A 112863-nucleotide genomic window follows, 5' to 3' on the forward strand; every position below is an offset into this window, starting at 1 on the left:
CAGATCAACGCGCTGTTCGTCAACGCCCAGACCCTGCTCGCCGCGGTCAACGAGCGCAACTACGCGGTGGGCCAACTGCTCGAACGGGTCGGTTCCTTCTCCGAACAGGTCAAGGGGCTGATCGACGACAACCCCAACCTCAACCGGGTGCTCGAACAGCTCCGGGTGGTCAGCGACGTGCTCGTCGAGCGCAAGTTCGACCTCGTCGACGTGCTGTCCACGTTGTCGAAGTTCACCGCGTCACTGGGCGAGGCGCTCGCCTCCGGCCCGTACTTCAAGGTGATGCTGGTCAACCTGGCGCCGTACTGGATCCTGCAACCCTTCGTCGACGCCGCGTTCAAGGAACGCGGCATCAACCCGGAAGAGTTCTGGCGCAACGCCGGTCTGCCCGCGTTCCAGTTCCCGGACCCCAACGCCGAAGGCTTCCCCAACGGGGCGCCGCCACCGTCGCCGACTCCGCTCGAAGGCACTCCCGAGAACCCGGGGCCCGCAGTCGCGCCCGGCGAGCCGTGCTCGTACACCCCGCCCGCCGACGGCCTTCCCCGGCCCGGAAATCCGCTGCCGTGCGCGGACCTCGCGGTGGGACCCTACGGCGACAACCCGTACGGCCCGAACTACGAGGCCGACCGTCCCAACGTGGCGACCTCGGCGCCGAATGCCCATGGGCCGCAACCGTCACCGGGTGTTCCCGCCGCGGCCATCCCGGGTCAGCTGTCGCCGAACGTGCCCGGGGGGCGGCCCCCGTTGCCGCCGGCTCCGCCCGGTGCGCGCACCGTGCCGCTGGCTCCGCAACCCTCGGCGCCGGACTTCACCCCGGGCATCGCACCGTTGCCGCCGGCCCTCGACGGTCCGCCACCGCCACCGGGACCCGGCCCGCAGCTGCCACCCGCCAACACCGCGCCGCTGCCCGGTAACCCGCCGTTCCTCCCACCCGGATCACAAGGCTAGGGGGGCCAGTAGATGTCGACGATCTTCAACGTCCGAAACCTCAAACTGTCCGGCGTTTCTCGTGCCGCGCTGATCATCGGGGCCGTGGTGGTGGTCCTCGGGCTCGTCGCCGCCTTCCTCGGCTACAACCTCTACAAGCGGATGACCACCAACACCGTGGTCGCCTACTTCACCCAGACGCTGGCGCTGTATCCCGGGGACAAGGTCCAGATCATGGGTGTGCGGGTCGGCTCGATCGACAAGATCGAGCCCGACGGCGACAAGATGAAGGTCACCTTCCACTACGACAACGAGCACAAGGTCCCGGCCGACGTGACCGCGTCGATCCTGAATCCGAGTCTGGTCGCGTCGCGGACGATCCAGTTGGCGCCGCCCTACACCGGCGGCCCGGTGCTGGAGGACAACGCCGTCATCGGTCTCGACCGCACCCAGGTTCCGGTCGAGTACGACGACCTGCGTGATTCGATCAGCCGGCTACTGCGGGATCTGGGCCCTACAGCCGAGCAGCCGAAAGGTCCCTTCGGCGACCTGATCGAGTCGGCCGCCGACGGGTTCGCCGGCAAAGGTGAGCAGCTCAACCGGACGTTGAACAACCTGTCGGAGGCGCTCTACGCCCTCAACGAGGGCCGCGGTGACTTCTTCAGCGTCGTGAAGAGCCTCGCCACGTTCGTCAACGCGCTCCACCAGAGCGACCAACAGTTCGTCGCGCTCAACAACGACCTCGCGCAGTTCACCAACGCGTTCACCAACACCGACCGCGAGGTGGCGACCGCGCTCCAGGATCTCAACGAACTGCTCAACACCACAAGGGATTTCATCGAGGAGAACGGCGAGGTCCTGGCCTACGACGTCAACAACCTCGCCGACGCCACCAACGCGATCCTGCAGCCGGAGCCGCGCGACGGCCTCGAGACGGGCCTGCACGTGTTCCCCAACCTCGGGGCCAACATCGTCAACATCTCGTCGCCGAATGCCGGCGGCATCGTGGGCATGCCGGTGATCTCCAACTTCGCCAACCCGATGGAGTTCATCTGCAGCTCCATCCAGGCCGGCAGCCGGTTGGGGTACCAGGAATCCGCCGAGTTGTGCGCGGAGTACCTGGGTCCGATCCTGGACGCGATCAAGTTCAACTCCCTGCCGTTCGGGGCCAATCAGCTGCGGACGGCGATGACGCTGCCCAAGCAGATCGCGTACTCCGAACCGCGCCTGCAGCCGCCTCCGGGCTACAAAGACACCACCGTGCCCGGCATCTGGTCCAGGGACACCCTGTGGTCGCACGGCAACCACGAGCCCGGCTGGATCGTGGCTCCCGGGATGCAGGGCGTCGACGTGCAGCCGCTGACCGCGAACATGCTCACGCCCGAGTCGCTGGCCGAGCTGATGGGCGGACCCGACATCGTTCCGCCGCCCGCCCCGCCGGCCTTCGGCACCACACGCAACGGCAACCTGCCCGGTCCGCCGAATGCGTTCGACCAGAACAACCCGTTGCCGCCGCCGTGGTATCCGCAGCCGCCGCCACCACCGGCACCGGCGCCCGGCGTCATCCCCGGTGATCCGCTCGGCGCGATCACACCCGCGGCGCCACCTCCGGCAGCGCCGGCGGGTCCGCTGTTGCCAGCTGAGATGGGAGGCTGATCCGTGGCGCAACGGAGAATGGTCCGGGTCGCCCAGCGGGCCGTCGCCCTGACCGCGGCGGCGTTGGTGCTCAGCTCGTGCGGGTCGTGGAAGGGCATCGCGAACGTGCCGTTGCCCGGGGGGCCGGGCACCGGGTCCGAGCATCAGACGATCTACGTGCAGATGCCGGACACGTTGGCGCTCAACGTCAACAGCCGGGTCCGGGTGGCCGACGTTTATGTCGGCCGGGTGCGAGCCATCGAGTTGAAGAACTGGATTGCCACCCTGACCCTCGATCTCGAGCCGCACATCAAGCTGCCCGTGAACACGCAGGCGAAGATCGGCCAGACCAGCCTGCTGGGCTCGCAGCACGTGGAGTTGGATGTGCCGCCGGACCCGGCGTCGGAGTTGCTCGAGTCCGGGGACATGATCCCGCTGAAGAACGCCTCGTCGTTCCCGACCACCGAGCGGGTGCTGGCAAGCATCGCGTCCATCCTGACCGGTGGTGGCGTGGCGAACCTCGAGACGATCCAGAGCGAGATCAACAATGTGCTCACCGGGCGCGGGGACGAGATCAGGGAGTTCCTGAACCGGTTGGACACCTTCACCGACGAGCTGAATCAGCAGCGGGACGACATCACGCGGGCTATCGAGTCCACGGACCGGTTGTTGGCGGTGGTCGCACAGCGCAACGACACCCTGGACGCGGTGCTGACCGAATTCCCGCCGCTGATCCAGCATTTCGCCGAGACCCGTGACCTGTTCGCCGACGCAGTGGAGGCGCTGGGCCGGATCAGTGGCGCCGCGGTGGGGGCGTTGGAGCCGGCGAGTGACAACCTGAACACCAACCTGGCCAACCTGCAGCGTCCGTTGCGTGAGCTGGGCAAGGCCGGGCCGTACACCATCCAGGCGCTGAAGCTGCTGCTCACCGCGCCGTTCAGCATCGAGAACTTGCCGAAAGTGGTTCGCGGCGACTACATCAATGTGTCGCTCCTGGTGGACCTGACGCTGTCGGCGATCGACAACGGCTTCCTCAGCGGCACCGGAGTCTCGGGCATGCTGCGCGCACTGGAGCAGGCGTGGGGCCGTGACCCGAACACGATGATTCCGGACGTGCGGTACGTCCCGAACGCGAACTCGGTGCCGGGCGGACCGCTCATCGAAAGGGGTGAGTGAGCAGTGCTGACGAGGTTCATCAAGATCCAGCTGGTGCTGTTCACCATCCTGACCGTGGTTGCGCTGGCCGTGCTCGGTCTGTACTACCTGCGGTTGCCGAGCCTGGCCGGGGTCGGCCAGTACACGCTGCACGCCGAACTGCCTCGGTCGGCCGGTCTGTACGAGACCGCGAACGTCACCTACCGGGGCAGCCAGATCGGCAAGGTGACTGCGGTCGAACCGACCGAACGCGGCGCCAGGGCCACGATGAGCATCAGCGAGGAATACAAGATCCCGCTGGATGCGTCGGCCAACGTCCACTCGGTCTCGGCGATCGGTGAGCAGTACCTCGATCTGGTACCCCAGGCCGAGAACCCGACGCAGTTCTTCAGCCCGGGGCAGACCATCACCAAGAGTTCGGTGCCCGCCGAGGTCGGCCCGACGCTCGACGCGGCCAACGACGGCCTCGCGGTGCTGCCGAAGGAGAAGATCGACTCGTTGCTCACCGAGACGTCTTTGGCGGTCGGCGGATTGGGCCCGGCCCTGCAGCGGCTCGTGGACTCGACGACGAACATCGCCGAGGGATTCCAGGAGAACCTGCCTGCGGTCAACGACATCATCAACAACGCGGCGCCGATCCTGGAGAGTCAGGTGACCTCCGGTGACGCCATCGAACAGTGGTCACGCAACCTGAACGTCATCGCGTCGCAGGCCGCCGAACAGGACGCGGCGCTGCGCAGCGGCCTGCAGCAGGCCGCTCCGACGCTGGACCAGGTCTCGGCGGTGTTCAGCGACGTGCAGGACTCGCTACCGCAGACGCTGGCGAACCTGTCGGTCGTCATCGACATGCTCAAGCGCTACAACAAGGGCCTCGAACAGGCGCTGGTGGTGCTTCCGCAAGGGGCCTCGATCGCCCAGGCGGGCACGATCTTCGAGAACGAGGGGCTGCTGCACTTCGGTCTGTCCATCAACCTGCCGCCGCCGTGCCTGACCGGCTTCCTCCCGGCCTCGGAGTGGCGGTCCCCGGCCGACACCAGCATGGCGCCGCTCCCGTCGGGCACATACTGCAAGATCCCGAAGGACTACCAGGGCAACGCCGTTCGCGGCGCCCGCAACTACCCGTGTGCCGATGTGCCGGGCAAGCGGGCAGCCAGCCCCAGGGAGTGCCTCAGCGACGAGCCGTACGTGCCGCTGGGAACCAACCCCTGGTACGGCGACCCGAACCAGATCCTGTCCTGCCCGGCGCCCGGCGCCCGCTGCGACCAGGCAGTGGAACCGGGCCGGGTGATCCCGGCCCCGTCGGTGAACAACGGGATGAACCCGCTGCCTGCCGACATGCTGCCGCCACCGGAGTCCGCGGCCCCGATCAGCGACCCGTTGAGCCCACCCGGCTCGGGTACCGTGAGCTGCAGCGGCCAACAACCCAACCCGTGCATCTACACTCCGGCACAGGGACCACCCGGCAGCACTGCGGCCTACAGCCCGAGCAGCGGTGAAGTGATCGGTCCGGACGGTGTCAGATACAACGTGGGCACCTCGAGCAACCCAGGAGACGACGGATGGAAGGAGATGCTGGCGCCAGCCGGCTGAACCCCACGGAAGAGTCGTCCGCGGCATCCCCGGAACACCAGCCCGACCCGACACCCCAGGAAGCAGCGACGGACGACGTCGTCTCCGACACCGACACCCGGCGCCCCACGCGGCTGGGGATCGGCTGGGGCGCGGGTATCTGTGCGGTGCTGGTGCTGCTCGCCGCCGCCGCGATAGCGGGTGGTTACTTCGCTCTGCGCGCCAACGACCGCGCCGAGGCGCTTGCGCGTTCGGACTCGGCGGCACTGGAGGCCGCCAAGGACTGTGTGGCGGCCACCCAGGCGCCGGACACCGCGGCCATGACCGCCAGCCAGTCGAAGATCCTCGAGTGCTCGACCGGTGATTTCGGCGTCCAAGCCGGGCTCTTCAGCAGCGTGATCGCCGAGGCCTACGAAGCGGCCAACGCCACGGTCGCGGTGGATGAGCTGCGGGCGGCCGTGGAGCGTCACAACGACGACGGATCGATCAACGTGCTGGTCGCGGTGCGCGTGCGGATCTCCAACGCCGAAGCCGCCGACCAGCAGGTCGGATACCGGTTGCGCGCGACGATGGCCTACGACGAGGGCCAGTACCGCATCGCCAAGCTGGATCAGGTCACCTCGTGACGGCCGTCGTCGACTGTGCTGTGCAGGCGCGCTCCGACACACCCGTGTCGGAGCTGGCGACGTGGCCGGCCCGAGCCGGTGCGCTCGCGGTGGACGTGCTGCCCGGCGCCGGCGTCGTCGCGACGATGGCCCTGTTGGCACTGACCGCCCCCGCGGACAGCGGGCTGTGGTGGCTGTTCACCGGCGTCGGCGCGGTGACGTTGTTCGTGATGGCACTGAACCGACTGGTCCTGCCGCACGCCGTCGGCTGGACACTGGGCCGTGCGCTGTTCGGCATCGCCGTCGTCCGCAGCTCCGGTGAACCGCTCGGGGTGTGGCGGTTGACGGCCCGCGAGCTGGCGCATCTGCTGGACACGCTGGCGCTGTTCGTCGGGTGGTTGTGGCCGCTGTGGGACCGGCGCCGCCGGACGTTCGCCGACCTGCTGGCCAAGACCGAGGTGCACCGGGTGGCCGGTCCGCGGCGCAACATGCGTCAGCTGGTGGCGGGGGTGCTGATCGCGGCCGCGGTGCTGTGCACGGCCGGGGCAGCTCTGGGTTACGCCCTGCTCTACCGGCAGGAGCGCGCGGTGGACGCGGCACGAGTGCAGGTCGCCCAGCAGGGGCCCCGGATCGTGGAGCAGATGCTCAGTTACGGCGCCGACACGCTGGCAGAGGACTTCGAGCGGGCGCGGACCCTGACCACCGACGACTATCGGCCGCAGCTGATGGCGCAGCAGCAGGTGGTGCAGGACGCCGCGCAGGCGGGTGAAGCGACCACAAACGAATACTGGACGGTCAACAGCGTGGTGCTGACCGATCCTCCCGCGACGCCGACGCAGGCGTCGATGCTGCTGGCGATGCAGGGGCAGCGAGGTGTCAACCCCAATGATCTCAAGTTCATCACCGCCACGGTGCGGGTGAACTTCGAGAAGTCCCCGGACGGGCAGTGGCGGGTGGACAACCTGACCGTGCTGAAGCAACCCCAGATGAGTCAGGCCGGCCAGTGAGCCCGCGGCGCCGGTACGACGACTCCTACGACGGCTCCGTCGACTACTTCGTCGTCACCCCGAAACCGCCTCGCCGGTGGGGTCTTCCGCTGGTGGCCACGCTGGCGGCGCTGCTGGTGGTGGCGGCGATCACCGCCACCACCCTGATGCTGATCCGGCACGAGGCAGACCGTCGGGCAGAGTTGCGAGACGCGGCAGCGCTCGGGTACGCGCGGGAGTTCATGACCATGTACATGACTCTTGACCCGTTCAACGCCAACGCTTACGCCGACCGCGTGCTCGCGCAGGCCACCGGTGAGTTCGGACAGATGTTCAAGGAGCGGCAGAACGAGATCCTGGTCCAGGTGGCCCGTTCCGAGCCGTCCACCGCGACCGTGCTGGAAGCCGGCGTGCAACGGTGGAATGACGACGGTAGTGCCGAAGTGCTGCTCGCGACGAAGGTCACCTCGACCACACCGGACGGAAAGTCGACGATCGAGAGCGGAAGTCGCTGGGTCGCAACGGCTATCAAGGAAGGACAGCAGTGGAAGATCAGCAACCTGATTCAGGTGATCTGACCACCGAAGACGGTGCCGTGCCCGACGCCGACAGCGCCGGGGAGGCCGCCGACGCCTCCGGGAAGCAGCCCGAGGGCTCGGCGAGAACCCCTGTCGGCAAGGCTGCCCGGACCCCCAAAGCTCCGACTGCGCAGCCGGATTCGGTGGAGACGGAGGATTCAGCGGATTCGGACACCGACGAAGCCGCGGACACCGACGAAGCCGCGGACACCGGCGAAGCTGGGGACGTCAATGAGGCCGAAGCGGTCACGCTGGTCCCGCACCGGCCCGCAGGCAAGCGGCTGAAGATTGCAGCGGTCGCGGCGTCGGTGTTGTTCGTCGGGGCAGGCGGGTTCGCGGGAGCCATGGTGCAGCCCTACCTGACCGAGCGTGCGCTCGTGGAGACGAAACTCGACATCGCCAGGACCGCGGCCAATGCGATCACCACACTGTGGACGTACACCCCCGAGGACATGGGCACGCTCGCCGACCGCGCGTCCCGGTACCTCGCTGGTGATTTCGCCAACGACTATCGCACCTACATCGACGCCATCGTCGAGCCCAACAAACAGGCGCAGGTCACCAACACCACCGAGGTGATGGGGGCGGCGGTGGAAAGCGTCTCCTCGCCGGGTTCTGCGGGCGGGCCCCCCAGTGAGGCCACCGCGATCGTCTACACCAATTCGGTGGCCACCAGCCCGGTGACCAAGAACATCCCGTCGCTGCGGTACCTGTCCTACCGGCTGACGATGCAGCGCGACGGTGCTCAGTGGATGATCACCCGGATGTCGACGGTGACGTCGTTCGACCTGACACCGCAGCTGTGATCGCCCCGGGAAGTCGAGAGTCGCTGTCCTAGAGGTTGTTTCGATAGGTGGTCGGGCTGACGCCGACCCGTTGCTTGAACGTCGTAGCGAAGTGGCTGGGGGTGGAGAAGCCGACACTGCAGCTGATCTCAGTGATGCTGGCCGCAGTCGCGAGTAGCAGCGTCTTGGCCCGCTGGATGCGCTGTTCGATCAGGTATTGGTGCGGGGTCGTTCCGAAGGCCGCCGAGAAGGCGGGCAGAAAGCCGCGGGCTGTCATCCCCACCGTGGCGGCCAGTTCGTCGAGGTCGATGCGGCTGTCCAGTTCCGAATGCAGGTAGTCGATCACGATCTGTTGCGCTCGCCGATCGAGCTCCCGCCCGGCGATCCCGGCCGGTGAGCGCCGGGGATTTGTTGCGTAGTAGTCGGCGATGTGCAACTGAATGGTCTCGGCGAGCGACTGCCGAAGCAAGGTCGCCGGGGCGCCGTCCTGGGGGATCTGACCGGCGAGGCGTTCCACCAGGCGGTGCAACAGGGTGTCCTGATGTCCGACCCGCGGAGCCAACCCGCGATCACCCAAAACCGAGGTGGGCATGACGATCTCGCAGAAACCGACCATGGCGCCCTGGGCCAGCGCCGCGTAGCGATGTTCTGCGGGAATGACCCACACATCGCCGACGCGGGGTAGGCACTGGCCCGACGGCCCACTTTCGAAATCGATGTCCATCGACTTGAGATGACCCCGCCGGTGAATCACGAACAGGTGGTGCGGCTCCTGGAAGCACCAGTCGGTGGGGGCGGTGACCCTTTCAGCGACGAATCGGAAATCCAGGCCCTGGAGTTGCATGCCGCGCGCGGCCACCACCGAGCGTTCGCTGAGGGGGCGTTGTCCGTCCCACACCGCCATATAGCCATCCCTCCTCGCGTGGCTTTTCGACAGTGGTCCAGTTTTTCGAAGGTCCCTGATTATCGCCTCAAGATATCGTCCGGCCGCAAATCGAGGGAAGAGAGACGATGACCGAGAACACCATCACCAGCAAAAATGTCCTGATTGCCGGCGGGGCCAAGAATCTGGGCGGACTGATCTCACGCGATCTGGCCGAACAGGGCGCCCGCGCCATCGCGGTGCATTACAACAGCGAATCCACCCGTCAGGCAGCTGAGGAAACGGCGTCGGCCATCGAGCAGGCCGGCGCGACCGCCCACCTGCTGCAGGCCGACCTCACCACCGCCGCGGCAGTGCGCAAACTGTTCGCAGATGCCAAGACCGCAATGGGGTCGATCGACATCGCGATCAACACCACCGGCATGGTGATCAAGAAGCCCTTGTCGGAGATCACCGAAGAGGACTACGACACGATCTTCGCGATCAACTCCAAGACGGCATTGTTCTTCATCCAACAGTCGGGTGAACACCTGGCCGATCGCGGGAAGCTGCTCACCGTAGTGACCTCGTTGCTCTCCGCCTACACCGGCCTGTACTCGATCTATGCCGGGTCAAAAGCACCCGTCGAGCACTTCACCCGTGCGGCGTCGAAAGAGTATGGAGAACGGGGGATCTCGGTCACCGCGGTGGCGCCGGGGCCCATGGAGACGCCGTTCTTCTACGGTCAGGAAACCAAGGAATCCGCTGAGTACAACCAGAATGCCGCCGATCTGTCGAAGTTCACCGAAACCGGCCTGACCGACCCGCGGGACATCGTGTCCCTGGTGCGGTTCCTGGTCGGTGAGGGCTGGTGGATCACCGGACAAACCATCCTCGCCAACGGCGGTTACACCACGCGGTGATGGTGAGCATCCACAACGGCAGAGCGACAGTGGGCAAGCGGGCGCCGGGTGATGGCAACGCCGCTCCCAACTCACCCAAGGAGATGATCTAGATGAGCAAACGGATTGCGCTGGTCCTCGCTGCTGCCATGTGCATGGTGGTCCCAGCGTGCAACCAGCCGACCGCCCCCAGTCCAACCCCGACGGTCATCGTCACCGACACCACCGTGCCGCCGGCTCCAGCGCCGTCCTCTGCCGTGCCCAGCACCGTGCCGCCGGCAGCCGACGGTTCGACAGGCAATGACGTTTCACCGGAATACTGCGCAACAAATCAAGATCCAGCCTGCCCGGTCGGCTCCTTTGTCGGACCCGATGCTATTCCCAATCCCAACGGTGACGGGTCATTTGTGCCCTGTGAGGGAACGATCTGCACCAACCCCAACTACGGTGCGAATACCGACACACCCGAGACGGGCGAGCCCGATCCGAGTGACGAGACATCGTGACCACCATCAGCCGGACGGCCGCCTCGGCCGGGTGGTCGATGCTCGCGCCGAATCGATGACCCCGGCGCTGGCCCCGCAGGTCCGCGCCCTGATCGACGCTGCCAACCTTGGTGATACCGAGGCGTTCCTCGCAGCGTTCGCTCCGTACCGAGGGATCGTCGACGATTGGGGACGCAAGTTCCATGGATCCGATGAGATTCAACGCTGGAGCGACGCTGAGTTCATCGGGAAAGGCGTGTCGCTGAAGGTGGTTCATTTCTACTGCACCGATGACGCCGAGGTCGTCGTCATCACTGAGGTCGGTGGTGACGGCTTCAACGGACCCAGCACTTTCACATTCCGCCTCGCCGCGAACAAAGTCAGCGAGATGCGTATTACCGCCTGAGGGGTGCGGTGCAGCGCAACTGTTTCCCTGAGGCGTATCGGCCACAAGCCGAGCGGTGCCGACGCTGAGTCCGTCGGAGTCGTGGTCCGTAGTGTCGACCACGTGGATTTCGTCAAGCACAATGCGGCGGCACCGCTCGGCTTCTTCGCCTGTGAAGCCGCGGGTCTGCAGTGGCTCTCCGCCGCTGCCGACGGCGTGCCGTGCGCGCGGGTGCTGCGCGTCGACGAACGCTCCCTGACGCTGGAGCGGCTGGCGGCCGCCGGCCCAGAGCGATCGTCGGCGCACGAGTTCGGCGCGCAGTTGGCCCGCACCCACGACGCCGGCGCCGCCGGCTTCGGCGCACCGCCCGCGGGCTGGTCGGGGCCGGGATTCTTCGGACCCTTGCAGCAGCCGCTACCGATGGCCTACAGCTGTGAGGACTCCTGGGGAGCGTTCTATGCGGCGCACCGGTTGACGCCGATGGCCGAACGCGCGGCGCCGCTGCTGGACACTGCCACCGTCGCCGCCGTCGCCGCCGTCGTCGACCGCTGTGCCGCAGGTGTTTTCGACGACGACGACCCGCCGTGTCGGCTCCACGGGGATCTGTGGAGCGGCAACGTGATGTGGACCCCGCGCGGAGTGGTGCTGATCGATCCGGCCGCGCACGGTGGGCACCGTGAGACCGACCTGGCCATGCTGGCATTGTTCGGGTGCCCGCATCTGGAGGCGGTGCTCGACGGGTATCAGTCGCAGCGCCCGTTGCGCGCCGGTTGGCGCGACCGCATCGGGCTGCACCAGCTCTATCCGTTGCTTGCGCACGTCGCGCTGTTCGGCGCGGGTTACGCCGCGCAGACGCGGGCCGCCGCCGAATCCGCCCTGCGAGCGACCTGAACCCCCCGCCGGAACGGTATTCCAGCAGGGCTTTTGGCGGGATTCGCGTGCTGGAATACCGTTCCGGCGGGGTGGGGTGTCAGTTGAAGCCGAGCCAGGCGGGCTGCGCGCGTTCGCGCGAATCGCACAGCACCGCCATGGTGTCGCACGAGCCGCGGGGCGCGCCGGCGCCGGCCCACATGCCGCCGGTGTCGCGCCGCAGCACGATCGCCGAGGATCCGCCGCCGTCGAGCAGCACGGCCGTGTCGCTGCCCACCCCGCGGAACAGATCCTGGATCTGGTCGGGGGTGTAGCTGCCTCCCTGGAACACGTACATCTCGTCGCGGTCCCGGGCGTAGGCGATCGCGGTACGCGCCGCGCTCGGCCCCGGGTCGTTGAGCTGGCCGGTGTCCCCGGGTGCCAGCAGGCCCAGACCGGCGACGGCGACGAACCGCGTGCCCTTGTCGAGCAGATCGGTGATGACCGGGGTGGCGGCGTCGTAGTCGTCGGTACTGCGCGGCGACACCACGAACGGCGCCCCCGCGACCGGCATGATCATCGTCGACAGCGCCGTCCAGGTCTCGTTACCACCCGACAAGCCCTGCTTTCCGGCATAGGCGAGGGTGCCGGTCACCGCGGTGTTGGTGCGCCCCAGGCCCCGGGTGTTGTCGACGTAGGCACCCAGCGGTGAACTGCATCCGGTCGTCTTCCACGACCCGCCCTGCTGGCCGCGCACGTCGAAGAAGTTGGCGTTGATCGCGATCGTCGGCTGTCCGAGCGCCTGCCACGCCTGCAGCGGCGGGTAGATCTCCGAGGCCTGCCAGAGGCCCTCGGCGGTGCGTGCGCGGGGATCGCGTTCGCAGCGGGCCTGGTAGCCAGTGTGGGAATCGGTGAGCAGTCGCGGGGCGAGCCGCTGCGACGCGGCCTTGATGATCATCAGCCGGCCGCCGTTGTTCATCTCGTACCAGTTGCCGGCGGCGTTGAGCATCGGTGCGGGGTGTCCGCTGCCGAAGTTGTAGACGAGGTAGGAGCCGCGGGTGTTGGCGATCGCGCCCGCAAGCAACTCACGCGCCCCGGCGGCTGCGGCGACCGGCGCGCTCCCCGCGGCCGCGAGCGCGACCGCGACCAGCATCGCGGCGACGGTCCTGGCGCCTGCGGTGAAGGGCCGTGAGTTTGCGACGGGAGTCCTCACCAGCGGCTCCTATCGGCAGATGAGTGACAGACAGATCGAGCAAGTCAACAATAATCCCAGTAGACACACTGTCAACTTTGGTCACAGCGGCATCACGGACCGGTCGCGACGGGGTCGCTACGTCGTTTGCTGGAACCGGCGAACGTCACAATTGACCACGGGTCGGCCTGCGCCGAATGGGTAACCCGTAGGCATGCCTTCTGTGACGCGAAAGTTCACCGTCAGCCCGCCGCCGGGAGTCGTGATCGACTATCTGAAGGACTTCGGCAACTCCGAGCAGTGGGATGCCGGCACCAAGAGCTGTGAGCGTGTCGGCACCGGACCCGTTGCCGAGGGGGCCTACTGGCACAACGTGTCGAAGATGCTCGGCGTCACCGCGGAGTTGACATACAAACTCGCCGAGCTCACCGACCACAAGGTGGTCTTCGTCGGCGAGAACAAGTCGTCGAGCTCGGTCGACGCCATCACCGTCGAAGCCGCCGGGGCAGGCTCGGCGATCACCTACGACGCCGAACTGGAAATGTACGGCGCGGCCAAGCTACTCAGCCCGGTGATGAAGCGGGCGTTCGTGAAACGTGCCGGGGACACCGAGAAGAAGATGACGACCGTGCTCAACCAGCTGACGGAATCGGCCTGATCGGGCGGCCGCAGGGGTCCCGCTTCGGACATCCACCTTTTGCAGGAAAAGTGCGAGTGATCGTGTGCAAAACGTGGATGTGTCGGTTCGACGCCCGACGATGTGCCTAACCGGGCGGCGCGAGCCGGTAGATGGCGTCGGCGTCGTCGTCGGTGATGTACACCGCTCCGTCAGGGCCGGCGACCGCGGCCACCGGCCGCCCCCAGCGGGATCCGTCCTGGTCCTGGAAACCGCCGACCAGGGTCTGCTGGTTGCCCATCTCGCCGTCGCGCCACGGGTAGAACGACACCTCCGGCGGGCGCGGCGGCTGCCGGTTCCACGATCCGTGGATGCCGACGAGCGCGCCGGACGCATACGGTTCGGGAAGCCCGCCATCAACGAAGCTCAGGCCCAGCGGCGCCGAGTGTGCCCCGAAGCTCTGTTCCACCGGCGGCAGGGACGCGCAATCCATCTGGTTTCCGTCGGGATTGGTCTGCACGTCCCGGATGAACGGCAGATCCGCCGGCCCGCCATCCGAATTGCAGTAGGGCCAGCCCAGTTCACGGCCGGGCGTCAGTTCGGCGAACTGCTCGGGCGGATGATCGTCGACGTACTCCTGGATGACCTGGCCGTACTGCGGTCCGGGCTCGGGGAACGCGACGTTGTCCCGGCCGTTGACCGCCGTCCACACCGCGCCGTCCGGCGCGACCGCGAGCCCGGTGCCGTTGCGGACGCCGGTGGCGAACGGTGTGGCCGGCCCGCCGCCGGGCGGCACCCGCATGATCGTCGCCCGGGGTGGGTCGGCGGTGCGGTCCGCTGCCGAGATGTTGCCTGTCGAGCCGATCGAGAAGTAGACCGCGCCGTCGGCGCCGACCGCGACGCTCTTCAGCACATGCGAGTAAGCGCCCCGCAACTCCGGGCTGCGATCGTCGGGAAGACCGCCCGCGATGACCCGCGGGTTGACCGCCGATCCTGCGGCGTAGTCGTAGGCGTCGACCTGATCGCTTTGTGCCACATAAAGAGTCGATCCGGCGAAGGCCAGGCCGTGTGGCTGGTCGAGGCCGTCGAGGAGCACCGATTCCTCGGGCGCCCCGTCCGCCGACGGGACGAACCGCAGCACCCTGCCTGCGCTGGGAACCGACACCAGCAGTTCGCCGTCGGGGGTCCAGGTCGCCAGCCGCGGTTTGTCGGTGCGCGCCCACACCGACAACGTCCACCCCTGCGGGATGAGCGCCTCACGCGGTTCGTCGAACGGTGCGTCGGCACGATCGGCAGCGACCTGCACCGGCACCGCGGCCAACTCGGTGGCCGGCGGCGGGGGAGATGTGGGTGTTTCGCTGGGTACAGGTGAAGCGGGTGAGGTGGCCTGCGGGGCCGGCGCCTCGGTGCACCCCGCGAGCAGCACCACGCCCAGCAGCGCTGCTCCAGTTCGGTTATGCCGCAGCCAGGCTCGCATGCATCTCCCAGACGAGGATCTCCGACGGCTCGGTGGCGGTGATGCGCTGGCCTCCGGTGGCGGTGAACCGCACCGCATCCCCCTCGTGCAGCGGGCCTGCGCCCTCGAGTGCGACCTCACCCCTGGGCACGAACAGGTGCAGATACGGAGCCTCGGGTAGCTCGACGCTCTGCCCCGGCTGCAGGCGGGCGCCGTGCAGTGCGGCGTAGCGGTTGTGGATTGTGATCGCCGCGGCGTCACGGTGCTCGGGCATGCCTGAGGCGATCGGCACCAGCCGGCCCTGCAACAGCTCGTCGTCGATCTCGAGTTGCTGGTACCCCGGGGTGATTGCCGATTCATCGGGCACCACCCACATCTGAACGAAATGCACAGGGTCGCTGTGGGATTGCTGGCCGGTAAGCGTCCAGGAGTCGTTCTTCTCCGAGTGCAGGATCCCCTTGCCCGCGGACATCCGCTGCGCCAGTCCCGGGTAGATGACGCCCGAATGGCCGGTGGAGTCCTGGTGGACCAGCGAACCGCGCATCACCCAGGTGACGATCTCCATGTCGCGATGTGGGTGGGTGTCGAACCCGGCACCCGGTTTCACCACGTCGTCGTTGTTGACCAAAAGCAAGCCGTGATGGGTGTTCTCGGGCTCATAGTGGCTGCCGAACGAGAACGAGTGCTTGGAATCCAGCCAGGCGATCTGGGTCTTCGCGCGGTCATCGGCGCGTCGGATATCGACGCTGCTGGCGGCACTGGTCATCACGGGTCACTCCTCGGGAGTCTTTGTCAGCCTAGGCGGCGGGCCTGCAGCCGACAACATGTATGACACGTCATGTATTCCGGGTAGGGTGGTTCGATGGAGTGGCTCAGCGACGAGCAGCAGCGCATCTGGCGCAACTACCTGGCGATGACGAGCAGGTTGCAGACCGCCATGCATCGTCAACTGCAGCGGGACTGCGAGCTCTCGCTGTCCGACTACGACGTCCTGGTCGCGCTGTCGGAACGCGGTCCGATGCGGATCAACGAGCTCGGCGATCTGATCGGCTGGGAACAGAGCCGGGTTTCCCATCAGCTGCGACGGATGCGCGGGCGCGGTCTGCTGTACCGCGAAGGCGACGGCGACGACCGCCGGGGCGCCACGGTGACCCTCAGCGAGGCGGGCCGGTCGGCGCTCGAGGCCGCCGCCCCCGGGCACGTGGAGCTGGTGCGCAGTGTGATGTTCGACGGTCTGTCCGCCGCGCAGCTGCGTGCCCTCGGCTCCGTCATCGACGCGGTGCTCGCCCGGATCCGCTGATGCGCGGTGCTACAACGTGGCCGGCAGCCCGAACTTCTCGAACAGCCCGTCCTCCTTGAAGGCCACCACATGGGCGATGCCGCCATGCCGGACGTCGAGCACGTGCAGCTGGAACGCCTCGTGGGTTCCGGTGCCGGGGTTGAGCAGGTACAGCGCCGCCGCCGGCTGACCGTTGGCGGTGATGGCGCGAAACCGCATGTCGCCGGCCTTCTCGGCGGGGCAGTGGGTCCGCGACAGCGTGATGATGTTGTGCGGACCCTGGTACCAACCGTCGAACGGCGGCATCTCCCACACGGCGTCGGCGGTGAACAGCTCGGCCAACTTGTCCATGTCGTAGGTCTCGAACGCGGAGATGAACTTGGCGAGCAGATCCGAGGCCTCCGGGGAGTCCGGCGGGACGAGCTGGTCTTCGCGGCTCGGTTGCACCTCGTCGAGCTGAGCCCGGGCCCGCTGCAGCAGACTGTTGACCGCCGCGGTGGACACACCGATGGCGGCCCCGACCTCGGCAGCCTTCCACTGCAACACCTCACGCAGGATCAGCACGGCGCGCTGCCGTGGTGACAGGTGCTGCAGCGCCGCCACGAACGCCAGCCGGACTGACTCCCGGGATTCGGCGATCACCGACGGATCCGAGGGGTCCTCCCGCGGGCTGTCCGGCAGCGGCTCCAGCCACGGGATCTCGTGATGTTCGGCAATGTCGGCGGTGGGGTCGCCGGCGGGAGCCCCCAGACCGGTCGGCAGGGGCCGCCGCTTGCGCCCGTCCAGCGCCGTCAAGCACGTATTGGTGGCGATGCGGTACAGCCACGTCCGCACCGAGGATTTGCCCTCGAACCCTTTGTACGACTTCCAGGCACGTAGGTACGTTTCCTGGACCAGATCCTCGGCGTCGTGCAGGGATCCCGTCATCCGGTAGCAGTGGGCGAGCAACTCCCGCCGGTACCGCTGCGCATCGGCGAGAAACGCGTCCTCGGCGCCGGCATCATCGAGGGCCAACACAGTCACGGACTTCAGCTTACGCAGGGGTCCCGACAAGAACGGCCGAGAACGGCGCGGTCGCGAACGGAGGAAGTCCGCTCCGGCCCGATAGTCTCCGTGGATGCCCGTGACCCACAGCGAACGCAGTTTCGACGGCATCGGCGGTGTCCGGATCGTCTATGACGTCTGGNCNCCCGACCCGCCCGCCCGCGGNGTGGTTGTCCTCGCCCATGGCTACGCCGAACACGCCCGCCGCTACGACCACGTCGCGGCGCGGTTCGCGGAGGCCGGCCTGATCACCTACGCGCTGGATCACCGCGGACACGGCCGGTCCGGCGGCAAGCGGGTGTATCTGCGGGACATCTCCGAGTACACCGGCGACTTCCACACCCTCGTCGGCATCGCCGCCGCCGAGCACCCCGACCTGCCCCGCATCGTGGTGGGCCACAGCATGGGCGGCGGCATCGTCTTCACCTACGGTGCCGAGCATCCCGGCGACTACACCGCCATGGTGCTGTCCGGACCCGCCGTCGACGCGCAGGCGTCGGTGTCACCCGTGATGGTGCGGGTGGCCAAGGTCCTGGGCAGGCTGGCACCCGGGGTGCCGGTCGAGGAGCTGCCCGCCGACGCCGTCTCCCGCGACCCGGCGGTGGTCGCCGCCTACGAGTCGGATCCGCTGGTGTACCACGGCAAACTGCCCGCCGGTATCGCCCGGGCGCTGATCGGCGTCGGCGAGACGATGCCGCAACGGGCGAGCGCCATCACCGCGCCGCTGCTGGTGGTGCACGGCGAGCAGGACAGGCTGATCCCGGTGCAGGGGAGCCGTCGCCTGATCGAATGTGTGGGCTCCACCGACGTGCATCTGAAGGTCTATCCGGAGCTCTACCACGAGGTGTTCAACGAGCCCGAACAGGCGCTGGTACTCGACGACGTCACCGCCTGGATCGGGGCGAAGCTGTGAAATTCCTTGTTGCTGTTGCTCTTTCATTGGCGGTCATGTTAGTAGGGTGCTCATCGTCGGACGTCGAGCAGCAGCCCACCTGGGTGGACGAGGAGGTGACGTTCGACGCCGATGGACTGACCCTGCACGGCACCTACCGGCACCGCTCCGAGGACTCGCCCGACGCGGCGGCGCTGCTGATCTCCGAGAGCGGAAACACCGACCGCAACGGTGACAACCAGGTCGCGGGGCCGATCGGCAACATGCGTCAACTGGCGGAGCTGCTGTCCGAGCGCGGGGTGGCCAGCCTGCGTTATGACAAGGTGGGCACCGGCAGGACGGGGTTGGGGCCGTTCGCGCAGAACCCGCAGGATGTCGGCAGCGCCGTGTACACCGCCGGCGCGCAAGCCGCGTTCGGGTTCCTCGCCGAGCGCCCCGCCAGCGACCCGGCGCGGCTGTCGGTGTACGCGTTGGGTGAGGGCACGCTCCACGCCATGGCGCTGGCCGGCGAAGTGGCGCCCGGCGCGCCGAAGGTGCACTCTCTCGGCCTGTTCCAGCCGCTGCCGGGACGGTATCTCGACATCATCACCAACCGGGTCACGGCAGACGGCTCACCGGAGACGGTGGCCGCGTGGCGGGCCGCGGTCGAGCAGATCCGCACCGAGGGCACGGTGCCGGACACGCTGCCCGACGGCCTGGGCTCGATCGTGAACGCGGGCAACGTCAAGGCTGTCGTGGAGGCCGACAAGATCGACCCACTGGCGCTGGCGGCCGCGGTGCCCGACGGTACCCCGGTGCTGCTCACCTGTTCGGACGCCGACAGCCAGGCCCGCTGCGAAGCCGTCCAGCCGCTCGTCGAGGCGCTGCAGCACACTGCGTTGACGGTCGTCGAACTCGAGGGCGTCAGTCACGTGCTGCGCGACGATCCGACCGACAGCATCGCCAACTACGCCAGACAGGATCCGCTTTCGCCGCAACTGGTGGCCGCGCTGGACGGGTTCGTCGGGAAGTAGTTCGCGTCGGGCACGGTTACACTCGCCGTGATGACCAGAACGGTGGTGGCCCAGGCCTACGGCGGGCCCGAAGTCCTTGCGATAGAGGACATCGAGCTTCCCGCTCCGGGGGACGGCCAGGTCCTCGTCGACGTCTGCGCCGCGGGCACCAACCCGATCGACTTCAAGCTGTACAGCGGCGCCATGGGCGATGATCCTGCGGCGCTTCCGATGCCGGTGGGTATGGAGGTGGCGGGAGTCGTCGCGGCCGTCGGTCCCGGCGCGCACGGCTACACCGGCCCGTTGTCGGTCGGGGACGAGGTGATCGCCACCAACGTCCGCGGCGGCTACTCCGAGCAGGTCGTCGTCGCGGGCGGCGACGTCGGGCACAAGCCCGCCGGGCTGAGCTTCGAGGAGGCGGCCGGTTTGATCCTCGCCGGTGCCACCGCCTGGCACCTGTTGATGAAAACGGATGTGGGGACGGGCGATACCGTGCTGATCCACGCCGCCGGCGGCGGAGTCGGCCTGATGGCGGTGCAGTTGGCCGCCGCCAGGGGTGCCCGGGTGATCGCGACCGCGAGCGCCGCCAGGCACGACGAGCTGCGCGGATACGGCGCCCACCCGGTCGCCTACGGCCCCGGGCTGGCCGATCGGGTACGTGCCATCGGAACCGTGGACGCCGCCCTGGACCTGGTGGGCACCGACGAGGCGCTCGACACGTCGATCGAACTGGTCGCCGACCGTGCCCGGATCGCCACGATCGCCGGATTCGGCCGCGCCGGTGAGCTGGGCATCGCGGCGCTGACCGGCGCGGACGGTGGCCAGGAGATCCGCAACGCCGCCCGCCCGGAACTGATCAAGCTCGCGGACGAAGGCAGGCTGGAAGTGACGGTGGACAAGGTGTTTTCGCTCGGCGAGGCGGCCGAGGCGCACCGCTACCTGCAGGCCGGCCACACCCGCGGAAAAGTCGTACTGGTCCCCTAGCCTCGCGATCATGAGTACCGACGACAAGATGCTGGGCCGGATCGCGGCGCTGCTGCGCCAGGCCGAGGGCACCGACAACCAACACGAGGCCGATGCCTTCATGGCGGCCGCGCAACGGCTGGCCACCGCGGCCTCGATCGACCTGGCCGTGGCCCGGTCCCACGCGGACAAGCGCACGACTGCGCAGACACCGGTGCAGCGCACCATCACCATCGGCGAGCCCGGTGCCCGCGGGCTGCGCACCTACGTGCAACTGTTCGTGGTGATCGCGATGGCCAACGACGTCAAGTGCGACATCGCCTCCAATTCGACGTTCGTCTACGCCTACGGCTTCGCCGAGGACATCGACGCCAGCCACGCGCTCTACACCAGCCTGGTCATGCAGATGGTCCGGGCGTCGAAGGATTACATCTCCTCGGGAGCCCATCGTCCGACACCGACGATCACCGCTCGGATCAACTTCCAACTCGCCTTCGGAGCCAGGGTCGGCCAGCGGTTGGCCGAGGCGCGTCAGCAGGCGCAGCAGGAAGCGACGCACGGGCCCGCCAGCGTGGCGGGCACCGCGATCGCGTTGCGCAACAAGGATCTCGAGCTCAAGGACTACTACCGTCAGGCCTCCCGGGCCCGCGGAACATGGCGCGCGACGAGCGCGACGGCGGGCTACTCGTCGGCGGCCCGACGGGCGGGGGACCGGGCCGGCCGCCGGGCCAGGCTGGGTGGCGGCTCCGAGTTGGCGGGCGCTCGCTCGGCGCTGGAGAGGTGAGTCGCGACTCCCAGCGCGCAAAGGTCTACGCCGCAGAGGAATTCGTTCGCACACTGTTCGACCGCAGTGCCGAGCACGGCGATCCGGTGGTGGAGTTCTTCGGCACCCGACTGACGCTGCCGCCGGAGGCGCGGTTCGGGTCGGCCGAAGCCGTGCAACGCTACGTCGACGAGGTGCTGGCGCATCCGGCGGTGCTCGAGCGGTGGCCCGCGCCCGCACCGCTGCGGGTTCGGCCGCGCCGAGGTGCCACCGCGGCGCACTACGAACGGGTGGGTGACCACGCGGCGATCGCGGTGCCCCAGGGCAGGGCCGCCTGGGCGCTACGGGAACTGGTGGTGCTGCACGAGATCGCGCACCACCTCACGGAATCAGACCCCCCGCACGGGCCGGAGTTCGTGGTGACGTTCGGTGAGCTCGCCGCGACGGTGATGGGACCCGAGGTCGCCTATGTGCTGCGGGTCGTCTATGCCAAAGAAGGGGTGCGCTGATCGGCCGGGCTCAGGGGCTGGAGGGGCTCGAGGGCGCCGACGGTATGTACGGCTCGGAGGGCGCCGACGCGGACGATGCCCGATTGGCGCGAAGCTTCAGCGCCACCGTCGCCCCCGCGACCAGCGCCGTGCCGACCAGCGTGGGCCACAGCAGTGCCTGGAACAGCGCGACACGGTGTTGTACACGGATGGTCTTGCGCGCGGCGGCACGACCTCGACTCGTCAGGCTCATCGGTGTCACCTTTCCTGGGTTGCTGCGGGCAGGTACCCCGGTGCTCCGGATGGGAAACACCGGCCACCGGGGCCGCGGTAACGTCGCAGCCGTGACTACGCCCGACTGGGTCCTGCTCGACGAGTTGTTCACCCGTGTCCTGCACACCGAGGACGACGCGATGCGGGCCGCCAGAGACTCTGCGGAAGCCGAAGGCATGCCGCCCATCGAGGTCTCCGCGCAGCACGCCAAGCTGCTGTCGCTGCTGGTGAGCATCGCCGGTGCCCGTCGGGTGCTCGAGATCGGCACCCTGGCCGGCTACAGCACCATCGCGCTGGCCCGCGCTGTCGGCGCCGACGGCGCCGTCGTCTCGCTGGAGTACGAGGCCGCCCACGCCGACCTGGCCCGGCGCAACCTCGAACGCGCCGAGGTCGCCGACCGGGTCGAGGTGATCGTCGGCGCCGCGCTGGATACGTTGCCGACCCTGCAGCAGCGCGGCGACACGTTCGACCTGGTGTTCATCGACGCCGACAAGGAGAACAACGTCGCCTACGTCCAGTGGGCGATCACCCTCGGCAGGCCGGGCACAGTCATCGTGGTCGACAACATCGCGCGCAACGGCAGGGTGCTGGACCCCGAACCCGCCGATCGGCAGGCGCAGGCCATCCGCGACATGCTCGACATGATGGGCGCACACCCGAGGCTGGACACCGCGGCCATTCAGACGGTCGGCGCCAAGAACTGGGACGGCTTCGCGGTGGCGGTCGTCAGGTAGTGGCCGCATGAGTCGGACAGAGTCGATCGGTGCGGCTGTCGGGACCAGGCCACCACACATCGTGCAACGCGGGAGGCAAACCCCATGACCGACGTTCTCGACGAGGCGGCCGCGGGCAAAGGGATCGTGCCGACGTTCCAAGTTGTCGTTTCGCTGCCCACCGAGACACCGGTCGGCTGCGAGGCGTTGGCGCGCTGGCCGTCTCTGGAGGGGCACACGACCGCCGATGTCTTCGCACACGCCGAGCGCAACGCAACACTGAATCTGCTCGACCGGGAGTGCATTCGGTCGGCCGTGGCAGGTGCGCTCGCGGGGGGCTGCAAAGCGGGAAAGCTGCTGTTCATCAATTGTGAACCCACCACCGTCGCCACCGATCTGTTCGCCGACAGGAGGCTGACCGAGGCGCTCGAGTCGTTCCGCCTGGTGTTCGAGCTCACCGAGCGCGGGCTGCTGAGCAACCCCAGGGGGCTACTCCGCAAGGTCGCCGATCTGCGGTCCCGGGGCATCGTCATCGCCCTCGACGATGTCGGTGCGCATGCTGACTCGCTGGCACTGCTCGACATCGTGAATCCCGATATCGTCAAACTCGATCTGAAGTTGGTTCAGCGGCAGCCGGATTGGCTGCAGACCCGCACCGTGGCAGCGATCATGGCGTATGCCGAGCGGACCGATGCGACGATCCTCGCCGAGGGCATCGAGACAGAAGAGCACTTGGAGCAGGCGCTGGCCTACGGTGCCACCCTGGGCCAGGGCTATCGGTTCGGCCGTCCCGGTGAGTCGACCATCGAACCGGGTGACCGTCCCTGGCAGGGCTGGCGCACCCGCTCGTCAGCGCCCGCGGGTGTTACGTCCTTCGATGGTGCGACAGTGGAATTGCCGAGTCGTGTGGTCCGCCGACGGACGCTCCTCCAGCTGTCGCGCCATATCGAGCGTGTCGCCGTCTCCGCCGAGAGCCCGCCGATCCTCCTGGCGACACTGCAGCAGTACCGCAACTTCCACGGCGACACCCGCACCATCTATGCGGATCTGGCTGAAAGAGCGCCGCTTGTCGTCATTTTCGGCCAGGACGTACCCGCTGACCCGGGCGCCGGCATCAGAGGAGTGTGTCTGGACGCCGACGATCCGCTCGCGCTGGACTGGACGATTCTCGTGCTCGGTCCCGACACCACCGCGGGGTTGATCGCCCGAGAGCGGGACCCTGCTCCGCGCACCGGCACGGCCAACAACGACCGCCGCTTCGACACCGTCATCACATTCGATCGTGCCCGCGTCGCCGCAGCCGCGCGAAGTCTGCTCGACCGGTTGCCCGACGGTTCCGGGGGCGGCAGGCGCGACCGGGCCCCGGGCTTGTTGGGCGACCGCGAGCGGCCGGGTGCTCCGTGACGGTTTCCGCATGTGGACAGCGCGTTTCGGGTATCCACCGGTGATGTGGACAGTGGACAGACAGATCGGGGCATCCGCGGACGTGGTGTGGCGCATCCTCGTCGACCTCGACGCGTGGCCGCAGTGGGGCCCGACCGTCGCCGGCGCCCAACTCGACGGCTCCGGTTTCGAGCTGGGGGCCACCGGCCGGGTTTGGACGCCGGTCGGGGTGCCGCTGCCCTTCGTCATCTCTGACCTCGACCCCGGCCGGAGCTGGGGATGGCGGGTCGCCGGGGTTCCGGCCACCCAGCACGGCGTCGAACCCGCCGACAACGGCTGCCGGGCCTGGATGAGCGCGCCGGTGTGGGCTCCGGCCTACCTGCCGGTGCTGGCGATCGCGTTGCAGCGCATCGAGCGGATCGCCCTCAGCGCGGCCTGACGGCACTGCCGAACACGTCAGTGCTCAGCGCGGTCCGCGTTCGCGTGGATCGCGTCGCGGCAGTACGCCGCGAGACCCGGCAGCCCGAACGACTCGTCGTAGGTGGCGACGTATCTGGGGTCGCTCACGTACATGTCGCCCAAGTTGCGGTGGAAGGCCGGCGGGCAGTCGTAGAACCAGCGGTCCACATGAAGCCGGTGTTGCTCTGCGGCGTTCATCGCCTCTTCGGAGTCGGCCGGGAGCCCAGCGCGGAAGGCGTCGGACAGGGCCTTCTCGACCGCCTCTCCCTCGGCCTTGAGCTGGACCCATTGCTCCTTGCTGTAGGACTTCGTCCTGCGCTGCGATTCCTTCCATTCTGCGGTCTCGCCCCACTTCTGCTCGGCCTCGGCCTGGTAGTCGTCGAAGCTGTCACCGAAGAGTTCACGCATGTCGTCGTCGGTCATAGGGGTGTTCGTCATTGCCTTCTCCAATGCCTGATCGATTGCCTCGACGAGACCCTGCATCTCGTCGAGCCGGGACATGACGCGTTCGCGCTGCCGAATCAGGTGGCTGACCTCGTCGCCCTCGGCCAACAGGCTCGCTATCTCGTCGAGAGGCAACTCGAGCCTGCGGTAGACGATGACCTGCGACAGTCGAGTCAGGTCCGTCGGCGTGTACACCCGATAACCCGAGGTCGAACGCCGACTCGGGGTCAGCAACCCGATGTCGTCATAGTGGTGAAGCGTCCGGACCGTGATGCCGAAGCGCTCCGCGACTTCGCCCACCGTGAGTTCGTCCACCTGCATCTCCTGCGTCACATCGATCAGGCTGATGCCTCACGTCGCGTGAGGGTCAAGTCCTCATGCCCGAACTCAATCCCAGTTCGTGAGCTCCCATTGGGCCATGACCGGCGCGACCAGCGTGGCGTGGACGATTCGACCGAACACGTCGTCGCTGTGGGCGAACAGGATGCCGACGGCGGCGACGGTGCCATCAGCCTGGCGGGCGTACACCGGCGCGCCGGAGTCGCCGAGGTCGTCCCAGGCGCGGAAGGACACCTGGGTGTCGGTGACCGCGGTGACCGGGCCACAGGACACCCCCGTGCGCGCACCCGACTTGCACAGCTGCGGCTGCTCGCGACGAATGTCCTCGGCGCTCATCACCCGCGACACGCGCATCGCATCCACCTGGCTCACCAGCGGAACCGAGCTGGCTGCGAGATCCACCAGATCGATGTCACGCACGCCGGGGATCACCTCCCACCGCACGTAGTGCCCGATCACCCGATCGCCCGACGGCGTCCGCTGCAGCACGGTGTCGTTGATCGGGTCCCTGTCGCAGTGCCCCGCGGTGAGCATTGCCGGTGTTCCGCCAGCGGTACGGACGGTGAACCCGGCGGTGCATTGGTAGGGCTGTCCGTTGTCGGCGAGGCTCGTGCTCACCAGATACGCCCCGGGGCTCGCCACGGGGTACTCGCCCCACGCGTGGGCTGCCGGGGTCGAAGCGACCGTGAGCGCGGCGAGGGCAGCGGCTGCGCCACCGGTGATTCCGAGTCGGTTCCGCATTCGTTCGTCGTACCCTAGGTGTCCCCTGGTGGCGTCACACCCCAGATGGCACCGGCCTGTACGGGGTTGACGCGCATTCCGTGACCGCCGACGTCATAGGTGATCAGAGTCCGGAGGTCCTGGGTGGTGACCGTCCAGCCATTCGAGTGGTAGGTCTGCCCGGCGCCCAGTACGACATCTTCGGATGCGGGGCCGGGAATCGTGCCCGCCATGAAGAAGAACTCTCCGCTGCCCCGCACCGCGGCGAGATTGAGCGGCGCCTGCGACACGGCGAACGGGGTGCCGTCTGTCCTCCCGCAGATGGCCATCGGGCGGCCACCTTCCCCGTACGCCTCGGAACTGAACAGACACCGGATCTGCCCGTCCTGGACGCGGATGGTCCGATCACCCTCGGCGGCGACCGCCAGCGGAGCCGACGGACAGGCGCCGAGGACGACCAGCGCCGCCGACGCTCCGGCAACAACACGACCAATCATGAAATCTCCACCGGATGAGCCAACTCCAAGAGGCGATGTTCTCACGTTCCCGTTGGGCGCACGGACGTAACGGTCGGACTGCCCCTCAGCTGCAGACGGCGCCCACCGCGGCCGAGCCGACCAGCTTCGTGTACTTGGCCAGCACGCCGGTCTTGTACACCGGCGGCAGCGGTTCGAAGCCCGCCTTGCGGGACTCGAATTCGTCGACGTCGACGAGCACGTCCAACGTGCCCTTGCCGACATCGAGTCGGATGCGGTCGCCGTCCCGCACGAAGGCGATCGGACCGCCGTCCACCGCCTCGGGGGCGACGTGCCCGACGCACAGCCCGGTCGTCCCACCGGAGAACCGGCCGTCGGTCATCAGCAGCACGTCCTTGCCCAGGCCCGCGCCCTTGATCGCGCCGGTGATGGCGAGCATCTCCCGCATCCCCGGGCCGCCCTTGGGGCCCTCGTAGCGGATGACGACCACGTCGCCGTGCGTGATCGTGCCGTCCTCCAGGGCGTCCAGGGCCGCCCGTTCACGCTCGAAAACCCTTGCGGTGCCCTCGAAGACGTCGGAGTCGAAGCCCGCCGACTTCACCACCGCGCCCTCGGGCGCCAGCGATCCGTGCAGGATCGTGATACCGCCGGTGGGGTGGATCGGATTGTTCATCGCCCGCAGCACCTTGCCGTCCGGGTCCGGCGGCTCGATGTGGGCGAGGTTCTCCGCCATCGTCTGGCCCGTCACCGTCAGGCAATCCCCGTGCAGCAGACCGGCATCCAGCAGCGCCTTCATCACCACGGGCACGCCGCCGATCTCGTCGACGTGTTTCATCACGTACGCCCCGAACGGTTTGACGTCGGCCAGGTGCGGCACCCGCTGCCCGACGCGGGTGAAATCCTCCAGGGACAGCTTGACGTTCGCCTCCCAGGCGATGGCCAGCAGATGCAGCACGGCGTTGGTGGAACCGCCGAACGCCATGACGACCGCGATGGCGTTCTCGAACGCCTCCTTGGTCAGGATGTCGCGGGCGGTGATGCCCCGGCGCAGCATCTCGACCACGGCCTCACCGGATCTGCGTGCGTACTCTTCGCGCCGCTTGTCGATCGCCACCGGGGATGCGCTGCCCGGCAACGACATCCCCAGAGCCTCGGCCGCCGAGGCCATCGTGTTGGCGGTGTACATGCCGCCGCAGGCCCCCTCGCCCGGACAGATGGCGCGCTCGATGATGTCGACGTCCTCCCGCGACATCAGCCCGCGCGAACACGCCCCGACCGCCTCGAAGGCGTCGATGATCGTGACTTCCTTCTCGCTGCCGTCGGTGAGTTTGGCGACGCCCGGCATGATCGAACCGTTGTAGAAGAACACCGAGGCCAGGTCGAGGCGGGCCGCGGCCATCAGCATGCCCGGGATCGACTTGTCGCATCCGGCCAGCAGCACCGTGCCGTCGAGGCGTTCGGCCTGCACCACCGTCTCGACGCTGTCGGCGATCACCTCTCGCGAGACGAGGGAGAAGTGCATGCCTTCGTGGCCCATCGAAATGCCGTCGGACACCGAGATGGTGCCGAACTCCAGCGGATAGCCGCCGCCGGCGTGAACGCCGCCTTTGACCGCCTGCGCCAGCCGCTGCAGCGACATGTTGCACGGCGTGATCTCGTTCCACGACGATCCGACGCCGATCTGCGGTTTGACCCAGTCGTCGTCGGTCATGCCGACCGCTCGGAGCATGCCGCGGGCGGCTGTTCTTTCGAGGCCGTCGGTGACGTCGCGGCTGCGAGGTTTTATGTCGGGCGCCGATGAGCCGCTTGCGCGAAGAGCATCGGAATCCGCCCGACGGGCGGCTTCACTGTCGGGACCTGAGGGCATACGCCCAAGTATGCCCCCGGGTAATTCCCCCGGCCAAACCGATATGAATACCCCCTCGGGGTACAAGTAAGCTGGTCACATGCGTTCGATCCCCACCCGCCTGTCGGCCGCGTTCGCGGCGGTGCTCGCGGCGTTCCTCCTGGCGGCATGCGGCGGCTCGGCCGATTCGGCCGGCGACGGTGCGGGGCCCGAAATCCCCGAGACGCCGGTGATCACCGGCGAGCCCGCAGGTTACAACGCCGACGATGTCTCGTTCGCCACCAACATGGTCACCCACCACAAGCAGGCCATCGACCTGTCGAAGCTGGTCCCCGAGCGTTCCGAGAACCCCGAACTGGCAGCACTGGCAAATCAGATCGCCGCGGTGCAGCAACCCGAGATCAACATCATGAACGTGTTCCTGGTGCAGTGGAACGAGAACCCCGAGGCCGCCAGTGACACCGGGGAGGACGGCAGCGCGGAGGGCCATGCCGGACACGGCCAGCCCATGCAGGGCATGGTCGACGACGCGACGATGACGAAGTTGGAGTCGCTGCGCGGTACGGAGTTCGACAGACTTTGGCTGGAGTCGATGATCAGCCACCACCAGGGCGCCGTCGAGATGGCCAAGGCCGAGATCGCCCACGGCAAGAACGTCGACGCCATCGCCATGGCCAAGACGATGGTGGCGACGCAGGAGGCCGAGATCGTGCAGATGAAACAGATGCTGGAGGGCGGCAGGCCGTGAGTGAGAACCCACACGCGGGGAGAGCCGAGGGGGCGGCCGGCACCGGTGACGCGAACCTGCACGGCTACTCGGCGCAGAAAGAGAACTACGCCAAGCGGCTGCGTCGGATCGAGGGGCAGGTCCGCGGGATCGCGAAGATGATCGACGAGGACAAGTACTGCATCGACGTCCTCACCCAGATCAGCGCCGTCAACAGCGCACTGCAGTCGGTGGCGCTCGGGCTGCTGGACGAGCATCTCGGCCACTGCGTCACCCACGCCGTCGAAGCGGGGGGGTCCGAGGCGGACGCGAAGCTGGCCGAGGCGTCCGCGGCTATCGCCCGGCTGGTCCGGTCCTGAGCTAGAGCTCGAGCGCCTGCTCGATGCGCTGCACCTTCGCGGTGAGCTGACCGGTGTGGCCGGGCCGGATATCGGCCTTGAGCACCAGACTGACCCGCGGTGCCGCAGCGGCGACGGCATCAACCGCCTGTTTGACGACCGCCATCACCTCGTCCCACTCACCCTCGATGTTGGTGAACATCGCGTTGGTCTCGTTGGGCAAGCCCGAGGCCCGCACCACCCGGACCGCCTCGGCGACCGCGTCGCCGACGCCGCCGGTCTCGTCGCCTCCGGAGGGACTGATGCTGAACGCCACGATCATGAGCCCGAGAGTACGGTTTGTGACGCCGCCACTCGAGGAACGCGTCACAAACCGTGCACTCGGCGTCCATACGTTCGAGACGTAACATTCCGGGGCCCGCGACCGAACATCAGTGCAGATCAGCACCCCTGGCGGTGCGGGGACAATGCGCTCGCAGGCGTGGCCGATCATCGTGCTGTGCCACACTGGACTGAGTCGCAGAACTGGAGGTACGCGCATGCGGCAGCACAAGCGACGCGGGTTGATCGCCACGACGATGGCAGCGATGGTCCTCGCGACACTGACCCTGAGCGCGCCGTCGGCGCTGGCCCAGCCTGCGCCGCCGCCGGCACCGCCGGTCGATCCGATCGTGCCGCCGGCGAACCCGTTCGTCTTCCCGCCGCCGCCACCGGCGCCGAATCCGTTCGCCCCGCTGGCGCCGCAGTCCGCGCAGCCCATGAGCATTCCCGAGGGCACCCCGGCCGGGCAGAATCCGACGCCGTTCGTCGGGGAACCGCCCTTCGTGCCGCCGTCGTTCAATCCGGTCAACGGCTCGATCGTCGGCGCCGCCAAGCCGATCTACATCAACTTCCAGCGCCCGATCGCCAACCGGCAGATGGCCGAGGACGCGATCCACATCTCCTCCACCCCGGCGGTGCCCGGCAGGTTCTACTGGACCAGCGACACCCAGGTGCGCTGGCGTCCGCAGGACTTCTGGCCGGCGGGCACGGTCGTCAACATCGACGCCGCCGGCACCAAGTCGAGCTTCACCGTGCCCGAGCAGTTGGTCGCGACGATCGACGACAACACCAAGCAGATGGAAATCATGCGTGACGGTGAGCTGGTGAAGACCTTCCCGGTGTCGCTCGGCAAGACCGGCTACGAGACCAAGAACGGCACCTACTACGTGCTGGAGAAGTTCGACGACATCGTGATGGACTCCTCCACCTACGGGGTGCCGGTCGACGACCCGTCCGGTGAGGGCTACAAGCTCAAGGTCAAGGACGCGGTCCGCATCGACAACAGCGGCATCTTCGTGCACGGCGCGCCATGGTCGGAGGGTTCGCAGGGGTACAGCAACGTCAGCCACGGCTGCATCAACCTCAGCGCAGAGGACGCGGCGTGGTTCAAGCAGAACTTCGGCAGCGGTGACGCGGTCGTCATCAAGAACACCGACGGCGGCATGTACACCCAGCCCGACGGTGCGTCGGATTGGCAGATGTTCTGAGCGGATAGCTCGCTCGCTTTCCCGGCGGGCGGTGTGCGCACCGTGCCACGATGAGGGCAGGTCGATGGCCGTCCCGGCCGTCGGCATTCACCTGAGGGTGGGCCGATGCCCAGTGACACCAAGGCGGTAGCACGCACCGGTGCCGCGATCGTGCTGGTGCTGCTCGCCATTCTCGCGTTGCGCGGCCACTTGCCCGGCTCCGAGATCGCTACCGAACCTGCCGAACCCACACCCGACGGTCCGGGGAACGTCATCGCCGTCCTCGCCATGCTGGGCGTCTCGATCGCCATCATCGCGATCTCGATCGCCGCCCAGTCGCGTCGCCGGCCCGCCGCCCCGGGGGCCGGGCAACCGCGCGGCTACCGCAGTGAACGCGTCGGCCCGCGGTGGCGGCTGCTGGTGATCGCCGCGGCCGGTCTGCTCGTCTGGCTGCTGCTGGTACTGCTGCTGACGCGGTGGGGAGCCGGGCTCACGGTCGGCGAATTGCCCGACCCCGACCCCGGCGCCACGGAGGAGGCGGGCAGCGTCGACGCCGCGCCACCGGAGGGGCGCCGTGACGGCGGCGGCGACGATGTGTTCGGTTACCTTGCGGCGGCCACCGTCGCACTGCTTGTCCTCGCCGTGATCGCGACGGTTCTGGGACGTCGGCGAATCCGGACCCCGGCGACCGAACTCGCCGCCCCGGAGGAGGGACCGCATACGGTGCGGCCCGCAGGCCCGGATCTGGCCAGGGCGACCGAACTGGGGCTGGCCGAGATCGGCGACCGCAGCCGTGACCCGCGGGAAGCCATCATCGCCTGTTATTCGGCGATGGAACGCGAACTGGAGAAATCGCCGGGCACCACCCCGCAGCTCTCCGACACCCCCTCGGAAGTGCTGGCGCGGGCGGTCACGCGCCTCGCACTGCACGCCGACCACGCCGCCGAACTGGTCGACCTGTTCGAAGAGGCCCGATTCAGCCCGCACGTGATGAACGAGGGTCACCGCGCGGCCGCAGTCCGAGCGCTGCGTCTGGTGCAGCAGGAACTGCCGGTCCCATGAAGAAGCTGGTGTTCAGTGGGGTCTTCCTGGTGGTGGCGGTGCAGCTGCTGGCCGTCACCCAGCTCGACCGGACCCTGGTGCTGGGGGTGACGGGGGTGGCGCTCGGTGGTGTGCTCGCCGCTGTTCGATGGCATCTGACCCATCACGCCGCCGACACCTTCGACGACGCCCGGGCCGACGACTCCGGTGCGTCCCTGCGGCGCTGGCTGACCCGCACCGAGACGCTGATCTCCTGGTCGGAGTCCTCGCGTTCGGACTGGGACCGCCGACTGCGCCCGATGCTGGCACGCCAGTTCGAGCTCGCTGCCGGGCAGCGGAAAGCCAAGGACCCGAAAGCGTTTCATGCCACCGGCCGGATGCTCTTCGGCGACCAACTCTGGCAATGGGTCGATCCGGAGAACATCTCGCGGACCGGTGGAACGGAGCCCGGACCCGGTCGTGAGGCGCTCCACGACATCCTGGAACGTCTGGAGCGGCTGTGACACAACAGCTCGAACCCGCAGCCACCACCGCACTGTGCGAATCGGTGCTCGACGAGATCGGCCGAGTGGTGGTCGGCAAGCGCCGGGCGCTCAACCTGATCCTGACCACCGTGCTCGCCCGAGGCCACGTCCTGGTCGAGGATCTCCCAGGTCTCGGAAAGACGTTGATCGCCAAGTCTTTCGCCGCCGCGCTGGGTCTGGAGTTCACCCGCGTGCAGTTCACCCCCGACCTGTTGCCGGCCGATCTGCTCGGGTCGACGATCTACGACATGCGTTCGGGCCGCTTCGAATTCCGCCGTGGCCCGATCTTCACCAACCTGCTGCTCGGCGACGAGATCAACCGGACGCCCCCCAAGACCCAGGCCGCGCTGCTTGAGGCGATGGCCGAGCAACAGGTCAGCATCGACGGTGCGACCCACCCGCTGCCGGTTCCTTTCCTGGTCCTGGCCACCGACAACCCGATCGAATACGAGGGAACTTATCCGCTGCCGGAGGCACAGTTGGACCGGTTCGCGATCAGGATGGAGCTGAAGTACCTGTCCGAGCAGCAGGAGGCCACGATGCTGCGCCGCCGACTCGATCGCGGGTCGGTGCCCCCGACTGTGCATCAGGTGGTCGACGCCGGTGACGTGGTCGCCATGCAGGAGTCGGTGGAAGAGGTGACGGTCCACGACGACGTCCTGCAGTACGTGGTGTCGCTGGCCACCGCGAGCCGGCAACATCCGCAGGTCGCCGTCGGGGCCAGCCCACGCGCCGAACTCGACCTGGTGCAATTGGCGCGCGCCCACGCACTGCTGCTCGGCCGCGACTACGTGATACCCGAGGACGTCAAGGCGCTCGCCGTACCGGCGATGGCGCACCGGATCAGCTTGAAACCCGAGATGTGGGTCCGGCGGGTACAGGGCGCCGACGTGGTCGACGAACTGCTGCGCCGCCTACCGGTACCGCGCGCCCGGGCCGCGCAGTGACCGTATCCGATGACATCGCCAGCGTCGACGTCGAATTGCGCTGGCGCGCCTCGCCGTTGGCCCGGGCAGTCGCCACGTGCGCCGGCGTCGCGGTCGTCTGCGCCCTGATCGCCGGCAGGTGGGAACTCATTGCGTTCGCGGCGCCGCTGCTGGGTGTGTTGTGCTCCCTGGGCTGGCAGCAACCGACGCCGACCGTGACGGTCCGCGGGCAGCCGGGGTTTCAGCGCTGTTTTGAATCCGAACAGGTCCGCGTCGACGTGCACGCTGAAGCCGACGACGGCGGCACGGTCGCGCTGCACTTCTCGGTACCCGCCGGGATGGACCTGCACGACCTCGAGCCCGGTATCGATACGGCGGTCGTCGTGCAGGCCGCACGTTGGGGGAGGTACCCGATCAGGGTCACGGTGCGGGTGCTGGGCCGCGGTGGTCTGCTGGAGGGCACCGGCACCGTCGACGCCGCCGAAGTGTGCGTATTCCCGGTGGCCCCGCCGCAGTCCACCGCGATTCCGCGCACCGATCTGCTCGACCGGCTGGGCACCCACCTCACCCGCCACTTCGGTCCCGGCGTGGAGTACGCCGACATTCGGCCGTACGTCCCCGGTGATCAGCTCCGCACCGTCAACTGGCCGGTCAGCGCGCGCCGCGGGGCGCTGCACGTCACCGAGCGGCTGACGGATCGGGCCGCTGACGTTGTGGTGCTGCTGGACACCTATCCGCAGCCTGCGGGTCCGGCCACGGCCGCCACTGAACGGACGGCACGCGGCGCCGCGCAGGTGATTCAGAGCGTGTTGCGGTTCGGCGACCGGGCCGGGCTGGTCGCGCTCGGCAGCAGAAACACCCGCTGGCTCGGCGCCGACATCGGGCAGCGGCAGTTCTATCGAATCCTCGACACCATGCTCGGTGCGGCCGACACCTTCCAGACCGCGGCGGGCAGCCTGGCCCCGAGGCCGGCCCTGCCGCCAGGAGCGATCGTCGTCGCGTTCTCCACCCTGCTCGAAACCGAATTCGCGCTGGCGCTCATCGATCTGCGCAAGCGAGGGCATCCGGTGGTCGCCGTCGACGTCCTGGAGGACTGCCCGGTCGAGGGGGTGCGCGATCCGCTGGTCCACAGGATGTGGACCCTGCAACGCTCCTTCATGTACCGCGACATGGCCACTGTGGGTGTCGACATCGTGGGCTGGCCGGGAACCGCCACGCTGGACCAGGCGATGGCGCTGGTGCCCGATCACCGCAGCGGAGCCCGGCGATGAAACTGTTGCTGCCCAGTGCCTTCGGCGTGGTGATGGTCGCCGCGGCCGGCTACCGGGCCGATGGGCCCGCGCTCGCCGTGGCGGCGGCGGCGCTGATCGCGGTGCTGCTCGCGGGACGGCTTCGGCCGGCCGGCACCGCCGCGGTGTTGCTGACGGTGCTGACCGTTGTGCTCGCCGAGCCGGCGCCGATGTTCACCGCTGTTGCCGGCCTGGCCGCCACCGCCTTCCTGGTGCTTCGGCATGGTTCGGCGGGCACCACCGCACCGACGATGTTCGCCGCCGTCGGATTCGCCGTGCTGGGCACGGTGGGAGGGGTGGTACCGGCGCAGGTGCCGTGGCTTCCCCTGGCCGCCCCGCTCGCCCTGCTGGCCGGTTACCTGCTGGCACTGCGGCCCTACCTGGGGGGTGGCGTCGGCGAGTAATCGCCGACGCTCCGGAGCGTTGTGCCATTACGGGCAGTGACGATACCGGCAGTCCTAGCTGAAGCCGTTCGCCGAGACCGGTCGGCAGGACGGGCCGGTGTGGGTGTTCTGTGGGTCGAAGTTTCCACCCCACGGATCTGCAGGATCGATCGCCAACGCCTGCCACCCACGTGACCCGACCCAGTCCGGCCCCGCCTCTTTGGCAGTCTGGCCGGGAACGCCGATCTCGGGAGTCCGGATGCTGGCGGTGCCGAGCGTGCCCTCATTGGCGACGCACAGGTCGCTTCCCGAGACACGCGCCGCCTGCTCGGACCGGACCTGACCGTCCGGCGCCAGCTGGCTCATGGACGGATCGTTGGGGTCGGCATGGGCCGATCCGGTCCCGAGAATGAGTGCCGCGGCGGTCAGTGCGACTGCGCCACAACCGAATCCAGCGCTGCGAGAGACGGTTCGCCACGTGGTTGTCATGTGGCCCTGCTTTCTCGTGAGGTCGGCGACACCCGACAGTCCGGCTGATCGATTCCAACCGTATGACCGGTTCAGTCGCCGGTCCATCCACCCAAGCGATCTGGTAGCAGATTGACAGCTCTCAGCCAGCTTGGAATTGCGCGGGGCCCGGGCTCGCTAGTTCCAGATTCTTACCCGCCGCTGCGGTTCGAGGTACAGCGAGTCGGATTCACTGACCTGGAAGGCCTCGTAGAACGCGTCCATGTTGCGGATCACGCCGTTGCAGCGGAACTCCGGCGGTGAGTGCGGGTCCACCGCGAGCCGGCGGATCGCCTCGGCCTCACGGGATTTGGTCCGCCACACTTGAGCCCACCCGAAAAAGACCCGTTGCTCGCCGGTCAGTCCGTCGATGACGGGAGCCTCGGACCCGCCGAGTGACAACCGGTAGGCCAGCAGCGCGATCGACAGTCCGCCGAGGTCGCCGATGTTCTCGCCGACGGTGAACGCACCGTTCACGTGGTGTCCGTTGCCGCCCGAGTTCAACTCGCGAGGGACGAACTCCTCGTACTGTTCGATCAACGCCTTTGTCCGAGTGCCGAACTCGGCACGGTCCTGGTCGGTCCACCAGTCCACCAGGTTGCCGTCGCCGTCATACTTGGCGCCCTGGTCGTCGAATCCGTGACCGATCTCGTGTCCGATCACCGCGCCGATCCCGCCGTAGTTGGCGGCGTCGTCAGCGTCGGCGTCGAAGAACGGCGGCTGCAGGATCGCGGCGGGGAACACAATCTCGTTCATCCCCGGGTTGTAGTACGCGTTGACGGTCTGCGGCGTCATGAACCACTCGTCACGGTCCACCGGGCCGCCGAGCTTGGCCAGATCGCGCTGATGCTCGAGCTCATAACCACGCCGGTAGTTGCCGTACAGGTCCTTCCGGTCGATGACCAGCGCCGAGTAGTCCCGCCAGTTGTTCGGATAACCGATCTTGGGGGTGAACTTGTCCAGCTTGACCAACGCCTTCTCCCGGGTTTGCGGCGTCATCCATTCCAGCTGGTTGATGCTCACCCGGTAGGCCTCGCGCAGGTTCGCGACCAGTTCGTCCATCCGGGCCTTCGCCTGCGGTGGGAAGTACCGCTGGACGTACACCCGGCCCAGCGCCTCGCCCATCAGGCTCTCGACCAGCGAGACGGCCCGCTTCCAGCGGTCCCGGATCTCCTCGGTGCCCGAGAGCCTGCGACCGTAGAAGTCGAAGTCCTCGGCGACCAGCTCGTCGGTGAGCAGGAACGCCCGTCGATGGATCAGGCGCCAGCGGGTCCAGTTCTTCCAGACATCCAGGCTCTCGCCGCCCCACAGCGCGGCGAAGGCGGTCAGAACGTCCGGTTGGCGGACCACGAGTTCGGCCGCCTGCTCGTCGGTGGCTCCCAGACTGTTGAGCCAGCGGGTCCAGGCGAAACCGGGTGCCTCGTCGGTCACCTCGGCGAAGGTGCGCAGGTTGTAGGTCAGGTCGGCGTCGCGCCGCTTGACCACATCCCAGTGGGCTGCCGCGATCTTGGTCTCCAGCGCGACGATGCCGGCGGCGGTCTCCGCGTGCTCTCCGGGCGTGCCGCCGTAGACGAGGGCGAACATCGCGGCGATGTGCCGAGGGTAGGCGGCCAGGATCTCGGCGTGCTGGTCGTCACGGAAGTAGGACTCGTCGGGCAGCCCGATGCCGGACTGGCTCAGGTGCAGCAGGTACCGGGACGAGTTCTTGGAATCGGTGTCGACGTAGAGACCGACGCCCCCGCCGATGCCGGTGCGCTGCAGCGTCCCGAGCACCGCCGCGAGCGCGTCGGGGGTGTCCGCGGCGTCGATGTCGGCCAGCTCCTCGAGCAGTGGCGTCAGGCCGCGCTGCCGAATGGCCTCCCCGTCCATGAAGCTCGCGTAGAGATCGCCGATCCGCTGCTGGTCGCTGCCTTGCGGTGCCTTCGCATCCGCCGCTTCGGTGATCAGGTCGCGGATCTGCTCCTCAGCGCGGTCGTACAACGTGCGGAACGCCCCGTCGGTCGCCCGGTCCGCCGGGATCTGATACTCGGCGAGCCACCGGCCGTTGACGTGACCGAACAGGTCGTCCTGGGGCCGGGCCGTGGGGTCGATGTAGTTGAGATCGATGCCGGACTTCGTGTCGTGATTCGCTTCTACCGTCACCCCCACAGTGTTCCAGAATCGCCCGGGTACCCTCACGCGCATGCCCGACGATGAGCAGGATCCGCAGCGTGCCGGGATCTTCAGCAGCTACGGCATCGCGTCGGCGGTGCTCGGGGCAGTGGCGGTGGCCGCGGTCGTGCTGGCGACGCTGATCTGGACTCAGCACCGCGGTGACACCGCCGAGTTGCGGTACCGCACCCAGGTGCTTCAGACCGCCGCCGACTGGACGAACGTGCTGATCAACATGAACACCGACACCGTCGAAACCGACCTGAACACGCTGCACCAGGGCACCGTCGGTCAGCTCAACGCCGACTTCGAGGCGACCGTCGAGCCGTACCGCAAGCTCGTGCAGACGCTGAAGGCCAGCACCTCCGGGCAGATCGACTCGGTCGCGATCGAGACCATCCACCACGACCAGCCCGGTGTCGCGCGCGCACCGCAGCAACCGGAGTTGGTGTCGTCGGCCACGCGGACCGACACGGTGATGGTGGTTGCCACGTCGGTCAGCGAGAACGCGGGCACCGAGGAGCCGCAGACCGTGCGGTGGACGCTGCGTCTGGACGTGTCCGACGTCGACGGAGAGCTGCTCATCTCCGGTCTGGAGCCGATTCGATGAGGAACTGGTTTCGGGTGTTGGCGTTCGACCTGCTCGCCCCCGCCGCAGCGGCCGCCGCGCTGATCTACATCGGTGTCGTGCTCGGGTGGCCACTGTGGTGGGTTTCGGCATGTTCGGTGTTGTGCCTGCTGGTGCTCCAGGGGGTGATCGTGAACTTCGTGCTGGCACGTCGCGACGCGGTCACCGTCGGCACCGACGACGACGGACCGGGCCTGCGGCTGGCGGTGGTCGGTGCCGCGACCGCCGCGCTGGTGGCGGCGGTCGTGATCGGTTACACGCAGTGGACGCAGCCGGACCGGACGTTGCGCGCCGACACCGCCGAGGTGGCCGGAATCGCCAGCAGCGTCGCGGAGGCGTCGGCGACGTTCACGCCGCAGAATCCGACCGCGTCGATCGATCGGGCGACGGCCATGATGACCCCGGAGAGCGCGGACCGGTTCAACGACGAGTTCGCCGCGGTGGCAAAGGATCTGGCCGGCAGGAAGGTGTCCGCGCAGGCCGCCACGGTGTCGGCGGGGGTGGAGGCCATCGGCCCGGACGCGGCGAGCGTGGCGGTCATCCTGCGGGGCACGCAGTCCGCGCCCGGGCAGCCGTCGGACACAGCCGTGCTGGCGCTGCGGGTGGCACTGTCGAAGAGCGACGGCCGCTGGCTGGTGCAGGACGTGTCGCCGATCCACTCGCGGTAGCGGACTGCTCGCGAAAGTGAACCCACGGTTGTGCTGTAGGTCAGATTCACGACCCGGAATGATATTTCGCGGGAGAACGTCAGCTCGGGGGTGGGTTGCGCATCTTGGCGAACCGCTCCGAGAGCCGACCCATCCGGATCATCAGCGACGCCTGGGGGCTGACGGTGCCCTGCAGGTAGGTCGCGAACTCTTCGGCGGGCACGCCGATGCGCGACGCGAACTCCTGCTCGCCGAGTCCTGAGCGGTCCAGCAGCAGGTGCACGTGCCGGGCCACCTCGGCGCACTCGTTGGCTTCGAGGTGTTCGCGGGTGCGGACCAGCACCTCGGACATCGCCCGGGAGACCCCGTACGGCCGTGCGGTCTCGAGGACCTCCTCGACCTGGCGTGCCGTCCTGCCGAACGGGTCGCGTTTGATCGCCACCACGATGCGCTGCCACACGTTGAGGTCGTCGTTCTCCAGCGCGGCGCGGATCGCGGCGGTCGGCCAGAACTCCACCGGTCGGTCGCTTGCGGCCGCAGCCCGGTTGCGCGCGGAAGACTCATCGCGGTCTGCGCCCCGAACCTCGGAGGTCACCGTCACCTCGCCTCCTCCAGCATTGCCACCGCCACCGAGAGGCAGCGCTGTCTGACTCGGGCCCACCCAGTCTCCGCGTCGGCTCCGGACAGCGCGACGTCGGGTCCGTCGGAGGGCCGCGGATCTGCCAGGCGGCGCACCAACTGGGTGGCCACCCAGTGCGTGCGTGCCGGTTGACCAGAGTAGTACCGGTCCATGCCGGCGAGCACTTCCGCCGCGGTCTGGATGTCCATCGAATCGACCAATTCGGCGAACTCGGCATAGTCTCGGGCGGCGTTGCGCTCCATGATCAGGAAACTCTTGAGTCGGACGGTCTCGGCCCCGGTCGGGATCTGCAACCGGTCGCCGGTGGGCAGCAGCACGTTGGTGGTCTCCATCGGGCTGATCCGCGTCAGCGGCGGCCGTCCGGTGTCCGTCGCCCCCTCGGCCGCAGCGCCGGTTTGGACGGCCAACGCGTCGAGCGCGACGTCGAGCCTGCCACGCCACATCGTGACCGGGTGCTTGGGGAGTTTGACTGCCACCGTCTTGCCGTGGGCACGGTTGGACACCGCGACGGTCAGGGCGCCGTCGTCGCGCAAGCGGCTGCTGCCCAACACCTTGCGCGGATGGCAGCCGCTGAACGCCAGCGGGTCCGCCACCGTGATGGCTTGCGGCGCCAGGGTTTTGAGCTTGGCGGCGGACTTGACCACGGTGCGCAGGTCCGAGCCGGACGGCGCGAGCGCGGAGATGTCATCGGGGATGATGACCAGGTCCCCGATGTCGGCCTTGGGCAGCGGCTTCTCGAAGTCGACCGACGGCAGGATGCGGTCCAGCCACCGCGGCAGCCACCAGTTCCATTCGTCGAACATCGCCATCAGCGCGGGCACCAGCACCAGACGCACGACCGTCGCGTCCACCGCGATGGCCACCGCGCTGGCCACGCCCAACTGGGCGACCAACGGCATACCGGCGAAGGCGAACCCGATGAACACCGCGATCATGATCAGCGCGGCGCTGGTGATGGTGCGCGCACTGGTGCTGACGCCGTAGGCCACGGCGTCGCGGGTGTTACCGGTCTGCAGGAAGCGTTCCCGGATGCGGGTGAGCAGGAAGATCTCGTAGTCCATCGACAACCCGAAGGTCAGCGCCAGCACCAACGGCGGGATCGTGCTGTCCAGCGACGAGATCTGCTTGAAGCCCAGGTCCGACAACCAACCCCACTGGAAGACGACCACCAGGCTGCCGTAGGCGGCGCCCACCGACAGCACGGTCATCAGGACGCCCTTGAACGCCAGGAACACCGACCGGATCGCGATCAGCAGCATCACGAAGGCGATCAGCGCGACGAAGACGAAGACCAGAGGCTGGGTCTGGGAGACCTTGTCGTCGAAATCGTTGATCAGCGCCGTCGGTCCGCCGACATCGATCCGCGCGCTGCCGTCGGCGACCGGCGGCAGCTGTTCGCGCATCCAGTCGACGGTGTCGCGCGCCCCCAGATCCTCGGGGTCGACCGACAGCACCGCCGAGAGCAGGGCGCTGCGGTAGTCGTTGCCGAACACCGGCGGGGACACCGACACGGTGTTGGGCGCCTGGGCCATCCGCTGCCGGATCGATTCCAGCAGCGGTTCCTTGGCCGGCGCCGACGCGGCGTTGCCGTCGGGGAACGTCACCAGCACCCGCACCGGTCCGAGCGCGCCGGGACCGAGCGCCTCGGCCGCCGCGTTCACCCCACCCCGGACCTCGTGTGTCGGGTCGAATTGTCGTTGCATGCTGTTGCCCAACACCATCGAGAACGCCGGCGCGGCCAGGACGAGCAGCAGGGCGGCGGCTGCCAGCGCCGACAGCCACGGCCGGCGCATCACCGAGCCGGTCCAGCGGGCCCAGAACCGCGACTGGGTGGCTTCCGGCCGCCGCGACCAGTGAAGGTACGACGACCGCTTCGCCGCGGCCCGCCCGAACGACGCGAGCACCGCCGGCGTCAACGTCGTCGAGGTCAGCACCGCGATCGCGACGGCGAGGATGGCGCCGGTGGCCATCGACTGCAGGACCGGCGTGTTGATCAGATACAGGCCGGTGACCGACGCGATCACCGTCATACCCGACAGCACCACCGCAAGGCCCGAGGTCGCCATCGCGGCGTCGGCGGCGTCCGATGGCTCGCGCCCGGCGCGCAGTTCCTCGCGGAACCGCATCAGGATGAACAGTGAGTAGTCGATGGCGACCGCGATGCCGAACATCGACACCGTCGACGTCACGAACACCGACATCGTCATGTACATCGACAGCAGATAGACCAGCCCCATCGTGACCGCGACGGTGCAGATACCCAACAGCAGCGGCATCGCGGCGGCGGCAAGCGACCCGAAGACCGCGAGCAAGATGATCAGGACGATCGGCAGGTTCCACTTCTCGGCCTGGGCGATGTCGTCCTTGGTGGCCAGGGTGGCTGCCGCCCCCAGGGCGCCCTGCCCGATGACATAGAGACGGACCTTGCCGTTCTCCATCTCCCCAGGTTCGTCGCCGTCGATCCCGACCTTCTCCCGCAGCTGTTTGGCGACGTCGACAGCCCCGGTGTTCTCGAAGTCCAGTTGCAATGTGATGACGTAGGGCCGGTCCGGCCGGGGCGGCGGCTGTTGCGGGTTGGGCATCACGGCGATGCTGGGAACCTCGGAGGCCAGGCGCTCCAGATGGGCCACGGCCTCGTTCATGTCGGTGAAGGACGCGTCCGCCCTGGGTGCGGCGACCAGCGCCAGCGGGGAGGCGCCCTGGTCGGGGAACTGAGCCTCCAGCTGGCGCTGGACGTACAGGGACTGCGAGCCCTCGACCTCGAAGCCGCCGCCGGTGAGATGGCCGGACTGGTTCATCGCCATGTACACCGAAGGGATCAGCAGCAGCACCCACGCCGCGAACACCGCCCAGCGATATCTGCGCAGCTTGCTGCTGATGCGCATCATGAACTGCTGGATGGGAACTCCCCACTTTCTCCCCGGCGTTTCGTAGCGCGAGCGTACAGCAGCAAGCTGTAGGGTGACCGCCCTCGTGGAGCCCCTGCCAGCATTGCTTTAACCGGCTCTAATACCCGCGCCATCGGTGGCTCGATTGGTCAGCCGGACAGAGGCGATGGCACTATGTGCGGAGTAGTTTCGGCGTCGGGGATTCTTTGCTACTGACCGCAGTGGGTTTGCGGGCCAGTGGGGCGTACGCAAACTGTTAGGAGTTCGTCATGAATTCGTCCACGGAAATCACCTCGCGCGCCGGGCGCCTCCGGTTTCGCGCCGCATTCGCGGCGGCGGCGGTCGGCGTCGGGATCGTCGCACTCACCGGCCCCGCTGCCCCCTCGGTGCTGGCCGCGCCGGATCCGTGCAGGGCCAGCGAGGTCGCCAAGACCGTGGCGATGGTGGCCACCCACACCGGCAATTACCTCGAGGCCAACCCCGAGGCGAACGAGGCGCTGACGACGATCTCGCAGCAGCAGGGCGGACCGCAGTCAGTCGTCGCGCTCAAGGCCTACTTCGACGCCAATCCGAAAGTCGCCGGGGACATGCAGCGGCTGCAGCAACCACTGGTCTCGCTGTCGGGCCGCTGCGATCTCCCGGTCACCGTCCCGCAGGTGCTGGGCCTGATGCAGGCGGCCCAGCAGCCCGTCGCCGCACCGTCGGGAAGCCTGCCGGCCGCGCAGAACGTGGGCGTGGATTCGGCACCGGCGCCGGCCCCGCGCGCGCCGGCGGCCGTACAGGGCGCGTCCACGCGGTGAGATGAGTTTTGGGACTTTCTCACGATTGGTTAACCGCTAGGCAAGAAACCCGGCCTCGGTTCTGCTTAGCTTCCTAGGATGGTCCTGACCGGCGACCACCACCGGTTCCGGTCCACCTCTGATGAAGGAGCCTTCATGTTGTTCTCGGCCACCACGGTCCGTCGTGCGGTCGCTGGCGCGCTGGGCGGCGGCGCGCTCGCCGGCGCAGTGGCGTTCGGTCTGCTCGGAGCCGCACCGATGGCGTCGGCGCAGCCTCTCCCGCCGAACTGCACCGCAGCTGACTTCTCGGGTACCGCCGCGGGTGTGTCGGCGGCATCGTCTGCCTACCTGTTCACCCACCCTGAGGTGAACGCGTTCTTCACCGATCTTCACGGCGATCCGCGGGAGGACATCCACGGCGAGGTGGAGGCCTACCTGGCCGCGAACCCGCAGGTGCACGCCGAGCTGACCGAGATCCGGCGACCGCTGGTGGATCTGAAGAACCGTTGCGGCGTCGTCGTTTCGCCTGACGCCTACTGAGGCTGGTGCGCGACAGGGTGGCGACCACGCCCGCACGCGGGGGAGAGTTGTCCATCCAGGACGGGGCCGGTCGGACGGTGCTGATGGTCGACGACGATCCGGACGTACGGACGTCGGTCGCCCGCGGGCTACGGCACTCCGGGTTCGATGTCCGGGTTGCGGCGAACGGTAAGGAAGCGCTCCGGCTGCTCTCCAGCGAGTCGCACGACGCGCTGGTGCTCGACGTTCAGATGCCGGAGCTCGACGGCGTCGCCGTGGTGACGGCACTGCGCGCGCTGGGCAACGACATACCGATCTGCGTGCTGTCCGCCCGGGACACCGTCAACGACCGCATCGCCGGGCTCGAGGCCGGCGCCGACGATTACCTGACCAAGCCGTTCGATCTGGGCGAGTTGGTCGCCCGGCTGCACGCGTTGTTGCGCCGGGCCCATCACTCCGACCCGACGTCGGACACGATGACGGTCGGTTCGCTGACCATCGACACGGCCCGCAGGTTGGTGTTCGTGGCCGGCGAGCGGGTCGAGCTCACCAAGCGTGAGTTCGATCTGCTCGCGGCGCTCGCCGAGAACGCGGGTGTGGTGCTGAGCCGGCAGCGACTGCTGGAGCTGGTGTGGGGCTACGACTTCGACGTCGACACCAATGTCGCCGACGTCTTCGTCTCCTATCTGCGGCGCAAACTGGAGCGCGACGGCCTGCCGCGAGTGATCCACACGGTGCGCGGGATCGGCTACGTGCTGCGGGAAGAACCGTAGGTTTGGTGACCGACAAGTCGCCGAGACTCCCGAGGTTTCTCCGCTCGGCTTCGCTGCGCACCAGGGTCGCCATCGCGTCGGCCGCAGCGGCCGCAGCGGTGGTCGCGGTGTTCACCATCCTCACGTCGCTGGTACTGGCGAACAACGATGCGGTGCAGCTGGATCGGCGCCTCGACGCGATCGTCGACGCCAGCGTGTTCCCCGAGCAGTTGACGGATCCACGCCGCGGGGTGCTGCAGACCGGGCGGTCGCGGTCGTCCGGCCAGGTGGTGTTCCAGCGGGGCTTCCAGTTGCCACCGCTGCCGCCGGGGACCGAGAACGTCGTGGTCAACGGTGTGGAATATCGGGTGCGGACCGTCCCGGTGGACCAGGCCGGTGGTGTGCTGATGTCGATCGGCATCCGGGCCGACAGTGTCCTGCTGAACCGCGCCCGGGTGCCGAGCTACATCGCGGTGGGGGTGGTGACCGTGCTCATCGCCGCCGGGCTGGGGTGGTTGCTGGCCGGTCCGGCGATCCGACCGTTGCGCAAGCTGACCGAACACACCAAACAGCTGGGCAAAGGCGCCGACGAGATGCCGGCGGTGCACGGCGTGCGGGAGGCCGAGGATCTCTCCGAGGCGATGAGCGCGATGCTCAGCCGGCTGGCGGCGGCGCAACGTGCCACCACGAACTCCCTGCAGGCCGCGCAGGATTTCGCCGCCAACGCCGCACACGAGCTGCGCACCCCGCTGACCGCGATGCGCGCCGACCTGGACACCCTGCGCATTCACGACCTGCCCGAGGAGGAGCGCGACGAGGTGGTCGCTGACCTTTCCCGGGCGCAGCGCCGGGTGGAGGGCATCATCACTGCGCTCGGCCAGCTCGCTTCCGGACAGTTGGCCCAGGCCGAGGATCGCGAGGTGATCGACGTGACCGACATGCTGGACCGGGTGGCGCGAGAGAACATGCGGGTGAGCCGCGATGTCCAGATCGACATGGATGTCGCCGACGATCTGGGGACCGTCTGGGGCTGGCCGGGAGGGTTGCGGCTGGCCGTCGACAACCTGGTGCGCAACGCCATCACCCACGGCGACGCCACCCGGATCCTGCTTGCCGCACACCGCGATGACACGGTGATGACCATCGTGGTCGACGACAACGGGCGTGGGCTGCCCGCCGAAGAGCATCAGTCGGTGCTGGGCCGCTTCTCCCGCGGAAGCAACGCCGCGCCCGGCGGCTCCGGACTGGGCCTGGCCCTGGTCGCCCAGCAGGCGACGCTGCACGGAGGCACGATCGAACTCTGCGACGGGCCCCTCGGCGGACTGAGGGCCACGTTCACGATGCTGATATCCCCTGAGCAATACCAGGATTCAGAGGAGTAGTTCGCTGCGGCGGCGGGTCAGCGGCTTCCGTCGACGCAGGATCAGGAAGACGACGGCCACCAGCAGGTAGGCGATCACGATGCTGGGTGATCCGGAGTCGACGAGCCAACCGAGCATCACCTCGCCCAGGCACGGGCCGCTAGCCGCCACCCCAGCAGCAGCGCCGCGGTCGTCACCGAGGCGACCACAATGAAGCTGACGGCGGTGCCCTGGGAGGTGGCTTTGCGCAACAGCATCCCGACCACCACGGTGCACACCCAGACGACGACGCCGGTGGGGGCAAGGGCGGTCGGGCGCTGCCAGCCGCGCGAGAGCGCCCAGCCCACAGCGGTACCGGTGAGGAAGGGCCACGCTGTCTCGGCGATGCCGCTGACGGTCAGCCCCTCGGCGTGGCTGCGTCGTCCGATCGTGCAGAACACCACGACACACACCACGTCGGCGGCAAGCGCCCCCAGCGTGGTCCGCGCCGTCGGACGATCACCCTTGCGCATAGGTCATCACGTCGTAAACCATTGGGCTGGTGTTATTTTCGCTACGAGGCGCGAATCCGGCCTGGAGTTCGGCGGGTTGACCGTCCAGGAGCGTGTCCAGTGCGTCGGGAGTGCCGGTGAGCCGCGAGTCCAGCTGGAACGACGACGGCACAAGCGGCAGACCGTCTGATCGAAGCGGATCGGGTGAGTTCATCACGTGGAAATGCAGGTGGGGTGCATCCGAGTTGCCGCTGTTGCCCAACGAACCGATCACCCGGCCGGCGGTCACCTGGTCGCCGGGTTTGACCTGCACCGTCCCGGTCTGGAGGTGGGCGCAGAACGCGTAGTTGCCGTCACCGAGATCCTGCACGACGTGGTTGCCGCCGTACTGCTCGAGGGTCAGGTCGCTGGGTGCTGTTCCGGGGATCTGCTCGGGCAAGCCGACGGCGAAGCTCAGGCGAAACCGCATGTGGTCCAATCGCTTTCGTTACGTGCCGGACTCGAACGGGGCCGATTCGGCACCCGGTGGATGCGGGGCTTCCGGGTCGGGGCTGAATTGGGCTGCCTTCGCGGTCTCCGTGCCCGCCACCGGGACGACCGTCGGTTGGGTGTCGGGGTCGATGTCCTTTTCGGTACGGAACATGAAGAAGAAGATCACCCAGCCGATCACGGCGATGAAGATCCAGCTGATCAACCGGTAGACCAGCATCGCGGATATCGCTGCGGCAAGAGGCATCCCGCTGGACACCAGCCCCGGGACCAACACCGCCTCGACCACCAGCAACCCGCCCGGCATCAACGGGATGGCGCCGACCGCCCGGGCGGCCGCGTAGGCGACGATCACGCCCGCGATCGAGGGGTGACCGCCGGTGGCGTAGCAGGCGAACAACAGACATGCCACGTCGGCGACCCAATTGAACAACGACCAGCTGAACGCGACGCTGAGATCGCGGCGGCCCAACTGCACCGACTCGAGCTGACCGAGGATCCCCCGCCACTTCGACAACCCGGTGCCTGCGGGCTTGCCCCGCACCGAGTTGAACCACGACAGCACCCGCGCGCCGATGCCGTCGATCAACTCGGGACGGGTGGCCACCGCCTGGGCCAGCAGGATCAACGCGACGAAACCGCCGAGCGAGAAGATCAGCGACAGCGGATTCTTGCTCGCACCCAGCATGAACGCACCGGCGAGGCCGAGTAGAGCGAGGCCGATGACCTGCAGGGCGCCGGACATCACCAGCTGCCAGGACGCCACGACGGGGGAGGCGCCCCACATCCGCTGCTGACGGTAGATGAACGTCGCCGACAGCACCGGCCCGCCGGGCATGGTGGTGGACAACGCATTTCCGGCATAGAACGCTGCCTCGGAGCGCCATTGCCGCACATGAACGCCCGCCGAGGCCAGCAGCGTGCGCTGGATCTGGGCGAAGCTGTGCATCGATGCCATCGCCGCAACCACGGCGGCCAGCACCCACCACCAGTTCGCCGAGTAGAGGCTCTGCCATGCCTTGGCGAGCTGATCGCGCACCAGGGCCAGTTCGACGGTCAACACGATGAGCGCAACCGCGAGGACCGCCCACCGCAGCCACCAGTACTTACCGCGGGCGGGTCGCTCCTGGCCGGTGACTCCCGGTGGGGTGTCGCCGGCGGCAACCTCGTGTGACACGCAGTACAGGGTAAGCGGTGGCGGGGTCGAATTCGCAGATCCGAGGACTAAACGTGCGGGGCCGTTACGCTACCGGAATGTCAGCCCGCGGCTTGCGCCCAGCCTCCCTGGATGCGTTGGCTGACGAGTCGGTCAGCCCACTGGTGCGCAAGGCCGCCGCCTGGTCGTGGCGGCTGTTGGTGCTACTCGCCGCCATCGTGGCCTTGTTGTGGATCTTCTTCCGGCTGGAGATCCTGTTCGTGCCGGTGATGCTGGCTACGATCCTGGCGGCGCTGCTGATGCCCGTGGTCGATTTCCTGGACAAGCGCGGCGCTCCGCGCAGCGGTGCGGTGGCCTTGGTCCTGCTGAGCGGTATCGCGTTGTTCGGTGGCTTGCTGGCGTTCGTGGTCAACCAGTTCATCGAGGGGGCGCCGGCGCTGGCGGATCAGGTGACGGCCAGCATCGAAGGCGTCGGCACCTGGCTCACCGACGGACCGCTGGACGTCAGCCCGGCGCAGATCAACGAGGCGCGGGACGCGGCGATCGAGGCGCTGCAGAGCAATCAGGAGAAGCTGACCAGCGGAGCGCTGTCCACGGCGGGCACCCTGACCGAGATCCTGACCGGCGCGCTGCTGGTGTTGTTCACGCTGATCTTTCTGCTGCACGGCGGCCGGAACATCTTCGGGTTCGTCACGCTGGCCTTCCCGGCCGACGTGCGGGACCGGGTGCGCGACGCCGGGCGTGCCGGTTTCCGGTCGCTGATCGGCTACGTGCGCGCGACGTTCCTGGTGGCCCTCGTCGACGCGCTCGGTATCGGCGTGGGTCTGGCGATCATGGGGGTGCCGCTGGCGCTGCCGCTAGCGTCGCTGGTGTTTATGGGTGCGTTCGTGCCGCTCGTTGGTGCCGTCGTCACCGGGTTCCTGGCGGTCATCGTCGCGCTGATCGCCAAGGGCTGGATCTATGCGCTCATCACGCTCGGGTTGATCATCGCGGTGCAACAACTCGAGGGCCACGTACTGCAGCCGCTCGTGATGGGCCGCGCGGTCTCCATCCACCCGCTGGCGATCGTGCTGGCGATCGCGGGGGGAGCGGTGCTCGCGGGAATCGTCGGCGCGCTGCTCGCCGTGCCGGTGCTGGCGTTCCTCAACAGCTCGATCCGGGTACTGGTCGCCGACGACCCGGCCGCCGAAGAAGCGGCGCTGGAAGCTGAGGCGGGCCCGGTCGTGCAGGCCGAGGCCGACGACGTCGAGGAGCCGGAAGGCTAGACCGACTCCGAGCTTCTTCCGTTCACCGAGGCGTGAGTAGATTGTAAACAATTTATCATTGACACCCACTGGTCAGCTGGGTAGCGTTCCGGCGTGACTTCGATTCAGCGACTGTCCGCGGTCGGGGCTGCACTCGTGATCGGCGCCTCGGCGCTCACCGCGTGCAGCAGCCCGGCGGACCAGAGTCTGCCCGCCAACCCCAGCGTGATCATTCTCAGCGGAGACGGTATGGGTCCGCAGCAACGCACGGCGATCCAGTACTACATGTACGGGCTGGACGAGCGGCAGCCGATGGATGCATTGCCGTATTCCGGCTTCCTGGACACGATCCCGGGCGATCCGGAGTATGCGGTGACGGATTCGGCCGCCGGGGCCACGGCCTGGGCGATCGGACAGCGGGTCCCCAACGGCACCACCGGGCTGGGCCCGGATGGGGAGTCGGTCCCCACGTTGATGGACATCGCCAGAGAGCGCGGTATGGCCACGGGTCTGGTCAACGACCACGACGTCACCAACGCGACACTGGCCGCGTTCGGGTCGCCGGTGCCCGATCGCGACCTGAAAGTCGACATCGCCACGGGCTATCTCGACAACGGGATCGATGTGTTGTTCGGCGGTGGGGAGAAGTACTGGTACCCGGAAGGTGAGCCGGGAATGATCCCCGACGAGGGGGAGGACGACGTCAGCGAGGGCGACCAGAACCTGGTGGCCCGGGCCGAGACCGAGGGCTACCAGTACGCCTACGACCAAACCACGTTCGACGCCTTGAGTGGCCCCAAAGCGCTCGCCCTGGTGCAGGACAGCGCCAAGCGGCGGTCAACAGAGATCGAGGGTTACGACTACAACAGTGACCCCCACTATGTGGCGCCGGAGAAGCTGGTGTCCAAAGCCCTCGACATCCTCGGCGAGAACGACAACGGCTTCTTCCTGGTCATCGAAAGTGACGATCTGGACTCCGATGCCCACGAACACGATGCACAGAACATGATGTTGGCCGGCGAGTCGATCAACGAGATGGTCAAGGTCATCACCGAATACCAGAAGGACCATCCGGAGGTCCTGTTGATCGTGACCGCCGATCACGAGACCGGTGGAATGACGATCGAGAACGTCCTCGACGACGGCGAGCCCGAACCCAACAGTGATCAGGTCGCTGACGACCCGGTGCCCTACTGGGCAGAGACGCCGGAGAACATGCCATTGCCCGGTGGCGGGGTCCCCAAGCGCAGCGGTCCGTTCACCATCAAAGGCACCGATCGTCAGTTCAAGGTCGACTGGACCACCCCCGAGCACACCGGGACGATGGTGCCGGTGACCGCGGCCGGCCCACTGGCCGAACGCTTCTCCGGTGTTCACCCCAATACCTACGTATTCGATGTGGTGAACGAACTCTGGGGCAGCAACTGATGCTCTTCGCTGAGGTTGCATGCAGTGCATCTGTCAGAGCGGTGTACCGCACTTCCCACAGCCTCCTGCGCAGGAACGGAAGAGGTCCATGTGAGTGAACTGGCCACCCTCCCGACGGCGACGCCGTCGGCGCGCAGCGGAAGCTCCATCACCTTCGACAACGTCAGCAAGTCCTACGGAGAAGGCTTGCACGCCGTCGAGCATGTCGACTTCAAAGTCGAAGCGGGAGAGTTCTTCTCACTGCTAGGACCCAGCGGCTGCGGCAAGACCACCACGCTGAGAATGGTCGCCGGATTCGAACGACCCTCTGCCGGACGGGTGCTGTTGGGCGACGAGGACATCACGACCACCAAACCAGCCCGCCGGCCGGTCAACCTGGTGTTCCAGGACTACGCGCTGTTCCCGCACATGACCGTCGGCGACAACGTGGCGTTCGGCCTGAAGGTCAAGGGTCTGGCTCGCCGCGAGGTCTCCGAGCGGGTCACCGATGCACTGACGTCGATGCGGCTGACCGCTCTGGCCGACCGTCGGCCGGCTCAGCTCTCCGGAGGCCAGCGTCAACGGGTCGCACTGGCAAGGGCTTTGGTCAACCGGCCCAAAGCGTTGCTGCTCGACGAGCCCCTCGGCGCACTGGATCTCAAGCTGCGCCGCGAGATGCAGCTTGAGCTGGGCCGCCTGCACCGCAGTACCGGCACCACCTTCCTGTACGTCACGCACGATCAGGAGGAGGCGCTGACCCTCTCAGACCGGATCGCGGTGATGAACCAGGGCCGTATCGACCAGCTGGCCGATCCACGTTCGCTCTATGAGCGGCCGTCCAGTGTCTTCGTCGCGGGGTTCATCGGTACCTCGAATCTGCTTGTTCTGCAACAACCTCAGCGTGTCGGTGAGTACCACGTGAGCGTACTGGGAGACGGTGACCGACTGGTGGCGCCCACATCAGTGCATCAAGGGCAATTGCAGGTGACGGTGCGGCCCGAACGGATCTACCTGCATCCCACCGAGGATGCCGCGGTGGCCGAGCACCACAGCACCGTACGCGGCGTGGTGGCCGAGATCGTCTACGTCGGGTCTACCACCCACGTCACCGTGGATCTGCCCACCGGCGAGCATCTGGAGGTCCACGAACTCAGCAATGACAGTGACCTCAAAGCCATCACCCGCGGGTCGAAGGTGCGGCTGTCGTGGGGACCGGACTGCACCCATGTCATCGGTCCCGTGGCAGCCCCGTGACCGACGCGCCGATCGCAACCGGATGGGTGGACTGTCACGCCCATCTACTGGCCGGTGTCGACGACGGACCGCAGACCGCGGACGAAAGCCTTACGATGCTCGCCGACGCCGCCGCCGGCGGCACCCGGACCCTTTTCATCACTTCACATCTCGACGAGCGTTACCCGTGGAGCGCGCAGCGTGACGACGATCTGAGCCGAGCCTTCGACAGGCTGCTGGAGCTCGGCGCCACGGTGCCGCGATGCCCTGCGCTGAGGATGGGCTACGAACTGGCGCCGCGCCCGGGGACGGTGGAGTTCCGGGCCGACCCGGCGCGATGGCGCCTGCCCGGCACCGACGTCGTCCTGGTGGACGGACCCGACGACATACCCATGGAGCACGACACCGGCATTCTCGACTACGTCGACCGCGTGCTGGCTGCCGGATTGCGGCCCGTGGTCGCGCATCCGGAGCGCCGTGCGTTCCTGTTCCCCGGCGACCGGGCGTTCGCGGACGCCCTGAAGACAAAAGGTGCGCTGCTGCAGGTCGATTCCGGTGCATTGCTGGGGTTCGACGGGCCTGCTGTCGAAGCCGAGGCGCACCGTCTGCTCGACGAGGGCCTGGTGGACCTCGTTGCCTCGGATGCACATGAGCCAGGTGAGGGAGACCTGCGACCGGTCCACCGTCATCTGCGCCAACGCATCGGAGATCGCTGCGAAAGCCTGTTCACGGGAACCCATCTGGAGGAAAGATGACACAACATCCCCTGTTCCGACGCTGCACACGGGCGGTCGCCTGTGCGTCGGGCGCACTACTGGTCCTGACCGCTTGCGGTGGCGGCGATGGCGAGAACACCGCGACGGCAGGTGAACTACGCACGTTCACCTACGAAGACACCATCGACCCCGGGATCATCGGGCCCTTCACGAGCGAGAACCCCGATCTCGAGCTCAAGACAGCCACCTTCGACAGCGTCGACGAGGGGGCGGCCAAGCTCAACGCCGGCTTCAGCACCGACGTCGTCGAGGTTTGCCTGGACGAGGCCAAGCCACTGCACCAGGACCAACTACTGGCCCCGATCGACACGTCGAGACTGACCAACTGGGAGTCCTTGGACCCCACCTTCCGTGAGGCTAACGGGGTGGTCATCGATGGTGACGTCACGATGGTGATCGCATCGGCCGGCCCGCACGGCATGCTCTATGACAACAACGCCATCCCCGGCGGCATCGACAGCTATACAGCGCTCTTCGATCCGGCCTACCGCGGCAAGGTGGCACTGGACAACGGTTGGCTGACCGCGCTCGCGGATGCCGCGCTGGCATCGGGGATCACCGACCCACTCGAGATGACCGATGATCAGATCGAGCAGATGAAGGACAAGATCCGGGCCGCGATGGCCGACGGACAGTTCCGCACCCTTGCCGAGGGGGACTCCGACATGTCCAATCTGTTCAAGTCCGGTGAGGTCATCCTGGCCGACGGTGGCCGCGGGACCGCCGAGATGATCAACGCCAACGGAGGCAACGTGACCTGGGTCGCGCCCAAGGAAGGCACGTTGTCGTGGATGTGCGGGCTCGGCATCAGTGCCGACGCCGCAAACGTCGACGCCGCCTACGCATTCCTCGATTACTACATCTCGCCGAGGGCGCAGGGTGCCATCGGCGATCTCGGTTACGTGATCACCAATCCGAAAGGGCTTCCCGAGGTCTCTGCAGAATTCCAGAAGACCGCGAACCCGTCCGACCTGGAGGGCACCATCCCGCAGTTCGAACCCGACAACGCCGACGTGTGGCGTTCCGCGTGGCAGGAGATCGAGGCCGGGGCGTGACCCTGTCCACGGGCTCGGGGACCAATCGCACGGGCGCTGTGCTGGCCACAGCGCTCGTGGCGGTGGTGATGGTGATCCTCGTCGGGCCCATCGTCCTGCTCGCGGTCTTCTCGTTCAACGACTCGACCATCATCGCGTTGCCGTTCGAGGGCTTCACGTGGAGGTGGTACATCGAGGCCTTCACCGATCCCGATGTAGCTGGCTCGTTACGAAATTCGACAGTGCTTGCCGCGGTCATCTCACCGGTGTGCGTGGTGCTCGGGACGGCGACGGCATGGGCCATCACCCGTTTCCGATTTCCCACCCGCGGACTGTGGACAGCCCTGGCCGGCGCACCACTGGTGATCCCGTGGCTCGTCATGGGTGTCAGCGGGCTGTTGTTCTTCGCCTCGCTGGGCGTTGAGTTGTCACTGTTGACTGTCGGTGCCATGCACATCGCGGTGACGTTCCCGTTGGTGACCGCGCTGGTATCGGCGCAGTTGGTGCGCTTCCAACGGTCGCAGGAGGAGGCTGCCGTCGACCTCGGCGCCTCGCAGTGGCAACTCATGACCAAGGTGGTGCTCCCGCAGTTGGCGCCCACCTTGGGTGCCGCGCTCATCTTCTCCTTCGCCTGGTCGTTCAACAACTTCGAGATCAGCTTCTTCACCGGTGGCTATGAACAGACCTTTCCGGTCTGGGTGTACTCGGTGCTGCGTCGCTCGGACAATCTGCCGATCGTGAACGCCGTCTCGACGGCGGTCTCGCTGGTGCAGGTGGCTGTCGTGTACGGCATGTGGCTGGCTCTGCAAGCCGTCAACCGACGCCGCGGGTCCGAAGGTTCGCTCACCGACATGGTGGCGGGAGGCCTGCGGTGACGGCCGTGCACGAGATCGCGACCGCAGTTGAAGCCGGCACCAAGAGACGACGCAGGACCTGGCTGCCGTTCGGCTACCTTTCCGTCCCGATGACCGTGCTGGTGCTACTGGTTTTCGTGCCGACAATCATCCTGTTCTTGATCAGCCTCGGCATGAAAGTGGGCCGCGGGCAGAATGTGTGGTCGCTGGACGCCTACGCCAGCATCCTCACCGACCCGCTCTACCACAAGGTGGCTCTCACGACCGTCTTCATCGCCACCTGCGCGATGATCGTGCAACTTGTCATCGGCGTGCCGCTTGCCTACGTGATGGCGTTCAAATCCGGTCGATTAGAGGTCCCGCTACTACTGGGCTTGGTGTTGCTCGACCAGCTCAACCCGGTGATCCGAGTGTACGCATGGCGGATGTTGTTGGGCCGCAACGGAATCATCAACGGGTTCCTACAGGCCATCGGTGTCATCAACAACCCGATCGACTGGTTGCTGTTCAACGAGGTGACAGTTGTCATCGTGCTCTCCACCAGCTGGATCACCTACACGGTGATACCGCTGTACGCGGCGATGAAAGCAATCGACACCAGGCTTTTTCAGGCTGCAGCCGACCTGGGCGCCGGGTGGTTGGTGATGACCCGGCGGATCCTGCTGCCGCTGGCCGCGCCCGGGATCTTCATGGCCGTGCTGCTGGTCTACATTCCACTGTTCACCGACTTCGCCACCCCCACACTGGTGGGCGGCACCAGCGGCTACATGCTGGGCCAGGCCGTCAATGACCTGATTCTCGAACAAGGCGACCTCGCTCGCGGTGCAGCACTGAGCAATCTGATGCTGCTGGCCGCAGGTGTGGTGGCCGCCATCGCATTCCGACTCGCCAAGATCAACAAACTGGAGGCTTGAATTATGACACTGCTCCCGCCGGTGCCCACCGCAGCGCCCGGTCCACGAAGCGCCGAACTGCTGGCGGGGTACGACAAGATCTTCTACCCCGGGTTGATCGGTGAGGGCTATCCGTTTGTGGCGCGATCCCGTTCAGGCTGGACGGTCACCGATGTCGATGGCCAGGTCTTCGTCGACCTGGTGAGTTCGTCGGCCTCGGTACCGATGGGCGCCGGTCGGGCCGAGATCGTCGAGCCCGCCGCGGCGGCCCTGCGAAGCTTCGGGAACGAGGACAGTCACGCGGTGTTCCACGAATGGATGCTGCCACTGGCCCAGCGAGTTCTCAGCCTGGCTCCAGAAGGGCTCACCCGGGTGGACATCTCGCTCAACGGCACCGAATCCGTGGAGACCGCTGTGCGGGTGATGCGCCGGGCCACCGGGCGGCCGGTGATCATCGGCTTCTTCGGCGCCTACCACGGTGAAACCACCACCACGGCGTCACTGGGTGCTGAACAACACGAGATCGGCCGTGAATTACGCGGGCTGGCGAGCGGATTCGTCCATGTACCGTACCCGAATGCCTACCGGAACCCCTTCGGTGAACCCCGCCGCGGCGGCACCGGTGATCCGTGGGTGGACTACCTGCGCGACCATGTGCTCTTCCACCTGGTTGATCCATCAGAGGTGGCGGGAGTGATCATCGAACCGATCCTCGGTTCCGGCGGGGTGATCTCGCCGCCCGACACGTTCTGGCCTGCGCTCACCGAACTGTGCCGGGAATACGGCTGGCTGTTCTGCCTCGACGAGGTGAAGACCGGGTTCGGCCGCACCGGAGAGGTGTTCGCCGCCGATCTGTGGGGTTTGCAGCCGGATCTGATGTGTCTGGGCAAGGCGATGGGCGGCGGTGTCATGCCCATCGGGGCACTGCTGGGAACCGAACGTGCGCTTGGTGGCTTCGGCGACCTGTCCACCGGCAGCACCTGGTCGTGGCTGCCCGCCGCCTGCGCGGCGTCGCTGGCCTATCTGGATTTACTGGAGCGTGAGGATGTGCTGTCGAATGTGCGTGCGCTACATCAGGTGGCGGTGGATCTGCTGGTACCACTGGTGGACACGATCACTGCGGTAGGCGACGTCCGGGTGCAGGGCGGTTTCGTCGGTATCGAGTTCGTCAAAGACAAAGCCACCAAGGAACGTGATCTCGATCTGCAGGACGCGGTGGCCGAAGGATGTATCAAGCGCGGGGTTCTGGTGGTGGCCAGTACCACCAGCCTCAACATCCAGCCGTCGTTGGTGATGCCGCCCGATGCGTACGCTGAGGCGCTCGGGCGGGTGCTGGAGGCCGTCCAGGAGGCTGTCGACGAAGCGACCCGATGAACGAAGGCTTGATCGCAACCAGTGCGGCCGCGCTGAAGGCCATGGCCGACAACGGAACCCTGAAAGTTCCCCCGGTGCTGGACGCGCCGCAGGGCCCGCTGAGCCGGGTGCGCGGCCAAGACGTTCTGGTCGCGTGCTCCAACGACTATCTGGGGTTGGCGGCAGATCCGCGGGTGATCGCGGCGACTGTCGACGGGCTCCAGCGTTACGGTGCCGGCACCGCGTCGGTCCGGTTCATCTGCGGCACCTTCACCCCGCACCTGGAACTGGAGGCTGACCTCGCGGATCTGGTGGGCGCGGAGGCGGCGCTCACCTTCGTCTCGTGCTGGGACGCCAACGCCGCGGCCATCACCACGCTGGCCGACGCGAACACCGTCGTACTGTCAGACGCGTTGAACCATGCCTCGATCATCGACGCCGTCCGGGGATCGCGGGCCGGACGCAAGGTGGTGTACCCGCACGTCGACCTGACAGTCCTCGACGAAGCACTGTCCGGGTTGGGGGAGTGGAACCGGCGCATCGTGGTCACCGACGGCGTATTCAGCATGGAAGGTGATGTCGCGCCGCTGCCGGACCTGATCGAACTGTGCCGCCGCCACAACGCCATCCTGCTGGTGGACGACTCGCACGGTATCGGAGTGATGGGTGCCGAGGGCCGCGGCACCCCGTCGGCACAGGGGGTTCTCGGTGACATCGACGTTCTCACCGGGACTTTGGGTAAGGCGCTCGGGGGTGCTGCGGGCGGGTATGTGGCCGCGCCGGCTGAGGTGGTAGAGCTGCTGTCGCAGGTGGCGCGCCCGTCGCTGTTCTCCAACGCACTGCCGGTGCCCACTGCATGCGGCGCCCGGGAGGCGGTGCGAATTCTGCGGGCCGAGCCCCAGCGCGTGGCGCGGCTGCAGCAGCTGGCGTCCGATCTGCGGGGAGGATTGCGTGAGGCGGGGCTGAGCCCGCTGCCCGGCGACACCGCGATAGTGCCGATCATCGTCGGTGAGACGGCTCGCGCGGGGCAGATGAGCCGCGAATTGCGCGAGCAGCACCGTGTGCTCGTCACAGGCTTCGGCCATCCCGTCGTGCCCGAGGGCACCGCCCGGTTACGTCTGCAAGCCAACGCGGCGATGTCCGAGGCGAACGTGGCGCAGCTGATCTCCGCCCTTGAAGCCGTCGACGCAACCGCGTCCACCGGCTCGGTGCGCCGTTGAGCCCCATCAAGTTCCGGCGAAGTCAGTCGAGGATGAGCCGCTCGAACGCATTCGTCTCCAGCACGGCCTCGTCGAGTGCGATACCCAGGCCCGGGCCATCCGGGGCATGCACGAGACCGTCGGATCCTGTGCGCAGCACGTCGGTGACTCCGCACTCGAACGGTTCGACAGGCACCGCCTGCTCGAAATAGGTGGTACGGCCGAAGGCAAGCGCTACTTGGAGGTCGGCGGCCTGGATCACGGTGTGGCCGTAGCTGATCAGTTCGACATCCAGCCCGGCATCTTCGGCGACCCGGATCATCCGCAACGCCGGCGTAGGGCCCCCGACGAACGAGACGTCGAACCGCACCGCACTGAACGGCTCGAGGAGCAGGACCGTGCTCAGCAGATCGGGGTGCCACAGCGCGTCACCGGCGGGCAGGATCGGCACCGCGGGAAACTCGTCGCGGAGGGCCCGGTAGCCGAGGACGTCAAAGTCCGTTATCGGGGCTTCGAACCACCGGGCGTCGACATCGGCGCAGGCGGTCGCGACGATCCGCGCACCGTCGCGGTCGTAACGCCCCTCGGCGTCGAACATCAGGGTGAGAGCGGGAAACGCAGGACGAAGCGCGCGCATCAGAGCTGCGTCCCGTTCTGGAATGCCCCATGCGTGCAGTTTCACCGCGGCGTAACCGGATTCAACGAACCCGGACAGCGCCTCCCGGTACTCGGTCTCATCGCCGAGCAGCGGTACCGAGGCATATCCAGGCAGCGACGTCGGCGTCGGTCCGCCGGCGAGCATCTCGCGCAGCGGCACGCCTCGACGCCGGGACGCCAAGTCCCACAACGCGGTATCGATCGTCGACCGTACCGCGGGCGGAAAGGCGGAGGTGTTGTCCTCGGACACGAGAGTATAGACACCATCTCGGTCCTCGGCCTCGAGTCCCATCAGTCGTGGAAGGAGTGGACGCAGGGTCTCGAACGGTCCGCGGTCCCACATACCGAACGTGTCGGAGTCATAGGCGCCGACACCCGTTAAGCCGTCGGAGTCGGTGATGCGCAACAGTGTTGTCGTGGTGTACACCTCGTCCGAATGCGAGGTGTACCGGAACCGTTCGACCTCAGGGCCCAACGCCCAAGCTTCAATCCTGCTGATTACAGACACGAGCCACATTACATTTTGCAGATAGCAGATTGTCAACAGTCGACCTCGTATACTCGCGGGTATGAGCGACCCCGCAGTACTGCGCCCCATCGATGTTCCGCGCTCCCTGAGCGAGGATGCTGCTGATCGGATCCGTGAGCAGATCGTCCTCGGCGGATTCCGCCAAGGCGAACATCTCAAAGAGGCACGAATCGCGGAGCAACTCAACGTCAGTCGCGGACCGGTGCGTGAGGCGTTCAAGATCCTGCGCGCGGAGGGCCTGCTCGCCGAGGAACCACACCGCGGGACGTTCGTGGTGAGTCTGACGGCCAAAGACGTTAGCGACATCTACGGGCTGCGCGCCGCGGTCGAGGAGTTCGCGGTCCGTCTCGTGTGTCGTGAGCAGGACCTGACCGCGCTCACGCGGCTCCGTTCGCTGGTCGACGATCTCCGCGCGGCTGCCGCCACCGGAGATGCGTCCGCCGTGGCGCGAGCTGACGTGGCGTTTCACGAGGGACTGTGCGCCGCCTCCGGGAACACCCGCGTCCACGAGGTCTTCCTGCGGTACGTCCCGACGATCCGTGGCCTCCTCCGGCTCGACGAACGAATCATGCCGTCCCTCGATGAGGTGGTGCGTCAACACGAACCCATGGTGGACGCCATCGAGTCGGGCGACGAAGAAACGGCCGCCCGGTTGGTCCGCGAGCATTCGATCGAGGCCGGCAGGCTGCTCGTGGCCCTGCTGAACGAATCCGAGTAGGCGTTTCTTCCAGTTCGGCATCCACCGTGCATAATGGAGATTGTTGACAATCTCCGGTCTACCAAATAGCGTGCGCGATAGAGCTGACGTCCACTGAGGAGCGCCGCGTGACAACCACAGCCAACAAACTGGTCATCGCCACTTCGGCGGCGACGCTGCTGGTCGCCGGATGCAGTGGCGGAGACTCCGGCGGCGCCGCCGAGCCCGGCCTCGCCAATCCGGGCGACCCCGCCTCCATCGCCGGAACGGTCCGGCTCTATTCCTACGAGGACGGCTTCAACGACGACTATCTGGCGTCGTTCCATGAGATGTATCCGAACATCACACTCGAAACCGCCGGTTTCGGCAGCAACGAAGAGGCAATCGCGAAGATCCAGGCGGGGTTCGAGGCCGATGTCATCAACACCTGCGTCGACGAAGGCGCATTGGAGGCTGTCCAAAAGGGTGTCTACGCACCGTTGGACATTGCGCGCCTGGAGAACTGGGCCAATCTCTGGCCGGCGATGAAGGAGATGCCCGGAATCACCGTCGACGGCGAGGTATACGTGGTGCCTGTGGACGCCGGAACCGCGGGGCTGATCTACAACGCCGACAAGATCACCACGCCGCCCGATTCCTGGACCGATATGTTCGATCCGCAATACCGGGACCGGGTCTCGTTGCAGGACAACGCCGTCACCGCTATCGACATCGGCGCGCTGGCCACCGGGATCTCTGATCCGTTGAACATGGACGAGGCGCAGCTCGACACGGTGAAGCAGTACCTGATCGACAACCGCTCGCAGTTCCGCACATTGTGGGAGGACCAGGGCGAGGTCTTGTCGCAGTTCAAATCGGGGGAGATAGATCTGGCCAGCGGCTACACCAGCATCGTGAAGGAACTCCAGGCGGATGGCGTCAACGTCGAGTTCGCCGTCGGTAAAGAGGGACAGATGTTGTGGACCTGCGGATACGGCATCAGTCCCGACATCGCTGACGAAAACGTCGACGCCGCATACGCATTACTGAACTGGTACACCAGCCTGCCCGCGCAGATCTATGCGGCGACGAACTGGTACTACCTTCCCTCCAACGAGGGAATCATCGATGCGGTGACGCCGGAGGTGCGCGCAGACGCCCAACTGGACACCTTGTTCGACCTCGACAATGCCATCCCCGCCAGCCCGCCCAAGGACCGCGATGCGTGGGTCAAGGCGTGGGCCGAAGTGAAGGCTTCATGAGCCGCTGCTGCATGCGGCGGTGAGCGGATCCAGAAATGTGGCGTACGTTCCTCGTTGTCGTCGGTGCGATCCTGTTCGGCCCGCTGGTGATCTTGCTGGTGTTCTCGTTCAACGACTCCAATGTTCTGGCCATGCCCTTCGAGGGCCTCACCCTGCGTTGGTACCGCATCGCGTTCAGCGACTCTTCGCTGCATGCGGCGCTGCTCAACTCCACCATCGTCGCCCTGGTGGTCGCCCCTCTGTGCCTGATCCTCGGGACGCTGGCAGCGTTCGGCCTGACCCGCTTCCGATTTCGTGGACGAGCGGCGGTAGCGGGGCTGGTGGCGGCACCGCTGGTACTGCCCTGGTTGGTGATCGGCATCGCAGCGCTGATGGGGTACGCGAAAGCCGATGTCACGCTGGGGTTGCCCACCGTCATCGCGACGCAGGCTGCGTGCACCTTCCCTCTGGTCACCGCGATCGTCGGGGCGCAACTGTTTCGGTTCGAACGTGTCCAGGAAGAGGCGGCAATCGATCTGGGCTGCAATCGGATCCAGGTGTTGCGTTATGTCGTGCTCCCGCACGTCGCGCCGGCTCTGGCCGCTGCAGGTATCTTCGCGTTCACCTGGTCGTTCAACAACTACGAAATCAGCGCTTTCACGCTCGGATTCCAGCAGACGTTCCCGGTGTGGGTGTACTCCTCGGTGCGCAATCCCGACCACACCGCGGTCGTCAACGCGGTGTCGGCGCTGATCTCTGCGGCACAACTGTTGCTGATCTGGGGCGGCCTCAAGCTGATAAAGAGGCGGACGAGCAACGACGCCGCGACTTCCCTGCTGACCGGGGCCGCCCATGCCGGGAGCGTCAGGTGATGGGAGGCCGCGGTATCGAAGCGCGCGGTGCACTGGCAGTTCTGGCAGCCCCGGTGGTGGTCCTGCTGGTGCTGTTCGTCATCCCCTTCGCCGTACTCGTGCAGATGAGCGTGCTGAAGTTCCCACCGCGCACGACCAGTGGTTTTTCTCTGGAGCACTACCAAGAGGTGCTCACCGACCCACTGAACTTCAAGATCGCGCTGACGACGTTCGGGATCGTCACCCTCGCGATGGCGGTGATGTTGCTGATCGCCCTACCGCTGGCTTATTTCATGGTGTTCAAAGCGGGGCCGCGCGAGATGTTCCTCCTGCTGGCCCTGGTGATCGTGGACGAGTTGGCACCCGTGGTGCGGGTTTATGCGTGGCAGGTCATCCTCGGCCGCAATGGGCTGATCAACTGGATGTTGCCCGGCCCGTCGCTCGACTGGCTGATCTACAGTCCGTTCGCCGTCGTGGTTGCGCTGGTGACCTCCTACATCACCTACACGACCATCCCGATCTACGCCGCGATGAAGGCCATCGAGCCGGTGACGTTGGAAGCGGCGACCGACCTGGGTGCCGGTTGGTTCCAACAGTTCTGGCGTATCCTGGTGCCGCTGGCCGCGCCGGGCATGTTCGTCGCGGCGATTCTGGTCTACATCCCGATGTACGCCGATTTTGTGGCCGCCGACATCCTTGGCGGACCGTCGTCGTACCTGCTCGGACAGCGGATCCGCGACGTGATCCTGGAACAGGGGGACTGGGGCGCCGGTTCAGCGATGAACTTGGTGATGCTCGGCCTGTCGGGGGTATTCGCCTTGCTGGCCTACCGCATGTCGAAGATGAATCGGATGCAGACCTGATGCCGGGGGATCTGGTCGCCGACCCGACGCACGCCCTCGACGACGTCACCATCGGGGCCGTGGTGGCTGAGTTGTTCGGCTTCCACGGCGCCGTGGCCGCGCACTTCAACAGCGAGCGCGATCAGACCGCGCTGCTCGTCGATGAGGACGGGGCCCAACGGGTCGTCAAGATCTCGCACATCGCGACCGCCGCCGCAGAGGTGGATCTCGAAGGAAGAGCGGCGGTCTGGGCGAATCGCATGGACCCCGGGCTTCCGGTGGCCGTGCCGCTGCCCACCCTCGCCGGGGACTTGTTCGCGCAGTCCCCCCGGTTGATCCGGCTCTACAATCGCCTGCCCGGGACATCGTCCCGAAACGGCGCCACGCTGAGTCCCTCGGCGATCAAGGAATTCGGGGCTATTTCCGCGCGACTGGGGCTGGCGTTGCGTGGGTTCTTCCATCCCGCCGCACAGCGACGGCTGCTGTGGCACGTAGAGTCCCGCCACCAGATCCGCGCGATGACCGACGCCATCGCCGGCGACGCAAACCTGGTGCGGGCCGCCCTCGATCGGTTCGAGCGCAACGTTGCGCCGCTGTGGGGGAGCATGCGCGCCCAACCGGTGCACGGTGACCTCACCTTGGACAATGTCCTGTTCGACGGCGCCGAACACGTCAGTGGAATCATCGATTTCGGCGATCTCACCCACACGGCCCTGGTAGCCGACGTCGCGGCGGCACTGGCCTCGGTGGGGTCGACGCGTACTGGCGGGGACCTGCTGTCCAGCCTGGCTCTGTTCCTCGACGGCTACACCGCGGTCAATCCGCTCGAACCCGTCGAGCGCTCGGTGCTGGCCGACACCCTGGGCCTGCGGATGGCAATCACACTGACCCTGTCGGCCAACCGGACCGACCTAGACGCGGCCAACGCCGAGTATCTGCGGAGCTGGGATGCCGGCGCGTGGAGCCTCCTTCGCGAACTAGACGCCGCAACACCCCGCCACCTGGCCGACACGTTCGGCGCACCGCGCACCCAGCCGCCGACCCGTACGCTGATGGCCCGTAGGCATGTGGTCTTCGGCTCGGTGCTGGCGCCGCTGACCTATGGCGACCCACTGACCCCGATCAGGGGCAGTGGCGCAATACTTCTCGATGCCGATGGCCGCAGCTATATCGACGCCTACAACAACGTGCCGGTGGTAGGGCACGCGCACCCCCGGGTGGCGACCGCGATCGCCGACCAGGTCCGACTGCTGAGCACAAACCTGCGCTACCTTCATCCGCGGGCGATCGAACTGGCCGAACGCTTGGTTGCGAGCATGCCCCCGGACTCCGGCCTGGACACGGTGTTGTTCCTGAACTCGGGCAGTGAGGCCACCGATCTGGCGTGGCGGATAGCGACGGCCGTGACCAGCAATACCGGCGCGCTGGTGTCTGACTTCGCCTATCACGGCGTGACCACCGCGACGACGGCGTTCTCGCCCGAACAGTGGCGCAGCGACTGGACACCCGATCACGTCGAACGCTTCCGCGTCGGCGCCGAGCTCACCGGCGCGCTCGAACGTCTGGCTGCCCGCGCCCACCGACCGGCCGCATTGATCGTCGATCCCACCTACACCAGCGACGGAATCCTGCTGCCCGGCAGGGACTATCACAGAGCGATCAGCGCCACCGCTCGGCAGGCTGGGGCACTGGTGGTGGCTGACGAGGTGCAGGCAGGCTTCGGGCGGGCCGGCGACCACCTGTGGTCGTTCGTCGGCGCCGGATTGAGCCCGGACATCGTCACACTGGGCAAGCCGATGGGCAACGGCTACCCGGTGGCGGCCGTGATTGCGCGCCGCTGTGACGTCGAAGCGCTGGCGTCCCACACGGAGTTCTTCAGCACCTACGCCGGCGGCCCGGTGGCTGCGGTCGCGGCGACGGCGGTGCTCGACGTGATCGACGACGAGCGACTGGTGGAGCATGCGGGGGCGATGGGTGCAGTGCTGCGTGACCGACTCTCCGCCGGCGGTCTGCAGGTTCGGGGACTGGGGCTGTTGATCGGCGTGCAACTCCCCGACGCCGTCGAAGCGACCGCGGTGCTCGACGAGGCACGCCTTCGCGGCGTCCTCATCGGGTCCACGGGTCGCCACAACGATGTTCTGAAGATCAGACCGCCGTTGGTGATTACACCGGAACAGATCGAGCAGGTATCCGTGGCGGTGCTCGACGCCGTCGACAGCGCTGTTGAGAACCAAGAGAAATGTGTGAGGAAAGATGCGTAGCAAAGAACAGTTCGAGGGAACCGATCGTTCGCTTCAGCGGGCGTGGATCAAGGGGGCCGGGTTCACCGATGAGGAACTGACCCAGCCGTTGGTGATGATCGCGAACACCTACCAGGACTTCTCTCCGGAGAATGCACACCTGCGCACCATCGTCGACGCCGTGAAGGCCGGTGTCCGGATGGCCGGCGGCACGCCCATCGAGTTCAACACCTTTCACGTCACCGACAGCGAGGCGTTCGCGGCGCGCAGCATGCGCTATGTGCTGCCGAGCCGCGATGTCGTGGCCGACTCGATCGAGTTGATGGCCGAGGGGCATGGCGTGGACGCCCTGGTGTTGCTGCCCGGAGGCGACAAACCCACACCGGGAATGGTGATGGCCGCGGCCAGACTCAACCTGCCCGCCATCCTGCTCTACGCAGGTGCCACCCCCCACGGCGTCTACCGCGGCAAGAAACTCTTCCTGGAGACCGTGTACGACGGTGTCGGCGAGGTGGTGCGCGGCGAGATCGACGAGGCGACGCTCAAACACTGGGAGGACGAACTGTTCCCCGGCCCGGGTGCCGGGGACACCCTGACGTCGGGCAACACCGCGGGCATCTACACCGAGGCATTGGGCCTCGCGCTGCCGCACACTGGAACTCTGTCCGCTGGCTGCAACAACCAGATCAGGGCAGCCAAGTACACCGGAATGCAGATCGTGAAGTTGTTGAGAGACAACATCCGCCCGCGCGACATCCTGACTCCGGCGGCATTCGAGAACGCGCTACGGGTGGCGCTGGCGGTGTCCGGGTCGACCAACCTGGTGCTGCACTTCATCGCGATGGCCAAGGAAGCCGGCATCCAGTTGGACTTTGACACCATCGATCGGGTGGGTCGCGATACGCCGACGCTGGCCAAGCTGGCGCCATCGGGGCCATGGGGAGTCACCGAACTGCACGCAGCAGGCGGAGTGCCCGCAGTGCTGCGCGAACTCGGCGATCTGATCGACGGCTCCACCGTCACCGTGTCGGGCCAGACTACGGGCGAAATCGCCTCTGCTGCAGAGAACCTCAACCCTGAGCTGCTCGCTTCGCGGGCGAACCCCCTCGGCCCCGAGGGCGCGATCTTCATTCTGCGCGGCACCCTGGCGCCCGACGGGGCGGTGGTGAAAGCTTCCGGCGTCGCCCCGTCCATGTGGAATTTCGAGGGCACCGCAAAGGTCTTCGAAGGCGAAGAGTCCGCGATCGAAGCGACTATGAGCGGCCAGATCAACCCGGGCACGGCAATCATCATCCGCAACGAAGGCCCCAAAGGCGGCCCCGGCATGCGGGAAATGCTCGGTGCCACCTCGGCTGTCGTGGGGATGGGTCTGTCCGAGAGCGTCACCCTGATCACCGACGGCAGGTTTTCGGGAGCCACCCACGGTCCCGCTATCGGATATGTCGGGCCCGAGGCTGCTGACGGCGGACCCATCGGATTGGTCGAGGACGGCGACCGGATTCTGATCGATTTGGCGAACCGGCGCTTGGACCTCGATGTGCCGGCCGACGTGCTCGATGCGCGCAAGGCCGCGCATGTACCCCGCGAACCCAGCGTGACATCGGGATACTTGGCGTTCTACGCACAACACGTCGCGCCGGCGTGCAAGGGCGCTGTGATGCCGCGATGAGCGCTTGCGCGAAGAGCAGAATGGCCCCGATGAGCGCTTGCGCGAAGAGCAGAGGAGACCATTCATGAGCACCCACTACGACGCGGTCATCGTCGGCGGTGGTCACAACGGTCTGGTTGCGAGCTTCTACCTGGCGCGGGCCGGGCTGAGAACCCTTGTCCTGGAGCGGCGTCCGTTCGTCGGCGGCGCCTGCAACACCGAGGATTTTGCGCCCGGCTATCGCGCGTCGACCGGGGCGTATGTGCTCTCGATGCTGCGCGAGGCGATTTGGCAGGACATGCAGCTGGAACGGCGCGGCATCTTCGTCGACCCGGCCGGACCGACGCTGAATCTGTTCCCCGACGGCGCCAGCTACTACCTCGGCGACGACATGGCCGAGAACGTCGCGAACACCAAACGTTTTTCCGAGTCCGATGCCCGCGCGCTGCCGAAGTTCGAGGACGACCTGTCCGCCATGGTCCAGCAGGTGCTGCCGATCTTCGACTTCACAGCTCCGGATCCACGGGTGAAGAGTTTCGACGACATCCGCGGGCTGGCGCGCCTGGGCGGGGTGGGCGTGCGTACTCGCCCCTATCTGGACCAACTGGCTCGGTTGTTCACCTCCAGCGCGCATCAGATCCTGGCAGAGCGGTTCGAGAGCGACCACGTCAAGGCTGCGCTGGGCTGGCACGCGATCAACGACAGCGTGGCGGGGCCCTCGACCCCGGGCACGGCGTTCGTGCTACTCCACGACCATGCCAGCGAGGAAAGTGACGGCGGCGTCCGGCAGTGGGGCTTCGTGCGCGGCGGGATGGGTGTGTTGACCGAGACCATGGCCGACGCAGCACGTGAGGCTGGTGTGCAAATCCGTTGCAATGCAGCAGTTTCGGGAATCGTCACTCGTGGAGGGAAGGCCACTGGGGTGCGGCTGATCTCCGGCGAGGAGATCTCCGCCACCCGGGTGTTGTCGAACGCCGATCCCAAGCACACGTTCCTGACGCTGTGTGACCGCGCCGACCTTCCCGATGACTTCGTTCGGCAGGTGCAGGCCTACCGGTGTATGGGCACCAGCATGAAGATCAACCTGGGACTGTCCGAATTGCCTTATGTCGTAGGCTATCCGCGCGACGGCGTGCAGCCCTACCACCGCGGCATCATGGAGGTGAACCCGTTCATCCCCGAGATGGACCTGCACCAGGCGCAGGCGCAGTACGGCCTGGCGGTCCGCGACTCGCATATCGAGATCGTGTTCCCGACGGTGCACGACGCCTCGTTGGCGCCCGACGGCAAGCACATCGCCACCATCGACGTGAACTCACAGCCGTTCCATCTACGTGATGAGAATTGGGACGACATCAAGGAGACCCGGGCCGACGAGGCCATCGCACAACTCGAAACACATTTCCCAGGTCTGAGCGGGCTGATCGAACACCGTCAGGTGCTCAGCCCGCTGGATATGGAGCGGGTGATGGGCCTGACGGGTGGGCACGCTCTGCACGGTGACATGTCGCCGGACCAGCTGCTGTTCATGAGACCGGTTCGGGGTTGGGCGAAGTACCGCACCCCGGTCAGGAACCTCTACCTGTGCGGCGCAGGCACCCACCCCGGTGGCGGCGTCACCGGAGCCAACGGCCGGAACGCGGCCAGGGAGGTGCTGCGCGACGCACGAAGTCGTGGGCTCTCCGGCAGATACCGATCACGGCAGAAGTGGGTGGAGCAGTGACGGAATTGCTGCCGAACAGCGTCGTTCACGCCACCTCTCTGGATCTGACGCCTGAACGTGTGCCCGCCGGACAATCAGTTCAGGGGGAACCGCGAACCGGCAGCACAACGCTGACCGATTTCCATGGCGTCGAGGTCGGTGTCTGGGAGATGACGCCAGGCGTTGCCACCGACGTCGAGGTCGACGAAGTCTTCATCGTGCTCGCGGGGGTGGCGACAATCGAGTTCGCCGACGATACCCCGGTATTGCAGGTCGGCCCAGGCGATGTCGTCCGCTTGGCGGCCGGCGCCGAAACGGTGTGGACCGTCACCGAGACCGTGCGAAAGGTCTATCTGACCTCGTAGCCGCAGTGCCCGCGCGGGCTAGAGCCGGCCCTCACGCCGCAGCAGATCCTGGGCGCTGACACCGCTGCCGCCGCGGCGCTGGGGTTCGTCCTCGGCGCGGGTGTTGAGCTTCTCGGTGGCGGCCTCCGCGTCGGACTTCTTCGGCGTCGGGATCGCCCGCGTCTCATCGGCGGAGTCGTCATCCGGTGCTCCCGACTCGCGCTGCGCGTGGATCGCCGTCGTCGGTTCGCTGCCGCCGGGACCCTGATCGGGCATCGCCCGGGTCGGCTCGGCCGACGGCCGCGGCGGCGGTGCCGGAGCGGCAGCCCCGGACCCCGGACCCGAGCCGGTACCGCGCAGGTCGCCGAGCCACGATTCGATCTCGCGTTCACCCCGGGGAGGGGCCGGCGGCTGCGGCGGGCGTTGCGTGCGTTGAGTGGCCGCCGCGGTGGCGCTGCTGACCGCGTTGCGGACCGCGTTCTTGGCCATCGACAGCCGAGTCGTCTGCGGTTCCTCGTCAGCCGGTGCGGGCGGCGGCGCGCTCGGCAGCCGCGTCGTCCCCGCTGCCGACGGACCGCTGACCCGCGGCGGCGTGCCGGCCCCGCCGGGGCGGGGCGAACCGCCCGGCGCAGGATGGGTGGGATCGTGCGGCGGCAACGCCCTCGGGGGCGCCGCGACCGGCGGCCCGCCGACGCCGACCAGGGCTTCGGGATGGGCCGGCTCCGCGGCGGTTTCCCGGGAATCACGCACCGACGGGCGCTTGCGTTCGTCGGGCAGTTCGGTCTCGCCGAGGCCGAGCCGCTCCTGCAGGCGTTTCATCCAGCGCGGCGCCCACCAGCAATCGTCACCGAGCAGCTTCATGATCGCGGGCACCAGGAACATCCGGACGATCGTCGCGTCCAGCAACAGCGCGATGAGCAGGCCGAACGCCAGGTACTTCATCATCACCAGGTCGGAGAACACGAATGCGCCCGCGACGACAGCTAGCACCAGGGCAGCACCGGTGATCAGACGGCCGGTGGTCGCCGTACCGATCCGGATCGCTTCGGCGGTGGACATGCCGCGCTCGCGCGCCTCCACCATCCGCGACACCAGGAACACCTCGTAGTCGGTCGACAGACCCCAGATCACGGCGATGATCAAGCCGATCATCGGTGCCATCAGCGGCTGCGGCGTGTAGTTCATCAGGCCGGAGCCGTGGCCGTCGACGAACATCCACGTGAGGATGCCCATCGTGGAGCCGAGCGTCAGCGCGCTCATCAACGCCGCCTTGATCGGCAGCACCACGGACCCGAATGCGAGGAACATCAGGATCGTCGTGGTGGTGATCAGCAGCAGCACCATCAGCGGCAGCTTGTCGAACAGACTGTGGATGCTGTCCTGCTCGAGCGCGGGGGTGCCGCCCACGGACACGGTGAGTCCGCGCGGCGGCGACAGTTCGCGAAGTTCGTCGATCTTCTGGGAGGCGTCGTTGCGAACCTCCAGACCGTTCTGGATGACGCGCACCGACGGGTCTCTCGACGCACCGTCGAGGTAGGGACGTTCCTGCCACATCTTGGCGGGGTCGCCGTCGGGCTCGATGAACCCGGGGATCGCCATCGCCTCGCTGCGGATCTCCGCGATCTGCTGGTCGGTGACCGGGTCACCGTTCTCGTTCTCGATGACCAGCGTCAAAGGTTCGGTACGGAATCCCGGGAAGGTCCGGTCGAACTCCTCCTGCGCGACGCGCACCGAGTTGTCGGGCGGCAGGTACTTCTCGCTGATGCCACCGAGCGACAGCTGACCCAACGGGATGATCAACAGGATCATCCCGATCAGGATGGGTGCGGCGAAGCCGATCGGCCGCTTCATCACGACGTTGACGAGCTTGCCCCAGAAGCCCTTCTCGACCTCGGCGCGGGTCTTGGTCTTCTGGGTGCGGTCGGCCAACCAGTTCAGCCACCAGTTCATCGGCTTCCAGTTGCGGAAGAACGGCACCCGCAGCAGCGTCCGCACGCCGAGCGCGTCGACGTTCGGGCCGAGGATGGCCAGGGTGGCGGCCAGCACGGTGACGGACAGAATCGCGGCCAGCATCACCGACGCGATGATCGCGTAGGTGATGGACTTGAGGAAGCCCTGCGGGAACAGCAGCAGCGGAACCGAGGAGGCCACCAGGATGACGGCGGAGAACATGACGGTGCGCCCGGAGGTCATCACCGTTCGCCGCACCGCGGCCTCGGTGTCGTAGCCTTCGGCGATCTCCTCGCGGAACCGACTCACCATGAACAACCCGTAGTCGACGGCGATGCCCAGGCCCATGAGCGTCACCACCGGCTGGGCGAAGAAATGCACGGGGATGATTTCGGCGATCAACCGCATGATGCCCAGCGAGCCGGCGATCGTCAGCGCGCCGATGATGGCCGGCAGTGCAGCGGCGATGACCCCGCCGAACACGAAGAACAGCACGACGGCGACCAACGGGATGGCGGCGACCTCGGCGCGCCGCTGGTCCTCGCCGATGGTTCCGGTCAGTTCGCTGGCAAGGGGCTGCAGGCCGGCCTGCTGGACCTCGATGCCGTCGATGTTGAGGGCTTCTTTGACGGTGGTGCCGTCTTCGCCGACGTTCTTGTTGTAGTTGTTCAGGATCGCGTCGTCGTTGTCGCCCTTGAGCTGGACCGACATGAAGGCGTGCTGTTTGTCTTCGTCCGCCATGTTGCTGAGCACTTCGGGGCTCTTGAAGTAGCCGATGGCGCGCAGGATCTGGTCGGGGTGATTGCGCTCGACCTCCTCGAGGTTGTCGAGGACCTTCTCCCGGAACTGCGGATCGTCGACCGTCTTGCCCTCGGGCGCGGTGTAGATCGCCACGATGTGACCGGAGGTGTCGCGGCCGTACGCCTGGTCGGAGACCACCGACGCGTGGACTGATTCGCTTCCTTCGTCGTAGAACCCGCTCTGTGTGACGTGCTGTCCAAGGCTGATGCCGTAGACGCCGCCGCCCAGGCACAGTGCGACCATGACACCGATGACGATGTATCGGTACTGGTACACCGTTCGACCCCACCAGGCGAACACGTTCAGCTCCTAACGGTCATGAACAACTCTGACAGTTTCTGTCAGCGGCCTCTACGCACATCAGAAACCCGGCTTCAGTTTTCTAGGCACGCGAGGCCAGTAGCGAGGACAGCGGCCGGAATGGCTGCAGCCAAGCGCCCTGCTCTGGCAGCGAATCGAGGCCGATTCGCGGTAGCGGTTCCCGGAAGACACCGTCGATGTCCTCCAGGTCGACAAACTCCAAGGTATCCGACGCTAACGCCCAACTGGCATGTTCGCGAAATCCGAGCACCTGGACCGGGATGCCGTCCCTGGCCAGGTCCTCGAGCGGGAGTTTGAAAGCCTGACCGTCGGCCGAGGCCACGATCAAGCCGGCCAGCCCTTCGCCACGGCGCAGGGCGATGTGGGCCAGCATGTCGCTGTCGACGTCACTGTCGTCATCGATCTTGGGTTTCGCGAACACCGCGAACCCCACGTTACGCAGCGCTTCCACCCACGGCCGGACGACGTCGGCGCTGCCCGGGGCGATGTTGGTGAAGACGGTGGCCTCGGGTTCCAGCGAGAGGGCGGGCTGGCTGTCGCCGAGTTGCACCGACAGGTCGGCGGTGCGGGCCAGCAGCCAGCGTCCCAGCGCGTCGAATCGGGGCCGGTGCGCTGCGGTCGGGCGGCCTCCGAGGATCGACCCCAGCCCCATGTCCAGATTCGGTGCGTCCCACACCAGCAGCACGCGCGCGATCGCAGGCCCGTCGGCTGCCGAGGTGAGGACGTCGGGGACGTCGGGGATGTTCTCGGTCAGGCTCACGGCGCCTTCTCCCAGAGCAGTTCCGCCACGTCGGTGCCGGCCAACGCCTTGATCTCGTATTTGGTCGCAGGCCGGGCCACCGAGATGGGCAGGGTGTCGGTAGCGCGATCGGCGCTGATCCGGCGCAACCGGGGCTCCGCGTCCCCGACCTCGGCGATCTGCTCGGCGTACCCGCGGTGGTCGGTGGCGGCGTGCAGCACTCCGCCGGGCCGCAGCCGGTCGGCGATCAGCGCCATGGTGGCGGGTTGCAGCAGCCGGCGCTTGTGGTGGCGTGCCTTGGGCCACGGGTCCGGGAAGAACACCCGCACCCCTGTCAGCGACTGCGGTGCGATCATGTGGGTCAGCACGTCGACCCCGTCGCCGCGGATCAGCCGGATGTTGGTGACCGAGGCGCGATCGATGGCGCTGAGCAGCTGTGCCAGGCCGCGCCGGTAGACCTCGACGGCGATGACGTCCAGGTCGGGTTCGGCCTGGGCCATGGCCAGCGTCGACGTACCTGTTCCGCAGCCGATCTCCAGGATCACCGGAGCCCGGCGGCCGAACCACGCCTCGGTGTCGAGTCGCTCCTCGGGTCCGGTCGGCGCGTCGTCGCGAGCCTGTCGGCCCAGTTCCGGCCACAGCCGGTCCCAGGTGGCCTGCTGCTTGTCCGAGATCGTGGAGCGTCGGGCGCGGAAGCTGGTGACCCGGCGGGAGAAATGCGGGCTGACCTCCGGATCGTCAGCCAGCGCGCTGGCGACGTCGGGACCCGGCACTTGCATCCGTCCATGGTCGCTCATCAAGGCGGCACTCCCCGCATCGTGTTACAGATTGATACCCAACAGTTGCCTTCCACTGGTACACGCGAGTACCTGGTGCGTCCACCTCCGAAGATCGTTCCTGGCCAGCCGTGTTCATCCCCACACCGGCCCTCATCCCCAGCCTGCCCGCTGCGGCCGGTTTCGTCCGGTCGGAGGTGTGACGATTTTCGGAACGGGCCGAAACGGGGTTCGGGAGCGGGGGCTGAAGATTTTCGTCGACGTACTGGCCGAATTCGCCGCGCGCGTCCGGGTTTCGGGAGTGACGGCCGTGGAGGAGAGGTTGCGCGCGCCGCTGGCGGTGGCGGTGCGCGGCCGGTGCGGCGTGGGGCGCGGCGCGGTGGCCAGCGCGCTCGCCGGTTCCGGTGTGACGGTGACCACCGACGCCACCGACGCCGACGTGCAGGTGCTGGTCATCGCCGAGGCGCTCAAACCCGAGGATCGAGCGGCCGCAGCAGATCCAGGCCCGACATTGGTGGTGCTGAACAAGGCGGACCTGGGGGGTGCAGGCGGGCCCCTGGATTCCGCCGAGCGGCGCGCGGCAGAGGTGGCCGCGACGGTGGGCCTGGCCGTCGTCCCGATGATCGCCCACCTGGCCGCGGTCGAGTTCGACGACGAGCAGGTCGCGGCGCTGCGCGTGCTCGTCGCCAACCCCGCCGACATGACGTCGACGGACGCGTTCGTGCGTTCGGAACACGTGCTGCCCGCGGAGGTGCGCGGGAGTCTGTTGACGAGGCTGGACCGGTTCGGTCTGGCCCATGCCGTACTGGCCGTCGCCGACGGAGCGAGCACTGCGACGCTCACGCAGCGGCTGCGGGTGCTCAGCCAGGTCGACCGGGTGCTGGCGCATCTGGACGGGGTGGCGGCACCGGTCCGCTACCGCAGGGTGTGTGCCGCGGTGCAGGAACTGCGGCTGCTCGCCGCACGATCCGGTGACCACCGGCTCGAGGAGTTCCTGGCCTCCGACGACGTTGTCATCGCGGTGATGGCGGCCGCGGTCGAGGTGGTGGAGGCCTCCGGGACCACCGTGGACCGCGGGCACCACGCGGACGCGCATCTTCGCCGGGCGCGGCACTGGCGGCACTACGGCCAGGGTCCGGTCGGCGTGCTGCACCGGCGGTGCGCGGCCGACATCACCCGCGGTTCACTTCGACTTCTCGGGCAGCAACGGTGAGCGATCCCGCCGATCCACCGGGGGTGCTCCGCCGCGACGTCGTGTTGGTGACCGGACCGCCACACGCGGGGGTCACCAGCCTGGTGCAGACACTGCGGCAGCGGCTGCCCGGGCACGGCTACGTCGAGGACCACGAGATCGGCGTCGGGACCGCGCCTGTGGCCGTGCTGTTCGTGGTGTCGGCCGTCGCCCCGGTCACGGAATCGGATTGTGCGCTGGCCGATCTCGCCAGCACGCAGACCGATGTGGTGATCGCGGCGGTCACCAAGATCGACGACCACCGCGACTGGCGGGCGGTCCTCGCGGCCGACCGCGAGAAACTCGGCGCGCGCGTGCCCAGGCTCCGGGGCATCCCGTGGACAGGCGTCGCGGCTGCACCGCGGTTGGGTGAGCCGTTCGTCGACGGCCTCGTCGAAACCCTGCAACGGCATCTCGGCCACCCCCGGCTGACGAGCCGGAATAGCCTGCGTGCCTGGGAGTCTCGGCTCTGCGCCGAGATCGAGCAGCAAGACGCGCTTCGCCGGCGCCGTGACGAGCTGGTGCGACAACGCAACCGCTCCAGAGCCGAGGGGGTGGTCGCGCTCCGCGGCCGGATCCAGCAGACCCGGGTGGCACTGTTGCGTACCGCACGCCACCGTTGCCTGGCGGCGCGAACCGAACTGCTCGGTCTGGCGGCCACCACCGGCCGGGGGAGCGCCGGGTTCGTCCGCAGTGTCCGACGGCGGTGCGGCGACGTAGCCGGCGAGGTCGATGAGGAGATCATCGCCCGAACCCGGGCGCTGGCATCCGAACTCGGCCTGACCGAGCCACCTCGGTCGGCTGCCGGGGCGGTGGCGCCGATCGCCGAACCCCTGGTGAGGACCCGGCGGCTGGAAACCCAGCTGATGACGGTCCTCGGTGCGGGATTCGGGCTCGGGGTGGCGCTGGTGCTGAGCCGGTTGTTCTCCGGATTGGCGCCGGGGTTCACGGGTGCGGCCGCGAGCACCGGGGTCGGGCTGGCCGTCACAGTGTGGGTGGTCAGAGTTCGCACGCTGTTGCACGATCGGGCGGTGCTCGACCGGTGGGTCGATGACGCGATCACCACGCTCCGTCAAGTGCTCGAGGAGCGGGTGGTCCTTGCGGTGCTGGCCGTCGAGTCCGCCCTGGTGTCGCAGCACCTGGCCCGCCATGACACGGAGAACTCGGCGGTGGCTGCGCGCGTCGCCGAGATCGACGCCGAACTGCGGGAGCACCGTCGGGCCGCGGCCCCGACGCGCACGGTCCCAGACGGTGCGACGCCGTCGTCACGGCAGCAGTTGGAGGCCGTCCGGACTGCGCTGGCGACGGCGAAATCGACCGAAACTCTGGTTACCGGCCGGTAGACCACCGGGTGACAGGCATCTGAATCGTTCCTGTGAGTGATCGGACATACTCCTGAACGACCACGGGTATGTGCACCACGTTAACCTCAGTACATAGGGACGGCCGTGGCGTTCGGCGTGGCATTCGGTTCGAGCCTTTGGTTCAGAGTCGAGCGCCTGCGTCCTCGCAGAGACCTCGCGCAGAAGATGCAGGAGACAACAGGATGACCGCAGCGACAATTCCAGGACTGGATTCCGCACCGACCAAGCACGAGGGGCTGCTGGCTTGGGTCCGCGAGATCGCCGAACTCACCCAGCCCGACCGCGTCGCGTTCGCCGACGGCTCGGCCGAGGAGTACGACCGGCTGGCCGCGCAGTTGGTGGAGGCGGGTACCTTCCAGAAGCTCAACCCGGAAAAGCAGCCGAACTCCTATCTCGCGCTCTCGGACCCCTCCGATGTCGCACGCGTCGAGTCCCGTACCTTCATCTGTTCCGAGCGCGAGGTCGACGCGGGTCCCACGAACAACTGGATGGACCCCGCCGAGATGCGCGGCCTCATGACCGATCTCTACCGCGGCTGCATGCGCGGCCGCACCATGTGGGTCGTCCCGTTCTGCATGGGCCCGCTCGAAGCCGAAGACCCCAAGCTCGGCGTCGAGATCACCGACTCGGAGTACGTCGTCGTCTCGATGCGCACCATGACCCGAATGGGGCAGGCTGCGCTCGACAAGCTCGGAAAGGACGGCTTCTTCGTCAAGGCGCTGCACTCCGTCGGTGCGCCGCTGGAGGCGGGCCAGACGGACGTGCCGTGGCCGTGCAACGACACGAAGTACATCACCCACTTCCCGGAGACCCGTGAGATCTGGAGCTACGGGTCCGGCTACGGCGGCAACGCGCTGCTGGGCAAGAAGTGCTACTCGCTGCGCATCGCGTCGGCCATGGCACGCGACGAGGGCTGGCTCGCTGAGCACATGCTGATCCTCAAGCTGATCTCCCCGGAGAACAAGGCGTACTACATCGCCGCGGCGTTCCCGTCGGCCTGCGGCAAGACCAACCTCGCGATGCTGCAGCCCACCATTCCGGGCTGGCGCGCCGAAACCGTGGGCGACGACATCGCGTGGATGCGTTTCGGCAAGGACGGCCGGCTGTATGCCACCAACCCCGAGTTCGGTTTCTTCGGCGTGGCGCCCGGCACGAACTGGGACTCCAACCCCAACGCGATGAAGACCATCGCGGGCGGCAACACCGTGTTCACCAACGTCGCCAAGACCGACGACGGGGACGTGTGGTGGGAGGGCTTGGAGGGCGAACCCGACCACCTGATCGACTGGAAGGGTAACGACTGGATCCTGCGTGAGACGGAAACCAAAGCAGCGCACCCGAACTCGCGCTACTGCACCCCGATCTCGCAGTGCCCGACCCTGGCCCCGGAGTGGGACGACCCGCAGGGCGTGCCGATCTCGGCGATCCTTTTCGGCGGGCGACGCAAGACCACCGTCCCGCTGATCACCCAGGCCCGCGACTGGCAGCACGGCGTGTTCATCGGCGCCACACTCGGTTCCGAACAGACCGCCGCCGCCGAGGGCAAGGTCGGCACCGTGCGCCGCGACCCGATGGCGATGCTGCCGTTCATGGGCTACAACGTGGGCGACTACATGCAGCACTGGATCGACATCGGCAAGAACTCCGACGAGTCCAAGATGCCCGCCGTGTTCTTCGTCAACTGGTTCCGCCGCGGCGCCGACGGTCGTTTCCTGTGGCCGGGTTTCGGGGAGAACAGCCGGGTGCTCAAGTGGGCCATCGAGCGCATCGAGCACAAGTCCGACGGCAAGACCACGCCGATCGGGATCGTGCCGACGGCCGCGGACATGGACCTCGAGGGGCTCGACGTGAAGGCCGAAGACGTCGACGAGGCACTGGCGGTCAACGCCGAGGAGTGGCGCCAGGAACTGCCACTGATCGAGGAGTGGTTCGAGTTCGTGGGCGAAAAGCTGCCGACAGGTATCAAGGACGAGTTCGACGCCCTCAAGCACCGGCTCGCCGAAGAGGCCTGACCCCGGTTCCGCGAACGCGCGCGTCTGCACGGCGACGCGCCGCGTGATGCGTACATTTTGTGCGCGCTCGTAGGGGCTGAGCGGCCTGAGTCCGCCACGAGGCGCCACTTCCGACCACTTGACACCCGTCAAGTCTGCCGAAGTAGAGTCTGACCATGCAGATCCGCGACACCGCCGTTGCCACACCTGACAAGCCCGCCATCATCATGTACCCGTCCGGCACGGTCGTGACGTTCGGGGAACTGGAAGCCAGAGCCAACCGCCTGGCGCATCTGTTCCGGGACGCCGGGCTGGTGGAGGGCGACGTCGTCGCGATCCTCATGGAGAACAACGAGCACATGCACGCGGTGATGTGGGCGGCGCGCCGCGCAGGCCTCTACTACGTGCCCATCAACACCAACCTCACCGCTGCCGAGGCCGCGTACATCATCGACAACAGCAGCGCCAAGGCGATCGTGGGCTCCGGCAAGCTCAGGGACACGCTGGCAGGCCTTCGCGACCAGCTTCCCAACGGTCTGCCGCCGGTGCTGGTGATCGCCGACGGGCAGCTCGACGGATGGCAGAGCTACCCCGAATGTGTTGCCGGGCAGCCAGATACCCCGATCGACGACGAGATCGAAGGTGACCTGCTGCAGTACTCCTCGGGCACTACCGGCAGGCCGAAGGGCATCAAACGCGAACTGCCGCATCTGCCGCCGGCCGAGGCGCCCGGTCTGATGGCCGCCCTGGTGTCGTTCTGGATGCACCCTGACGCCGTCTATCTCAGCCCCGCACCGCTGTACCACACCGCTCCGTCGGTGTGGTCCATGCAGACGCAGGCCGGGGGGATCACCACCGTGGTGATGGAGAAGTTCGACGCCGAGGGCGCGCTGGACGCGATCGACCGGTACCGCGTCACGCACGGCCAGTTCGTTCCGGTGATGTTCACCCGGATGCTGAAACTTCCTGCAGACAAGCGGTTGTCCTACGACGTGTCGAGCCTCGAGCGGGTGATGCACGCCGCGGCGCCATGCCCGGTGGAGATCAAGCAGCAGATGATCGACTGGTGGGGTCCGATCGTCGACGAGTACTACGCCTCCTCCGAAGCCCACGGTTCCACGCTGATCACCGCCGATGAGTGGCTGACGCATCCCGGCTCGGTCGGGAGGCCGCTGGCGGGGGCGCTGCACATCCTCGACGAGGACGGCAACGAACTGCCCCCGGGCCAGGCCGGTGAGATCTACTTCGAGGGCGGGTTCGATTTCGAGTACCTCAACGATCCTGGGAAGACAGCCTCGTCTCGCGATGCCCGCGGCTGGAAGACGGTGGGCGACATCGGTTATGTCGACGAGGAGGGCTTCCTCTACCTCACCGACCGCAGGCATCACATGATCATCTCCGGCGGGGTCAACATCTATCCCCAAGAAGCGGAGAACCTCCTCGTCACCCACCCGTTGGTGATGGACGCCGCGGTGTTTCCAATCCCCGACGACGAGATGGGGCAGAGCGTCAAGGCGGCGGTGCAGACCGTCGACCCGAGTGATGCCACCCCGGAGTTCGCTGCCGAACTGCTCGCCTGGGTGCGGGACAGGCTGGCGCACTACAAGTGTCCGCGTTCGATCTCGTTCGAGGAGCAGCTGCCGCGTACCGACACCGGCAAGTTGTACAAGCAGGAGCTGATGAAGAAGTACTCATGACAGTCGAATTGGCCGGCGGCGTGCTCGTCGCCCTCGGAACACCCTCCGACGAGGCGACTTTCACGCTCACCGAGGACCCCTGCGACGACCGCCGTGCGGTCACCGTCGCCTCGGTGTCGGAGTCGCTCGACGAGCTCACCCACCGCTGTCGCCGGTGGCCCGAGGCGGCGGCGGTGTGTGACGACGTGTTGCGCGCTCTCGATCCGCAGGGCTCGACGTTCACCGGCGTCGTCACCGAGTCACTGGCGTACTCGACCCTGCAGTCCGGCAGCGAGTTCGCCCGTTGGCTTGCCGAACGTGGCCCGGCGCGGGTCCCGGAGATCGCGAATCCCGTCCAGGCACATCGCGACGGCGGCCGGCTGGTGATCCGGTTCAACCGGCCGCAGCGGCACAACGCGTTCTCCACCGATGCCCGGGCGGCCCTGCTGGAAGCCCTCGACGTGGCCCGGTTGGACCCGTCCGTCAACGAGGTGGTGCTGGCCGGTAACGGCCCGTCCTTCTGCAGCGGTGGCGACCTCGCCGAGTTCGGCACCTTCACCGACCCGGCGGGCGCGCACCTGGCCCGCACCCGCCACAGCCCCGCCCTGGCGCTCGCCGACATCACCGCCCGGCTGGGACGTGCCTGCCGGGCCGAGATACACGGGCAGGTGCAGGGCAGCGGGCTGGAGATGGCCGCGTTCTGCGGATGGGTGCGCTGTCACCCCGATGCGGTGTTGGGCCTACCGGAACTCCGCCTGGGACTGATCCCCGGAGCCGGGGGGACGGTCAGCATCACCCGCCGGATCGGTCGCTGGCGTACCGCCTATCTGGTGTTGTCCGGGCGAGATGTGGATCCGGTGACCGCGTTGCGGTGGGGTCTGGTCGACGAGGTCGGCGCTGCCGGGCCGGCCGGACGATGACCTCGTTGACGTCGACGTCGGGGCGGTAGTCGCGCATCGCCGCCACCGAGCGTCAGCGGGAACGGCGCAACGTCACCCGGTAGGTGTACTGCTCGGGCAGGAAGTGGCTGACCGACAACTCGACCGGACGGCCGGTGCTGTCGGAATAGAGCCGGTCGACGCGCAGCATCGCATGCCCAACACGGCAGTCCACGGCTGCCGCGACGTCCTGGCCTGCCGTCGCGACCGTGATCGACTGCGCCGCTTCGGCAATGGGTTCATCCAGGTGTGGTTCCAGCAGACCGATGACGGTGTGGGTGCCGACCGCGCCGGTCTTCAGTGCGCCGCTGTCCTCGACGTGACGCGCACTCGAGCCGGGCAGGTGCACGGTGGTCAACACGAACGGAATTCCGTGCCCGGCAGCCCCGTGCAGCCGCCGGAACACCACGGTGTGCACCACGTCGTCGTCTAGGCGCAGCCGACTCGCCGCCTCGACGTCGACCCGCCGGGTCAACCCGCGCACCACCTCCATGGTGGTGTCCTGCGACAGGTTCATCAGGTCCTCGATGGAACCGAGCTGACGGAGATAGCGTCCCGACTCCCTGGCATACGTCCCCCGCCCCGGAACCCGGTAGACCACCCCCTCGGCGACCAGGTCCTGAAACGCCCGGCGGACCGTCTGGCGGGACAGCCCGTGTCGGGCAACGAGTTCGGACTCTGTCGGCAGCCGGACGCCGTGCGGGTAGCGGCCTGCACCGATCTCGTCGCGCAGCTGTTCACGCAGCAGCCGGTACGCCGGTTCCGCGCGCATCCTCAGATGCCGCCCCGGGCGACGAGTTGTGCGGCGATGACATTGCGCTGGATCTCGTTGGTGCCCTCCCCGACGATCATCAGCGGCGCGTCCCGGAAATACCGCTCGACGTCGTATTCGGTCGAGTAGCCGTACCCGCCGTGGATGCGCACCGCGTTCAGCGCGATCTCCATCGCGGTCTCGGAGGCGAACAGCTTGGCCATCCCCGCCTCCATGTCGGCGCGCCGGCCGCTGTCGTAGCAGTCGGCCGCGTGCAGGGTGAGGGTGCGGGCGGCGGTCAGCTTCGTCGCCATGTCGGCCAGGTAGTGGCCGATCGCCTGGTGCTTCCAGATCGGCTGGCCGAAACTCTCCCGGTCCTGGGCGTAGGCCAGCGCGTCCTCGAGGGCGGCGGTGGCGACCCCGAGAGCGCGGGACGCCACCTGGATGCGCCCGGTCTCGAGGCCCTTCATCATCTGGCCGAAGCCCTTTCCGGGTTCGCCACCGAGGATCGCCGACGCGGGAACCCGGCAGTCGTCGAAGCGCAGCTCACAACTCTCCACACCCTTGTAGCCCAGCTTGGGCAGATCCCGCGACACCGACAGTCCCGTGGTCCCCTGCTCGACCAGGAGCACCGAGATCCCTCGATGTGGGGGGCTCGCGGCGGGGTCGGTCTTGCACAGCAGCGCGATCAGCCCCGAGCGCCGGGCATTGGAGATCCACGTCTTCGACCCGTTGATGGCCAGCCCGCCGCCCTCGGACGGGACTGCCGTGGTCGTCATCGCCTGCAGGTCGGACCCGCCACCCGGTTCGGTCAGCGCCATCGTCGCGCGGATGTCCCCGGTGGCCATGTCCGGCAGATAACGCCGCTTCTGCTCCTCGGTGCCGAACAGCGCCAGCAGTTTGGCCACCACGGTGTGGCCGCCCATCGCGCCGGCCAGGCTCATCCAGCCCCGGGAAAGTTCCTGGGTGACCAGCACGTAGCACCGGGTCGACACCGGCGTGCCGCCGTACTCCTCCGGGATCGCCAGCCCGTAGACACCGATGCGCTTCATCTGTTCGATCCACGCCTCGGGGTAGGAATTGGCGTGTTCGACGTCTCGGACGGTGGGTTTGACGTCGCGGTCGACGAACGTCCGGACCGTGTCGACCAGGAAGGCTTCCTCGTCGTTCAGCTGGGCAGGCACCCGCGTCACCTCCTTTAAATGTACGGCCATATTGACATGACAACGAGCATGGTGCCAGCATGGCGAGCTGTGACTTTGTACGGCCAAATGCCGGGCGGACCGCACTTCGACGATCTTCAGGTGGGTCAGGTCTTCGACTCCTCCCCGTCGGTGACGTTGACCGCGGGCATCGCGGCGGCACATCAGGCGATCCTCGGCGACCGCCTCCGGCTGGCGCTGGACGCCGAACTCGCGGCCGCGGTGACCGGATCGCTCGGCCCGCTGGCACACCCGGCGCTGGTGTGCGACGTGGCGATCGGCCAGTCCACGGTCGTGACCCAGCGGGTGAAGGCCAACCTGTTCTACCGCGGGTTGAGGTTTCACCGGTTCCCGGTCATCGGCGACACCCTGTTCACCCGCACCGAGGTGGTCGGGCTCAAGCAAAACACCGCCAAGCCCGGCCGCGTCCCCACCGGCCTGGCCGCGCTGCGGATGACCACCATCGACGGGGTGGGCCGGCTCGTTCTGGATTTCTACCGGTGCGCGATGCTGCCGCTGAGCGGGACCGCCGTGGAGACGGGTCACGCCGACGACCTGTCGGATATCGGCGCCGCGGCGGGTCCGGTCTCCGACCCCACCGCGGACTGGGATCATCAGGCGTTCCGGGCCCGGGTGCCGGGTCCGCACTTCGATCCCGCCCTGGCCGGTGAGGTGCTGCGCAGCACCGCCGATGTGGTGAGCAGTGCACCCGAGCTCGCCCGGCTGTCGCTGAACATCGCTGCCACCCATCATGATTGGCGCGCGTCCGGACAGCGGCTGGTCTACGGCGGCCACACGATCGGGTTGGCGCTCGCGCAGGCCACCCGGCTGTTGCCGAACCTGGTTACCGTGCTGGGTTGGGAGTCGTGTGACCACACCGGCCCGGTGCACGAGAACGACACGCTCTACAGCGAACTGAGCATCGAATCCGCCGAACCCCTGCCCGACGGCCGCGGCGGGGTGGTGCGGTTGCGTTCGCAGGTCTACGCCGCGGGTGGGTCGGAGCCCGAGGCCGACCGTCCGGTCCTGGACTGGCGCTTCACCGGCCTGCTGTTCTGAGCGGACGTCACCCACAATGGTGTGGTGACGTCCGTGGGTTTCCCCGCCGCCGTGCTCGCGCATGCGCAGTCGGCCGCGCAGTGCCTCGGTGTCGGTGTCGACGCCGGGGAGTTGCTCGGTGGCCGAGCCGCGCTGCTGGGACTGCAGTCCCGCGGCCAGGTGTCGGCGGGCGGGGCCACCCGGCTGATGGGCGACGGCACCGGCGCCTGGTGCGCGCTGACGCTGTCCCGTCCTGACGACGTCGCAGCGGTGCCCGCGCTGGTCGAGTCCGACGACCTCGCCGCAGATCCCTGGCCGGTGCTCGCCCGGCGGGTCGGCCGGGTCGGAGCGGTGTCCTTCGCCGAGCGCGCCCGATTGCTCGGTCTGCCCGTCGGTGTGCTGGGCGAGACGACGGACCCACCGGGGGCGGCGCCGCGGATCCGGCGCCTCGGCGGGCGCCGACCGACGCCGGTGTCCCCGCAGGATCTCCTGGTCGTCGACCTGTCGTCGATGTGGGCGGGCCCGCTGTGCGCCCGATTGTTGGCGCGTGCCGGTGCGACCGTGGTCAAGGTCGAGACCGCGGCACGCCCGGATGGCACCCGCGCCGGCGCGCCGGCGTTCTTCGACTGGGTCAACAGCGGAAAGCTCTCCTACAGAGCAGATTTCCGACATCCCGAGGGCCTGCGCCGGTTACTGGCCGCGGCCGACGCGGTGATCGAGTCGTCCCGGCCTGCAGCGCTGGAACGACACGGCCTCGGACCGTCGGACCAGCCCGACCGTGACGGGCGGATCTGGTTGCGGATCACCGGCCACGGCACCGAGGGCGAACACGCCGACTGGGTGGCCTTCGGCGACGACGCGGCGGTATCGGGCGGGCTGGTGGCCGGCGCCGCCGATGCGCCGAGGTTCTGTGGGGATGCGATCGCCGACCCGCTCACCGGTATCCACGCCGCGCTGGCCATCCTGCAATCGTGCGGCCGCGGGGGCGGCGAGCTGATCGAGCTCTCCATGGCCGGGGTGTCCGCAACATATGCACGGCTGCCCGTCGGTGACGAGATAACCTGTGCGGCAACGCCGGTCGTGCCCCAGGCGGCCGCCGCCCTGGGAGCCGACAATGCCGCTGTCGAGCGCCTGGCAGCCCAGCGGCTTACCCCGACATGCTGATCCAGCGGGCGGTGCTGCTCGACGGCACACGCACCGACATCCGCGTCGGCGAACAGATCACCGAGGTCGCCGACGGGCTGGCGGCCCGGCCCGGGGAGACGGTGTACGACGCCGCCGGCGGCGCCGTGCTGCCGGGGTTGCACGACCATCATCTGCACCTGCGCGCTGTCGCGGCAGCCCTGCACTCGGTCCGTGTCGGCCCGGCCGAAGTCGCCGGTGCCCCGGACCTCGCCCGCGTCCTCGCCGCGGCGCGCGTCGACGCCGACGGCTGGATTCGGGCGGTCGGCTACCACGACGCCGTAGCGGGGCCACTGGACCGACACGTGCTCGACGCGCTCTCGCCGCCGGCGGTGCCGGCGCGGGTTCAGCACCGCAGCGGGGTGCAGTGGACGGTCAACTCGGTCGGGCTCGCCCGGATCGGCCTGGCGGGCCATCCGGACGGTCGGCTGCGCAGCGCAGACCCAAGCTGGTCGTCGACGCTGCTGCGCAGCGAGCCGAGCCTGGCCGAGATCAGCGCGCAGCTGTGCGGATACGGCGTCACCGGGGTCACCGACGCCACCCCGGATCTCTCCGCCGCCGACGTGGCGAACCTGCACCGCGCCCACGCCGCAGGCGAGCTGCGCCAGAAGCTGCACTGCCTGGCGCCGGGAAAGCGCATCCTGCACGACGACGAGCTGGACCTCGAGGGCCTCACCGAATGGGTCTGCGACGTACACGCCGCAGGTCGCACCGTCGCGGTGCACTGCGTGACGGCCGCGCAGCTGGTGATCACCCTCGAGGCGCTGCGCTGCGCCGGTGGCCGCCCCGGCGACCGCGTCGAGCATGCCGCGGTGGTGCCCGACGGCACCCTGTCCGACCTCGCCGCCGCCGGCGTGACGGTGGTGACCCAGCCGAACTTCGTCGCAGAGCGCGGCGACCAGTACCTGGCCGACGTGCCGGCCGCCGAACACCACGAGCTCTGGCGGGTGGCGTCGCTGCGCCGCGCCGGGGTGCCCGTCGCGCTGTCGACGGACGCACCGTTCGGTGACGCCGATCCGTGGGCGGCGATGCGCGCGGCGGTGCACCGCCGCACGCCCGCCGGCGCGATTCTCGGCGCGGCCGAGTGCGTCTCACCGGCCGAGGCGTTGGCGATGTTCCTCGGTGCGCCGACCCGCCCTGCGTCCGCCCGGCCGGTTCAGCCGGGTGCTCCCGGCGACCTGTGTGTCCTGTCTGCGCCACCGGCCGACGCGCTGGCCGACCTGGATCGCGGCCTGGTGGCCGCCACCGTCATCAGTGGGGAGTTGGTGTTCCAGAGGCCGTGAACGAGGTCCTCAGTAGCGCGCACTGGCTGGCGAAAAACGACTGCGAGACATCGGCTTTCGGCGCGATGCCGTCGAAGCCGTGGAACGCGCCCTGGACCACCAGCACCTCGCACGGCACTCCGGCGGCACGCAACCGCTCGGCGTAGGCGAGGTCCTCGTCGTGGAACAGGTCCAGCGTTCCGACGCCGATCCAGGCCGGCGGAAGCCCGCCGAGGTCCTCCCGGCGGGCCGGTACGGCGACCTCCGGATCGGCGTCGCCGAGGTAGGCACGCCAACCGAAACGGTTGCTCGACTGATTCCACAGCCGGTGCCCGGGGTTGTCCAGATCGGTCCGTGACACGGTGCGGTCGTCGAGCATCGGATAGACCAGAAGCTGTGCAGCCAAGTCGATCTGGCCGCGGTCGCGGGTCAGCAGCGCCAGCGCGGCAGCCAGCCCGCCGCCGGCGCTGGCTCCGCCGATCGCCACCCGGGAGGGATCGACCGAGGGCAGCGCGGCCAGCCAGCTCAGCGCTGAATAGCAGTCCTCCACCGGCGCCGGATACGGGTGCTCGGGCGCCAGCCGGTAGTTCACCGACGCGACGGTGGCGCCGAGCTCGCGGGCGAACCTGCGGCACAGCACGTCGTCCTGGGCCGCGTCGCCGATGACGTACCCGCCGCCGTGGATCCACAGCAGCGCCGGGCCGCAACCGGAGACCTCGGCGGGACGGTACAGCCGGACCCCGACGCCCGACGGCAGCGTGAGCACCTCGACATCGTCGGGTTCGTGGCGCCACATCAGCCGGCTCGCAGCGCGGATGAACGGCAGGGTCAGCGGCGTGATCATCTGTTTGGGCAGCAATTTGGCACTGCGTCGCAACTCGGGATGGAACTCCGGAACCGTCTTCATGCTGGGCACCTGATCAGTATGCGCACCACTTCATCACCGCAGCAGTGGATCGCGGGGCAACCCGAGGATCCGCTCGGCGATGGTGTTGCGGGTGATCTCCGAGGTGCCACCGGCGATGGTCATCGCGCGGTTGCCCAGGTAGCTGCGGGTCAGCTGCGGCGTCTGCTCCACCGCAGCGGCCGTGCCGGCCAGTTCGAAGGCCAACTCGGTCAGCCGTTGACCCGACTCGGCGACCAGCAGCTTCGTCACGTTGCCCTCCGGTCCCGGCTCGGCACCGGCGATCGCCCGGCTCGCGCGGCGCAGGTTGAGCAGTCGCAGCGCGTGGATCTCGGCGATCACCGCACCCGCCTGCCTGCTGTACATCGTGGCCGTTGCCGGCGAGCTGTCGAGAAGTTCGACCAGGTGGTCGGGGGTGGTGCCGCCGATGGCACCCGATCCGCCGCCGATGGAGACCCGCTCGTTGCCCAGCGTCGCCCGCGCCACCAGCCAGCCCTTGTTCACGTCACCCACCACGTCGGAGTCCGGCACGAACACGTCGTCGAAGAAGACCTCGTTGAAGTGTGCGTCGCCGGTGATGCCCCGCAGCGGGTTGACCGTCACCCCTTCGGATTTCATGTCGATGGCCATCATCGTCACTCCGGCGTGCTTGGGGGCGTCGAAATCGGTGCGCACCGTCGCCAGGCCCCATTGGCACATGTGGGCCAGGCTCGTCCAGACCTTCTGCCCGGTGATCCGCCAGCCGCCGTCCACCTTCTTGGCCGCGGTGCGCACTGCCGCGGCATCCGAGCCCGCACCGGGTTCGGAGAACAGCTGACACCACATCACCTGGCCGCGCAGCACCGGCTCCACCCAGCGCTCCCGCTGGTCTTCGGTGCCGGCCTGGGCGATCGTCAGCGCAACCCAGCCGGTGATCCCCATGTCCGGGCGTTCGATGTCGGCGAACTCCTCTTCGATGACCAGCTGTTCGAGGACGTCGGCGCCGCGGCCCCACGGCCGGGGCCAGTGCGGGACCAGATAGCCGGACTCGACGAGAGCATCGCGCTGCTGATCCGCCGGCAGCGCCGTGACCCGTTCGGCGACCTCGCGCGCGGCGCTGCGGTGGTCGTCGGCCTCGGGGGGAAGGGTGAACGACGCTCCGTGAGCCCGGCCGCTGCGCTGGCCCTCGACGACGTCGAGCAGGGGGTCGGCACCGTCGGCCATCAGCGCCGCCAGCATGCGGGCTCTGCGCAGATACAGATGGGCGTCGTGCTCCCAGGTGTAGCCGATACCGCCGTGTAGTTGAATGTTGTTCTGTGCGTTGAACACCTGGGCGTGAATCGCATGCGAGGCGGCGACGGCCGCGGGGAACCAGGCGCTGTCCAGGTCGTCGGCGCGAGCCGCATCCCAGGTGGCCGCGGTGGCTACCTCGGCGGCGACGAGCATGTTGGCGGCGTGGTGCTTGACCGCCTGGAAGGTGCCGATGGTGCGGCCGAACTGCTCGCGCACCTTCGCGTAGTCGACGGCCATGTCCAGCGCCGCCCAGCTCACGCCCACCGCCTCGGCCGAGGCCAAGATCCGGAACACCGTCCTGGCGTTGCGCGCAGCCCCGCGCAGCACACGATCGGCAGGGACGGTGACGTCGTGCAACGCCACGGATCCGACGCTGCGGGTGGTGTCGAGCGTGTCGAGCGCGCCGACCGTGACCCCATCGGCGCCCGCGGGCACGATCACGACGTCGTCACCGGCCACGAGCACCAGGATGTCGGCGTCCGGCGCGCCGAGCACCGCGGGGCACTGCCCGGTGACGACCAGGTCGGCACCCACCGCGACCGATCCCGACACGCCGAGCGCGGCGACGGTTTCACCGCCGGCCAACCCGGGGAGGAACTCGTTGCGCACCGGATCGGGTGCGCACCGGTCGATCACCACCGAGGCCGCCACGCTGGGCAGGAACGGCCCGGGACACAGCTGGCGGCCCTGGGACTCGAGCACCACGGCGAGTTCGGCCAACCCGAAGCCCGACCCGCCGACCTCCTCACCGATCGCCAGCCCGGTCCAACCGAGTTCGGTCGCCGCCGACCAGAGGTCGGACGGATGACGGGACCCGCCCTCGAGTGAGGCCCGGGCGGTGGCCAGCGCCGCCAACCGGGTGAGCTGCCCGCTCGCAGCTTCGGCCAGGTCCTGATGATCGTCGGTGATGGCAAGCCTCGATGCGGTCGCGCTCTTACTCACTGGGGACGCCCTCTTCGGTGGATTTGACAGTTGTCAACGAAGTTAGCGTGCCAGACGACGAAGACGACATCTGTGAGTGAGATCACAAATCGGCAACGGCGACAACTTGAGTAGACAACTTCGCTCAAGGTGTCGTTTGACTTTCGCGCATGAGGGTACGCTCGCGAAATGACGGAACGACCGGATATCCGGTACCCCGGCCCCACGCTGACCACCCGCTTGCAATGGTTGCTGAAGGCCGGTCCTTCCGATCATCTCCTGGCCATGAGCGTCGCGTCGGCATCACTGCCGGTCATCGGAAAGCACCTCGAACCGCTGGGTGTGCTGACCGCCGCCGCCATCTGGGGTTCCCGCCACGCACCGGACTTCCTCGGCGCGACCGCACGATCGCTGTTCAAGCCCTCCGACGCCGAACTCAAGCGTCAGGAGCGCGAGAGCACCAACGCGGTCTCCGAAGCGGCGTTGCGCGGGCTGGTCTCGACCAAGGATCTCGACATCGAATGGCCGCAACCCGAGCGCACCCCGCCGTTCTGGAAGATGCGTGAGCATCGCCGTCACGTGCACCGGACGTCGGTGCAGTACGGCCCGCGACCCACCCAGTTGCTCGATGTGTGGCGGCGCGACGACCTCCCCGACCAACCTGCGCCGGTGCTGCTGTTCGTTCCCGGTGGGGCCTGGGTGCACGGCAGCCGATTCCTGCAGGGCTACGCGTTGATGTCGCATCTGGCCGAGAAGGGCTGGGTCTGCCTGTCGATCGACTACCGGGTCGCACCGCACAATCCCTGGCCGGCCCACATCATGGACGTCAAGGCGGCGATCGCCTGGGCCCGGGCCAACGTCGACAAATTCGGCGGCGACCGAAACTTCGTCACGATCGCCGGGACCTCGGCGGGCGGCCATCTCGCCGCGCTGGCGGGCCTGACGGCCAACGATCCCGAACTTCAGGGCGAACTGCCCGAGGGATCCGACACGTCGGTGGACGCGGTCGTCGGTATCTACGGGCGCTACGACTGGGAGGACAAGTCGACCGTCGAGCGGGTGCGGTTCGTCGACTTCCTCGAGCGGGTGGTGGTCAGGCGCAAGATGTCCAGGCATCCCGATGTGTTCCGCAAGGCGTCGCCGATCGCCCGGGTGCACGCTCAGGCGCCGCCGTTCCTGGTGATGCACGGGACCGGTGACAGCGTGATCCCCGTCGCCCAGGCACGTAGCTTCGTCGACCGGCTCAAGGCGGTGTCCCGGTCGGTGGTCAGCTATGTCGAGTTACCGGGCGCCGGCCACGGTTTCGACATGATGGACGGCGCCCGCACAGGCGCCGCATCGACGGCAATCGGCTTGTTCCTCAACCATGTTCACCGAAACAGAAGCCTCATCGGAGCCAAAGAGGTTATATAGGCCTCCGGGTAGGAGGTTGTTGACGTGAAGAGGCTCAGCGGGTGGGACGCTGTGTTGTTGTACAGCGAAACGCCCACGGTTCACATGCACACGCTGAAGCTGGCGGTGATCAAGCTCGACGATCTCGGTGGGGCGAAGTTCGGTGTCGAGGAACTGCGCAAGGTCATCCACAGCAGGCTCTACAAGCTGGACCCGTTCCGCTACGAACTGATCGACATCCCGTTCAAATTCCACCACCCGATGTGGCGGGAGAACGCCGAGGTCGACCTCGAGTACCACGTCCGCTCCTGCCGCGTCGACGCGCCGGGCGGTCGCCGCCAACTCGACGAGGCGGTGGGCCGGATCGCCAGTACCGCGCTGGACCGCAGTCGTCCGCTGTGGGAGATGTACCTGATCGAAGGCCTGGCCGAAGGTCGCATCGCGGTGCTCGGCAAGATCCACCACGCTCTCGCCGACGGCGTCGCCTCGGCGAACCTGCTGGCCCGCGGCATGGATCTGCAGGACGGCCCGGTGCCGGAACGGGATTCCTATGCCACCGATCCCGCGCCGTCCAAGAGCGAACTGGTGCGCACGGCCTTCACCGATCACCTGCGGCAGATCGCCAAGTTCCCTTCCGTGGTGCGTTACACGGCTCAAGGGGTGAGCCGGGTGCGCAAGAGTTCCCACAAGCTGTCGCCGGAACTGACCCGTCCTTTCACCCCGCCGCCGTCCTTCATGAACCACATGGTCGACGCGACCCGCCGGTATGCCACCGCCACCCTGTCGCTCGATGACGTCAAGCAGACCGGAAAGCACCTGGGCGTCACGATCAACGACATGATCCTGGCGATATCCGCCGGCGCGTTGCGAAAGCTGTTGTTGCGCTATGACGGCACCGCCGACCACCCGCTGCTGGCCTCGGTGCCGGTCAGCTTCGACTTCTCCCGGGACCGGATCTCCGGCAACTACTTCACCGGCGTCCTGGTCAGGCTGCCGGTGGATGTCGACGATCCCCTCGAGCGGGTGCGCGCCGCCCACGACGGCGCCACCGCCGGCAAGGAGAGCAACAACCTGATCGGGCCGGAACTGGTGAGCCGGTGGTCGTCGTACTTCCCACCCGCCCCGGCCGAGGCGATGTTCCGGTGGCTGGCCAACAAGGACGGCCAGAACAAGGTGATGAACCTGCCGATCTCCAATGTGCCGGGCCCCAGGGAGCGGGCCCGGGTCGGCGGCGCGCTGGTCACCGAGATCTACTCCGTCGGGCCGTTGACCACCGGCAGCGGGCTCAACATCACCGTCTGGAGCTACGTCGACCAGATCAACATCTCGGTGCTCTCGGACGGCAAGACCCTCGAGGACCCGCACGAGCTGACCGACGCGATGGTGCAGGCTTTCATCGAGATCCGTTCTGCAGCCGGGCTTTCCAAGGATCTCACGGTGGTCGACACCGCGATGGCGCCCTAGCGGTGGATGCTGCTCGCGGTTGAGGTCAGAAGATCGCGCGCAGCCCGATCACGCCGACCGCACCCAGGAGCGCGGCCGCCGGCAACGTGATGACCCAGGCCAGCGCGATCGGCTTCATCAGGCCCCAGTTGGTGGAGCGGTTGACGATGCCGACACCAAGGACCGCGCCGATGAGTATGTGCGTGCTTGATACGGGCAAGCCAAGGGTGGATGCCCCCATCACCACGGCGGCGGCCGACAGTTCCGCGGCGAAGCCCGACGCCGGGTGCATCTTCGTCAGATGGGTACCGACTGTCGCGATCACCTTGCGGCCGATGAACCACAGCCCGGCGACCAACGCCACACCGAATGCGAGCATCGCCGCCATCGGAACCTCGGCCTCCGCATTGATCGAGTCGGTGCGAAGCACGTCGAGGATCGCCGCGAACGGGCCGATGGCGTTGGCGATGTCATTGCTGCCGTGGCTGAACGCGAACCCGGACGCGGTGAACACCTGCAGCCAACTGAAGATCAGGAACGTCGAGCCCGACAGCGATTCGCTCTTGAGTGTCTTCGTGAAGATGTAGGTCGCCATCCACGCCGCGGCCCCGATCATCATCATGATGAAGTAGTTGTTCAGGGTCGTCAGGCCCAGATCGATGTTCTTGAGTCCCTTGAACAGCAACATTCCGGAGATGACCATGGCGCCGAACGCCGCCAGCAGCGGTACCCAGGTCTGCAGCGCCCGATAGGCGTCGACCGAGGACGCCTTGGCGTCGATCTCGTGTAGCTCCCGGAAGTAGTCGGACTCCAGCTCAGCGGGATCGTAGTCGCGCCGGCCGGCCGCGACCGCATCGCGAGCGAGCGCACTGGTGTAGGAGATCTGCTGAATCTCGGAGAGCCGTTCGAAAGCCTCCTTGTGCGCGCTGCGGTGCCGGACTCGTTCCTGCTTGATCTGCCGCAGTACCTCGTCGGCATGATCGTTGTAGGTCAGGATGTTCCGCTTGATGACGCCGTACAGCAGATAGGACATGGCCCCGCCCAGCAGCGGCGACAGCACCCAGGACATCGCAATCTGACCGATCTCGCCCCACTGGACGATGGCCAGCGGGCTGCTGTCGTGCGCGGTCAGGTAGCCGACCGCGAGTGCTGCTCCGACGATGCCGCCGATGATCGAATGTGTAGTGGATACCGGGTAGCCCATTCGGGTCGCGAACAACAGCCAGAAGGCCGCGGCGAACAGGGCCGACATCATGATGTAGATGAAATCCGTTGGATCGACCGACATCCCGGAGATGTCGACGATGCCGCTACGGACAGTGTCGGTCACTGCGCCGCCGGCGATGACCGCACCACTGACTTCGAAGATCGCTGCGACCAGCAGCGCTTGCTTCATCGTCAGCGTGCCCGCGCCGACGCTGGTGCCGAAGGAGTTGGCGACGTCGTTGCCGCCGATGTTGAACGCCATGAACATTCCGAGCACGGTGGCCAGTACCAGCAGCACCTTGCTGGCACCGTCGACGTAGTCGAATGCCCACCAGGAGAAGATCAGGAACGTCCCCGCAAGCAGAAGTCCGAACGACAGGTGCCAGCTGCGGTCGGGGCCGAGAAAGCCCCCCTCCTCCGGCGCCTGAGCGCCGGGCTCTTGAATTGCGGTGGCCAACAGTCTCCCCCTTTTTGCGTGCTTGCCTAGGGCACAGGAAGTTACGGGACCGGGGCGAGCGAACGGTGTCGGCGCGATGAATGGTCAATGACGCGATTGGGGTCTGGTCGTCGGTCTCGACCCGGTACGGGAATTCATCGAGCTTCGGCCCCTGGTCTGCTCACCGCTCCTCTCGGAGTCATGCGGCAGCGGCGAACCGATTGTCGGGTCGGACGTCGCGGGGGCCGTCTGAGCTGTCGGCGGCGCGGGCGACGGGGGTGGCAGCCACCGCCTGTGTGGTGTCCTGTCCGCGATACCTCAGGAGGTAGCGCTGCGCCGCCGAGCGGTCGGTGTTTCCACGGATCGGGTCGAGCCCGAGTACGACGTCGCCGGTGGGGTCGGCGACCGCGATCTGGCGACGGCGCAGTGCGAAGCACAGTGCGGCCACGGCGTAACTGCCGGCCATGGCGACGCCGAGGACGGCAGCCCGGTCGGATCCGAAGCCGAGCGCCGCGACGAACAGACCCAGAAATGCGAAACCGACCAGCGTCAGGACGTAGCCCGCTGCGGGCAGTGGAACGCGGGTAAGTGATCGGTGCACAGCATCCTCCTTAGAGCTACGCTACGCGTATCGTAGCGCTATGGATAGTGTAGCGTACAGAGCGGATTGCTGCTCTGAGCACCGAAGCGAGGGACATGACAGATGGTGGCGGTGCGACCCGCGGCGACGAGGTGGGCACGCGGATTCTGGATGCCGCTCTGCAGATCCTGCGGGCCCGCGGACCGCGCGCAGTGACGATGCAGGCCATCGTCGAGGCCACCGGGATCGCGAAGACGACCATCTACCGGCGCCACCCGAACCGCCGCGCATTGCTCACCGCAGCCCTCGCGGGCCTGGTGATCAGACCCTCGATCCCGCCGGGGTCAAGCCGCGAGCAGCGACTCGGGTGGGTGATCTCGCAGTCGAGCGACGTCATCGCCAACGGCATCGGAGGCGGTGGGTTCGCCGCTCTGCTCACCGATGAAGACCCTGACTTCAGTGACGCATTCCGCGAGATCCTGGGCGCTCACCGGGGTCTGGCCATCGAGGTGCTCGGTGACGACAGCGGGGACGCCGACACCGTGATCGACATGATCGTCGGGGGCTACGTCGCAGAACTGGCCCGCACCGGCGCCGTGGACACCAGTTGGTGCGACCGGATACTGGCGGTGCTGAACCCGGGCAATTGAAGCGGTCGCTCGAGTCGAGCAACACACAGCGTGTGGTGGATCGCAGTGTCGCGCTGGTCCATCGCTTCTGGGCGAGGAATCTGATGGGCTGCAACATGATTCGTCAACCGCAGTACGATGTTCTTCACCTACAACGTGATGTACATGGCGAAAGTGCTCAAGCACAGGGGGATTCTCAGCGTAGGGAAATTAGTGCTCGGAATGGAAGCGGGGTGCGATTCGGACATAGCAGCCCTGAGTACCGCTAGCCGGCCGCCCTGGCTTGTCATCGAACGCGGGGCTCAAAGCCCAGCACGGGTAGTGAGCTCAGGCCGCGAGTCACGTTGTTCAGATGCCTGGTCGGCTCGCCGAGTTCGAACCGTCGGACACGCTTGGCGAGGGCGCCCAGCACCGCGTGAGCTTCAAGCTTCGCCAGTGCTTGTCCCGCGCATGCGTGAGTGGCGTAGCCGAAGGTGAGGTGGTCGGTTGGCCTGCGGGTGACGTCGAAGCAGTCCGGCTCGGCGTAGTGGCGGTCGTCGCGGTTTCCGGAGCCGTACAAGATGAGCACCTCGGTTCCGGGTTCGAGCCGCAGCCCGCCGACCGTGACGTCAGTGGTCGTCCTCCTGCCGAACACCTGCACCGGAGCGTCATAGCGAAGAACTTCGTTGAACGCGGCGGGCAGAATACTGGGGTCCGCGCACACGAGGTCCCATTGGTCGGGATGAGTGGCGAAAAGGTGCACGGCATTGGCGATGGCGTTGATCGTTGTGTCCATGCCGGCGGACGTATAGGCGGCAAGCAGTGGGATGCAGGATTCGCGTTTGATCCGTCCGTCGTCGGCAGCATCGAAGATGGCGCGGCCCATGCTGTCGGGCTTGAGGTCCTTAGCGTCGAGAGTACCGAGCCAGTCGAACATCTCGCCGATCGCCGAAAGGGCGCTTTGGGCGCGCGCGTTCAGCGGGCCGCACACATCGAACGTCGCATCCGCCCAGCGCAACATGTTGGGCCGCGCGGCTTCGGGTAGGCCGATGAGGTCGAACACCACCGCCATCGGGAAGGCTGTCGCCAGGTCGGCGACGACGTCGAACGACTCCTTGCGCAGAACCGTCTCCACCAGGGTGTCCGCGCGTGCGGCGATGTCGTTCTGAAGGTCTCTCAGGGCGCGGGGAGCGAGTCGGTCGGAGAGCACCGAGCGGAGTGTGTCGTGCTCGGGCGGGTCTGCAGCGATCACTGTGCCCGTGAGTATCTCGTTCACCACGTCGTTAAGGGCGATGCCGGCCGAAGAGAACGTCTTCCAGTCACGCAGCGCAGACCGGATGTCGTCATAGCGCGGGAGCGCCCAGGCGTCGAGCTGGGTGAGATAGACGGCACTTCCGGCGTCGCGCAACTCACGGTAGGTCGGATAGGGGTCGTAGAGGATGTCGTCGACGAACAAGTCGACATCGGAGTGGGGCGCATGAGTAAGCGTCATTGCTTTACCTCCATCGGTTGGGTATCCGGCCTCGCCAACATGGGTGGTCGGCCGATCACGATGCGTTTCCGCCATTCGAGTGCGGTCACGCCTGCGCCTCCAAGGCGGCGACGGGACATGCGAATGCTGCCGCCCGGGCAGCTGAGATCGACGACGGCGGAACCTCTTCTGGGGCGACAATCAGGTCGCCGTTGTCGTCGAGACGCAGCAACTCGGGCGCAGCCTCAGCGCACAAACCGTGGCCTTCGCATCGCTTGCGGTCGATGATCAGCTTCACCGTCGTCTCCTTCGCCGGTTCTTCTCACGAGTCCGATGGGCGACACCGCGCGCAACGGCTGGGCCGTCGCCGTCGGCTTCACACTGTGTGCGTCATCGATCGTTGGGGCGCAACGCCGCTAGGATGCTTGCGCACGAAACATCCGCGTTCATGGGATGGGTCAACAGCATCTGCGTGGTGAACGCAATGTGCTCGCGCAGCAGCTGCACGCCACCTTCGGCGTCGCGATTAATGGCGGCGTCGGCCAGCGCCTGGTGCTCGGTAGCCGGATTGCGTCCGTTCTCGGCTATCAGCGGCGCCGCCCACCGCCGATAGAGTTCGGCTTCGGCGCGCAAGCTCTCCGCCATTTGAACCAACCGTCGGTTCCCGCAGCCGGACAGAAGCGCAGCGTGGAATGCTTCGTGCGCCTGATACCAGGCGTCATCGCGGACCCCCTCGGCGGCCTGGCGTTCGCGCAGGCTGAGGATGTGATGGGTCGCCACCACTTCCGACTCCCAGCGGTCATCGCCGAGAACGATCGACTGGCGAAACGCCAGCGCCTCCAACTCCACCCGAGCGGTGGTCAAGTCGGTCAGCTCTTCGGCCGACAGCGACGCGACCGCATAGCCCTGGTGTGCCTGTAGCGATACCAGCCGTTCTGCCGTCAGGCGCGTGAGGGCCTCGCGGACCGGTCCGACGCTCGTCCCGTACTGCGCGCACAGTTCAGGAAATTTCAGGCGTTGTCCCGGCTTCAGGCGCGCCATGAAGATGTCGGCCCGCAGCCGCTCGTAGAGATCGTTCGCACGAGTCCCGGACCCGCTTCCCTTGGCCATGGCGAAACTGTACGCGATATTGCAATAGTCACACAACTTTAGAAACTACTCTTGACATGTCAAAGTTGGCGCGCCAAGCTGACGAGGCGAACGCCAACGACCTCGAACAGGGCAGCGGCGGGCATCGATTGGATCGAGGAGGCAGACCCTTGCAAACCCAGACAGCCACCTACGACATCGCCCAGTGGGACTCACCACCGCCGGTCGGCACTCCCGAACACGCGCTGTGGCTCGTCCAGTGGCATTTCGCCTACGAGACACCGGATCAGCTGGGCAAATTGGAGCAGCTCTACCACGACGACATCGTCTGGGAGGTGCCGACGCGTCGAGTCATCTATAGAGGTAAGAAGGACGTCCTCGACAACTACGCACGGATCTTTGAAAGCCTCGATGACGCCAAAATCAAGCCGCTCGAACGATATGCGACCCAGAACCGCGCATTCGACGACTTGGAACTGACCTTCAAACTGGTCAACGGCAAGGGTTTTCCCAATCATCCGCTGCCGGTGGGCTCGCGCGTTGCGATGCGCATGGTGCACAACTTCCACATCCAGGGTGGGCTCATCATCCGTGAGAATGGCTACGAGATTTGGCGGCCTGACCTCAACAGGTAGTCCGAACGTCACACCGAGCCGCTCAACAACAACGCGTGCGGCGCATGACGGGAGATTGCCGCTCCTGTCCATCCACCTAGGAATTGAGGTAAACAGTGATTCTCGCTAACGTCGAGCGACGGCTGACGACTTTCGTCGGCGGCGAAGCCGTTGATGTCGAAGAGAAGAGTGGCGGTCTCTTTGACGCGGATCCGGCGCTCATCTACCCGCGCTGGGGCGAGTTCCGAGAATGGGCCGACGGTATCGGCGCGAAAGGCGCCGGCGATGTGGCCCCATCGCGGTTGGACGCGCCGTCACCTCGCCCGCCGCAAGTCTTCGGGCTCGTGCTGAACTATCGCGACCACGCCGCTGAGGCCGGCCTCGCCCTGCCCGCCTTTCCGGCAGCATTCACGAAGTTCCCAAGTTGCATCGTCGGACCGCGTACGCCGGTCGAATTGGCGGGCGCCACCTCAGATTGGGAGGTGGAACTCGTCGTCGTGATGGGGCGCCGCGCCACCAACACGCCTGCCGTCAACGCGTGGGATCACGTCGCCGGGCTCACCATCGGGCAAGACCTCTCCGAGCGGGCGCTGCAGCTCGCTGGTCCACTGCCGCAATTCAGCCTCGGGAAGTCGTTTTCCGCCTACGGCCCAATCGGTCCTTGGCTGGTCACCCCCGACGAGCTCACCGACCCCGACGATCTGGCGATCCGGTGCTCACTTGACGGCGAGACCGTCCAAGAGTCCCGCACCTCCCAACTGATCTTCTCGGTGGCGGACCTCATCGCGCAGCTGTCGACGGTGCTCACCCTGTTGCCAGGCGACCTGATATTCACCGGCACCCCGGCTGGTGTGGGATGGGCCCGTGAGCCTCAGCGCTTCCTTACGCCAGGCCAGCAGTTGATCAGCGAGATCGAAGGCATCGGGCGGTTGACCACTTCGTTTGTGGCCTCCGGCGCCGCATCGGCGGTGTCGACAGCGTGACCACCACCACCCTGTGCGACGAACTGATCTGGGGCGAGGGGCTGCGTGTGCGTGGTGGAACTGTATGGAGTTCGGACACCCAAGCGGGTCAACTGCTCGAGATCGACTCCGACGGAGTGCGACGCCGCCCCCTCGAAAGTCCCACGAACGGAACCTGGTTCCTTCCCGACGGCCGATTGGCCGCGGCGCGGTGGCGGGATAAGCGCATCGATGTCCTCGTCGACGGCGAGTTTCAGCACTACGCTGATCTGAGCGACCTTGTCAGAGACACGCTCGGTGATATGACGGGCGCCCCCTGTGGTCGTCTCTACGTCGACGAGTTGGGAGCCGACCCGCACAGCGGTGCGCCGATCGGCCGGGTATTGGCCGTCGACCGAGACGGGTCGGCGCGGGTGGCCGCTGATGGGTTGCGATTTCCCAACGGACTTGCCGTCGTGGGTGACTCGCTGATCGTGGCCGAGACACATGGGGCCTGCCTGACAGCATTCGACATCGTCGATGACACCGGCACGTTGGAGAACCGCCGAACATGGGCCGATCTCGCCGAGATTTTCACCCCCAGGTTCCGTCCAGACGGGATCTGGCCGGTCGCAGATGGATCGATATGGGTCGCTGCGACCGAAGGGGAGGCGTTCGTCAGACTCTACGGCAACGAAGTCGTCGACTGTGTGCCAACGCCGGGCGAGTTCGCCATCTCGTGTTGCCTGGACGGCGCGGCGCTCTACATCTCGGCCAGCCGCAGCACTGACCCGCAGCTGTCATTGCTCACCGAGGCGTTGCCGCAGAAGAAAGTGTGCGGGCGCATCGCCCGCGTGGACGTCTCTCCATAGTCAAAAGCACTGAGCCCGAAGGGAAGACAACGATGTCCGACACGGCCGAAGTGATCATCGTCGGGGCAGGACCGACCGGTCTCGCGTCGGCAAAACTGCTTTCCGATTTGGGCATACGAGTTGCGCTGATCGATCCCTTCCGAATTGCGACGCACCACCCTCGCGCCACCCATATCGACGACGAGACGGTGCGCATCATGCAGACACTGGGAGCTGCGCAGCTGGAACCGACATTCTTCCGCAGCAGTTCTGGCGGCTATCGATTGTTCGATCGTCACAGCCAGCTGATCTGGTATCTGCCATGGCGCCCCGAACCGACAGACCAAGGTTGGCACGGCGACTACCAGTTCTTTCAGCCGGACTTCGAGAATCTGCTTCGCGGCCGGCTGCATGCCGCACCGAACACGGAACTATGGCTGGGCTGGCGCGCGCAAGAGGTCACCCAATCGGCCACACAGGTCACCGTGATGGTGCGAAACAACCGGAGCGGCGAGGAAAAGACCCTGACCGCGCGCTACCTGATCGGATGCGACGGCGCCCGTTCGGAGGTTCGAAAGCTAGTCAGCCCAGATGTCGAGGACCTCCACGGCACGCATCGATCGCTGATCGTCGATATCGCCCCTCTGGTCGACAGCCCCGCAGTCCCCGAACATGACGCGTACACCAAAGCGGCGCCACCCAACCCGATCACCTGCTTGCCGACAGCGCACGGCATGTACCGATTTGAATGGCTGCTGCGCCCTTCGGACGAGACCGGGGACTTCGAAGAACCGGGGCGCTGGTATGAGCTGCTGAAGCCATTTTACGCGCCCGGCGACTACCGGATCGCCCGCGCCGACGTCTACCGGTGGGAGTCGTTGATGCCCACCCGGTGGCGCGATGACAACGTGTTCATCGCCGGCGACGCCGCCCACCAGATGCCGCCGTTCCTCGGTCAAGGGATGTGCTCAGGACTGCGGGACGCAATGAATCTGGCGTGGAAACTGGCTGCCTGCCTTCGCGACGGCGCATGCGACTCTTTGCTGGACACCTATCAATCCGAGCGCGCTCCCCACGTGCGGGTCTTTGTCGAGGGCGCCGTTGCGGTCGCGAACGGTGTCGAGGCGATGGCGGAAGCCCCCGCTGAACTCGGAGGCCCGCCCACCACCACGCGAGTAGACGCCACCAAGCCGCAACTCGGCGGGGGACTGCATGGGGCCACCAGGGGGCCGGTGGGAGCGCTGAGCATGCAACCGAGCCTGCAGAGCGGCGTCCGTCTCGATGACGCAGTCGGCTACAGCTTCGCCGTCCTCGGCGATCCCACGCTGCTGGCATCAGTCGGGCCCGCCACTCGAGCCGCCTGGCGATCACTTCGAGCAGTCGTCATCGCCGAACTGCCTCTCCCGCTTCGGGCCTGGCTCAATGAGCATGAGGCCCACGCTCTTATCATCCGACCCGACCGCTACATCTTCGGGCTCGCCGCATCCTCATCAGAACTGGATCAGCTGACCGCCGACCTCTTCGCCGCGATATGTGGCAACCCCGCCAGTCCAGTTGGGCTGAAACAGAATTCCAGCAACTGAGGGGCGTGGGAAATTGCAATTCGTGACCTACGCATCACCGAGCGGAGATGACCGCGTCGGCGTCGTGGACGGTTCAATGCTGTACGGCTTTCCAGCGGGGCTGTCGCTGCTCGACGTCTTGGACCGCGGTGAGCTCCTGAGTGATGGAGGCCGAGCCAAGGATTCGCCCAGCGAGTCGATCGGGTTGGAAGACGTCACCTTGCGGGCGCCTCTGCAGCCCCGTTCGATCCGCGACTGCGCGGGGTTCCTGCAGCACCTCCGAAATGTCTCATCGGCCGCTGATATGCCCGTCGACGACCGGCACGAGAAGTTTCCACCCTTCTACTTCACCAACCCGGGCGCCGTCATCGGACCGTACAGCGACGTCCCGATGGCACCCGACAGCACGATGTTCGACTACGAACTCGAAATCGCCGCCGTGATCGGCAAGGCGGGATCGACGATTCCGCTCGCGCAAGCCGAGGACTATATCGCCGGCTACATGTTGTTCTGCGATTGGAGCGCACGCGACCTACAGATGAACGAGATGCCGCTGCGACTCGGGCCCGCCAAAGGCAAAGACACCGCCAACACGTTGGGGCCGATGCTCGTCACTCCAGACGAACTCGAGCCATACCGCAAAGGCCGCGCATTCGATCTCGCGATGACGGGCCACGTCAACGGTGACCTTGTGAGTCAGGGGCGCTGGAGCTCCATCGATTGGGGCTTCCCAGACATGATCACCTATGCGTCGCGAGGCACAACGCTGCGAGTAGGGGACGTCATCGGCTCCGGAACCGTCGAAAGCGGGTGCTTGTTCGAGCATTACTGCGTCGACCCGGAGAATTTCCGCGGTTGGCTGCGACCGGGCGACGAAGTGCGTCTAGCCGTCGAGCACATCGGCGAGTTGCGCCAGCGGGTGGTCGAGGGCGTCACCGCCGAGCGCCTGAGCAGTGGGTACTGACATGTCGTTGACACTGAGATCGCTGTTCCTGGGGACGCTGGAGCGATTCGGCCGACGCCCGGCAGTCCGCGCTGGCGAGATAACCGCCAGCTATGCCGAGATCGCGGCGACCGCGAATCGTCTGGCACATCACCTGGTTGCACTCGGAGTGACGCCGGGCGCCCCGGTCGCGTTGATGATGTCGAACCGAGTGGAATGGGTAGTCGCCGACCAGGCGATCATTCGCGCCGGCGGCGCCAAAGTGCCCATCAACGACATGCTGTCGACGTCGGAGATGGCATTCATCCTCCAGGACTGCGGCGCTCAGGTCGCCGTCACCGACGAAGTCATGGGCGATGTGGCCGAAGCCGCGGGGCTGCCGCACGTGATCAGGATCGGCCCCGACTGGGACGCGGCCATCGCTTCCGCGCCGCCGAGCGGACCGCCCGACATCACCGTGACAGGCGCTGATGTCGGTCTGATCATTTACACCGGGGGCACCACCGGTCGGCAGAAAGGCGTCGTCCACACTCAGCACGGTCTGGCGATCAACCTGCTGGCCCACCTCGTCGAAATCGGTCTACTCGATGACGAACGCCTTCTGCTCAGCACCCCGCTGCCGCACTCGGCGGGATTCCTGGCTCAGGCCGGACTCCTCAAAGGCGCCTTGCACTTCATCGAGCGACGCTTCGACACTACCCTGGTGCTGAACAGGATTGAGCACGATGGGGTGACGTTCCTGTTCATGGTCCCCACGATGATCTATCGCCTCTTGGATGCTGCCGAGGGGCGCGAGCTGGACCTGTCGTCATTGCGCACCATCCTCTACGGGGCTGCGCCGATCACACCTGAGCGTCTTGAGCAAGGACTGCGCCGCTTCGGCGCGGTGTTCATGCAACTCTATGGCCAGTCTGAGGCGCCGAACTTCATCACCCGGCTGACCCGGGAAGACCACGATCCACTGCTGCCCGAACGGCTTGCCAGCTGCGGACGACCAGCCACGCTGGTGAAGGTGGCAGTGCTCGACGATCGTGGCAGCCCTCTGCCTGCCGGACAGGTTGGTGAGATCTGCGCCCGCGCACCGTATGTGATGTCCGGATACCGCGGCTTGCCCGACACCACCGCCAACACTCTGCGAGATGACTGGCTGCACACCGGCGATATCGGCCTCCTCGACGAGGACGGGTACTTGCATCTGTTGGATCGAAAGAACGACATGATCATCAGCGGCGGAATGAACGTCTACACCACAGAGGTCGAGCAGGTGGTGAGCGCATGTCCCGGGGTGGCCCAAGTCGCCGTTGTCGGAGTGCCCCATCCGGACTGGGGCGAGGCGGTCGTCGCTTTCGTGGTTTCGTCCGATGAGTTCGACCAGGACGCAGCGATGAACCGCTGTCGAGCTGAGCTCGCGGCTTACAAAAGGCCAAAGGCGTTCCAACGGGTGGAGGCGTTGCCTGTGACATCGGTCGGCAAGGTCGACAAGAAGCGGCTAAAGGCGGGGCATCGGGCATGGTGACACCGCGGGCGGTTGGGGCGCCGAACGATTCGGCTCGGGTGGCCACATGAGCGGACAGGCGGCGCCGGAAAGGCCGAACATCGGACAGCCGTGGTCGGAGGCCGCCCCGCTTCGGCCGCTCCGGGGCGTGGGCGGATTCTTTGCGATGGCTCTCGACACTTTGGTCACAATGTTCAAGCCGCCGTTCGCCTGGCGCGAATTTCTGGAGCAGACTTGGTTCGTCGCCCGGGTTGCGCTCTTCCCCACCTTGCTGCTGGCGATTCCGTTCGAGGTGCTGACCGTCTTCACGTTCAACGTCCTGCTGGTCGAGTTCGGCGCCGCTGACCTCTCGGGCACCGGCGCAGCGCTGGCCACCGTGAACCAGATTGGACCCTTCGTCACAGTGTTGGTGGTGGCAGGCGCCGCGGCCTCGGCGATGTGCGCTGACCTGGGAGCGCGGACCATCCGCGAGGAACTCGACGCGTTGCGCGTCATGGGCATCGATCCCATCCAAGCCCTCGTGGTGCCCCGAGTGCTGGCCGCCACGGTGGTTGCCCTGCTGCTGTCGTCGTTGGTGACGCTGACAGGTCTCGCCGGGGGCTTCTTGTTCTCGGTGTACTTCCAGCACGTGACCCCTGGGGCCTTCATCGCCGGCTTGACACTGATCACCGGGGCAAGCGATGTCGTCGTGTCGATGGTCAAGGCGACACTGTTCGGACTGACCGCGGGCCTGATCGCCTGCTATCAGGGAACCCATGTCGACGGTGGCCCGGCCGGTGTCGGCAACGCGGTCAACCAAACGGTCGTCTACTCCTTCGTGCTGCTGTTCGCCATCAACGTTGTCCTCACCGCCATCGGCTTTCAGGTGACAAGATGACATTGAATCAGGTTTTACACCAACGATTTCCGCGATCTGCACACAGGCTTGGCGACCTTCGGTCAGGCTGGCGGCGCCTTGGCGACCAGACCCGCTTCTACTGTCAAACTCTGCGGTCGCTCGTCGACGCGTTCACGCACTACAAGGCCGAGATTCTCAGGCAGGTCGCCGCGATGAGTCTGGGCACCGGATCGCTGGCTGTCATCGGTGGCACCGCCGCGGTGGTCGGATTCTTGACCATGTCCACAAGCGGGGCATTGGCGAGCCAGGGTTACAACCAACTCTCTCAAGTGGGCGTGGAGGCGCTGAACGGATTCGCATCGGCGTTCGTCAACACCCGGCTGGTCACTCCGTGCACCGGTGCGGTCGCGTTCGCCGCCACGATCGGCGCAGGCGCGACCGCGCAACTGGGCGCCATGCGCATCAACGAAGAAATCGACGCCCTGGAGGTGATGGGCATCCGCACCATCGCATACCTGGCCTCGACCCGCCTCGCCGCCGGGGTGATCGTCGTCGTCCCGTTGTACTGCGTCGCGCTACTGCTGGGCTACTACTCCGGCGAAGTGATCACCACAGCGTTCTACGGCCAGTCGACCGGTGTCTATACCCACTACTTCGACACCTTCTTCATTCCCGCCGACGCGTTGCGGTCATTTCTGGTCACCGTCATCGAGGTGGCAGTGATCATGCTCGTGCACACCTACTATGGATTCACCGCTTCGGGCGGTCCTGCGGGTGTGGGAGAAGCAGTGGGACGGGCCACTCGGACTTCGCTGATCGCCGCGGTCTTCGTGATTCTGTTCGTCACCCTGGCGCTCTATGGCCAGACCGGCACCTTCAACTTCGCAGGGTGACGGCCGTGCCGAACCGAAGCGGAGCCCCGCGCATCTCGTCTGAGTGGATGGCGACGTTCCTCGTGGTGGGACTGATCGCCGTGGTGGCGGTCAGTCTCGCGGCATTCAATCAGTCGTTCGCCCGGACGGTGCCGGTGACGCTCACTTCGGATCGGACCGGTCTGGTCATGGAGCCCTACGCCAAGGTCAAGATGCGTGGTGTGCAGGTTGGCCGAGTCGCCTCGGTCGCGGGGGGTGTCGACACCGTCAGCCTGCGGCTCGAAATCGATTCGGATCAACTCGATCACATACCCGCCAATGTCGAGGCACGCATCAACGCCACGTCGCTGTTCGGTGCGAAGTTCGTCGATCTGACCTACCCGAGCAGACCAAGTGCGCAACCGCTCGCAGCCGGCGCCGTGCTGCGCTCACAGAACGTCACCGTCGAGGTGAACACGGTTTTCCAGAACTTGGTGACGCTGATCAAGCAGATCGACCCCGCAAAGCTCAACGCGGTGCTTTCGGCGTTGGCTGACGGTGTGCGCGGGCAGGGCGAACGAATGGGCGAAGCCATCACTAACACCAATGACGTTCTGCTCGCCCTCAATCCGCGTGCGGAGACGATTCGCGAGGACTGGAAGGCTCTGAAATCCGTCAGCGACATCTACAGCGATGCGGCGCCGGACATCATTGCAACCCTGGACGCGGCCAGCACCATCGGCGCCACGGTGACAAACCGCGCTCAACAGCTGGACGCACTCCTGCTCAACGTTGTTGGGCTGTCCCGCAGTGGGATCGAGGTTCTGGGACCGAGCAAGGACAACCTGATCGAGGTGGTCAACCTGCTCGAGCCGACCACCGCGTTGTTGATGAAGTACAACCCACAGCTCACGTGTCTACTGGTGGGGGCGGACAGAACGCTCGACGACCACGCCGCCATCAGCGGCGGGGCCAACGGAAAGTCGCTCGTCATGGATGCCGCGCTGCTGTTCGGTGACGACGCCTACCGCTATCCGGACGATCTTCCGATCAACGGCGCCAAGGGCGGCCCCGGAGGCAAGCCTTCGTGCGGTTCACTGCCGGACGTCGCGCAGAACTGGCCGGTCCGTTACGTCGTGGCCGACACCGGATTTGGCTCTGGGTTGGATATCCGGCCCAATCCGGGTATCGGATTCCCGGGGTACGCCAATTACCTGCCGGTCACGCGTGGCGTGCCCGAGCCGCCGAGCATCCGGTACCCGGGTGGTCCCGCGCCCGGCCCGATTCCCTACCCAGGGGCTCCGCCCTATGGGGCCTCCCTGTACGGGCCGGACGGCACGCCGCTGTATCCGGGTGTCCCACCGGCTCCACCGCCCCCTTGAAATCGACGACTACACCGAACAACCGACCGACCGCAACCAGGAGGTGAGTCACTGTGCAGCGCAGCCTTTCAGGACTTCTCGTCCGCTTGGGAATATTCTGTCTCGTCTGCGCAGTCGGCGCGTTCGCCTTGATCGCGGTGTTCGCGCAGCTGCGCTTTCAAAAAGAACGGACCTACAACGCCGAATTCACCAGCGTCAGCGGACTCAAGAGCGGAAATTTCGTCCGTATAGCAGGCGTCGAAGTGGGCAAGGTCGAGGACATCAAGGTTCGAGACGACGCGACCGCGCTAGTCACATTCAGCGCTGACGAGTCAGTGGTGCTGACCGAGGGCAGCCGGAGTGTGATCCGGTATGACGACCTGATCGGGGGCCGCTACCTCGCGTTGGAGGACGGGGTCGGTGGAACCACTCAACTACCTCCCGGGGGGACCATCCCGCTGGAGCGGACCGCACCCGCGCTGGACCTCGACGCGCTGATCGGCGGGTTCAGGCCACTGTTTCGGGCCTTGGACCCCACGCAGGTCAATGCGCTGAGCGGGCAGCTCATCGCCGCGTTCCAGGGGCAGGGCCCAACCATCGGTTCGGTCCTCACCCAGACCGCGGCGCTAACCAACACGCTGGCGGACCGGGACGAACTCATAGGTGAGATCGTCGTCAACCTCAACACTGTGCTGGGATCTCTGGGCGATGACAGCGAAAAATTCGGCAAGGCCGTCGACTCGCTGTCCGAACTCGTGCATGGTCTCCAAGGACGCCAACAGGACATCACCAGCGGGGTGGCACATGCCAACGAGGCCGCTGGCTCGATCGCCGATCTTCTGAGTCAGGCGCGCTCACCGCTGCAGAAGGCAGTCCACGAGACCGACCGGACATCTGCGGCGGTCCTGGCAAATCACGAGTACTTCGACGATCTGCTGTCCACCTTGCCGGACGCCTACCGTGTGCTCGGTCGTCAAGCCCTCTACGGTGACTTCTTCAGCTTTTACCTATGCGACTTGGTGTTGAAAGTCAATGGCAAAGGCGGTCAACCGGTGTATATCAAGGTCGCCGGGCAGGACTCGGGTAGGTGCGCACCGCGATGAAACCCTTTCGAGAGCGTAACCCGGTAATCATCGGGGCCGTGGCGGTGACCGTGATCGGCGCGGCGACAGTGTCGGGGCTGAACTATGATCGACTTCCTTTCTTGACGGGCACAACCTATTTCGCCTACTTCGACGAGGCAGGCGGACTGAACACCGGGGCGCCTGTCGAGGTGTCAGGGCTATTGGCCGGTCAAGTGCAGAGCGTCGCACTGCACTCCGACGGAGTGTTGGTCACTTTCACCGTGTCCGATGACATCCGCCTCGGTGCTCGCACCGAGGCGGCGATCAAGACAACCAGTCTGTTGGGCAACAAGATTCTTGCCGTGGCACCGCGCGGTTCGGGGAATCTCAGCGAGGCGATTCCCATCGAGCGGACCACCTCGCCGTATCAACTTCCCGATGCCATCGGCGATCTCACTGCGACCATCAGCGGGCTAAACACCGACAGGTTGTCCGACGCAATGCAAACGCTGTCGCAGACGCTTGTAGACACCCCACCCCAGCTCAAGGCCGCCGTCGACGGGGTGGCGCGGTTCTCGGACACCCTCAACCAGCGAGACGCACAGCTGCGCGAGCTGCTTTCCAATGCCAGTATGGCGACTACAGTTCTATCTGATCGCACCGACCAGATTGTGCGCCTCATCCATGACACCAACGCGGTTTTGGCGTCCTTGCGAAGCCAGAGTGCCGCATTGGACCAGATCTCGGTCAATATCACCACCCTGGCTCAGCAGATCAAGGGTTTCATCGCCGAGAACCGCGAAAGTCTCAAACCAGCCCTCGACAAGCTGAACGCTGTGCTCACAACCATCGACAACCGTAAAACCCAAGTGCAGCAATCTATCAAGGGGCTAGGCGTGTACGCGATGAGTCTGGGCGAATCCCTGGCCTCCGGCCCCTTTTTCAAAGCGTATGTCGCAAACCTGTTGCCGGGACAGTTCGTCCAGCCCTTCGTCGATGCGGCATTCTCAGATCTGGGCCTCGATCCGAGCGTGCTGTCGCCCTCGGAGCGCACCGATCCACAGGTTGGGCAGCCGGGCACACCGGCGGTTCCGGGACCGTATCCACGCACCGGTCAAGGCGGCCCGCCGCGCTTGACGCTGCCAGATGCCATAACCGGCAATCCAGGGGATCCGCGATACCCCTTCCGTGAGCCACTGCCGGCGCCACCTGCTGGCGGGCCGCCGCCCGGGCCTCCAGCGCTGGCGCCTGAACAGCGGCAACAGCCGCCTTCGACACCGACCACGGTCCTCGATTCGGATCCTGTTGAAGGTCAACATGGCTCTGCGCGAGGACAGCAGGGACAGGAAGACGAATGAACAGGATCCGTGTCAGCCTGGCACTGTGCTTGGCAATTCTGATCACCGGCGCTGTGTTCGTGCTGTCACACACGACCAGGCAGGTTGGCCGGACCAATGTCGTGGCCTACTTCGACAGCAGCAACGGCGTCTTCGTCGGCGACGACGTGCGTATCCGGGGAGTCAACGTCGGCAGGATCGACAAGATCGAGCCGCAGCCGACGCGGGTCAAGATCACGTTCTGGGTCGATAACAGCCACCCGGTGCCGGCGGATGCCGTGGCCGTGATCCTGTCGCCCACGCTGGTCACCGCGCGCGCGATACAGCTCACGCCGCCGTACCGCAGCGGACCCACGCTCAGGGACAACACGGTGATCCCCCAGGACCGCACTGCCGTCCCAGTCGAGTGGGACGACTTCCGCACCCAACTCGAGAAGCTCACCAAGACACTGCAGCCGACCGAACCGGGCGGCGTCAGCACGCTTGGCGCTCTGGTCAACACCACCGCCGACAACCTCCGCGGCCGGGGGGCCGACATCCGCAACGCGATCATCAGCCTGTCCCAGGCGGTTTCGGCGCTGGGCGACCACAGCGGCGACACCTTCACCACGGTCAAGAATCTCTCGACCTTGGTCACAGCGCTGCAGGACAGCACCGTGCTGATACGTCAGCTGAACGAAAACCTCGCCTCGGTCACCGGGCTGCTGGCCAATGATCCCGACGAGGTCGCCAACGCGACGAGAGAACTCAGCGATGTGGTGGGCGAGGTGACGACCTTCGTCGCCGAGAACCGTGATGCACTCGGCGCCACGTCGGAGACGGTTGCGTCGGTGTCTCAAGCGTTGAACGACAGTCTCGACGATGTCAAGCAGCTCTTGCATGTTCTGCCGACGACGGCGGCCAACGCCGCCAACCTCTATCAGCCTGCTCAGGGCACGCTGACGGGCGCGGCGGCGATCAACAACTTCAACGACCCGATCACCTTCTTGTGCGGCGCCATCCAAGCCGCATCGAGACTGGGCGCGGAGCAATCGGCGAAACTGTGCGTGCAATACCTGGCGCCGATAGTCAAGAACCGGCAATACAACTTCCTGCCGCTGGGCCTCAACCCGTTTGTGGGCGCTGTGGCGCGTCCGAACGAGATCACCTACAGCGAGGATCGGCTGCGCCCGGACTACGTGCCGCCACCACCTCGGACGGAGGCTGAACCGCCAGTGCCGATTGAGAACTCGATGCCGCTGGCCGCCGAAGCTCGGCTGGCTGAACCGACCGATCCGACCGCCGGATTACCGGGGATGATGGCGCCACCCGGAGCTGGTTCGTGATGCGAACTCGGTGGCCTCGGACAGCCCCCGCGATCGGTTTGGTGTTGGCAGCGATGTTGCTGGCCGGATGTGGCTGGCGTGGATTGAACACCTTGCCGATGCCCGGCACGCAGGGCCGCGGACCGGCCTCCTTCACGATTCAGGCCCAGATGCCCGACGTCAGCAACATTCAGCAGAACTCACGGGTGCGGGTCGGCGATGTCAACGTCGGCACAGTCACGAAGATCGAGCGCCAAGGCTGGCATGCGCTACTGACGATAAAACTCAACGGCGATGTGAACCTGCCGGCGAACTCCACTGTGACGGTCGGCCAGACGAGTCTGCTGGGGTCACTGCACATCGAATTGTCGCCGCCGACCGATGCTGACTGGCGCGGCAGACTGCGACAGGGGTCGCTGATCCCGCTGCCGTCGGCCACGGCGTATCCCTCCACCGAGCAGACGTTGGCCGCGGCCTCCGTACTGTTGAACGGCGGCGGGTTGGGCCAAATCCAGGACATCACCAGAGCGCTTAGCACCGCGTTCGAAGGACGCGAGGATGACTTTCGCAGCTTGATGGAGCAGCTTGACACATTTATCGCCCAGGTCAACGAGCAGACCAGCGACATCATCGCCGCCACCGAGAGCCTGAACAGACTGGTCGGCCAGTTCGCCGCACAGAAGCCGGTTGTCGACAAGGCGCTCGACACGATCCCCGACGCACTGGCGGTGCTCAACGCGGAACGCGACAACCTGATCGAGGCGGTCGATCAACTGGGAAAGTTCAGCGCGTTGGCGGCGGACTCGATCCACCAAACCAAGAGGGCACTTGTCGCCGAGCTGAAAGATCTCGGACCGGTGCTGGAATCGCTCGCAAACGCCGGTCCCGCGTTGACGCGGTCCCTTGGCTTGTTCACCACCTTTCCATTCGCCAAGGACACGTTGACCAAATGGTTCCGCGGCGACTACGGGAACGCCACGCTCGTCGTGGACCTGACGCTGAGCCGGCTAGATTCCTCGTTCCTGACCGGGACACGGTTCGAGGGCGAACTGACAGAGCTGGAAATGCAGTGGGGGCGCACAATCGGCGTGCTGCCGAGCCCCTACACCGCAGGCAATCCGCTGCTGGCGCCCTACCGCTACGACCAGGGGCCGTGACCATGCACCTCAGCAAGCAGGTCCGCATCCAGCTGACATTCTTCGCGGTGATGACTGTCGTCGCCGGGGGAATCATGGCCTTCGGCTACCTCGATGTGCCGAAGATGCTTTTCGGCACCGGCCATTACCGCGTCACAGTGAATCTGCCCGAATCGGGCGGGCTGTACAAGAATGGAAACGTCACCTACCGCGGCACTCCGGTGGGCCGGGTCGAGGATGTAAGACTCAGTGCGGCCGGTGTCCAAGCGGAGCTCTCATTGCAGTCGGGGATCGATATTCCGGCAGACCTGACCGCGCAGGTACATAGCCAGACTGCGATCGGCGAACAGTTCCTCGAACTCGTGCCGCGAAGCGGGGACGGTCCGGCATTGCAGAACGGCGATGCAATCCCAGCAAATCGCACAACCGTGCCCCCCGATATCAACTCGCTGCTCAACGCGACCAACACTGGGCTGCAGGCGATTCCGCAGGACAACCTGAAGACTGCGATCGACGAGGCATATTCCGCCGTCGGGGGTCTGGGGCCCGAGCTGGCCCGGTTGGTGAAGGGAACGACGACCCTGGCCGCTGATGCGCGTGGCAACCTCGACGCGCTCACCGCGCTGATCGATGAGTCCAAACCCATCCTGGACACGCAGATCGACACATCCGATTCCATTCAATCGTGGGCTGCCAACGTCGCCAACATCGCCGATCAGGTTCAGACGCAAGACACTGCGCTCCGGGGAGTGCTGGACAGGGCGCCGAACGCCGCCGACGAGGTGCGCCGGCTGATGGACCGATTGCAGCCGACGCTGCCAGTTCTGTTGGCCAACCTCGTCGGCCCAGCGGATGTGGCGATCACGTACCGGGACAACCTCGAACAGCTGATGGTGCTGTTCCCGCGCGCAGTGGAAATGATCCAGGCCTCCGAACTGGCCAATCGCGACACGCAGCAGGACTACAAGGGCCAATATCTGTCGTTCAACCTCAACGTGAACTTGCCTCCGCCCTGCACCACTGGATACTTGCCGGCCCAGCAGATGCGGCCACCGAGTGAAGTGGACTACCCGGAACGGCCCTCCGGCGATATGTACTGCCGGGTGCCCCAGGATTCGGCGTTAGATGTGCGCGGGGCCCGCAACCTGCCGTGCGCGACACGACCAGGCAAAAGAGCGCCGACCGTCAAGATGTGCGAGAGCGACGAAAACTATGTGCCCCTCAACGAAGGCTACAACTGGAAGGGCGACCCGAACGCCACGCTGTCCGGACAAGCGGTGCCGCAGTTGCCGCCGGGCGCGACTGCTCAGCCGGCCATGCCCGCAACTGCCCCCGTCGCGACACCGGAGCCACCGATCGCCGTGACCGAATACGACCCGGCGACGGGGAATTACATCGGGCCCGACGGCCGCCTGCACACTCAGGGAAATTTGGCTCCCGCCGGCTCCCAACCGCGAAGTTGGCAGGACATGCTGCTTCCGCCACCGTAAGGCT

The 112863-nt window shown here is 66.9% G+C and carries 109 protein-coding genes and 2 pseudogenes (1 of these 111 only partly in view); 78 read left to right on the forward strand and 33 right to left on the reverse strand.

The window, feature by feature from the left end:
• The 8 genes in view from BEMPMBAN_RS16370 to BEMPMBAN_RS16405 are tightly spaced (at most 18 nt apart) and all read left to right on the forward strand, a layout consistent with a single transcriptional unit that may run on beyond the window.
• Positions 1–948, forward strand: partial view of a virulence factor Mce family protein gene (locus tag BEMPMBAN_RS16370; protein ID WP_159231845.1) — the 3' portion only. Its footprint begins 636 nt before the window's first position; only the last 948 of its 1584 coding nucleotides appear in the window; its start codon lies beyond the left edge, outside the window; it ends in the stop codon at positions 946–948.
• Between the two features lie 12 nt (positions 949–960).
• Positions 961–2583 carry a virulence factor Mce family protein gene (locus BEMPMBAN_RS16375; RefSeq protein ID WP_159231846.1) on the forward strand — a complete coding sequence of 541 codons (1623 nt, stop codon included), beginning with the start codon at positions 961–963 and terminating at the stop codon, positions 2581–2583.
• An 18-nt stretch (positions 2584–2601) separates the two neighbouring features.
• Positions 2602–3738: a virulence factor Mce family protein gene (locus BEMPMBAN_RS16380; protein WP_159232106.1), complete on the forward strand. Its 1137-nt coding sequence runs from the start codon at positions 2602–2604 to the stop codon at positions 3736–3738.
• A 3-nt stretch (positions 3739–3741) separates the two neighbouring features.
• Positions 3742–5307: an MlaD family protein gene (locus BEMPMBAN_RS16385; protein WP_159231849.1), complete on the forward strand. Its 1566-nt coding sequence runs from the start codon at positions 3742–3744 to the stop codon at positions 5305–5307.
• Positions 5277–5912: an Rv1363c family protein gene (locus BEMPMBAN_RS16390; protein WP_159231851.1), complete on the forward strand. Its 636-nt coding sequence runs from the start codon at positions 5277–5279 to the stop codon at positions 5910–5912. The genes BEMPMBAN_RS16385 and BEMPMBAN_RS16390 overlap by 31 nt, the downstream gene beginning before the upstream one ends.
• A complete protein-coding gene (locus BEMPMBAN_RS16395) occupies positions 5909–6898 on the forward strand; it encodes an RDD family protein (protein ID WP_159231853.1) in 990 nt (329 codons plus the stop codon). Before BEMPMBAN_RS16390 ends, BEMPMBAN_RS16395 begins: the two co-directional genes overlap by 4 nt.
• Complete coding sequence (locus BEMPMBAN_RS16400; RefSeq protein ID WP_159231855.1) at positions 6895–7455, forward strand: Rv1363c family protein; 561 nt, start codon at positions 6895–6897, stop codon at positions 7453–7455. The genes BEMPMBAN_RS16395 and BEMPMBAN_RS16400 overlap by 4 nt, the downstream gene beginning before the upstream one ends.
• Positions 7422–8261, forward strand: coding sequence for a mammalian cell entry protein (locus BEMPMBAN_RS16405; protein ID WP_159231858.1), 840 nt, complete (start codon positions 7422–7424; stop codon positions 8259–8261). The genes BEMPMBAN_RS16400 and BEMPMBAN_RS16405 overlap by 34 nt, the downstream gene beginning before the upstream one ends.
• A gap of 28 nt (positions 8262–8289) precedes the next feature.
• Here BEMPMBAN_RS16405 and BEMPMBAN_RS16410 read toward each other — a convergent pair whose 3' ends face one another.
• Positions 8290–9144 carry a helix-turn-helix transcriptional regulator gene (locus tag BEMPMBAN_RS16410; RefSeq protein ID WP_159231860.1) on the reverse strand — a complete coding sequence of 285 codons (855 nt, stop codon included), beginning with the start codon at positions 9142–9144 and terminating at the stop codon, positions 8290–8292.
• Positions 9145–9251: 107 nt separating this feature from the next.
• Between BEMPMBAN_RS16410 and BEMPMBAN_RS16415 the strand changes: the two genes are divergently transcribed.
• Positions 9252–10025: an SDR family oxidoreductase gene (locus BEMPMBAN_RS16415; RefSeq protein WP_159231861.1), complete on the forward strand. Its 774-nt coding sequence runs from the start codon at positions 9252–9254 to the stop codon at positions 10023–10025.
• A gap of 88 nt (positions 10026–10113) precedes the next feature.
• Here BEMPMBAN_RS16415 and BEMPMBAN_RS16420 read toward each other — a convergent pair whose 3' ends face one another.
• Positions 10114–10305 (reverse strand): hypothetical protein, encoded by a 192-nt coding sequence (locus tag BEMPMBAN_RS16420; protein ID WP_200846016.1) that lies wholly within the window; start codon positions 10303–10305, stop codon positions 10114–10116.
• Here BEMPMBAN_RS16420 and BEMPMBAN_RS16425 point away from each other — a divergent pair.
• The 3 genes and pseudogenes from BEMPMBAN_RS16425 to BEMPMBAN_RS16435 all read left to right on the forward strand — a co-directional run.
• Positions 10277–10510: pseudogene (locus BEMPMBAN_RS16425) on the forward strand (mesocentin); the annotation flags it as partial. The gene BEMPMBAN_RS16420 and the pseudogene BEMPMBAN_RS16425 sit on opposite strands and share 29 nt — an antisense overlap.
• Positions 10494–10895: a nuclear transport factor 2-like protein gene (locus BEMPMBAN_RS16430; protein ID WP_337761914.1), complete on the forward strand. Its 402-nt coding sequence runs from the start codon at positions 10494–10496 to the stop codon at positions 10893–10895. The pseudogene BEMPMBAN_RS16425 and the gene BEMPMBAN_RS16430, both read left to right, overlap by 17 nt.
• Before the next feature lie 81 nt (positions 10896–10976).
• On the forward strand, positions 10977–11765 hold the full coding sequence (locus BEMPMBAN_RS16435; protein WP_337761915.1) for a fructosamine kinase family protein: 789 nt from the start codon (positions 10977–10979) through the stop codon (positions 11763–11765).
• Positions 11766–11844: 79 nt separating this feature from the next.
• On the opposite strand, the gene BEMPMBAN_RS16440 is transcribed toward BEMPMBAN_RS16435, so the two are convergent.
• The gene (locus BEMPMBAN_RS16440; protein ID WP_425294982.1) at positions 11845–12936 is read right to left on the reverse strand and encodes a phosphodiester glycosidase family protein; all 1092 of its coding nucleotides are present in this window, start codon (positions 12934–12936) and stop codon (positions 11845–11847) included.
• A gap of 193 nt (positions 12937–13129) precedes the next feature.
• On the opposite strand from BEMPMBAN_RS16440, the gene BEMPMBAN_RS16445 reads away from it, so the two are divergent.
• Positions 13130–13573 (forward strand): SRPBCC family protein, encoded by a 444-nt coding sequence (locus BEMPMBAN_RS16445; RefSeq protein WP_159231865.1) that lies wholly within the window; start codon positions 13130–13132, stop codon positions 13571–13573.
• A gap of 106 nt (positions 13574–13679) precedes the next feature.
• Here the strand turns inward: BEMPMBAN_RS16445 and BEMPMBAN_RS16450 are convergent, their stop codons facing one another.
• Both BEMPMBAN_RS16450 and BEMPMBAN_RS16455 read right to left on the reverse strand, forming a co-directional pair.
• The gene (locus tag BEMPMBAN_RS16450) at positions 13680–15008 is read right to left on the reverse strand and encodes a PQQ-dependent sugar dehydrogenase (protein ID WP_159231867.1); all 1329 of its coding nucleotides are present in this window, start codon (positions 15006–15008) and stop codon (positions 13680–13682) included.
• Positions 14986–15753, reverse strand: a complete 768-nt coding sequence (locus BEMPMBAN_RS16455) for a pirin family protein (protein ID WP_159231869.1) — start codon at positions 15751–15753, stop codon at positions 14986–14988. The genes BEMPMBAN_RS16450 and BEMPMBAN_RS16455 overlap by 23 nt, the downstream gene beginning before the upstream one ends.
• 96 nt (positions 15754–15849) lie before the next feature.
• Here BEMPMBAN_RS16455 and BEMPMBAN_RS16460 point away from each other — a divergent pair, with 96 nt between their 5' ends.
• On the forward strand, positions 15850–16287 hold the full coding sequence (locus tag BEMPMBAN_RS16460; protein WP_159231871.1) for a MarR family winged helix-turn-helix transcriptional regulator: 438 nt from the start codon (positions 15850–15852) through the stop codon (positions 16285–16287).
• Between the two features lie 9 nt (positions 16288–16296).
• Here BEMPMBAN_RS16460 and BEMPMBAN_RS16465 read toward each other — a convergent pair whose 3' ends face one another.
• A complete protein-coding gene (locus tag BEMPMBAN_RS16465) occupies positions 16297–17319 on the reverse strand; it encodes a sigma-70 family RNA polymerase sigma factor (RefSeq protein ID WP_159231874.1) in 1023 nt (340 codons plus the stop codon).
• A 64-nt stretch (positions 17320–17383) separates the two neighbouring features.
• Between BEMPMBAN_RS16465 and BEMPMBAN_RS16470 the strand changes: the two genes are divergently transcribed.
• The 5 genes from BEMPMBAN_RS16470 to BEMPMBAN_RS16490 are packed head-to-tail and all read left to right on the forward strand — an operon-like array spanning position 17384 to position 21429.
• On the forward strand, positions 17384–18223 hold the full coding sequence (locus BEMPMBAN_RS16470; RefSeq protein WP_159231877.1) for an alpha/beta hydrolase: 840 nt from the start codon (positions 17384–17386) through the stop codon (positions 18221–18223).
• Between the two features lie 35 nt (positions 18224–18258).
• Positions 18259–19215, forward strand: a complete 957-nt coding sequence (locus BEMPMBAN_RS16475; RefSeq protein WP_159231878.1) for an alpha/beta hydrolase family protein — start codon at positions 18259–18261, stop codon at positions 19213–19215.
• 30 nt (positions 19216–19245) lie between these two features.
• The gene (locus BEMPMBAN_RS16480) at positions 19246–20178 is read left to right on the forward strand and encodes an NADP-dependent oxidoreductase (protein WP_159231881.1); all 933 of its coding nucleotides are present in this window, start codon (positions 19246–19248) and stop codon (positions 20176–20178) included.
• Between the two features lie 10 nt (positions 20179–20188).
• Entirely contained in the window at positions 20189–20941 is a 753-nt protein-coding gene (locus BEMPMBAN_RS16485; protein ID WP_159231882.1) for a DUF2786 domain-containing protein, read from the forward strand.
• Positions 20938–21429: a TIGR04338 family metallohydrolase gene (locus BEMPMBAN_RS16490; protein ID WP_159231885.1), complete on the forward strand. Its 492-nt coding sequence runs from the start codon at positions 20938–20940 to the stop codon at positions 21427–21429. The genes BEMPMBAN_RS16485 and BEMPMBAN_RS16490 overlap by 4 nt, the downstream gene beginning before the upstream one ends.
• Before the next feature lie 10 nt (positions 21430–21439).
• Here the strand turns inward: BEMPMBAN_RS16490 and BEMPMBAN_RS16495 are convergent, their stop codons facing one another.
• On the reverse strand, positions 21440–21661 hold the full coding sequence (locus BEMPMBAN_RS16495; protein WP_159231886.1) for a hypothetical protein: 222 nt from the start codon (positions 21659–21661) through the stop codon (positions 21440–21442).
• A gap of 91 nt (positions 21662–21752) precedes the next feature.
• Here BEMPMBAN_RS16495 and BEMPMBAN_RS16500 point away from each other — a divergent pair, with 91 nt between their 5' ends.
• The 3 genes from BEMPMBAN_RS16500 (at position 21753) to BEMPMBAN_RS16510 (ending at position 24216) form a co-directional block, all read left to right on the forward strand.
• Complete coding sequence (locus BEMPMBAN_RS16500) at positions 21753–22415, forward strand: O-methyltransferase (RefSeq protein WP_159231889.1); 663 nt, start codon at positions 21753–21755, stop codon at positions 22413–22415.
• A gap of 84 nt (positions 22416–22499) precedes the next feature.
• Positions 22500–23798: a sensor domain-containing phosphodiesterase gene (locus BEMPMBAN_RS16505; protein WP_159231890.1), complete on the forward strand. Its 1299-nt coding sequence runs from the start codon at positions 22500–22502 to the stop codon at positions 23796–23798.
• A 43-nt stretch (positions 23799–23841) separates the two neighbouring features.
• Positions 23842–24216 carry an SRPBCC family protein gene (locus tag BEMPMBAN_RS16510; protein ID WP_159232112.1) on the forward strand — a complete coding sequence of 125 codons (375 nt, stop codon included), beginning with the start codon at positions 23842–23844 and terminating at the stop codon, positions 24214–24216.
• A 17-nt stretch (positions 24217–24233) separates the two neighbouring features.
• On the opposite strand, the gene BEMPMBAN_RS16515 is transcribed toward BEMPMBAN_RS16510, so the two are convergent.
• The 4 genes from BEMPMBAN_RS16515 to ilvD (BEMPMBAN_RS16530) form a co-directional block, all read right to left on the reverse strand.
• Complete coding sequence (locus BEMPMBAN_RS16515; protein ID WP_159232114.1) at positions 24234–24995, reverse strand: MerR family transcriptional regulator; 762 nt, start codon at positions 24993–24995, stop codon at positions 24234–24236.
• A gap of 72 nt (positions 24996–25067) precedes the next feature.
• A complete protein-coding gene (locus BEMPMBAN_RS16520) occupies positions 25068–25760 on the reverse strand; it encodes a chymotrypsin family serine protease (RefSeq protein WP_159231892.1) in 693 nt (230 codons plus the stop codon).
• A 14-nt stretch (positions 25761–25774) separates the two neighbouring features.
• Positions 25775–26236 (reverse strand): hypothetical protein, encoded by a 462-nt coding sequence (locus BEMPMBAN_RS16525; protein ID WP_234897511.1) that lies wholly within the window; start codon positions 26234–26236, stop codon positions 25775–25777.
• A gap of 85 nt (positions 26237–26321) precedes the next feature.
• Complete coding sequence (gene ilvD, locus BEMPMBAN_RS16530; protein WP_159231893.1) at positions 26322–28082, reverse strand: dihydroxy-acid dehydratase; 1761 nt, start codon at positions 28080–28082, stop codon at positions 26322–26324.
• A 79-nt stretch (positions 28083–28161) separates the two neighbouring features.
• On the opposite strand from ilvD (BEMPMBAN_RS16530), the gene BEMPMBAN_RS16535 reads away from it, so the two are divergent.
• Positions 28162–28809, forward strand: coding sequence for a DUF305 domain-containing protein (locus tag BEMPMBAN_RS16535; protein ID WP_159231895.1), 648 nt, complete (start codon positions 28162–28164; stop codon positions 28807–28809).
• A gap of 56 nt (positions 28810–28865) precedes the next feature.
• A complete protein-coding gene (gene ricR / locus BEMPMBAN_RS16540) occupies positions 28866–29147 on the forward strand; it encodes a copper-sensing transcriptional repressor RicR (RefSeq protein ID WP_159232125.1) in 282 nt (93 codons plus the stop codon).
• A gap of 1 nt (position 29148) precedes the next feature.
• On the opposite strand, the gene BEMPMBAN_RS16545 is transcribed toward ricR, so the two are convergent.
• A complete protein-coding gene (locus BEMPMBAN_RS16545) occupies positions 29149–29448 on the reverse strand; it encodes a thiamine-binding protein (protein WP_159231897.1) in 300 nt (99 codons plus the stop codon).
• A gap of 217 nt (positions 29449–29665) precedes the next feature.
• Here BEMPMBAN_RS16545 and BEMPMBAN_RS16550 point away from each other — a divergent pair, with 217 nt between their 5' ends.
• The 6 genes from BEMPMBAN_RS16550 (at position 29666) to BEMPMBAN_RS16575 (ending at position 34818) form a co-directional block, all read left to right on the forward strand.
• Positions 29666–30655 carry a L,D-transpeptidase gene (locus tag BEMPMBAN_RS16550; RefSeq protein ID WP_159231898.1) on the forward strand — a complete coding sequence of 330 codons (990 nt, stop codon included), beginning with the start codon at positions 29666–29668 and terminating at the stop codon, positions 30653–30655.
• Between the two features lie 105 nt (positions 30656–30760).
• Positions 30761–31696: a DUF4129 domain-containing protein gene (locus BEMPMBAN_RS16555; RefSeq protein ID WP_159231900.1), complete on the forward strand. Its 936-nt coding sequence runs from the start codon at positions 30761–30763 to the stop codon at positions 31694–31696.
• A complete protein-coding gene (locus tag BEMPMBAN_RS16560; RefSeq protein WP_159231902.1) occupies positions 31693–32178 on the forward strand; it encodes a hypothetical protein in 486 nt (161 codons plus the stop codon). The genes BEMPMBAN_RS16555 and BEMPMBAN_RS16560 overlap by 4 nt, the downstream gene beginning before the upstream one ends.
• Positions 32175–33146 carry an AAA family ATPase gene (locus BEMPMBAN_RS16565; protein ID WP_159231904.1) on the forward strand — a complete coding sequence of 324 codons (972 nt, stop codon included), beginning with the start codon at positions 32175–32177 and terminating at the stop codon, positions 33144–33146. The genes BEMPMBAN_RS16560 and BEMPMBAN_RS16565 overlap by 4 nt, the downstream gene beginning before the upstream one ends.
• The gene (locus BEMPMBAN_RS16570; RefSeq protein WP_234897512.1) at positions 33143–34396 is read left to right on the forward strand and encodes a DUF58 domain-containing protein; all 1254 of its coding nucleotides are present in this window, start codon (positions 33143–33145) and stop codon (positions 34394–34396) included. Before BEMPMBAN_RS16565 ends, BEMPMBAN_RS16570 begins: the two co-directional genes overlap by 4 nt.
• Positions 34393–34818, forward strand: coding sequence for a hypothetical protein (locus tag BEMPMBAN_RS16575; protein ID WP_159231906.1), 426 nt, complete (start codon positions 34393–34395; stop codon positions 34816–34818). Before BEMPMBAN_RS16570 ends, BEMPMBAN_RS16575 begins: the two co-directional genes overlap by 4 nt.
• Positions 34819–34872: 54 nt before the next feature.
• On the opposite strand, the gene BEMPMBAN_RS16580 is transcribed toward BEMPMBAN_RS16575, so the two are convergent.
• Both BEMPMBAN_RS16580 and BEMPMBAN_RS16585 read right to left on the reverse strand, forming a co-directional pair.
• A complete protein-coding gene (locus BEMPMBAN_RS16580) occupies positions 34873–35286 on the reverse strand; it encodes a hypothetical protein (RefSeq protein ID WP_159231908.1) in 414 nt (137 codons plus the stop codon).
• A 156-nt stretch (positions 35287–35442) separates the two neighbouring features.
• The gene (locus BEMPMBAN_RS16585) at positions 35443–37446 is read right to left on the reverse strand and encodes a M13 family metallopeptidase (protein WP_234897513.1); all 2004 of its coding nucleotides are present in this window, start codon (positions 37444–37446) and stop codon (positions 35443–35445) included.
• A gap of 40 nt (positions 37447–37486) precedes the next feature.
• Here BEMPMBAN_RS16585 and BEMPMBAN_RS16590 point away from each other — a divergent pair, with 40 nt between their 5' ends.
• Together BEMPMBAN_RS16590 and BEMPMBAN_RS16595 are read left to right on the forward strand one after the other, a co-directional pair.
• The gene (locus tag BEMPMBAN_RS16590; protein WP_159231911.1) at positions 37487–38065 is read left to right on the forward strand and encodes a hypothetical protein; all 579 of its coding nucleotides are present in this window, start codon (positions 37487–37489) and stop codon (positions 38063–38065) included.
• On the forward strand, positions 38062–38751 hold the full coding sequence (locus BEMPMBAN_RS16595; protein WP_159231913.1) for a hypothetical protein: 690 nt from the start codon (positions 38062–38064) through the stop codon (positions 38749–38751). Before BEMPMBAN_RS16590 ends, BEMPMBAN_RS16595 begins: the two co-directional genes overlap by 4 nt.
• Positions 38752–38830: 79 nt before the next feature.
• On the opposite strand, the gene BEMPMBAN_RS16600 is transcribed toward BEMPMBAN_RS16595, so the two are convergent.
• A complete protein-coding gene (locus BEMPMBAN_RS16600) occupies positions 38831–39331 on the reverse strand; it encodes an XRE family transcriptional regulator (RefSeq protein WP_159231915.1) in 501 nt (166 codons plus the stop codon).
• A complete protein-coding gene (locus BEMPMBAN_RS16605) occupies positions 39328–42258 on the reverse strand; it encodes an MMPL family transporter (RefSeq protein WP_159231917.1) in 2931 nt (976 codons plus the stop codon). Before BEMPMBAN_RS16605 ends, BEMPMBAN_RS16600 begins: the two co-directional genes overlap by 4 nt.
• Positions 42259–42527: 269 nt before the next feature.
• Between BEMPMBAN_RS16605 and BEMPMBAN_RS16610 the strand changes: the two genes are divergently transcribed.
• From BEMPMBAN_RS16610 to BEMPMBAN_RS16625, 4 genes are all read left to right on the forward strand, one after another.
• Positions 42528–43058 (forward strand): hemophore, encoded by a 531-nt coding sequence (locus tag BEMPMBAN_RS16610; protein WP_159231918.1) that lies wholly within the window; start codon positions 42528–42530, stop codon positions 43056–43058.
• Between the two features lie 135 nt (positions 43059–43193).
• Positions 43194–43577, forward strand: a complete 384-nt coding sequence (locus tag BEMPMBAN_RS16615; protein WP_159232129.1) for a heme-binding protein — start codon at positions 43194–43196, stop codon at positions 43575–43577.
• Positions 43578–43660: 83 nt separating this feature from the next.
• Positions 43661–44329 carry a response regulator transcription factor gene (locus BEMPMBAN_RS16620; RefSeq protein ID WP_200846011.1) on the forward strand — a complete coding sequence of 223 codons (669 nt, stop codon included), beginning with the start codon at positions 43661–43663 and terminating at the stop codon, positions 44327–44329.
• 5 nt (positions 44330–44334) lie between these two features.
• A complete protein-coding gene (locus BEMPMBAN_RS16625; RefSeq protein ID WP_234897514.1) occupies positions 44335–45690 on the forward strand; it encodes a HAMP domain-containing sensor histidine kinase in 1356 nt (451 codons plus the stop codon).
• On the opposite strand, the gene BEMPMBAN_RS32960 is transcribed toward BEMPMBAN_RS16625, so the two are convergent.
• From BEMPMBAN_RS32960 to BEMPMBAN_RS16640, 4 genes and pseudogenes are all read right to left on the reverse strand, one after another.
• The gene (locus tag BEMPMBAN_RS32960; protein ID WP_272952241.1) at positions 45679–45807 is read right to left on the reverse strand and encodes a hypothetical protein; all 129 of its coding nucleotides are present in this window, start codon (positions 45805–45807) and stop codon (positions 45679–45681) included. The two genes, BEMPMBAN_RS16625 and BEMPMBAN_RS32960, sit on opposite strands and share 12 nt — an antisense overlap.
• A complete protein-coding gene (locus BEMPMBAN_RS16630; RefSeq protein ID WP_159231924.1) occupies positions 45807–46181 on the reverse strand; it encodes a DUF3054 domain-containing protein in 375 nt (124 codons plus the stop codon). The genes BEMPMBAN_RS32960 and BEMPMBAN_RS16630 overlap by 1 nt, the downstream gene beginning before the upstream one ends.
• Positions 46168–46602 (reverse strand): annotated as a pseudogene (locus BEMPMBAN_RS16635) (M23 family metallopeptidase); the annotation flags it as partial. The pseudogene BEMPMBAN_RS16635 and the gene BEMPMBAN_RS16630, both read right to left, overlap by 14 nt.
• A 45-nt stretch (positions 46603–46647) precedes the next feature.
• Positions 46648–47826 carry a lysylphosphatidylglycerol synthase transmembrane domain-containing protein gene (locus tag BEMPMBAN_RS16640; protein ID WP_159231928.1) on the reverse strand — a complete coding sequence of 393 codons (1179 nt, stop codon included), beginning with the start codon at positions 47824–47826 and terminating at the stop codon, positions 46648–46650.
• 77 nt (positions 47827–47903) lie between these two features.
• Here BEMPMBAN_RS16640 and BEMPMBAN_RS16645 point away from each other — a divergent pair, with 77 nt between their 5' ends.
• From BEMPMBAN_RS16645 to BEMPMBAN_RS16685, 9 genes are all read left to right on the forward strand, one after another.
• On the forward strand, positions 47904–49070 hold the full coding sequence (locus BEMPMBAN_RS16645; RefSeq protein WP_159231930.1) for an AI-2E family transporter: 1167 nt from the start codon (positions 47904–47906) through the stop codon (positions 49068–49070).
• 93 nt (positions 49071–49163) lie between these two features.
• On the forward strand, positions 49164–50477 hold the full coding sequence (locus BEMPMBAN_RS16650) for an alkaline phosphatase (RefSeq protein WP_234897515.1): 1314 nt from the start codon (positions 49164–49166) through the stop codon (positions 50475–50477).
• 90 nt (positions 50478–50567) lie between these two features.
• Entirely contained in the window at positions 50568–51710 is a 1143-nt protein-coding gene (locus BEMPMBAN_RS16655; protein ID WP_159231932.1) for an ABC transporter ATP-binding protein, read from the forward strand.
• Entirely contained in the window at positions 51707–52444 is a 738-nt protein-coding gene (locus BEMPMBAN_RS16660; RefSeq protein WP_159231934.1) for a CpsB/CapC family capsule biosynthesis tyrosine phosphatase, read from the forward strand. The genes BEMPMBAN_RS16655 and BEMPMBAN_RS16660 overlap by 4 nt, the downstream gene beginning before the upstream one ends.
• Complete coding sequence (locus BEMPMBAN_RS16665) at positions 52441–53520, forward strand: ABC transporter substrate-binding protein (RefSeq protein WP_159231936.1); 1080 nt, start codon at positions 52441–52443, stop codon at positions 53518–53520. The genes BEMPMBAN_RS16660 and BEMPMBAN_RS16665 overlap by 4 nt, the downstream gene beginning before the upstream one ends.
• Positions 53517–54374 (forward strand): ABC transporter permease, encoded by an 858-nt coding sequence (locus tag BEMPMBAN_RS16670; RefSeq protein WP_159231938.1) that lies wholly within the window; start codon positions 53517–53519, stop codon positions 54372–54374. Before BEMPMBAN_RS16665 ends, BEMPMBAN_RS16670 begins: the two co-directional genes overlap by 4 nt.
• Complete coding sequence (locus BEMPMBAN_RS16675; RefSeq protein WP_159231940.1) at positions 54371–55267, forward strand: ABC transporter permease; 897 nt, start codon at positions 54371–54373, stop codon at positions 55265–55267. Before BEMPMBAN_RS16670 ends, BEMPMBAN_RS16675 begins: the two co-directional genes overlap by 4 nt.
• Positions 55268–55270: 3 nt before the next feature.
• Positions 55271–56620 carry a class-III pyridoxal-phosphate-dependent aminotransferase gene (locus tag BEMPMBAN_RS16680; protein ID WP_159231942.1) on the forward strand — a complete coding sequence of 450 codons (1350 nt, stop codon included), beginning with the start codon at positions 55271–55273 and terminating at the stop codon, positions 56618–56620.
• Complete coding sequence (locus BEMPMBAN_RS16685; RefSeq protein WP_159231944.1) at positions 56617–57819, forward strand: aminotransferase class I/II-fold pyridoxal phosphate-dependent enzyme; 1203 nt, start codon at positions 56617–56619, stop codon at positions 57817–57819. The genes BEMPMBAN_RS16680 and BEMPMBAN_RS16685 overlap by 4 nt, the downstream gene beginning before the upstream one ends.
• Before the next feature lie 22 nt (positions 57820–57841).
• On the opposite strand, the gene BEMPMBAN_RS16690 is transcribed toward BEMPMBAN_RS16685, so the two are convergent.
• Positions 57842–58930, reverse strand: a complete 1089-nt coding sequence (locus tag BEMPMBAN_RS16690; RefSeq protein ID WP_159231946.1) for a mandelate racemase/muconate lactonizing enzyme family protein — start codon at positions 58928–58930, stop codon at positions 57842–57844.
• A gap of 94 nt (positions 58931–59024) precedes the next feature.
• Here BEMPMBAN_RS16690 and BEMPMBAN_RS16695 point away from each other — a divergent pair, with 94 nt between their 5' ends.
• The 8 genes from BEMPMBAN_RS16695 to BEMPMBAN_RS16730 all read left to right on the forward strand — a co-directional run bounded on the left by BEMPMBAN_RS16695 (position 59025) and on the right by BEMPMBAN_RS16730 (position 68549).
• Positions 59025–59702, forward strand: coding sequence for a GntR family transcriptional regulator (locus tag BEMPMBAN_RS16695; protein ID WP_159231948.1), 678 nt, complete (start codon positions 59025–59027; stop codon positions 59700–59702).
• 107 nt (positions 59703–59809) lie between these two features.
• The gene (locus tag BEMPMBAN_RS16700) at positions 59810–60922 is read left to right on the forward strand and encodes an ABC transporter substrate-binding protein (protein WP_159231950.1); all 1113 of its coding nucleotides are present in this window, start codon (positions 59810–59812) and stop codon (positions 60920–60922) included.
• A 35-nt stretch (positions 60923–60957) separates the two neighbouring features.
• Positions 60958–61773: an ABC transporter permease gene (locus BEMPMBAN_RS16705; protein ID WP_159231952.1), complete on the forward strand. Its 816-nt coding sequence runs from the start codon at positions 60958–60960 to the stop codon at positions 61771–61773.
• Positions 61773–62615 carry an ABC transporter permease gene (locus BEMPMBAN_RS16710; protein WP_159231954.1) on the forward strand — a complete coding sequence of 281 codons (843 nt, stop codon included), beginning with the start codon at positions 61773–61775 and terminating at the stop codon, positions 62613–62615. Before BEMPMBAN_RS16705 ends, BEMPMBAN_RS16710 begins: the two co-directional genes overlap by 1 nt.
• Complete coding sequence (locus BEMPMBAN_RS16715; RefSeq protein WP_159231956.1) at positions 62615–64855, forward strand: aminotransferase class III-fold pyridoxal phosphate-dependent enzyme; 2241 nt, start codon at positions 62615–62617, stop codon at positions 64853–64855. The genes BEMPMBAN_RS16710 and BEMPMBAN_RS16715 overlap by 1 nt, the downstream gene beginning before the upstream one ends.
• A complete protein-coding gene (gene ilvD / locus BEMPMBAN_RS16720) occupies positions 64848–66503 on the forward strand; it encodes a dihydroxy-acid dehydratase (protein WP_159231958.1) in 1656 nt (551 codons plus the stop codon). The genes BEMPMBAN_RS16715 and ilvD (BEMPMBAN_RS16720) overlap by 8 nt, the downstream gene beginning before the upstream one ends.
• Positions 66504–66567: 64 nt before the next feature.
• On the forward strand, positions 66568–68205 hold the full coding sequence (locus tag BEMPMBAN_RS16725; RefSeq protein ID WP_159231960.1) for a phytoene desaturase family protein: 1638 nt from the start codon (positions 66568–66570) through the stop codon (positions 68203–68205).
• Positions 68202–68549, forward strand: a complete 348-nt coding sequence (locus BEMPMBAN_RS16730; protein ID WP_425294983.1) for a cupin domain-containing protein — start codon at positions 68202–68204, stop codon at positions 68547–68549. Before BEMPMBAN_RS16725 ends, BEMPMBAN_RS16730 begins: the two co-directional genes overlap by 4 nt.
• An 18-nt stretch (positions 68550–68567) precedes the next feature.
• Here the strand turns inward: BEMPMBAN_RS16730 and mmpL3 are convergent, their stop codons facing one another.
• The 3 genes from mmpL3 to trmB form a co-directional block, all read right to left on the reverse strand.
• A complete protein-coding gene (gene mmpL3, locus BEMPMBAN_RS16735) occupies positions 68568–71579 on the reverse strand; it encodes a trehalose monomycolate exporter MmpL3 (protein ID WP_159231964.1) in 3012 nt (1003 codons plus the stop codon).
• An 82-nt stretch (positions 71580–71661) separates the two neighbouring features.
• A complete protein-coding gene (locus BEMPMBAN_RS16740) occupies positions 71662–72360 on the reverse strand; it encodes an NYN domain-containing protein (protein WP_159231966.1) in 699 nt (232 codons plus the stop codon).
• Positions 72357–73136: a tRNA (guanosine(46)-N7)-methyltransferase TrmB gene (gene trmB / locus BEMPMBAN_RS16745; protein WP_159231968.1), complete on the reverse strand. Its 780-nt coding sequence runs from the start codon at positions 73134–73136 to the stop codon at positions 72357–72359. The genes BEMPMBAN_RS16740 and trmB overlap by 4 nt, the downstream gene beginning before the upstream one ends.
• A gap of 178 nt (positions 73137–73314) precedes the next feature.
• Here trmB and BEMPMBAN_RS16750 point away from each other — a divergent pair, with 178 nt between their 5' ends.
• From BEMPMBAN_RS16750 to BEMPMBAN_RS16770, 5 genes are all read left to right on the forward strand, one after another.
• Positions 73315–74328: a hypothetical protein gene (locus BEMPMBAN_RS16750; RefSeq protein ID WP_337761916.1), complete on the forward strand. Its 1014-nt coding sequence runs from the start codon at positions 73315–73317 to the stop codon at positions 74326–74328.
• On the forward strand, positions 74325–75689 hold the full coding sequence (locus BEMPMBAN_RS16755) for a hypothetical protein (protein WP_159231970.1): 1365 nt from the start codon (positions 74325–74327) through the stop codon (positions 75687–75689). The genes BEMPMBAN_RS16750 and BEMPMBAN_RS16755 overlap by 4 nt, the downstream gene beginning before the upstream one ends.
• Before the next feature lie 203 nt (positions 75690–75892).
• Complete coding sequence (locus BEMPMBAN_RS16760; protein WP_159231972.1) at positions 75893–77722, forward strand: phosphoenolpyruvate carboxykinase (GTP); 1830 nt, start codon at positions 75893–75895, stop codon at positions 77720–77722.
• Positions 77723–77877: 155 nt separating this feature from the next.
• Complete coding sequence (gene fadD4 / locus BEMPMBAN_RS16765) at positions 77878–79398, forward strand: fatty-acid--CoA ligase FadD4 (protein ID WP_159231974.1); 1521 nt, start codon at positions 77878–77880, stop codon at positions 79396–79398.
• Complete coding sequence (locus BEMPMBAN_RS16770) at positions 79395–80297, forward strand: enoyl-CoA hydratase/isomerase family protein (RefSeq protein WP_159231976.1); 903 nt, start codon at positions 79395–79397, stop codon at positions 80295–80297. Before fadD4 ends, BEMPMBAN_RS16770 begins: the two co-directional genes overlap by 4 nt.
• Before the next feature lie 52 nt (positions 80298–80349).
• Here BEMPMBAN_RS16770 and BEMPMBAN_RS16775 read toward each other — a convergent pair whose 3' ends face one another.
• Both BEMPMBAN_RS16775 and BEMPMBAN_RS16780 read right to left on the reverse strand, forming a co-directional pair.
• The gene (locus tag BEMPMBAN_RS16775) at positions 80350–81087 is read right to left on the reverse strand and encodes a GntR family transcriptional regulator (RefSeq protein ID WP_159231978.1); all 738 of its coding nucleotides are present in this window, start codon (positions 81085–81087) and stop codon (positions 80350–80352) included.
• A gap of 2 nt (positions 81088–81089) precedes the next feature.
• A complete protein-coding gene (locus BEMPMBAN_RS16780) occupies positions 81090–82250 on the reverse strand; it encodes an acyl-CoA dehydrogenase family protein (RefSeq protein WP_234897516.1) in 1161 nt (386 codons plus the stop codon).
• 87 nt (positions 82251–82337) lie between these two features.
• Between BEMPMBAN_RS16780 and BEMPMBAN_RS16785 the strand changes: the two genes are divergently transcribed.
• From BEMPMBAN_RS16785 to BEMPMBAN_RS16795, 3 genes are read left to right on the forward strand one after another with little or no spacing between them, the layout of a single operon-like run.
• Positions 82338–83327, forward strand: a complete 990-nt coding sequence (locus BEMPMBAN_RS16785) for a hotdog family protein (protein WP_200846014.1) — start codon at positions 82338–82340, stop codon at positions 83325–83327.
• A gap of 24 nt (positions 83328–83351) precedes the next feature.
• The gene (locus BEMPMBAN_RS16790) at positions 83352–84470 is read left to right on the forward strand and encodes a CoA transferase (protein WP_159231982.1); all 1119 of its coding nucleotides are present in this window, start codon (positions 83352–83354) and stop codon (positions 84468–84470) included.
• Positions 84464–85771 carry an amidohydrolase family protein gene (locus tag BEMPMBAN_RS16795; protein WP_159231984.1) on the forward strand — a complete coding sequence of 436 codons (1308 nt, stop codon included), beginning with the start codon at positions 84464–84466 and terminating at the stop codon, positions 85769–85771. The genes BEMPMBAN_RS16790 and BEMPMBAN_RS16795 overlap by 7 nt, the downstream gene beginning before the upstream one ends.
• Here BEMPMBAN_RS16795 and BEMPMBAN_RS16800 read toward each other — a convergent pair.
• Positions 85740–86657 (reverse strand): alpha/beta hydrolase, encoded by a 918-nt coding sequence (locus BEMPMBAN_RS16800; protein WP_159231987.1) that lies wholly within the window; start codon positions 86655–86657, stop codon positions 85740–85742. The genes BEMPMBAN_RS16795 and BEMPMBAN_RS16800 overlap by 32 nt on opposite strands.
• 33 nt (positions 86658–86690) lie before the next feature.
• On the reverse strand, positions 86691–88868 hold the full coding sequence (locus tag BEMPMBAN_RS16805) for an acyl-CoA dehydrogenase family protein (RefSeq protein WP_159231989.1): 2178 nt from the start codon (positions 88866–88868) through the stop codon (positions 86691–86693).
• Positions 88869–89036: 168 nt separating this feature from the next.
• On the opposite strand from BEMPMBAN_RS16805, the gene BEMPMBAN_RS16810 reads away from it, so the two are divergent.
• Positions 89037–90260, forward strand: coding sequence for an alpha/beta hydrolase (locus BEMPMBAN_RS16810; protein WP_159231991.1), 1224 nt, complete (start codon positions 89037–89039; stop codon positions 90258–90260).
• A gap of 24 nt (positions 90261–90284) precedes the next feature.
• Positions 90285–91703, forward strand: a complete 1419-nt coding sequence (locus BEMPMBAN_RS16815) for a WS/DGAT/MGAT family O-acyltransferase (RefSeq protein ID WP_159231993.1) — start codon at positions 90285–90287, stop codon at positions 91701–91703.
• Positions 91704–91728: 25 nt separating this feature from the next.
• Here BEMPMBAN_RS16815 and BEMPMBAN_RS16820 read toward each other — a convergent pair whose 3' ends face one another.
• Both BEMPMBAN_RS16820 and BEMPMBAN_RS16825 read right to left on the reverse strand, forming a co-directional pair.
• Positions 91729–93423: an inorganic phosphate transporter gene (locus BEMPMBAN_RS16820; RefSeq protein ID WP_234897529.1), complete on the reverse strand. Its 1695-nt coding sequence runs from the start codon at positions 93421–93423 to the stop codon at positions 91729–91731.
• A gap of 100 nt (positions 93424–93523) precedes the next feature.
• Positions 93524–93925 carry a hypothetical protein gene (locus tag BEMPMBAN_RS16825; protein WP_200846004.1) on the reverse strand — a complete coding sequence of 134 codons (402 nt, stop codon included), beginning with the start codon at positions 93923–93925 and terminating at the stop codon, positions 93524–93526.
• Positions 93926–94020: 95 nt separating this feature from the next.
• On the opposite strand from BEMPMBAN_RS16825, the gene BEMPMBAN_RS16830 reads away from it, so the two are divergent.
• Complete coding sequence (locus BEMPMBAN_RS16830; RefSeq protein WP_159231997.1) at positions 94021–94554, forward strand: TetR/AcrR family transcriptional regulator; 534 nt, start codon at positions 94021–94023, stop codon at positions 94552–94554.
• 265 nt (positions 94555–94819) lie between these two features.
• Here the strand turns inward: BEMPMBAN_RS16830 and BEMPMBAN_RS16835 are convergent, their stop codons facing one another.
• From BEMPMBAN_RS16835 to BEMPMBAN_RS16845, 3 genes are all read right to left on the reverse strand, one after another.
• Positions 94820–96004 carry a cytochrome P450 gene (locus tag BEMPMBAN_RS16835; protein WP_159231999.1) on the reverse strand — a complete coding sequence of 395 codons (1185 nt, stop codon included), beginning with the start codon at positions 96002–96004 and terminating at the stop codon, positions 94820–94822.
• A gap of 85 nt (positions 96005–96089) precedes the next feature.
• Positions 96090–96281 (reverse strand): ferredoxin, encoded by a 192-nt coding sequence (locus BEMPMBAN_RS16840; protein ID WP_159232001.1) that lies wholly within the window; start codon positions 96279–96281, stop codon positions 96090–96092.
• Between the two features lie 92 nt (positions 96282–96373).
• A complete protein-coding gene (locus BEMPMBAN_RS16845) occupies positions 96374–97093 on the reverse strand; it encodes an FCD domain-containing protein (protein ID WP_159232003.1) in 720 nt (239 codons plus the stop codon).
• Positions 97094–97242: 149 nt separating this feature from the next.
• Here BEMPMBAN_RS16845 and BEMPMBAN_RS16850 point away from each other — a divergent pair, with 149 nt between their 5' ends.
• The 14 genes from BEMPMBAN_RS16850 to BEMPMBAN_RS16915 all read left to right on the forward strand — a co-directional run bounded on the left by BEMPMBAN_RS16850 (position 97243) and on the right by BEMPMBAN_RS16915 (position 112859).
• Complete coding sequence (locus tag BEMPMBAN_RS16850) at positions 97243–97707, forward strand: nuclear transport factor 2 family protein (protein WP_159232005.1); 465 nt, start codon at positions 97243–97245, stop codon at positions 97705–97707.
• A 95-nt stretch (positions 97708–97802) separates the two neighbouring features.
• On the forward strand, positions 97803–98669 hold the full coding sequence (locus BEMPMBAN_RS16855) for a fumarylacetoacetate hydrolase family protein (RefSeq protein WP_159232007.1): 867 nt from the start codon (positions 97803–97805) through the stop codon (positions 98667–98669).
• Entirely contained in the window at positions 98666–99499 is an 834-nt protein-coding gene (locus BEMPMBAN_RS16860) for an SMP-30/gluconolactonase/LRE family protein (protein ID WP_159232009.1), read from the forward strand. The genes BEMPMBAN_RS16855 and BEMPMBAN_RS16860 overlap by 4 nt, the downstream gene beginning before the upstream one ends.
• Positions 99463–101061, forward strand: a complete 1599-nt coding sequence (locus BEMPMBAN_RS16865; RefSeq protein ID WP_159232011.1) for a bifunctional 3-(3-hydroxy-phenyl)propionate/3-hydroxycinnamic acid hydroxylase — start codon at positions 99463–99465, stop codon at positions 101059–101061. Before BEMPMBAN_RS16860 ends, BEMPMBAN_RS16865 begins: the two co-directional genes overlap by 37 nt.
• Positions 101062–101083: 22 nt before the next feature.
• Positions 101084–102004, forward strand: coding sequence for a fumarylacetoacetate hydrolase family protein (locus BEMPMBAN_RS16870; RefSeq protein ID WP_200846005.1), 921 nt, complete (start codon positions 101084–101086; stop codon positions 102002–102004).
• 1 nt (position 102005) lies between these two features.
• Positions 102006–103499, forward strand: coding sequence for an AMP-binding protein (locus BEMPMBAN_RS16875; RefSeq protein ID WP_159232015.1), 1494 nt, complete (start codon positions 102006–102008; stop codon positions 103497–103499).
• A 145-nt stretch (positions 103500–103644) separates the two neighbouring features.
• A complete protein-coding gene (locus BEMPMBAN_RS16880; protein ID WP_234897530.1) occupies positions 103645–104355 on the forward strand; it encodes an MlaE family ABC transporter permease in 711 nt (236 codons plus the stop codon).
• Complete coding sequence (locus BEMPMBAN_RS16885; protein WP_159232019.1) at positions 104352–105209, forward strand: ABC transporter permease; 858 nt, start codon at positions 104352–104354, stop codon at positions 105207–105209. The genes BEMPMBAN_RS16880 and BEMPMBAN_RS16885 overlap by 4 nt, the downstream gene beginning before the upstream one ends.
• Before the next feature lie 47 nt (positions 105210–105256).
• The gene (locus BEMPMBAN_RS16890; RefSeq protein ID WP_159232137.1) at positions 105257–106549 is read left to right on the forward strand and encodes an MCE family protein; all 1293 of its coding nucleotides are present in this window, start codon (positions 105257–105259) and stop codon (positions 106547–106549) included.
• A gap of 53 nt (positions 106550–106602) precedes the next feature.
• Positions 106603–107631, forward strand: coding sequence for an MCE family protein (locus tag BEMPMBAN_RS16895; protein ID WP_159232021.1), 1029 nt, complete (start codon positions 106603–106605; stop codon positions 107629–107631).
• Positions 107628–108950, forward strand: a complete 1323-nt coding sequence (locus BEMPMBAN_RS16900) for an MCE family protein (RefSeq protein ID WP_159232139.1) — start codon at positions 107628–107630, stop codon at positions 108948–108950. The genes BEMPMBAN_RS16895 and BEMPMBAN_RS16900 overlap by 4 nt, the downstream gene beginning before the upstream one ends.
• The gene (locus BEMPMBAN_RS16905) at positions 108947–110254 is read left to right on the forward strand and encodes an MCE family protein (RefSeq protein WP_159232023.1); all 1308 of its coding nucleotides are present in this window, start codon (positions 108947–108949) and stop codon (positions 110252–110254) included. The genes BEMPMBAN_RS16900 and BEMPMBAN_RS16905 overlap by 4 nt, the downstream gene beginning before the upstream one ends.
• Positions 110254–111390 carry a virulence factor Mce family protein gene (locus BEMPMBAN_RS16910; RefSeq protein WP_159232026.1) on the forward strand — a complete coding sequence of 379 codons (1137 nt, stop codon included), beginning with the start codon at positions 110254–110256 and terminating at the stop codon, positions 111388–111390. The genes BEMPMBAN_RS16905 and BEMPMBAN_RS16910 overlap by 1 nt, the downstream gene beginning before the upstream one ends.
• Positions 111391–111392: 2 nt before the next feature.
• A complete protein-coding gene (locus BEMPMBAN_RS16915; RefSeq protein WP_159232141.1) occupies positions 111393–112859 on the forward strand; it encodes an MCE family protein in 1467 nt (488 codons plus the stop codon).
• The last annotated feature ends 4 nt before the right edge of the window (positions 112860–112863 follow it).

It is taken from the genome of Mycolicibacterium austroafricanum (genome assembly GCF_902705885.1).
Taxonomy (GTDB): domain Bacteria; phylum Actinomycetota; class Actinomycetes; order Mycobacteriales; family Mycobacteriaceae; genus Mycobacterium; species Mycobacterium vanbaalenii_A.

What these genes read in the sequence shown, in the direction of transcription:
- BEMPMBAN_RS16770 (WP_159231976.1), top strand. Translation starts at nt 79,395, where the DNA reads ATGACAGTCGAATTGGCCGGCGGCGTGCTCGTCGCCCTCGGAACACCC.
- BEMPMBAN_RS16630 (WP_159231924.1), bottom strand. Translation starts at nt 46,181, where the DNA reads ATGCGCAAGGGTGATCGTCCGACGGCGCGGACCACGCTGGGGGCGCTT.
- BEMPMBAN_RS16760 (WP_159231972.1), top strand. Translation starts at nt 75,893, where the DNA reads ATGACCGCAGCGACAATTCCAGGACTGGATTCCGCACCGACCAAGCAC.
- BEMPMBAN_RS16590 (WP_159231911.1), top strand. Translation starts at nt 37,487, where the DNA reads ATGCCCGACGATGAGCAGGATCCGCAGCGTGCCGGGATCTTCAGCAGC.
- BEMPMBAN_RS16810 (WP_159231991.1), top strand. Translation starts at nt 89,037, where the DNA reads ATGACGGAACGACCGGATATCCGGTACCCCGGCCCCACGCTGACCACC.
- BEMPMBAN_RS16560 (WP_159231902.1), top strand. Translation starts at nt 31,693, where the DNA reads ATGAAGAAGCTGGTGTTCAGTGGGGTCTTCCTGGTGGTGGCGGTGCAG.
- BEMPMBAN_RS16715 (WP_159231956.1), top strand. Translation starts at nt 62,615, where the DNA reads ATGCCGGGGGATCTGGTCGCCGACCCGACGCACGCCCTCGACGACGTC.
- BEMPMBAN_RS16680 (WP_159231942.1), top strand. Translation starts at nt 55,271, where the DNA reads ATGACACTGCTCCCGCCGGTGCCCACCGCAGCGCCCGGTCCACGAAGC.
- BEMPMBAN_RS16485 (WP_159231882.1), top strand. Translation starts at nt 20,189, where the DNA reads ATGAGTACCGACGACAAGATGCTGGGCCGGATCGCGGCGCTGCTGCGC.
- BEMPMBAN_RS16695 (WP_159231948.1), top strand. Translation starts at nt 59,025, where the DNA reads ATGAGCGACCCCGCAGTACTGCGCCCCATCGATGTTCCGCGCTCCCTG.
- BEMPMBAN_RS16785 (WP_200846014.1), top strand. Translation starts at nt 82,338, where the DNA reads ATGCCGGGCGGACCGCACTTCGACGATCTTCAGGTGGGTCAGGTCTTC.
- BEMPMBAN_RS16645 (WP_159231930.1), top strand. Translation starts at nt 47,904, where the DNA reads ATGTCAGCCCGCGGCTTGCGCCCAGCCTCCCTGGATGCGTTGGCTGAC.
- BEMPMBAN_RS16545 (WP_159231897.1), bottom strand. Translation starts at nt 29,448, where the DNA reads ATGATCGTGGCGTTCAGCATCAGTCCCTCCGGAGGCGACGAGACCGGC.
- BEMPMBAN_RS16450 (WP_159231867.1), bottom strand. Translation starts at nt 15,008, where the DNA reads ATGCGAGCCTGGCTGCGGCATAACCGAACTGGAGCAGCGCTGCTGGGC.
- BEMPMBAN_RS16580 (WP_159231908.1), bottom strand. Translation starts at nt 35,286, where the DNA reads ATGACAACCACGTGGCGAACCGTCTCTCGCAGCGCTGGATTCGGTTGT.
- BEMPMBAN_RS16835 (WP_159231999.1), bottom strand. Translation starts at nt 96,004, where the DNA reads ATGACGCTTACTCATGCGCCCCACTCCGATGTCGACTTGTTCGTCGAC.
- BEMPMBAN_RS16710 (WP_159231954.1), top strand. Translation starts at nt 61,773, where the DNA reads ATGGGAGGCCGCGGTATCGAAGCGCGCGGTGCACTGGCAGTTCTGGCA.
- BEMPMBAN_RS16475 (WP_159231878.1), top strand. Translation starts at nt 18,259, where the DNA reads ATGTTAGTAGGGTGCTCATCGTCGGACGTCGAGCAGCAGCCCACCTGG.
- BEMPMBAN_RS16890 (WP_159232137.1), top strand. Translation starts at nt 105,257, where the DNA reads ATGGCGACGTTCCTCGTGGTGGGACTGATCGCCGTGGTGGCGGTCAGT.
- BEMPMBAN_RS16900 (WP_159232139.1), top strand. Translation starts at nt 107,628, where the DNA reads ATGAAACCCTTTCGAGAGCGTAACCCGGTAATCATCGGGGCCGTGGCG.
- BEMPMBAN_RS16555 (WP_159231900.1), top strand. Translation starts at nt 30,761, where the DNA reads ATGCCCAGTGACACCAAGGCGGTAGCACGCACCGGTGCCGCGATCGTG.
- fadD4 (WP_159231974.1), top strand. Translation starts at nt 77,878, where the DNA reads ATGCAGATCCGCGACACCGCCGTTGCCACACCTGACAAGCCCGCCATC.
- BEMPMBAN_RS16775 (WP_159231978.1), bottom strand. Translation starts at nt 81,087, where the DNA reads ATGCGCGCGGAACCGGCGTACCGGCTGCTGCGTGAACAGCTGCGCGAC.
- BEMPMBAN_RS16665 (WP_159231936.1), top strand. Translation starts at nt 52,441, where the DNA reads ATGACACAACATCCCCTGTTCCGACGCTGCACACGGGCGGTCGCCTGT.
- ilvD (WP_159231893.1), bottom strand. Translation starts at nt 28,082, where the DNA reads ATGCCCTCAGGTCCCGACAGTGAAGCCGCCCGTCGGGCGGATTCCGAT.
- BEMPMBAN_RS32960 (WP_272952241.1), bottom strand. Translation starts at nt 45,807, where the DNA reads ATGCTCGGTTGGCTCGTCGACTCCGGATCACCCAGCATCGTGATCGCC.
- BEMPMBAN_RS16375 (WP_159231846.1), top strand. Translation starts at nt 961, where the DNA reads ATGTCGACGATCTTCAACGTCCGAAACCTCAAACTGTCCGGCGTTTCT.
- BEMPMBAN_RS16550 (WP_159231898.1), top strand. Translation starts at nt 29,666, where the DNA reads ATGCGGCAGCACAAGCGACGCGGGTTGATCGCCACGACGATGGCAGCG.
- BEMPMBAN_RS16915 (WP_159232141.1), top strand. Translation starts at nt 111,393, where the DNA reads ATGCACCTCAGCAAGCAGGTCCGCATCCAGCTGACATTCTTCGCGGTG.
- BEMPMBAN_RS16610 (WP_159231918.1), top strand. Translation starts at nt 42,528, where the DNA reads ATGAATTCGTCCACGGAAATCACCTCGCGCGCCGGGCGCCTCCGGTTT.
- BEMPMBAN_RS16510 (WP_159232112.1), top strand. Translation starts at nt 23,842, where the DNA reads ATGTGGACAGTGGACAGACAGATCGGGGCATCCGCGGACGTGGTGTGG.
- BEMPMBAN_RS16525 (WP_234897511.1), bottom strand. Translation starts at nt 26,236, where the DNA reads ATGATTGGTCGTGTTGTTGCCGGAGCGTCGGCGGCGCTGGTCGTCCTC.
- BEMPMBAN_RS16595 (WP_159231913.1), top strand. Translation starts at nt 38,062, where the DNA reads ATGAGGAACTGGTTTCGGGTGTTGGCGTTCGACCTGCTCGCCCCCGCC.
- BEMPMBAN_RS16685 (WP_159231944.1), top strand. Translation starts at nt 56,617, where the DNA reads ATGAACGAAGGCTTGATCGCAACCAGTGCGGCCGCGCTGAAGGCCATG.
- BEMPMBAN_RS16575 (WP_159231906.1), top strand. Translation starts at nt 34,393, where the DNA reads ATGAAACTGTTGCTGCCCAGTGCCTTCGGCGTGGTGATGGTCGCCGCG.
- BEMPMBAN_RS16705 (WP_159231952.1), top strand. Translation starts at nt 60,958, where the DNA reads ATGTGGCGTACGTTCCTCGTTGTCGTCGGTGCGATCCTGTTCGGCCCG.
- trmB (WP_159231968.1), bottom strand. Translation starts at nt 73,136, where the DNA reads ATGAGCGACCATGGACGGATGCAAGTGCCGGGTCCCGACGTCGCCAGC.
- BEMPMBAN_RS16830 (WP_159231997.1), top strand. Translation starts at nt 94,021, where the DNA reads ATGACAGATGGTGGCGGTGCGACCCGCGGCGACGAGGTGGGCACGCGG.
- BEMPMBAN_RS16535 (WP_159231895.1), top strand. Translation starts at nt 28,162, where the DNA reads ATGCGTTCGATCCCCACCCGCCTGTCGGCCGCGTTCGCGGCGGTGCTC.
- BEMPMBAN_RS16460 (WP_159231871.1), top strand. Translation starts at nt 15,850, where the DNA reads ATGGAGTGGCTCAGCGACGAGCAGCAGCGCATCTGGCGCAACTACCTG.
- BEMPMBAN_RS16410 (WP_159231860.1), bottom strand. Translation starts at nt 9,144, where the DNA reads ATGGCGGTGTGGGACGGACAACGCCCCCTCAGCGAACGCTCGGTGGTG.
- BEMPMBAN_RS16795 (WP_159231984.1), top strand. Translation starts at nt 84,464, where the DNA reads ATGCTGATCCAGCGGGCGGTGCTGCTCGACGGCACACGCACCGACATC.
- BEMPMBAN_RS16480 (WP_159231881.1), top strand. Translation starts at nt 19,246, where the DNA reads ATGACCAGAACGGTGGTGGCCCAGGCCTACGGCGGGCCCGAAGTCCTT.
- BEMPMBAN_RS16905 (WP_159232023.1), top strand. Translation starts at nt 108,947, where the DNA reads ATGAACAGGATCCGTGTCAGCCTGGCACTGTGCTTGGCAATTCTGATC.
- BEMPMBAN_RS16615 (WP_159232129.1), top strand. Translation starts at nt 43,194, where the DNA reads ATGTTGTTCTCGGCCACCACGGTCCGTCGTGCGGTCGCTGGCGCGCTG.
- ilvD (WP_159231958.1), top strand. Translation starts at nt 64,848, where the DNA reads ATGCGTAGCAAAGAACAGTTCGAGGGAACCGATCGTTCGCTTCAGCGG.
- BEMPMBAN_RS16885 (WP_159232019.1), top strand. Translation starts at nt 104,352, where the DNA reads ATGACATTGAATCAGGTTTTACACCAACGATTTCCGCGATCTGCACAC.
- BEMPMBAN_RS16495 (WP_159231886.1), bottom strand. Translation starts at nt 21,661, where the DNA reads ATGAGCCTGACGAGTCGAGGTCGTGCCGCCGCGCGCAAGACCATCCGT.
- BEMPMBAN_RS16620 (WP_200846011.1), top strand. Translation starts at nt 43,661, where the DNA reads ATGGTCGACGACGATCCGGACGTACGGACGTCGGTCGCCCGCGGGCTA.
- BEMPMBAN_RS16390 (WP_159231851.1), top strand. Translation starts at nt 5,277, where the DNA reads ATGGAAGGAGATGCTGGCGCCAGCCGGCTGAACCCCACGGAAGAGTCG.
- BEMPMBAN_RS16910 (WP_159232026.1), top strand. Translation starts at nt 110,254, where the DNA reads ATGCGAACTCGGTGGCCTCGGACAGCCCCCGCGATCGGTTTGGTGTTG.
- BEMPMBAN_RS16520 (WP_159231892.1), bottom strand. Translation starts at nt 25,760, where the DNA reads ATGCGGAACCGACTCGGAATCACCGGTGGCGCAGCCGCTGCCCTCGCC.
- BEMPMBAN_RS16725 (WP_159231960.1), top strand. Translation starts at nt 66,568, where the DNA reads ATGAGCACCCACTACGACGCGGTCATCGTCGGCGGTGGTCACAACGGT.
- BEMPMBAN_RS16445 (WP_159231865.1), top strand. Translation starts at nt 13,130, where the DNA reads ATGCCTTCTGTGACGCGAAAGTTCACCGTCAGCCCGCCGCCGGGAGTC.
- BEMPMBAN_RS16455 (WP_159231869.1), bottom strand. Translation starts at nt 15,753, where the DNA reads ATGACCAGTGCCGCCAGCAGCGTCGATATCCGACGCGCCGATGACCGC.
- BEMPMBAN_RS16845 (WP_159232003.1), bottom strand. Translation starts at nt 97,093, where the DNA reads ATGGCCAAGGGAAGCGGGTCCGGGACTCGTGCGAACGATCTCTACGAG.
- BEMPMBAN_RS16880 (WP_234897530.1), top strand. Translation starts at nt 103,645, where the DNA reads ATGGCTCTCGACACTTTGGTCACAATGTTCAAGCCGCCGTTCGCCTGG.
- BEMPMBAN_RS16800 (WP_159231987.1), bottom strand. Translation starts at nt 86,657, where the DNA reads ATGAAGACGGTTCCGGAGTTCCATCCCGAGTTGCGACGCAGTGCCAAA.
- BEMPMBAN_RS16380 (WP_159232106.1), top strand. Translation starts at nt 2,602, where the DNA reads ATGGTCCGGGTCGCCCAGCGGGCCGTCGCCCTGACCGCGGCGGCGTTG.
- BEMPMBAN_RS16415 (WP_159231861.1), top strand. Translation starts at nt 9,252, where the DNA reads ATGACCGAGAACACCATCACCAGCAAAAATGTCCTGATTGCCGGCGGG.
- BEMPMBAN_RS16505 (WP_159231890.1), top strand. Translation starts at nt 22,500, where the DNA reads ATGACCGACGTTCTCGACGAGGCGGCCGCGGGCAAAGGGATCGTGCCG.
- BEMPMBAN_RS16605 (WP_159231917.1), bottom strand. Translation starts at nt 42,258, where the DNA reads ATGATGCGCATCAGCAGCAAGCTGCGCAGATATCGCTGGGCGGTGTTC.
- BEMPMBAN_RS16875 (WP_159232015.1), top strand. Translation starts at nt 102,006, where the DNA reads ATGTCGTTGACACTGAGATCGCTGTTCCTGGGGACGCTGGAGCGATTC.